This is a genomic window from Proteus genomosp. 6 (assembly GCF_040139785.1).
In the GTDB taxonomy this organism is placed as follows: Bacteria; Pseudomonadota; Gammaproteobacteria; order Enterobacterales; family Enterobacteriaceae; genus Proteus.
Map to the genome: position 1 here is coordinate 1 of NZ_JBEEVJ010000004.1, position 115,343 is coordinate 115,343.

The 115,343-nt window shown below is 38.1% G+C and carries 99 protein-coding genes and 2 pseudogenes; 50 read left to right on the forward strand and 51 right to left on the reverse strand.

Annotation, left to right across the window (positions count from 1 at the left end; genetic code table 11):
- Positions 1-180: 180 nt before the first annotated feature.
- Positions 181-738, forward strand: coding sequence for a recombinase family protein (locus ABN212_RS05985; protein ID WP_001162012.1), 558 nt, complete (start codon positions 181-183; stop codon positions 736-738).
- 2 nt (positions 739-740) lie between these two features.
- Positions 741-3,713, forward strand: a complete 2,973-nt coding sequence (locus ABN212_RS05990; protein ID WP_001138073.1) for a Tn3 family transposase — start codon at positions 741-743, stop codon at positions 3,711-3,713.
- Positions 3,714-3,795: 82 nt separating this feature from the next.
- On the opposite strand, the gene ABN212_RS05995 is transcribed toward ABN212_RS05990, so the two are convergent.
- Positions 3,796-5,298 carry an MFS transporter gene (locus ABN212_RS05995; protein WP_349442994.1) on the reverse strand — a complete coding sequence of 501 codons (1,503 nt, stop codon included), beginning with the start codon at positions 5,296-5,298 and terminating at the stop codon, positions 3,796-3,798.
- Positions 5,299-5,451: 153 nt separating this feature from the next.
- On the opposite strand from ABN212_RS05995, the gene ABN212_RS06000 reads away from it, so the two are divergent.
- Together ABN212_RS06000 and ABN212_RS06005 are read left to right on the forward strand one after the other, a co-directional pair.
- The gene (locus ABN212_RS06000) at positions 5,452-6,048 is read left to right on the forward strand and encodes a TetR/AcrR family transcriptional regulator (protein ID WP_349442995.1); all 597 of its coding nucleotides are present in this window, start codon (positions 5,452-5,454) and stop codon (positions 6,046-6,048) included.
- Positions 6,049-6,070: 22 nt separating this feature from the next.
- Positions 6,071-6,301, forward strand: coding sequence for an MFS transporter (locus tag ABN212_RS06005; RefSeq protein ID WP_349443076.1), 231 nt, complete (start codon positions 6,071-6,073; stop codon positions 6,299-6,301).
- 70 nt (positions 6,302-6,371) lie between these two features.
- On the opposite strand, the gene fhuB is transcribed toward ABN212_RS06005, so the two are convergent.
- The 4 genes from fhuB to ABN212_RS06025 all read right to left on the reverse strand — a co-directional run bounded on the left by fhuB (position 6,372) and on the right by ABN212_RS06025 (position 12,181).
- On the reverse strand, positions 6,372-8,339 hold the full coding sequence (gene fhuB, locus ABN212_RS06010; protein ID WP_349442996.1) for a Fe(3+)-hydroxamate ABC transporter permease FhuB: 1,968 nt from the start codon (positions 8,337-8,339) through the stop codon (positions 6,372-6,374).
- The gene (locus tag ABN212_RS06015) at positions 8,329-9,249 is read right to left on the reverse strand and encodes an iron-siderophore ABC transporter substrate-binding protein (RefSeq protein ID WP_349442997.1); all 921 of its coding nucleotides are present in this window, start codon (positions 9,247-9,249) and stop codon (positions 8,329-8,331) included. Before ABN212_RS06015 ends, fhuB begins: the two co-directional genes overlap by 11 nt.
- Positions 9,240-10,022 carry an ABC transporter ATP-binding protein gene (locus ABN212_RS06020; RefSeq protein ID WP_349442998.1) on the reverse strand — a complete coding sequence of 261 codons (783 nt, stop codon included), beginning with the start codon at positions 10,020-10,022 and terminating at the stop codon, positions 9,240-9,242. The genes ABN212_RS06015 and ABN212_RS06020 overlap by 10 nt, the downstream gene beginning before the upstream one ends.
- A 74-nt stretch (positions 10,023-10,096) precedes the next feature.
- Positions 10,097-12,181, reverse strand: a complete 2,085-nt coding sequence (locus ABN212_RS06025) for a TonB-dependent siderophore receptor (RefSeq protein ID WP_349442999.1) — start codon at positions 12,179-12,181, stop codon at positions 10,097-10,099.
- 339 nt (positions 12,182-12,520) lie between these two features.
- Between ABN212_RS06025 and ABN212_RS06030 the strand changes: the two genes are divergently transcribed.
- Positions 12,521-15,127: a hypothetical protein gene (locus ABN212_RS06030; protein WP_349443000.1), complete on the forward strand. Its 2,607-nt coding sequence runs from the start codon at positions 12,521-12,523 to the stop codon at positions 15,125-15,127.
- Positions 15,128-15,217: 90 nt separating this feature from the next.
- On the opposite strand, the gene ABN212_RS06035 is transcribed toward ABN212_RS06030, so the two are convergent.
- The 6 genes from ABN212_RS06035 to ABN212_RS06060 form a co-directional block, all read right to left on the reverse strand.
- Positions 15,218-16,816 carry an ABC-F family ATPase gene (locus ABN212_RS06035; RefSeq protein ID WP_349443001.1) on the reverse strand — a complete coding sequence of 533 codons (1,599 nt, stop codon included), beginning with the start codon at positions 16,814-16,816 and terminating at the stop codon, positions 15,218-15,220.
- A gap of 227 nt (positions 16,817-17,043) precedes the next feature.
- The gene (locus ABN212_RS06040; RefSeq protein ID WP_198619521.1) at positions 17,044-17,670 is read right to left on the reverse strand and encodes an NAD(P)H-binding protein; all 627 of its coding nucleotides are present in this window, start codon (positions 17,668-17,670) and stop codon (positions 17,044-17,046) included.
- A 6-nt stretch (positions 17,671-17,676) separates the two neighbouring features.
- Positions 17,677-18,165, reverse strand: coding sequence for a heme utilization cystosolic carrier protein HutX (hutX, locus tag ABN212_RS06045; RefSeq protein ID WP_232797447.1), 489 nt, complete (start codon positions 18,163-18,165; stop codon positions 17,677-17,679).
- Positions 18,166-18,207: 42 nt separating this feature from the next.
- Positions 18,208-19,554: a heme anaerobic degradation radical SAM methyltransferase ChuW/HutW gene (hutW, locus tag ABN212_RS06050; RefSeq protein ID WP_052038365.1), complete on the reverse strand. Its 1,347-nt coding sequence runs from the start codon at positions 19,552-19,554 to the stop codon at positions 18,208-18,210.
- Between the two features lie 13 nt (positions 19,555-19,567).
- On the reverse strand, positions 19,568-20,446 hold the full coding sequence (locus ABN212_RS06055) for a heme/hemin ABC transporter substrate-binding protein (RefSeq protein WP_349443002.1): 879 nt from the start codon (positions 20,444-20,446) through the stop codon (positions 19,568-19,570).
- Between the two features lie 2 nt (positions 20,447-20,448).
- Positions 20,449-22,587 carry a TonB-dependent receptor plug domain-containing protein gene (locus ABN212_RS06060; RefSeq protein ID WP_040133159.1) on the reverse strand — a complete coding sequence of 713 codons (2,139 nt, stop codon included), beginning with the start codon at positions 22,585-22,587 and terminating at the stop codon, positions 20,449-20,451.
- 305 nt (positions 22,588-22,892) lie between these two features.
- Here ABN212_RS06060 and ABN212_RS06065 point away from each other — a divergent pair, with 305 nt between their 5' ends.
- The 3 genes from ABN212_RS06065 to ABN212_RS06075 all read left to right on the forward strand — a co-directional run bounded on the left by ABN212_RS06065 (position 22,893) and on the right by ABN212_RS06075 (position 26,887).
- Positions 22,893-23,348, forward strand: coding sequence for a YaiI/YqxD family protein (locus tag ABN212_RS06065; RefSeq protein ID WP_040133470.1), 456 nt, complete (start codon positions 22,893-22,895; stop codon positions 23,346-23,348).
- Positions 23,349-23,487: 139 nt separating this feature from the next.
- Complete coding sequence (locus ABN212_RS06070; protein WP_198625620.1) at positions 23,488-24,888, forward strand: amidohydrolase; 1,401 nt, start codon at positions 23,488-23,490, stop codon at positions 24,886-24,888.
- 352 nt (positions 24,889-25,240) lie between these two features.
- Complete coding sequence (locus tag ABN212_RS06075; protein ID WP_311747396.1) at positions 25,241-26,887, forward strand: DUF4139 domain-containing protein; 1,647 nt, start codon at positions 25,241-25,243, stop codon at positions 26,885-26,887.
- 98 nt (positions 26,888-26,985) lie between these two features.
- Here the strand turns inward: ABN212_RS06075 and yidZ are convergent, their stop codons facing one another.
- From yidZ to mnmH, 3 genes are all read right to left on the reverse strand, one after another.
- Entirely contained in the window at positions 26,986-27,963 is a 978-nt protein-coding gene (gene yidZ / locus ABN212_RS06080; protein ID WP_311747395.1) for an HTH-type transcriptional regulator YidZ, read from the reverse strand.
- A complete protein-coding gene (locus tag ABN212_RS06085) occupies positions 27,953-29,131 on the reverse strand; it encodes an MFS transporter (protein WP_349443003.1) in 1,179 nt (392 codons plus the stop codon). The genes yidZ and ABN212_RS06085 overlap by 11 nt, the downstream gene beginning before the upstream one ends.
- Before the next feature lie 215 nt (positions 29,132-29,346).
- Positions 29,347-30,432 carry a tRNA 2-selenouridine(34) synthase MnmH gene (mnmH, locus tag ABN212_RS06090; protein WP_040133163.1) on the reverse strand — a complete coding sequence of 362 codons (1,086 nt, stop codon included), beginning with the start codon at positions 30,430-30,432 and terminating at the stop codon, positions 29,347-29,349.
- Positions 30,433-30,912: 480 nt separating this feature from the next.
- On the opposite strand from mnmH, the gene ABN212_RS06095 reads away from it, so the two are divergent.
- The 4 genes from ABN212_RS06095 (at position 30,913) to ABN212_RS06110 (ending at position 34,399) form a co-directional block, all read left to right on the forward strand.
- Positions 30,913-31,320 carry a DUF6122 family protein gene (locus tag ABN212_RS06095; protein WP_040133164.1) on the forward strand — a complete coding sequence of 136 codons (408 nt, stop codon included), beginning with the start codon at positions 30,913-30,915 and terminating at the stop codon, positions 31,318-31,320.
- Between the two features lie 126 nt (positions 31,321-31,446).
- Complete coding sequence (gene yegD, locus ABN212_RS06100) at positions 31,447-32,799, forward strand: molecular chaperone (RefSeq protein WP_198619528.1); 1,353 nt, start codon at positions 31,447-31,449, stop codon at positions 32,797-32,799.
- Positions 32,800-32,946: 147 nt separating this feature from the next.
- The gene (locus tag ABN212_RS06105) at positions 32,947-33,972 is read left to right on the forward strand and encodes a threonine aldolase family protein (protein WP_311747393.1); all 1,026 of its coding nucleotides are present in this window, start codon (positions 32,947-32,949) and stop codon (positions 33,970-33,972) included.
- A gap of 163 nt (positions 33,973-34,135) precedes the next feature.
- A complete protein-coding gene (locus ABN212_RS06110) occupies positions 34,136-34,399 on the forward strand; it encodes a DUF3811 domain-containing protein (protein WP_040133167.1) in 264 nt (87 codons plus the stop codon).
- A gap of 101 nt (positions 34,400-34,500) precedes the next feature.
- Here the strand turns inward: ABN212_RS06110 and xylB are convergent, their stop codons facing one another.
- The 4 genes from xylB to ABN212_RS06130 all read right to left on the reverse strand — a co-directional run bounded on the left by xylB (position 34,501) and on the right by ABN212_RS06130 (position 40,006).
- Positions 34,501-35,955: a xylulokinase gene (xylB, locus tag ABN212_RS06115; protein WP_198619530.1), complete on the reverse strand. Its 1,455-nt coding sequence runs from the start codon at positions 35,953-35,955 to the stop codon at positions 34,501-34,503.
- Between the two features lie 72 nt (positions 35,956-36,027).
- Positions 36,028-37,344, reverse strand: coding sequence for a xylose isomerase (xylA, locus tag ABN212_RS06120; RefSeq protein ID WP_349443004.1), 1,317 nt, complete (start codon positions 37,342-37,344; stop codon positions 36,028-36,030).
- 10 nt (positions 37,345-37,354) lie between these two features.
- Positions 37,355-38,830 (reverse strand): Na+/H+ antiporter NhaC, encoded by a 1,476-nt coding sequence (nhaC, locus tag ABN212_RS06125; protein ID WP_098942911.1) that lies wholly within the window; start codon positions 38,828-38,830, stop codon positions 37,355-37,357.
- A gap of 6 nt (positions 38,831-38,836) precedes the next feature.
- On the reverse strand, positions 38,837-40,006 hold the full coding sequence (locus tag ABN212_RS06130; RefSeq protein ID WP_198619532.1) for a MalY/PatB family protein: 1,170 nt from the start codon (positions 40,004-40,006) through the stop codon (positions 38,837-38,839).
- 188 nt (positions 40,007-40,194) lie between these two features.
- Here ABN212_RS06130 and ABN212_RS06135 point away from each other — a divergent pair, with 188 nt between their 5' ends.
- The gene (locus tag ABN212_RS06135; RefSeq protein ID WP_040133172.1) at positions 40,195-41,361 is read left to right on the forward strand and encodes a XylR family transcriptional regulator; all 1,167 of its coding nucleotides are present in this window, start codon (positions 40,195-40,197) and stop codon (positions 41,359-41,361) included.
- Between the two features lie 31 nt (positions 41,362-41,392).
- Here the strand turns inward: ABN212_RS06135 and ABN212_RS06140 are convergent, their stop codons facing one another.
- Positions 41,393-41,683 (reverse strand): VF530 family protein, encoded by a 291-nt coding sequence (locus ABN212_RS06140; protein WP_349443005.1) that lies wholly within the window; start codon positions 41,681-41,683, stop codon positions 41,393-41,395.
- Positions 41,684-41,843: 160 nt separating this feature from the next.
- The gene (locus tag ABN212_RS06145; RefSeq protein ID WP_232806245.1) at positions 41,844-41,999 is read right to left on the reverse strand and encodes a hypothetical protein; all 156 of its coding nucleotides are present in this window, start codon (positions 41,997-41,999) and stop codon (positions 41,844-41,846) included.
- Here ABN212_RS06145 and ABN212_RS06150 point away from each other — a divergent pair.
- Complete coding sequence (locus ABN212_RS06150; protein WP_332872699.1) at positions 41,923-42,204, forward strand: fimbrial protein; 282 nt, start codon at positions 41,923-41,925, stop codon at positions 42,202-42,204. The two genes, ABN212_RS06145 and ABN212_RS06150, sit on opposite strands and share 77 nt — an antisense overlap.
- Before the next feature lie 61 nt (positions 42,205-42,265).
- Here the strand turns inward: ABN212_RS06150 and ABN212_RS06155 are convergent, their stop codons facing one another.
- The 3 genes from ABN212_RS06155 to ABN212_RS06165 form a co-directional block, all read right to left on the reverse strand.
- On the reverse strand, positions 42,266-43,864 hold the full coding sequence (locus ABN212_RS06155; RefSeq protein WP_040133174.1) for an MFS transporter: 1,599 nt from the start codon (positions 43,862-43,864) through the stop codon (positions 42,266-42,268).
- Positions 43,865-43,928: 64 nt separating this feature from the next.
- Positions 43,929-45,797, reverse strand: coding sequence for an amidohydrolase (locus ABN212_RS06160; protein WP_349443006.1), 1,869 nt, complete (start codon positions 45,795-45,797; stop codon positions 43,929-43,931).
- A gap of 278 nt (positions 45,798-46,075) precedes the next feature.
- Positions 46,076-46,711, reverse strand: a complete 636-nt coding sequence (locus ABN212_RS06165; RefSeq protein ID WP_198625609.1) for a Crp/Fnr family transcriptional regulator — start codon at positions 46,709-46,711, stop codon at positions 46,076-46,078.
- A 430-nt stretch (positions 46,712-47,141) separates the two neighbouring features.
- Here ABN212_RS06165 and ABN212_RS06170 point away from each other — a divergent pair, with 430 nt between their 5' ends.
- Entirely contained in the window at positions 47,142-48,263 is a 1,122-nt protein-coding gene (locus ABN212_RS06170; RefSeq protein ID WP_349443007.1) for a cupin domain-containing protein, read from the forward strand.
- 171 nt (positions 48,264-48,434) lie between these two features.
- Here ABN212_RS06170 and arsC read toward each other — a convergent pair whose 3' ends face one another.
- The 3 genes from arsC to ABN212_RS06185 form a co-directional block, all read right to left on the reverse strand.
- Positions 48,435-48,860 carry a glutaredoxin-dependent arsenate reductase gene (arsC, locus tag ABN212_RS06175; protein WP_198619536.1) on the reverse strand — a complete coding sequence of 142 codons (426 nt, stop codon included), beginning with the start codon at positions 48,858-48,860 and terminating at the stop codon, positions 48,435-48,437.
- Between the two features lie 10 nt (positions 48,861-48,870).
- Positions 48,871-50,160 (reverse strand): arsenic transporter, encoded by a 1,290-nt coding sequence (locus tag ABN212_RS06180; protein WP_198619537.1) that lies wholly within the window; start codon positions 50,158-50,160, stop codon positions 48,871-48,873.
- Between the two features lie 73 nt (positions 50,161-50,233).
- Positions 50,234-50,569: a metalloregulator ArsR/SmtB family transcription factor gene (locus tag ABN212_RS06185; RefSeq protein WP_109374015.1), complete on the reverse strand. Its 336-nt coding sequence runs from the start codon at positions 50,567-50,569 to the stop codon at positions 50,234-50,236.
- Positions 50,570-51,399: 830 nt separating this feature from the next.
- On the opposite strand from ABN212_RS06185, the gene ABN212_RS06190 reads away from it, so the two are divergent.
- Positions 51,400-51,693 carry a hypothetical protein gene (locus ABN212_RS06190; RefSeq protein WP_109374013.1) on the forward strand — a complete coding sequence of 98 codons (294 nt, stop codon included), beginning with the start codon at positions 51,400-51,402 and terminating at the stop codon, positions 51,691-51,693.
- A gap of 101 nt (positions 51,694-51,794) precedes the next feature.
- Here ABN212_RS06190 and tehA read toward each other — a convergent pair whose 3' ends face one another.
- The gene (gene tehA, locus ABN212_RS06195; protein ID WP_232797445.1) at positions 51,795-52,772 is read right to left on the reverse strand and encodes a dicarboxylate transporter/tellurite-resistance protein TehA; all 978 of its coding nucleotides are present in this window, start codon (positions 52,770-52,772) and stop codon (positions 51,795-51,797) included.
- 239 nt (positions 52,773-53,011) lie between these two features.
- Between tehA and osmB the strand changes: the two genes are divergently transcribed.
- The 4 genes from osmB (at position 53,012) to ABN212_RS06215 (ending at position 54,985) form a co-directional block, all read left to right on the forward strand.
- Positions 53,012-53,233, forward strand: coding sequence for an osmotically-inducible lipoprotein OsmB (osmB, locus tag ABN212_RS06200; protein ID WP_109374011.1), 222 nt, complete (start codon positions 53,012-53,014; stop codon positions 53,231-53,233).
- Between the two features lie 255 nt (positions 53,234-53,488).
- Positions 53,489-54,238, forward strand: a complete 750-nt coding sequence (ydfG, locus tag ABN212_RS06205) for a bifunctional NADP-dependent 3-hydroxy acid dehydrogenase/3-hydroxypropionate dehydrogenase YdfG (RefSeq protein WP_109374010.1) — start codon at positions 53,489-53,491, stop codon at positions 54,236-54,238.
- 100 nt (positions 54,239-54,338) lie between these two features.
- Entirely contained in the window at positions 54,339-54,695 is a 357-nt protein-coding gene (locus tag ABN212_RS06210; RefSeq protein ID WP_349443008.1) for a DUF1283 family protein, read from the forward strand.
- A 53-nt stretch (positions 54,696-54,748) separates the two neighbouring features.
- The gene (locus ABN212_RS06215) at positions 54,749-54,985 is read left to right on the forward strand and encodes a DUF1161 domain-containing protein (protein WP_099075341.1); all 237 of its coding nucleotides are present in this window, start codon (positions 54,749-54,751) and stop codon (positions 54,983-54,985) included.
- A 273-nt stretch (positions 54,986-55,258) separates the two neighbouring features.
- On the opposite strand, the gene bioD is transcribed toward ABN212_RS06215, so the two are convergent.
- The 3 genes from bioD to ABN212_RS06230 form a co-directional block, all read right to left on the reverse strand.
- Positions 55,259-55,930 (reverse strand): dethiobiotin synthase, encoded by a 672-nt coding sequence (bioD, locus tag ABN212_RS06220; RefSeq protein WP_072068031.1) that lies wholly within the window; start codon positions 55,928-55,930, stop codon positions 55,259-55,261.
- A 196-nt stretch (positions 55,931-56,126) separates the two neighbouring features.
- On the reverse strand, positions 56,127-57,338 hold the full coding sequence (mlc, locus tag ABN212_RS06225) for a sugar metabolism global transcriptional regulator Mlc (RefSeq protein WP_409339348.1): 1,212 nt from the start codon (positions 57,336-57,338) through the stop codon (positions 56,127-56,129).
- Between the two features lie 128 nt (positions 57,339-57,466).
- Positions 57,467-58,381 (reverse strand): LysR family transcriptional regulator, encoded by a 915-nt coding sequence (locus ABN212_RS06230; RefSeq protein WP_198619541.1) that lies wholly within the window; start codon positions 58,379-58,381, stop codon positions 57,467-57,469.
- Positions 58,382-58,506: 125 nt separating this feature from the next.
- On the opposite strand from ABN212_RS06230, the gene ABN212_RS06235 reads away from it, so the two are divergent.
- From ABN212_RS06235 to tus, 3 genes are all read left to right on the forward strand, one after another.
- Positions 58,507-59,790, forward strand: a complete 1,284-nt coding sequence (locus ABN212_RS06235; RefSeq protein ID WP_198619542.1) for an MFS transporter — start codon at positions 58,507-58,509, stop codon at positions 59,788-59,790.
- A 109-nt stretch (positions 59,791-59,899) separates the two neighbouring features.
- Complete coding sequence (locus ABN212_RS06240) at positions 59,900-60,070, forward strand: hypothetical protein (RefSeq protein WP_198619543.1); 171 nt, start codon at positions 59,900-59,902, stop codon at positions 60,068-60,070.
- Between the two features lie 176 nt (positions 60,071-60,246).
- Positions 60,247-61,176, forward strand: a complete 930-nt coding sequence (gene tus / locus ABN212_RS06245) for a DNA replication terminus site-binding protein (protein WP_109374005.1) — start codon at positions 60,247-60,249, stop codon at positions 61,174-61,176.
- Between the two features lie 8 nt (positions 61,177-61,184).
- Here the strand turns inward: tus and ABN212_RS06250 are convergent, their stop codons facing one another.
- Positions 61,185-61,544 (reverse strand): hypothetical protein, encoded by a 360-nt coding sequence (locus ABN212_RS06250; protein WP_109374004.1) that lies wholly within the window; start codon positions 61,542-61,544, stop codon positions 61,185-61,187.
- A gap of 75 nt (positions 61,545-61,619) precedes the next feature.
- Positions 61,620-63,017: a class II fumarate hydratase gene (fumC, locus tag ABN212_RS06255; RefSeq protein ID WP_198619545.1), complete on the reverse strand. Its 1,398-nt coding sequence runs from the start codon at positions 63,015-63,017 to the stop codon at positions 61,620-61,622.
- Positions 63,018-63,597: 580 nt separating this feature from the next.
- Here fumC and ABN212_RS06260 point away from each other — a divergent pair.
- Positions 63,598-65,283, forward strand: a complete 1,686-nt coding sequence (locus tag ABN212_RS06260) for a YdgA family protein (protein ID WP_198619546.1) — start codon at positions 63,598-63,600, stop codon at positions 65,281-65,283.
- 127 nt (positions 65,284-65,410) lie between these two features.
- On the opposite strand, the gene ABN212_RS06265 is transcribed toward ABN212_RS06260, so the two are convergent.
- A complete protein-coding gene (locus ABN212_RS06265) occupies positions 65,411-66,379 on the reverse strand; it encodes a VWA domain-containing protein (RefSeq protein WP_198632705.1) in 969 nt (322 codons plus the stop codon).
- A 668-nt stretch (positions 66,380-67,047) separates the two neighbouring features.
- Here ABN212_RS06265 and add point away from each other — a divergent pair.
- Complete coding sequence (gene add / locus ABN212_RS06270; RefSeq protein WP_198619548.1) at positions 67,048-68,049, forward strand: adenosine deaminase; 1,002 nt, start codon at positions 67,048-67,050, stop codon at positions 68,047-68,049.
- 134 nt (positions 68,050-68,183) lie between these two features.
- Positions 68,184-68,615 (forward strand): hypothetical protein, encoded by a 432-nt coding sequence (locus ABN212_RS06275; RefSeq protein WP_349443009.1) that lies wholly within the window; start codon positions 68,184-68,186, stop codon positions 68,613-68,615.
- Positions 68,616-68,717: 102 nt separating this feature from the next.
- On the opposite strand, the gene ABN212_RS06280 is transcribed toward ABN212_RS06275, so the two are convergent.
- Positions 68,718-69,707: a bile acid:sodium symporter family protein gene (locus tag ABN212_RS06280; RefSeq protein ID WP_198619550.1), complete on the reverse strand. Its 990-nt coding sequence runs from the start codon at positions 69,705-69,707 to the stop codon at positions 68,718-68,720.
- Between the two features lie 22 nt (positions 69,708-69,729).
- Positions 69,730-70,773 carry an oxidoreductase gene (locus ABN212_RS06285; RefSeq protein WP_349443010.1) on the reverse strand — a complete coding sequence of 348 codons (1,044 nt, stop codon included), beginning with the start codon at positions 70,771-70,773 and terminating at the stop codon, positions 69,730-69,732.
- Between the two features lie 131 nt (positions 70,774-70,904).
- Between ABN212_RS06285 and ABN212_RS06290 the strand changes: the two genes are divergently transcribed.
- The 9 genes from ABN212_RS06290 to ABN212_RS06330 all read left to right on the forward strand — a co-directional run bounded on the left by ABN212_RS06290 (position 70,905) and on the right by ABN212_RS06330 (position 79,965).
- Entirely contained in the window at positions 70,905-71,372 is a 468-nt protein-coding gene (locus tag ABN212_RS06290) for a DUF2569 domain-containing protein (protein ID WP_198619552.1), read from the forward strand.
- A 94-nt stretch (positions 71,373-71,466) separates the two neighbouring features.
- Positions 71,467-72,048, forward strand: coding sequence for an electron transport complex subunit RsxA (gene rsxA / locus ABN212_RS06295; protein WP_006536930.1), 582 nt, complete (start codon positions 71,467-71,469; stop codon positions 72,046-72,048).
- Positions 72,048-72,674, forward strand: a complete 627-nt coding sequence (gene rsxB / locus ABN212_RS06300; protein ID WP_198629888.1) for an electron transport complex subunit RsxB — start codon at positions 72,048-72,050, stop codon at positions 72,672-72,674. Before rsxA ends, rsxB begins: the two co-directional genes overlap by 1 nt.
- Positions 72,667-74,823: an electron transport complex subunit RsxC gene (gene rsxC / locus ABN212_RS06305; RefSeq protein ID WP_349443011.1), complete on the forward strand. Its 2,157-nt coding sequence runs from the start codon at positions 72,667-72,669 to the stop codon at positions 74,821-74,823. Before rsxB ends, rsxC begins: the two co-directional genes overlap by 8 nt.
- Positions 74,824-74,829: 6 nt before the next feature.
- Positions 74,830-75,906: an electron transport complex subunit RsxD gene (gene rsxD, locus ABN212_RS06310; protein ID WP_196533221.1), complete on the forward strand. Its 1,077-nt coding sequence runs from the start codon at positions 74,830-74,832 to the stop codon at positions 75,904-75,906.
- A gap of 15 nt (positions 75,907-75,921) precedes the next feature.
- On the forward strand, positions 75,922-76,548 hold the full coding sequence (gene rsxG, locus ABN212_RS06315; RefSeq protein WP_349443012.1) for an electron transport complex subunit RsxG: 627 nt from the start codon (positions 75,922-75,924) through the stop codon (positions 76,546-76,548).
- Position 76,549: 1 nt separating this feature from the next.
- A complete protein-coding gene (locus ABN212_RS06320) occupies positions 76,550-77,254 on the forward strand; it encodes an electron transport complex subunit E (RefSeq protein ID WP_198619555.1) in 705 nt (234 codons plus the stop codon).
- A gap of 12 nt (positions 77,255-77,266) precedes the next feature.
- A complete protein-coding gene (gene nth, locus ABN212_RS06325) occupies positions 77,267-77,905 on the forward strand; it encodes an endonuclease III (protein WP_109372352.1) in 639 nt (212 codons plus the stop codon).
- 113 nt (positions 77,906-78,018) lie between these two features.
- Positions 78,019-79,965, forward strand: coding sequence for an exoribonuclease II (locus tag ABN212_RS06330; protein WP_349443013.1), 1,947 nt, complete (start codon positions 78,019-78,021; stop codon positions 79,963-79,965).
- A 156-nt stretch (positions 79,966-80,121) separates the two neighbouring features.
- Here ABN212_RS06330 and ABN212_RS06335 read toward each other — a convergent pair whose 3' ends face one another.
- The 6 genes from ABN212_RS06335 to pgpB all read right to left on the reverse strand — a co-directional run bounded on the left by ABN212_RS06335 (position 80,122) and on the right by pgpB (position 84,120).
- The gene (locus ABN212_RS06335; RefSeq protein ID WP_198619557.1) at positions 80,122-80,532 is read right to left on the reverse strand and encodes a hypothetical protein; all 411 of its coding nucleotides are present in this window, start codon (positions 80,530-80,532) and stop codon (positions 80,122-80,124) included.
- Between the two features lie 106 nt (positions 80,533-80,638).
- Positions 80,639-80,962, reverse strand: coding sequence for a stress response translation initiation inhibitor YciH (gene yciH / locus ABN212_RS06340; RefSeq protein ID WP_349443014.1), 324 nt, complete (start codon positions 80,960-80,962; stop codon positions 80,639-80,641).
- Positions 80,963-81,697, reverse strand: coding sequence for an orotidine-5'-phosphate decarboxylase (gene pyrF / locus ABN212_RS06345; protein WP_198619558.1), 735 nt, complete (start codon positions 81,695-81,697; stop codon positions 80,963-80,965).
- A gap of 45 nt (positions 81,698-81,742) precedes the next feature.
- Positions 81,743-82,915 carry a lipopolysaccharide assembly protein LapB gene (gene lapB, locus ABN212_RS06350; RefSeq protein ID WP_109372357.1) on the reverse strand — a complete coding sequence of 391 codons (1,173 nt, stop codon included), beginning with the start codon at positions 82,913-82,915 and terminating at the stop codon, positions 81,743-81,745.
- A gap of 12 nt (positions 82,916-82,927) precedes the next feature.
- A complete protein-coding gene (locus ABN212_RS06355) occupies positions 82,928-83,185 on the reverse strand; it encodes a LapA family protein (protein ID WP_232797478.1) in 258 nt (85 codons plus the stop codon).
- Positions 83,186-83,400: 215 nt separating this feature from the next.
- Positions 83,401-84,120 carry a phosphatidylglycerophosphatase B gene (gene pgpB, locus ABN212_RS06360; protein ID WP_198619560.1) on the reverse strand — a complete coding sequence of 240 codons (720 nt, stop codon included), beginning with the start codon at positions 84,118-84,120 and terminating at the stop codon, positions 83,401-83,403.
- Positions 84,121-84,385: 265 nt separating this feature from the next.
- Here pgpB and ribA point away from each other — a divergent pair, with 265 nt between their 5' ends.
- Positions 84,386-84,985 carry a GTP cyclohydrolase II gene (ribA, locus tag ABN212_RS06365; protein WP_109372360.1) on the forward strand — a complete coding sequence of 200 codons (600 nt, stop codon included), beginning with the start codon at positions 84,386-84,388 and terminating at the stop codon, positions 84,983-84,985.
- Between the two features lie 247 nt (positions 84,986-85,232).
- Entirely contained in the window at positions 85,233-86,048 is an 816-nt protein-coding gene (locus ABN212_RS06370; protein ID WP_198619561.1) for a MetQ/NlpA family lipoprotein, read from the forward strand.
- Positions 86,049-86,131: 83 nt separating this feature from the next.
- On the opposite strand, the gene acnA is transcribed toward ABN212_RS06370, so the two are convergent.
- Positions 86,132-88,804, reverse strand: coding sequence for an aconitate hydratase AcnA (acnA, locus tag ABN212_RS06375; RefSeq protein ID WP_198619562.1), 2,673 nt, complete (start codon positions 88,802-88,804; stop codon positions 86,132-86,134).
- 219 nt (positions 88,805-89,023) lie between these two features.
- Between acnA and ABN212_RS06380 the strand changes: the two genes are divergently transcribed.
- Positions 89,024-89,854, forward strand: coding sequence for a hypothetical protein (locus tag ABN212_RS06380; RefSeq protein WP_198619563.1), 831 nt, complete (start codon positions 89,024-89,026; stop codon positions 89,852-89,854).
- Between the two features lie 61 nt (positions 89,855-89,915).
- Here the strand turns inward: ABN212_RS06380 and cysB are convergent, their stop codons facing one another.
- Positions 89,916-90,890, reverse strand: coding sequence for an HTH-type transcriptional regulator CysB (gene cysB / locus ABN212_RS06385; protein WP_109372364.1), 975 nt, complete (start codon positions 90,888-90,890; stop codon positions 89,916-89,918).
- A gap of 364 nt (positions 90,891-91,254) precedes the next feature.
- Positions 91,255-93,852, reverse strand: a complete 2,598-nt coding sequence (gene topA, locus ABN212_RS06390) for a type I DNA topoisomerase (protein ID WP_198619564.1) — start codon at positions 93,850-93,852, stop codon at positions 91,255-91,257.
- A 307-nt stretch (positions 93,853-94,159) separates the two neighbouring features.
- Between topA and ABN212_RS06395 the strand changes: the two genes are divergently transcribed.
- The gene (locus ABN212_RS06395; protein ID WP_069369238.1) at positions 94,160-94,408 is read left to right on the forward strand and encodes a YciN family protein; all 249 of its coding nucleotides are present in this window, start codon (positions 94,160-94,162) and stop codon (positions 94,406-94,408) included.
- Positions 94,409-94,897: 489 nt separating this feature from the next.
- On the opposite strand, the gene sohB is transcribed toward ABN212_RS06395, so the two are convergent.
- Positions 94,898-95,944, reverse strand: coding sequence for a protease SohB (sohB, locus tag ABN212_RS06400; RefSeq protein ID WP_100158176.1), 1,047 nt, complete (start codon positions 95,942-95,944; stop codon positions 94,898-94,900).
- A 213-nt stretch (positions 95,945-96,157) separates the two neighbouring features.
- On the opposite strand from sohB, the gene ABN212_RS06405 reads away from it, so the two are divergent.
- Positions 96,158-96,919 (forward strand): YciK family oxidoreductase, encoded by a 762-nt coding sequence (locus ABN212_RS06405; RefSeq protein WP_196533331.1) that lies wholly within the window; start codon positions 96,158-96,160, stop codon positions 96,917-96,919.
- 19 nt (positions 96,920-96,938) lie between these two features.
- Positions 96,939-97,529, forward strand: a complete 591-nt coding sequence (cobO, locus tag ABN212_RS06410) for a cob(I)yrinic acid a,c-diamide adenosyltransferase (RefSeq protein ID WP_109372368.1) — start codon at positions 96,939-96,941, stop codon at positions 97,527-97,529.
- A gap of 33 nt (positions 97,530-97,562) precedes the next feature.
- Here the strand turns inward: cobO and ABN212_RS06415 are convergent, their stop codons facing one another.
- The 4 genes from ABN212_RS06415 to rnm all read right to left on the reverse strand — a co-directional run bounded on the left by ABN212_RS06415 (position 97,563) and on the right by rnm (position 101,557).
- Positions 97,563-98,474, reverse strand: a complete 912-nt coding sequence (locus ABN212_RS06415) for a hypothetical protein (RefSeq protein WP_232799477.1) — start codon at positions 98,472-98,474, stop codon at positions 97,563-97,565.
- Between the two features lie 219 nt (positions 98,475-98,693).
- The gene (gene rluB, locus ABN212_RS06420; RefSeq protein WP_088495702.1) at positions 98,694-99,617 is read right to left on the reverse strand and encodes a 23S rRNA pseudouridine(2605) synthase RluB; all 924 of its coding nucleotides are present in this window, start codon (positions 99,615-99,617) and stop codon (positions 98,694-98,696) included.
- A gap of 434 nt (positions 99,618-100,051) precedes the next feature.
- Positions 100,052-100,672 carry an L-threonylcarbamoyladenylate synthase gene (locus tag ABN212_RS06425; RefSeq protein WP_023582284.1) on the reverse strand — a complete coding sequence of 207 codons (621 nt, stop codon included), beginning with the start codon at positions 100,670-100,672 and terminating at the stop codon, positions 100,052-100,054.
- A 24-nt stretch (positions 100,673-100,696) separates the two neighbouring features.
- The gene (gene rnm / locus ABN212_RS06430) at positions 100,697-101,557 is read right to left on the reverse strand and encodes an RNase RNM (protein WP_198619566.1); all 861 of its coding nucleotides are present in this window, start codon (positions 101,555-101,557) and stop codon (positions 100,697-100,699) included.
- 306 nt (positions 101,558-101,863) lie between these two features.
- Here rnm and ABN212_RS06435 point away from each other — a divergent pair, with 306 nt between their 5' ends.
- From ABN212_RS06435 to ABN212_RS06460, 6 genes and pseudogenes are all read left to right on the forward strand, one after another.
- Positions 101,864-103,441, forward strand: coding sequence for an anthranilate synthase component 1 (locus tag ABN212_RS06435; RefSeq protein WP_198625589.1), 1,578 nt, complete (start codon positions 101,864-101,866; stop codon positions 103,439-103,441).
- Positions 103,441-105,034: pseudogene (trpD, locus tag ABN212_RS06440) on the forward strand (bifunctional anthranilate synthase glutamate amidotransferase component TrpG/anthranilate phosphoribosyltransferase TrpD). Before ABN212_RS06435 ends, trpD begins: the two are co-directional and overlap by 1 nt.
- A 4-nt stretch (positions 105,035-105,038) precedes the next feature.
- On the forward strand, positions 105,039-106,394 hold the full coding sequence (gene trpCF, locus ABN212_RS06445) for a bifunctional indole-3-glycerol-phosphate synthase TrpC/phosphoribosylanthranilate isomerase TrpF (RefSeq protein ID WP_198632636.1): 1,356 nt from the start codon (positions 105,039-105,041) through the stop codon (positions 106,392-106,394).
- A gap of 39 nt (positions 106,395-106,433) precedes the next feature.
- A complete protein-coding gene (trpB, locus tag ABN212_RS06450) occupies positions 106,434-107,624 on the forward strand; it encodes a tryptophan synthase subunit beta (RefSeq protein WP_036937130.1) in 1,191 nt (396 codons plus the stop codon).
- On the forward strand, positions 107,624-108,430 hold the full coding sequence (trpA, locus tag ABN212_RS06455) for a tryptophan synthase subunit alpha (RefSeq protein ID WP_198619571.1): 807 nt from the start codon (positions 107,624-107,626) through the stop codon (positions 108,428-108,430). Before trpB ends, trpA begins: the two co-directional genes overlap by 1 nt.
- A 274-nt stretch (positions 108,431-108,704) precedes the next feature.
- Complete coding sequence (locus ABN212_RS06460) at positions 108,705-109,019, forward strand: BON domain-containing protein (protein WP_109372376.1); 315 nt, start codon at positions 108,705-108,707, stop codon at positions 109,017-109,019.
- Positions 109,020-109,692: 673 nt separating this feature from the next.
- Here ABN212_RS06460 and ompW read toward each other — a convergent pair.
- Positions 109,693-110,328 carry an outer membrane protein OmpW gene (ompW, locus tag ABN212_RS06465; protein ID WP_349443015.1) on the reverse strand — a complete coding sequence of 212 codons (636 nt, stop codon included), beginning with the start codon at positions 110,326-110,328 and terminating at the stop codon, positions 109,693-109,695.
- Positions 110,329-110,761: 433 nt separating this feature from the next.
- Between ompW and ABN212_RS06470 the strand changes: the two genes are divergently transcribed.
- Positions 110,762-111,532, forward strand: coding sequence for a YciC family protein (locus ABN212_RS06470; protein WP_196533244.1), 771 nt, complete (start codon positions 110,762-110,764; stop codon positions 111,530-111,532).
- A gap of 115 nt (positions 111,533-111,647) precedes the next feature.
- Here the strand turns inward: ABN212_RS06470 and ABN212_RS06475 are convergent, their stop codons facing one another.
- Positions 111,648-113,453, reverse strand: a complete 1,806-nt coding sequence (locus tag ABN212_RS06475) for a SulP family inorganic anion transporter (RefSeq protein ID WP_198619573.1) — start codon at positions 113,451-113,453, stop codon at positions 111,648-111,650.
- 309 nt (positions 113,454-113,762) lie between these two features.
- Between ABN212_RS06475 and ABN212_RS06480 the strand changes: the two are divergent.
- Positions 113,763-114,311: pseudogene (locus ABN212_RS06480) on the forward strand (septation protein A); the annotation flags it as partial.
- A 476-nt stretch (positions 114,312-114,787) separates the two neighbouring features.
- A complete protein-coding gene (yciA, locus tag ABN212_RS06485; RefSeq protein WP_006536988.1) occupies positions 114,788-115,219 on the forward strand; it encodes an acyl-CoA thioester hydrolase YciA in 432 nt (143 codons plus the stop codon).
- The last annotated feature ends 124 nt before the right edge of the window (positions 115,220-115,343 follow it).

Genomic DNA, 115,343 nt, shown 5'->3' on the forward strand with positions numbered 1-115,343 from the left:
CTGATGGATCCAACCCCTCCGCTGCTATAGTGCAGTCGGCTTCTGACGTTCAGTGCAGCCGTCTTCTGAAAACGACACCATGTGCAAACGATGTCAGAATAGAGTTAAATTTCCTATTGATTGACATATTCCGTCAAAGGTAATAGATTTCATCCTGACACTTTTGCCTTTGGAGGCATCTTGCAAGGTCAACGCATCGGCTATGTCCGCGTCAGCAGCTTCGACCAGAACCCGGAACGGCAATTGGAGGGTGTTCAGGTGGCGCGGGTGTTCACCGACAAGGCTTCTGGCAAGGACACCCAGCGTCCCGAGCTGGAAAGGCTGCTGGCCTTCGTCCGCGAGGGCGACACCGTGGTGGTGCATAGCATGGACAGGCTGGCACGCAACCTTGATGACCTGCGCCGCATCGTCCAAGGGCTGACACAACGGGGCGTGCGCATGGAGTTCGTCAAAGAAGGGCTGAAGTTCACCGGCGAGGACTCACCGATGGCCAATCTGATGCTGTCGGTCATGGGAGCCTTCGCTGAGTTCGAGCGCGCCCTGATCCGCGAACGTCAGCGCGAGGGAATCGTGCTGGCCAAGCAGCGCGGTGCCTACCGGGGACGAAAGAAATCGCTGAACAGCGAACAAATTGCCGAGTTGAAACGGCGAGTTGCGGCAGGCGACCAAAAAACCTTGGTGGCCCGTGACTTCGGCATCAGCCGCGAAACCTTGTACCAGTACCTGCGGGAAGACTGACCATGCCACGCCGCTCAATCCTGTCCGCCACCGAGCGCGAAAGCCTGCTGGCACTGCCAGATGCCAAAGACGAACTGATACGGCACTACACGTTCAACGAAACCGACCTGTCGGTGATCCGTCAGCGTCGCGGCGCCGCGAATCGATTGGGCTTCGCTGTGCAGCTTTGCTACTTGCGATTCCCTGGCACCTTTTTGGGCGTCGATGAGCCTCCGTTTCCGCCCCTGTTGCGCATGGTGGCCGCGCAACTCAAGATGCCAGTGGAAAGTTGGAGCGAGTACGGCCAGCGCGAACAGACACGGCGGGAGCACTTGGTCGAGCTGCAAACGGTTTTTGGGTTCAAGCCCTTCACCATGAGCCACTATCGGCAAGCCGTGCATACATTGACCGAGCTGGCCTTGCAGACCGACAAAGGCATCGTGCTGGCGAGCGCACTTGTCGAGAATCTGCGGCGGCAGAGCATTATCCTGCCCGCCATGAATGCCATCGAGCGCGCAAGCGCCGAGGCCATCACCCGTGCCAACCGACGCATTTACGCGGCGCTGACCGATTCTTTGTTATCACCCCACCGTCAGCGCCTGGACGAACTTCTCAAGCGCAAGGACGGCAGTAAAGTGACGTGGCTGGCATGGCTGCGCCAGTCGCCTGCCAAACCGAACTCTCGCCACATGCTCGAACATATTGAGCGCCTGAAATCCTGGCAAGCACTTGATCTGCCCGCAGGCATCGAGCGGCAGGTTCACCAGAACCGCCTGCTCAAAATCGCTCGTGAAGGTGGCCAGATGACGCCTGCTGATCTGGCAAAGTTCGAGGTGCAACGACGCTATGCCACGCTGGTAGCGCTGGCCATCGAAGGCATGGCCACCGTCACCGATGAAATCATCGACCTTCACGATCGCATCATCGGCAAGCTGTTCAACGCGGCCAAGAACAAGCATCAGCAGCAGTTCCAGGCTTCCGGCAAGGCGATCAACGACAAGGTGCGGATGTATGGGCGCATCGGTCAAGCGTTGATTGAGGCCAAGCAAAGCGGCAGCGATCCGTTCGCCGCCATCGAGGCCGTTATGCCCTGGGACACCTTCGCCGCCAGCGTCACCGAAGCGCAAACATTGGCGCGGCCTGCCGACTTTGATTTCCTGCACCACATCGGTGAAAGCTATGCCACGCTACGCCGCTACGCGCCGCAGTTCCTGGGCGTGCTCAAATTGCGGGCTGCGCCCGCCGCCAAGGGTGTGCTCGATGCCATCGACATGCTGCGCGGCATGAACAGCGACAGCGCGCGCAAGGTGCCCGCCGATGCGCCAACCGCATTCATCAAGCCGCGCTGGGCAAAGCTGGTTCTGACCGACGACGGCATCGACCGGCGTTACTACGAGTTATGCGCCCTGTCGGAGCTGAAGAACGCGCTGCGCTCCGGTGATGTCTGGGTGCAGGGTTCTCGCCAGTTCAAGGACTTCGACGAATACCTGGTGCCGGTCGAGAAGTTCGCCACTTTGAAGCTGGCCAGCGAATTGCCGCTGGCAGTGGCCACCGACTGCGACCAATACCTGCATGACCGGTTGGAATTGTTGGAGGCGCAACTCGCCACAGTCAACCGCATGGCTGCGGCCAACGACTTACCGGATGCCATCATCACCACCGCGTCAGGCCTGAAGATCACGCCGCTGGACGCGGCAGTACCAGACGCCGCGCAAGCCATGATCGACCAGACAGCTATGCTGCTGCCGCACCTCAAAATCACCGAGTTGCTGATGGAGGTCGATGAATGGACGGGCTTCACCCGCCACTTCACACACCTGAAGACCAGCGACACGGCCAAGGACAAAACCTTGCTGTTGACGACGATCCTGGCCGACGCGATCAACCTGGGTCTGACCAAAATGGCCGAGTCCTGCCCTGGCACCACCTACGCCAAGCTGTCTTGGCTGCAAGCCTGGCACATCCGCGATGAAACCTATTCGACGGCGCTGGCCGAGCTGGTGAATGCGCAGTTTCGGCAACCCTTCGCCGGCAACTGGGGTGACGGCACCACGTCATCGTCGGACGGCCAGAACTTCAGAACCGGCAGCAAAGCAGAAAGCACTGGTCATATCAACCCGAAGTATGGAAGCAGTCCAGGACGGACTTTCTACACCCATATCTCCGACCAGTACGCGCCCTTCAGTGCCAAGGTGGTCAACGTGGGCATTCGTGATTCAACTTACGTGCTTGATGGCCTGCTGTACCACGAGTCGGACTTGCGCATCGAGGAACACTACACCGACACGGCAGGCTTCACCGATCACGTGTTTGGCTTGATGCATTTGCTGGGATTTCGCTTCGCGCCGCGTATCCGTGACTTGGGCGAAACCAAGCTATTCATCCCCAAGGGCGATGCCGCCTATGACGCGCTCAAGCCGATGATTAGCAGCGACAGGCTGAACATCAAGCAAATACGCGCCCATTGGGATGAAATTCTGCGGCTGGCCACCTCCATCAAGCAAGGCACGGTAACGGCTTCGCTGATGCTGCGCAAACTCGGCAGCTACCCGCGCCAGAACGGCTTGGCCGTGGCGTTGCGCGAGCTGGGGCGCATCGAGCGCACGCTGTTCATTTTGGATTGGCTGCAAAGCGTGGAGCTGCGCCGCCGCGTCCATGCGGGGCTGAATAAGGGCGAGGCGCGCAACGCGCTGGCCAGGGCGGTCTTCTTCTACCGATTGGGTGAAATCCGCGACCGCAGTTTTGAGCAGCAGCGCTACCGGGCCAGCGGCCTCAATCTGGTGACGGCGGCCATCGTGTTGTGGAACACGGTATATCTGGAGCGTGCCACCAGTGCTTTGCGTGGCAACGGCACGGCGCTGGACGACACATTGTTGCAATATCTGTCGCCGCTGGGGTGGGAGCACATCAACCTGACCGGCGATTACCTATGGCGCAGCAGCGCCAAGGTCGGTGCGGGGAAGTTTAGGCCATTGCGACCGCTGCCACCGGCTTAGCGTGCTTTATTTTCCGTTTTCTGAGACGACCCCACGTAATATTGAGTCTTTTCTTGAATTTCTAGCTCAACGTTTATAGATATTAATCTGTGATTTGTTGAGTAAGTGCCTTATGTTTTGCTTTAACAGGAAAGAGCACAATAAATAAAGTCACAAAACATGAGATCCCCGCGATCGCAATTGCATAAGCAAACCCCGAATTAAATGCCTCTGGTAATAGAGTGACAAATCCTTTGTCTAAACTATTTGTCGTATTTTCAGTCACCAAACTAACAATATCGGTATAACTTACAGATATTCCCAATGTCTGACTTTGGAGCACCATATAATGAATTGCTTGCTGCACCATCAAAGTGCCTAATAAAGCAATTCCCATTGTCATACCCGTTTGTCTTAATGCATTCATGGTTGCAGACGCCATACCAGAACGAGATGGTGACACACTTTTCATCACTAAAGCACCTATTGCGGGTGTTGCTAATCCCATTCCAGCACCTAATACAAACAGATAGCTTCCTGTTATTCCATAATGGCTATTTGTTGCTAATGTCGCTAATAAACAAGAAGAAATAGCGATTAATAAGAAACCACAGATCATAAGTTTTCTAACAGAGAAATAAGAAGATAACCGTCCAAAAGACATAGAAAATAGTGCCATTGCAATAAATTCTGGTGCCATTCTCCAACCCGCTTCTAATGCACTCCAACCTTGTGCTTTTTGCAAAAAGAATGCGATAAAAAATACATTACTGTATGTAGCAAAACCCAAGGTAAAAGAAGAAAGGTTATATTGAAAGAACGTGCGATCTTTAAATAAAGCCAGTGGTAATAAAGGACGCTCCACACGTTTTTCTATCATTAAGAAAAGGGCAAGGAATATAATCCCCGCAATCAGTGTTGATACTGTTCTATAATGTGACCAACCCACAGAGCCAGCTTCAATTAAACCATAAGTCAGTAATCCTAATCCCAACATACTGGTTAATTGGCCAAAAGGATCTAAAGCAACATTTTCAGGATCAGCACTCTCACTTAATCCATACCAACCTAATAAGACGGTAATAATGCCAATAGGAATATTAATAAGAAATATACTCGCCCAGCCACTCACATAAACTAAAAAACCGCCTAAAATAGGACCAATAATTAACGATAATGCACTGACTGAAGACCAAATACCGATAATGCGAACCCGTTCAATATCAATAGGAAAAGCATGAGTAATTAAAGACAATGCACCCGGAATAAGTGCAGCCGCGGCAATACCTTGAATAATACGTCCAAGAATTAATATTTCATGTTGCTGTGCAATCGCACAAATTACTGAACCTAACGTGAAAATAATCACGCCCCATAGCCATACCTTCTTTCGCCCAAAGCGATCGCTCAAAGGACCTGATGACAAAATACAGGCTGACAAACAAAGCGCATAAGTATCAACAATCCACTGCAAGGTTGCCATATCAGCATGCATATCATTTTGAATAGTTGGCAGAGCTACATTCACGATACTAATATCGAGAGTTGCCATAAAAGTACCTAAACAAATGGCACAGATAAGTGACAGTCGTTTTAAATAAGTCATAAGCTTTTATTGCCTTAATGATGAATAATAATGGCATAATAATACTCGACCGACCGTCGGTCAATTGATATTGATAATGAGTTTCATTTGTCATCATTGTGACTCGCTTTAATATAGAGTACTCTTTACAAGCGGCTTTGAGGGAGATAAGCAATGTCATTAGAAGAACAAATAACAGATAAACCAAGAACAAAACCCGCAGAGGTTCGTTTAGAAGAGTTAATGAATGCCGCAGAAGCGTTATTTCTTGATAAAGGTTTTGATGCCACAACCGTTAGCGATATTGTAAAAAAAGCAGGGGTAGCAAAAGGAACGTATTATCACTATTTTTCTGCCAAAACAGACATTCTTGATGCGCTCAGAACACGTTATATGGATTGGTATTTAAATAAAATAGATAACGCCATGGATGCCTGCTCACAACAAGATCATCGTGAGAAATTAAAACAGTGGTGTGAAATCAGCGTTATTGCTTATGTTGAGAAACAAGAATTACACGACATGCTTTTTCATCAAGTATTTCATCAAAGCAGCAATATTCATGAAAATAGAGCATTACAGCAAATTCAAACACTGTTAATTTCAGGTACAGAAAATAAAACTTGGCATGTTACACAACCGGAATTAACCAGTACATTGATTTATCATGGTATGCATGCTGCGGTTGATAATTTAGGTCATAGCGAAGAATATACCGCAAAAACATTAGGTAATATGCTATATCAGCAATTTACTCAATTGCTAAAATAAGCGTTAATGATATATCGTGACAATGTCACTTATTGAGAAGATAGTCCCAGAAAATCAGCTTACTGAAGGAATGACATGGTTACTTTCAGGATTAAATGTAGGCACAGCAATTGGTGCAACATTAACAGGGCAACTTATTGATTATTCTGGTGTTCAATCTGGCGTATGGGTTGCCATTGGCGCAAGTACTTTAGTGATGTTAATTGCATTTATTGGCTTTAAATGCATAAATAATCACAACAGTAAGATTTAAGCACAATCAATAATAATTAAAGCCTAAGAATATCAGCAAGATTAATGTTGATATCTTAGGCTTTTTTCGATCAGCGACTACGATTTAACAGCATTAAACAAAGGAAATAGCTACCACCTAAAATCGCTACTAAAGTTCCTGCGGCAATTTGTGCAGGATAAATCAATATTTGCCCAAGCCAATCAGCCCAAACCATTAAAGTCGCACCGATTAATCCCGAAAGAATTAATTGTGATTTTATTTTTTGAGCGCCAATTAATACCGCCATATGAGGAGCGACTAAGCCAATAAAGGCGATAGGGCCAACAGTTGACGTAACTAATGCACATAACAGAGAAACAATAATCAGTAAAATAATACTTGCTCGCGCTGTATGTAATCCTCGCGCTAAAGCAAAGTTTCGACCAATTGATATTAATGCCAACCATCGAGTGAGTAATAAAACAACGCCCACAATAAAGATGATAGCTAATGCAAAATAAATAGCTTGTTGCCCTGTTACACGATAAGTCGAGCCTGATAACCACAATAATATTTTATAGCTACTTAACGAACCTTTCGCTAAGAAAAACTGAATAAAAGCCTCTAAACTCGCGGTTAATGCAATACCCGTTAAGATTAAACTGGCAGGGGCATATTGGTGCCTTTTACCCAACACTAATAAGATAATCATAACAACGCCGCTTCCTAATAACGCAGTTCCCCATTGTGATGTTTGTAAAGTACTTCCCAGAATTAAGCTAGAAAATACCAAAGCGAAGGTTGCACCTGATGAAACACCTAAAATATCTGGGCTGGCTAACGGGTTATAAATTAAACGTTGTAAAATAACGCCAGCAATAGCCAGTGCAACACCAGCAAAGAGTGCTGTTAATAGACGAGGGAAACGCAAAGCCCATTGATAAACGGAAGGTATTTCCCATAACCATTGGCGCTCATTAATATGAATAAACAGGGTAAGCGCTAATCCAAGTATTAATAATGCCGTTATTCCTATGACCGTATAATTCGATATTTTTTTAGTTTGAGAAATAATTGAAATAGAAAGCTGATCTTGAGCTCGCATTTTCTTACGACTAAACCAAATTAATGCTGGCGCCCCAATAGCCGCTGCCGTAACACCACTAGGAATAACTGTATTGAGCCACTGACCAACCCATATCGCAAGACTATCGGTAATTAACAGCAAACATATTCCCATTAATCCACTTGCAATGAGTTCTTGGCTAGACGTTCTAGCTCCTAATGTTCTAACTATATTAGGTGCAAGTAATCCGATAAAACTAATTACACCAACAGCCGTAATAGAAACAGAAACTAACCAAGTACTTAATATAATGAAAAAGGCAAATGCAGGTAAAACAGAAAGCCCACGAGCCGCCGCACCTTCATGCCCTAAACGTAATAAAGTGAGAATACGAGGTGCAAAGATAAAAATAAGTAAAACAGGTGTTATTCGTGGTAATAACCAATAAACTTTATCCCAGCCATCTTGTGCTAAATCACCAGCTCCCCACATGAATATATTTTGAGCAAATTGTGAGTTTAATGTCACTAATGCCGTTGCAATAGCGCCTAATAAAATATTGACCACCATACCTGAAACAACTAAAGGTAAGCCGGTCATATTGCGAATACCTGCAATAATAATCACCAGAGAAAAGGCTAATAAAGCGCCAATTGTTGCAGCTACTGCACTGTAATCTGTAACCCAGCCAGTGAACCAAATATTAACGATCACTAAGGCTAGCCAAGCACCTGATGACGTTCCTAAGGTTAAAGGGGAAGTTAAATTATTTTGCGTTAATTGCTGCATTAAACTGCCAACAACACCAAATAACCCGCCAATAACAACGGTCATAGCTAAACGTGGTAATTGTGCGTGCAAGAAAAAAACATCAGCAAAAGGCATTGTTGTGGCTGAATTAGCCAATAAATACAATTGATGAGATAAAGAAAGAGAATTATCAATTTGTAAGTTGGTAATGCTTAATAAGATAATTACCAAAAAATAGAAAGTAAGTTGCTTAATTTTCATTACTAGGTGCCATATCTAATAAGCTTTCAGTAATGGCTTGCGCCATTAATGTCAATGATGTCATTCCTCCATAATTCCAGACAGGTTTGACTGAATGAAAATGCCCATTTTGTACAAATGGCATGGCTTTCCATAATACTGATTTTTGCAGTTTACTTTCATCAGGAAAAGGCAACATATAAAGGACATAACCATGTTTAATCTGTTGCAATACATTCATTCTTCGTTGATCAATACCCCAAGGTTGTGGCGGTAATGATATTGCCGATTTCAGCCCCAGCTTATTTATCACATATTCGGTTGTTGAATTTTCAGTATATAAAAAGATGGAGGTGAGCGTAGAAAAACGGATCACTTCTACTTCAGGTAATGTGATAAATGCCTGCTGTAACTTTGCTTTAAATTGCGCAAAAGTAGCGTCCATTTCAGCTAACTTTTGTTGTGCGAGAGCTTCTTTTCCCAAAAGCGAAGCAAGGGTATTAAAATGCGCTAGAGCGACTTGTGCCGCATTATCTTGGCGAGAAAAATTAGGTAAATAAACCACAGGAGCAATGGTTTCTAATACAGGTAATAAATCTTGTTGTGAGCTTGATGCTAAAATAAGGTCAGGTTTTAACGTCGCTATTTTTTCTAAATTAGGCTCTGCTCGCATACCAACTTCTTCAATAGAATTCGGTGCAATAGGGCGAGCAACCCATTGGTTATAACCTGCAATTTCAGTTGCCCCTACGGGGATAACTTCAAGTGTTAATATTTGTTCAAGTAAATCCCAGTCTAAAACAATAATACGTTGCGGTGTGTTAGAAGCCTTTTCATTATTATGTTGCGCCGCATTTACTGTGGGGGTAATTAAGAAAATTACTAAACAAAAGGACAGTAAATTAACTATTTTTTGTAATATTACACGCATACCACCGCCACTTTATGTTGTTGTGAGCCTTTATTATCAGGGTGTTCAATCAGCTTAATGGGTGTTTCATAAAGCGAGGAGAGTCGCTCATCATCAAAAAGTAACGAGGCTTCACCTTCAAACGCAATTTTCCCTTTTTTAAGTGCGATGATATGAGTGGCATAACGCAAGGCAAGGTTAAGATCATGCAAAATAACAATAATACCAACGTGCTGAGTTTGATTTAACTCACTCAACAATTCCATTAATTGGTATTGATGATGTATGTCTAATGCCGAGGTTGGTTCATCTAAGATCAAGATCGGTGATTGTTGAGCGAGTAACATTGCAACCCAAGCCCGTTGACGCTCACCACCTGATAAATCATCTGCAAGCGTGTCAGCGAAAGGAAGTACTCCCGCTTTTTCCATCGCCATTGTGATAATTTCATCATCTTTTTTATTCCAACGGCCGAATGTTCCACGCCAAGGAAAGCGTCCTAAACGCACTAATTCTCTGACAGTTAATCCAGCAGAAGCGGGAAGTTTTTGGGGAAGAAACGCGATTTGTTTAGCCAAATCACGAGGCTTATATTGTGAGATATTACGGTTATTTAGTGTGAGACATCCGCTATCAGGAATTTGCTGACCCGATAACAAACTGACGAGTGTCGATTTACCTGAGCCATTATGGCCAAGCACAATGGTTAATCCTGAATCTGAAATACGCAGTGAGGGTATTGATAAAATAGTGCGTCCACCGCGATCCATTTGAATATTTGAGAGTTCAAACATGGTCACTCATTTATAAAATCATATTCCACCTTTTATTGCATGGTTAACAATAAAAAGCGGAATAAAAAAGAAAATTACCAGCGATATTTAGCGTTTAATAAAACAGAACGAGATTGCCCGTAATAGCAGTAATAATCACAGCCAGAGAGATATTCTTTATCAAGAATATTGTTGATATTTAGCTGTAATTGCCACTGTTTATTGAAATTATAGGTTGCTGCCATATCCCATAATGTTGCACTTGGTACTGTTAAATCACTGCTCTTAGGATTATCTTTAGATTTACCTAAATAACGAACACCCGTTCCTAAAGTTAAATCTTGGGTTCCTGTTATTGGAATAGTGTAACTACCCCAAGCAGAAGCAGTATGTTTAGGAATTAAACCTGCTTGTTGTTTACCTCTATTACCCGTGTCATCGGTTTGCATATCGGTATAGGTGTAATTGGCTTTTAACGCTAAACGTTCCGTTAATTGCATTTCACTTGTTACCTCAATACCTTTTGAAGTCACTTTACCTGTTTGTGTTGAAACAAATGTCGTTGGGTTTGCAACAAGCGCATTTTTCTGAGTGATATCAAACCAAGCAATATTAAAGTAGCCATCCATAAAATCAGGTGTATATTTCACACCTGCTTCAATTTGCTCACCTTTTAACGGTTTATACAGATCCTTTGTTGCTGGATCGATAGTGCTCATTACCTCAAAGGACTCGGAATAACTGACATAAGGCGATAATCCATTATCCGCTAAATACATTAATCCTGCATTCAGGCTAAATTCGCTATCAGTACGAGATTTATCCTCATTTTTTACTTTTGCTGTATTCTCTGTTTTTACCCAATCTTGGCGTACACCAGCAACGGCAATCCAGCGACTATCAAATTTGGTTTGATATTGTGAATAAAGGCTATATTGGGTTTTATCAATAGTCCGATTAACGTTATCTACTGGATTGAGTGGGGTATAGTTTCCGTAAATAGGGTTCCAAGGATTAATGGTGCCAAAACTATAATTATCTTGTTCATCACCTTTAGTTTGGTGATATTGCAACTCTGCGCCTGCTAATAATGTGTGCTCAAAGTTATCCGTATCCCATTCACCGACCACATTATTATCAAAGGTAATACTTTGATTTTTACCATCACGGAAAACAACACCGCGATTCAATTCTGTTGCTGTTATATCTGAATTAGGAAATGCATAAACACTACGTAAGAGCAGATCGTTATAACCATAATTTAAACGTTGAGAAAAACGCCAAACATCATTGATGTTACTCTCTAATAAATAACCAGCTGAAATTTGGGTTCGTTTATATTTATCGTATCCTGGTTCACCTAAGTTGGTAGTAGGCTTTATTTTACCAAAAGGAGATGAAATTAATGTACCGGCAGCAGGGAAGAAAGGATTAGTTGGCGTACCATCATCATGCAAATAGGTTGCCATAAAGGTTAATGATGTATCATCAGTCAGGTTGATCGCAACACTTGGCGCAAGATAAATACGCTCATTATCAGTGTGAGATAATTCTCCATCTGACTTTTTCATTAATCCAACAAGACGATAGCGCACACGTTTATCATCGGTAGCACTTGAAACATCAAAACCTAAACCACGTTGGTCATTATTTCCGACCTCAAGAAATACTTCATTTTGAGGCTTAAAGCTGGGTTTCTTTTGTACGACGTTAACCGCACCACCTGGTGTCGATTCACCAAATAATACCGCCGATGCGCCTTTTACCACTTCAATTTGTTCAAAACCATAAGGCTCTAATAACCATGTATAATAACCATCACGGAAAAGACGGCTACCATCTAAATAGGTTGCTGCTTCAAAGCCACGAACACGAAGCCAATCTGTGTCGTTATCCGCACCATAAGGTTGAGAGACAACACCAGATGTATAACGCAATGCTTCATCTAATTTTTGTGGAGCATGTGTTTCTAGATCTTGTTGAGAAATAACAGAAACCGATTTAGGTGTTTCTTGCAAACGTGTATTTACTTTTAGTGCTTGAGCGCTCACAACAAGCTTCTCAACGTGTTCTGTTTTTGCTGTTTCTTCAGCAAAAGCCTGTGTAGTCAAAATAAAAGGAAGGGTGGCAGAACAAAGTAATGCCACAGGTTTCAATTTAAATGCATAAAAATTAATCACAATAAGTCACCGAATAATAATCATTACTATTACCACTATTATTCATGTAATCGATACTAAGGTAAATTAATTTATGCAAAAATGTCTATAAATGATAATTTTTCGGGTTAATTAACTGCTTATGTCAATCCAAGCAAGGCGTCCACCGACAGAAGTGCTGCGATGTTGTGCATGGTGGCTTAAACATAAAAATAGTATTATTGATATATTGGCATATGCTCTACATTATAAAAAATAAAAGTATTTTTTATTAAAATAATCAATATATTTATTTATATTAAGTAATTTTATTATTATTTATTATTATTTTACTTTAAATATTTTCAAACTAAGTGAAATATGAATAGCATAACCATAGGAAATAGTAAACTAACATCAGCTCAAGTTGATAGGGTTTTATCTGGAGAAAAAGTCAATAAAGTCATGACTATCTGGGATAAGATAAAAGATTTTTTCCATATTAGCGATAAAAAGCAAGTCATGACATTGTTTTATGATGTTTATTATAACCCTAAAGTTTCATTTTTAGATAAAATAGATAAGTTTCAAGAACTAAGGAATTTATCACTAAATGATTATAAGGATACATTTAACATTAAAATAGATGATAATGTTTTTTATTTTGAGATAGGGGACATTCAGGATGGTACACATATATCTCAATCATATTTTAAAATTGATTGCACAGAAGAACAAAATGAAAATATCATTAATAATCAAAGTATTAAATCATTGTTTAATCAATCACCCCAAAATGATATTGATAATATAGTATCAATAGTAGTAGATAAAATAGATAGAATAAATAAAATGGAAAATAAAAGCACGGAAGAAAAAATAGAATTAATAAGAAGCACTTTATCATTATTATTGAATGATGATAATTATAGAGATAAAGAACTCGATTCTTTTAAGAAAGGAAAATCAAAACTAAATGAGATTGCATCAAAAAAAAATTGTAGCGGAATGACAGAAAAATATGTCATGGATAAAATATGGATAAAAGAAAATGGTAATGAAAAATATAATGACTATTACACCAGCTTATTAATAGACAATATTTTTAACGATAGGTTTTATTCAACCTATAATATAATATATAGTTATCTGGGACTGAAAGAAATTCTCAATAAAGATAGAAAAATATTAGATATAGAGTTTACACCAGAAAAAGTAACTTTTTTTCTTCTAGATGAAAATAATAATAAAATCATATCCAATGAACATTCAAATATAACACAGAAATTTAATTTAGACTTTGCAGCATTTGAATACATTATAAATAATGAAAACGTATACAATAATGCAACTTTAAAGGAAGATAAAGAAAAATTAACTAATTTTTTATCTACTTACTATATATTAAGTGAAAAATTAAATGAAAAAGAAAAAGGCGACCTGTTTATTAACATATTGAATTTAAAGGAAGAAAAAACCATATTAGGTGATAAATTAGAATTAATTAAATCGATATCTAAACAATATAATAATAGTAATATAGATAAAAAACTGGACATTAAAATAACTCAAGAAAAACAAATAGAATTTAAGCTTAAAACCAGTGAAAAGGGGAATGACAATGTATTAAAATTTACCATTCCTTATGATGATAATAATTTAGGTTTACTTAATATAAATAACTTTAATAATAGCGATTTCTCCATTGAAAACAAAATAAATATATTAGCAAATTTAGATAAGTATAATAAAAACTCAACCATATTAAAGATCTTTCATTATCATAATTTTGAAAAATCTTCAGAGTTAAAGGAAGAATTTAAAAAAGAATTTCGCGGAATAATCGAGCCTTTATTGATGGATAAAGAAAAGACAAATATTTTTGAAATTAGCACCGAAGAAAAAAACATAATAGAAAAATTACCTAAAAACACCGATATTTATAGTGTAAAAGAAATAAATGAAGTATTTAAATATTATAATGACATATTATTTATAAAAAGATTAGACTTACAAGATATTAATAACAAAAATAAATATTTAATAAATTCAAAAATCGACAACTTAATTTTAAATGGCAATAACAAGAAAGAAACTATTAGCGAAGAGTTTTCCGCCGAGCTAAATAAAATAGTTGTAGAAAATATCATCGAAAAATTAAAAAAAATAGAAATAGAGTCTCAAAAAAATAAAATAAACATTTTATCTTCCAATAAATTTGACACAGAAAATCTTAACAAAGAAAAATATCTCGACATCTTATTTTCTGGAAATTTTAATAAAATTATAGAAACAAACCATAAAGATGGAAAGCTTCCAAATATAACTGATTTACTGGAAATAAAAGTAGATAAAAAAAGTGAAAAGGATGAAGATATAATTAAAATTAGAGTATCAGAAAAAAGAACTCAAAGTTATTTAATTAATAAAATTAAAGAATATGTTGAATCCCCTGCAAATTTTCTAGCAAATAAGCTTAGCAATTCAATGAAAAAATTAAATTCAATATTAAATTTAGAAGTTATAGATCACTCTTTATTGATCGAAATTAATGATGAAATAAAATATTTAATGAAAATTATTACAGAAAAACAAAATGAAAATGATTTAAATGATATTAAAAATTCATTGTTGAGGTATGAAAATAACAGTGAAATGATTAGTAAAAACGCAAATATAAATAAATTAGCAAAGAAAGAAAAAGATACTACTGGGTCTATAATCAATGATAGTGCGTTAAATGTAGCATTATTAAACAATATAGATATGTTGGGTATTTTATTATCAGATAAACATATGGATTTAAAATATAAAAAGGATAAAGAAGAGAAATTTAAGCTTATCGAAGAAAAACAAATCAGTGAAGATTTATTATTTGAAACTCCTTTATTATACAGTGGCTTGGAAATAATGATAAAAATAAATAGAAAAATAAAAAATAAGCCTGATGTGGAAATTTCAGGAAACTATAATAAAATAAGAATGTAAAAACCCATTTATCTAAATTTTAAAAGGCTTAGTCAATTCACTAAGCCTTTTTCATTTATCTTATCTACTATTTAATAAATAGGGCGGCGATTAAGCCTCAACACCTTTTTTCGCTAAGAACTCATCATAAGTTCCTTGGAAATTAGTCACTTTTTCAGGTGTAATTTCAATAATACGGTTTGCTAATGAGCTAACGAATTCTCGGTCATGAGAAACGAAAATCAACGTACCTTGATAAAGCTCTAATGCCATATTCAATGATTCGATAGATTCCATATCTAAGTGGTTGGTCGGCTCATCCATAATTAAAATGTTTGGTTTTTGCATCATTAGCTTACCAAATAACATTCTACCTTTTTCACCACCAGATAAAACTTGGACTGATTTCTTCAAATCATCTTGAGAGAACAGTAAACGACCTAATACGCTGCGTACAGATTGCTCATCGTCTTCTGGTTTCATCCATAAGCTCATCCAATCAAATACTGTCATATTGACTTCAAAATCAGTTGCGTGATCTTGTGCATAATAGCCAATGTTTGAGTTTTCAGACCATTTTAAACGACCTGTATCAGGTGTTAATTCACCGACTAATGTTTTGATCATTGTCGATTTCCCCACACCGTTATTACCTAAAATAGCCACTTTTTCGCCCACTTCAAGCATCATATTGACGTTTTTAAACAGCGGGGCATTATCATCATAGCCTTTAGAGATATTTTCCACTTCAAGCGCATTACGGAATAATTTTTTCTCTTGTTCAAAACGAATGAATGGGTTTTGACGGCTAGACGCTTTCACTTCTGCTAATTGAATTTTCTCAATTTGTTTTGCACGAGAGGTTGCTTGGCGTGATTTAGATGCATTAGCACTAAAGCGACTCACGAAAGATTGTAATTCACTAATCTGTGCTTTTTTCTTCGCATTATCCGCTAATAAACGTTCGCGAGCTTGAGTCGCTGCAAACATATATTCATCGTAGTTACCGGGATGAACAGCAAGCGCACCATAGTCTAAGTCTGCCATGTGCGTACAGACCATATTTAGGAAGTGACGGTCATGGGAAATAATGATCATGGTACTGTTACGTTCATTTAGCGTTTGCTCAAGCCAACGAATGGTATCAATATCCAAGTTATTCGTCGGTTCATCCAATAATAGAATATCTGGATCAGCGAACAGGGCTTGCGCAAGTAACACACGTAATTTCCAACCGGGAGCCACTTCACTCATAGGGCCATTATGTTGTTCTAATGGAATACCTACGTTTAGCAATAATTCGCCAGCACGAGATTCAACGGTATAACCGTCCATTTCACCAAATTTCACTTCAAGATCAGCAACACGTAAACCGTCTTCTTCGCTCATTTCAGGTAAGCTATAGATGCGTTCGCGTTCTTGCTTCACTTCCCAAAGTTCTGTGTGACCCATAATTACCGTATCAAGCACAGTAAACTCTTCATAAGCAAACTGGTCTTGTTTTAGTTTACCAAGGCGTTCATTAGGATCGAGAAATACGTTGCCGCTACTTGGCACTAAATCGCCACCTAAAATTTTCATAAAGGTTGATTTACCGCTACCGTTGGCACCGATTAAACCATAGCGATTTCCGCCACCGAATTTGACAGAAATGTTTTCAAACAGAGGCTTTGAGCCAAACTGCATAGTGATATTATTGCTGATTAACAAGACGAATACTCATTATTAGTGAATGACAAAAGGTAATGGGGCGGCATTATGCCACAAGTTACCCCTATTAAGACAGTAAAGTGACGAATGACTATAAAGGAATTTTTGTTGTGAGAGAAAAACACATCGTAATGTGAGTTATTGCCCACGAGAAAAATAAGAAAAAAGAGATAACACAAAAGTGCTATCTCCAAGAATAATAGAGTAGATATTAATACATAACGTGCTTATTTAGAAGGCACTAAACCAGGTTCAACTACGGCATAGACTTGATCGTCTAAAAGGTCAGCGTCTAGAAGTTGTGCCACTAAACGTGCAACATCTCGGCGATTAACTAAACCATGAGTTTCTTCGTATTGATAAAGCTGAGCCTTACCCGTTTCTTCACCATTCAGTAATCCACCGGGTCTGACAATCGCATAATCAAAACGACTGGTTTGCAACCACACTTCAGCCAATGATTTTTCTCTCACAGCTTGACCAAACGCGGCTTTTGCTCTGTCAGATAACGCGACCCAACTATCGCCACACCCTAACGAAGAAACCATTAACATACGCTGAAAACCCATTTTCTCCGCAGTATCAATTACGGTTCGATGAGCTAAATAATCATTTTCACCGCCCATTGTGGAAATGATGTCTGCTTCTTTTCCTGCCAATGTTAAAACAGCTTCAACAGCCTTAGCATCAATCGCATCGCCGATAACTGTTTTGATCCCTTTTTCTTCTAACCGATTAGCTGCCTCTTCGGAACGAACTAAAGCCACAATAGGGCGTCGTTGTGTAACGCCAATATCTGCAATATGTGCGCCAACACCTTTACCGCCAGCGCCAAAAATAACCCATGTTTTCACGCGCAATTATTCCTTATTTAATTGTTGTGCTAATTGACGGAAGGCTGATAATTGCTCTGGTAACAATTGACGATGTTCGTCTCTACCAAGGAAAATCTTAAACATTGCAACGCCTTCATGATTGAAAAATAAGATAGAGGCGGTATCCATACCCATAAATTTACGCTCGATCATCGCAATATATTGGCAATTTTCGGCTTTAATATGGCCTGTCATTCCTTTTTTACCACGTAAGTTAAAATAGCCATGACGATGAAAACCACTTGGTAATTCACCGCTAAACTCTAAAATAACATCTTGAGTATGCACAAGCGTGGTGACATTACCCCATTTCATGACGTTATCCCACACTATATCGAATTGCTCACCACCCATTAATGAACGTGATGGTAAATGTCTTACAACGTCTAATAACGTTGTATTAAATTGCGTCGCAATAGTTTCCAATGTGCCATCAGGCTCTGTCATTAAAAATTGTTGTAACTCTGTATTCATGATGTTGTTTCCATCTTTTCATTAATAGTAAGGGTGATGAGATTAACGAGGAGTATTTAACTGCAAAATTAATTGCTGTAAGGAAGTCAGTAAATTACTTGCCCAAAACCGACCTTCATTGGTCAGTTTCATGCAAAGAAAATCATCTTCAACAAGACCTGCTTGATACCATTGATTTAATAAAGGGGAGAGCTGAGTCGCTTGCGGACTTAATTTGGCTAAATCAACACGACCACATTCAATGCCCGCTTGTAGTTCATGACGCCAACGAAAACCGCTGTCTGTTGTACGGCTCATCATCATCAACGGTTTTTGGTTATCCGTGATTTTTTGATAATAATTATCGAGTGAGCGTTCAATCATCCAAGAATAACCATTAACTGAACCACCAGCACCAGAGCCAAAGGCAAGACAATCCGCGCCTTGTTTAATTAATAAATTATAGAGATTGCGTTCACGAGTTGTTCTAGCCCAATGACTATTACTGATCTGACGCCAACCCACGTTATCCATAAAATCACAACCTTGAAGATAAAGCGCTCGCCTTTCTATCGGTGTTGGTACTGTCACACGTTGATTTTCGACAGCTTTACCTAATGGTGTATTTGGCAATAAATTCAAGGCATATAAATCGACACCATCTAAGCCAATATCATGGGCAATAGTCAGATCCTCTTGCCAATTCAGCGCATTTTGTCCCGGTAATCCAAATAACAGATCACACACCACAGCAGCTCTATCTCGTAAACAGAGTCCTTTCATAAACTTAGCGGCTTCTTCACCGGTTGATGTCCTTGCCATTCGTTTACGTATTTTGCTGTTAAAGGTTTGAATACCAATAGAAAATCGATTTGCACCTGCATCTAAACAAGCATCAATTCGATTATCATCAAAATTTAAAACGCGACCTTCAATCGTGATTTCGCAATCTGGTGCTAAGGGGAGTGATTGGCGTAAATGTGTGATCACACGATAGAGATCTTTTGCTGATAATGCAGAAGGGGTTCCACCGCCAAAGTAAACTGCATGAATTGGTGCTGACTGATAAAGTAAGCTATCTGATTCAGCCGATATCTCACGCAGTAATGCGTCGGTATAACGCTTACAGGCTGCTTCGTGATAGTTATTTTGATAGAAACCACAAAATGTACAATGCGTTGCACAAAAAGGGATATGAATATACAACAAACGTTTACACGCAGGCGTTTTACTGTTTAACAGAGTTTGCCATGTAGATTGTTGATCTCCTTTCGCAATAGGTACAGAGCCTCGCCACGGCATTGTGGCATGTCTATCACGAAAAGGGCTATCACCCTCAAGTGCAAAATGGGGAGTAAGATCGATTTCAGTCGAAAATTGCGTGCTATGTGTTGCGACTAACTCTTTCATTATTAAATCATTCCTACTTATTATCATTAACAGGATCAGCGGGATAAAATTGTTGATGCAATAACTCCACGGCATCCACAATACGAGGTCCCATTCCCAAAATAAGGGATTGATCAATTTCAATAATGCGTTGATTTTTCCATGCTTGTGTCATTGAGACACCGGGAACGGACGCTAATCCTTCAGAGGCTCTTATACCGCCAGTATGGTTTTGTTGGCTTTGTGTGGTTATCACGATAACTTCTGGATCAGCCGCGATAATGGCTTCTGCGCTATAGATACGATAATTTTCGTGAGTGGCGATATTATCTCCACCCGCTAATGCCAAAATGGCATCTGCAACACTGTTTTTTCCTGCAACTTGAGGAATTCCCCCTCCTGGTGAAAGAAAGAACAACACTTTTACTTTACGCTTAATGTGATTATTTTTAGCTGTGATCGTCGCTAAACGAGATTGCAGTGAACTAATCAAAGTTTCTGCTTCTGTCTGTTTATCTAATGAAACCGCTAAGGTACGAATATTTTTAAGCATTAATTCAAACGTAGCGGGTGTTCTTGGTAAAGAAATAACCTTTACATTATGTTGTGCGAGTTGGCGTAATACCATTCTAGGTTCAGCATCATCCCAAGTCACAAAAGTAGAAGGGCGTAATGACAGAATGCCTTCTGTACTTAACTGTTTCCAATATCCGATATGAGGCAATGCTTGTGTTTGTTCAGGATAAGACGTTGTTTCATCAACACCGACAACCTTATTGCCAGCACCTATGGCATAAACCAATTCCGTTATAGAGCCTCCAGCAATAACCCAGCGTTCATTATTTTTGTTTTCTTTTGCCATTAAGTTAAAAGGCAACAATAACAAACTAAGTGCGATTACTATTTTTTTCATAATTAAAATGCCCATGTCAGACCAACTGCTGCATTAATTCCCGCGGCAGGAATAGATTCATGAGCCGTTTGATAACGCTTATTTAAAATATTATTTAAATCGAAGTTAATACGGTATTGATCGTTATGACCAAATTCTGTACTCAATGAAAGATTAATCGTCGTCCAACCTGCATAGTGCTGTTTATTTTCGGGGTTACTATGATCTTTCGCTTTTGTTGCTGCTCTTAAATATAAGTCCGACATTAGATTCATATTATTGAGCAGTAATAAATGCTTAGCACCAATACGAGAAGTTAATGTTGGTTCACCGGTATCCCATGTTTTCAATGTTGAACCAATAAATTGACGACGTATCACATTGGCAGAAACATAAGGAGTAATTGACCAACCTTGGTATTGAGCCATCACTTCCATACCATAAGTTTTCGCGCGATCGATATTGTCGTAATAGAAATAATCTGCTCGGCCAGTTTTACTATTTCCTTCGCAAATACGTTCTCCCGCACAAGCGATAGATGTGATGTAATCTTTAGCTTCAGAATAATAAATCGCGCTATCGATGTACCAATTATTCCCTTTATAACGCGCACCAAATTCCACATTATTAGAATGTTCTGCTTCAAGATCGCGATTACCGTAAGTCACCGCACCGCCAGCAGTTGTGTTCATGAATTGCTGAACAAGTGTCGGGAAAACATAACCTTGTGCAAACGCGAGACGTAATTCTGTATCTTTAAATCCAGAATAACGCAAATGAGATGACACAATAAAAGCGTTATCTTTCACAGAATCGTAAGCTAATGTCTTATAACTTGTTCCTGTTTTATTATGGTGAATAGTTTCATCACCATCTTGTAATTCTGATTCCAACCAATATTGTCTGGCGCCCATAGTCCATGACCAATCATCTGTTATTTTCCAATCATTTTGGGCAAAAACAGAGATATTGGTTTGTTTACTGCGGTTATGCAAAAGAGATTGTTTTTCATAATTAACAGCAGGTGGAAAACCCGTTGTACTATTTGAAGAAGTCTGCCCAGCGGATGTTTGTTTTACTTTATCTTGTTGATATTGAGCGCCTAAAATTAACTCATTATTTGCAGGTAAAGTAAAATTAGCCTGCATAGTCATTCCATAAGTATTTTGAGTGTCTTCAGACTGAGTTCGGTTTTTAACGGTTAAATTACCAATCATTGGGCTACCCGTTGGGGTAACAACACCAACACGGTTTTCAAATTTTCGCTCTATACGTTGTGTATAGGCATCAATATGAAGTTTTTTGAAATAATCTGTATCAGCATCATAGTCATAAAATAAACCGACTTTTTCACGCTCAAGTTTAGGTACTTTAACGCTAAACTCTTGATATTTTCCTTCATCAGCATAATAAGATTGTGTTGATAAATTATAACGATCGAGCGAAAGACCAAACTTATGTTTATCCACTTTATAACCTAACCATGCACCTTGACCGTTATTTCTAAAATGCGTATTAGGTAAACGCCCATCAGGAGTATATCTATCACCATGATCGGCATAACTTCCATTAAGGCGATATTCAAAATCACCGACAGTACCTGAAATTAATGCAGACTCTCGCCATCCCATCGTTGCTGAGTCATAAACGACTTTGACATTTCCCCCAAAAGGCTTATCGCCACCTTTTTGAGTAATTAAATTCACCACACCGCCAATAGCTTGAGAGCCATAAAGCACAGAATAGGGGCCTTTAACCACTTCAATACGCTCTAGTGCAGATTCATCAATTAAAATACCGGCACCATAATTTTGACCGCCTCGTTGATAGGTTACTTCTTGTCCATCAACCAATAAAAGTACACGCGATGATGCTTCTCCACGAATACGGATCTGTTTACGGCCAGCAAGGCTATTGTCTGTAACTTCAACACCAGGAATATCACGTAATTGGTCAGCAATAGAAGATGAATTTGATTGGCTTAATGTTTCTTTATCAATAACTTGGATAGTAGCAGGGCTGTTCCATAAAGAAGTTGCGCTACGTGTTGTTGTCACAACAAGTGTTTCTTCTTTAGGTGGAGCATTATCAGCAATAGCATATTGAGAGAGTGAGAGTGTTAAAGCGGACAACACGAAGCAAGATTTAAATTGAATGCACATAGTCGCAGACCTTAATGAGATCGGTAATTATTATCATTCGCTTTATAATTTAAGTTTTGGTATTCATCAACATAAAAATGGCAAATAGAATACATCTTTGATTTTGATCAAGGTAAAATTGTGATCTCATGCACAATGGATGCTTAAATAAACAAAAAAGGCATAAAAAGAAGGGTTTTTAAGCAAATAAAGAAAAGGAGACGAGAAAGAGTAAAGCTTCAATCACTTAGTTAGTATTAATGTGTTATTTTAAACACCATAAATATAGACCATTTAATACCGAAAATAACAAAGAGAGTGTTGTTATGCCTATATGGGTTGATGCTGATGCATGTCCAAAAGTAATCAAAGAAGTGTTATATCGTGCAGCAGATAGAGAAAAAGTGATTATTACGTTTGTTGCTAATCAACGATTAATTGTACCTGCATCGCCTTTCTTACGTACATTACAAGTTTCGGCTGGGTTTGATGTTGCTGATAACGAAATTGTTCGCCGCACCAATAAAGATGATTTGGTTATTACCGCTGATATTCCATTAGCTGCCGAAGTCATAGAAAAGGGCGCAGTAGCACTGAATCCAAGAGGTGAACGTTATACTGAAGCAACTATTCGTGAACGTTTAAATATACGTGATTTTATGGATACGATGAGAGCAAGCGGTATTCAAACTGGAGGACCCGCAAGTTTAAGTCAGCGTGACCGCCAACTTTTTGCGAATGAATTAGATAAGTGGCTTTTACAACAAAAAAAGCGCGCTTAATTTAAGTCAGTAAACAAATGCGATAATAACTTCAATTAATTATTTATTCGGTGATCTCATTCACTTTCAATTGATATCAAAAACCAATGAATTTATTTATAATCTTAAGGAAATTTTCCCATCAAGACGAGAGGTAATGATGTCATTTTCTAAATCTATGCTTGCTTTAGCTGTAATGGCTGTCTCTTTTTCTAGTTACGCGGCAAAACAGGCTGATTTGATGATAGTTGACGGCACTGTTCTGACTATGGATCAGCAAAATAAAATCATTGAACAGGGTACTGTTGTCGTAAAAGAGAATAAAATTATTGCCGTTGGTGGCCCTGAGCTTTCTAAAGAGTATCAAGCTAATAAAGTATTAGATGTTGATGGTGATATTGTGATGCCGGGTTTAATTAATACCCATACTCATGGTTCGATGACGGTATTTCGTTCATTAGCCGATGATGTGCCAGACAGACTTCACCGTTATATTTTCCCACTTGAAAGCAAAATGGTTTCTCGCGAAATGGTCAGAGTAGGTGCTGATCTTGCAAATATCGAAATGGTAAAAGGTGGCGTAACAACTTACGTTGATATGTATTATTTCGAAGATGAAGTAGCCAAGACTGTTGATAAAATGGGTAATCGTGCAGTATTAGGAGAGTCTGTTATTAATTTCCCTGTTGCCGATGCAAAAACACCAGAAGAGGGTATCCAATACGCAGTAAACTTTATTAAAGAATATAAAGATCACCCTCGTATTATCCCAGCATTTGCACCACATGCTCCTTACACAAATACCACAGAAAACCTTCAGAAAATTGCTAAGTTATCAATAGAACTTGATGTTCCTGTTATGATCCATTTAGCTGAAACTGATCGTGAACAAGAAGAAATCGCTAAACGTACTGGCGGTAAAAGCCCAGTTCAATATATGGCAGATATCGGAGCGTTAAATAATAAAGTTATCGCGGCTCACGCAATTATGGTCGATGATAACGATATTGATTTACTGAAAAAATATGATGTTGGTGTCGCTCATAATATTAGTGCAAATACTAAATCAGCGAAAGGTGTGGCGCCTGTCGTCGCGATGCTAGAAAAAGGTGTTCGTGTAGGTTTAGGGACTGATGGCCCAATGTCAAGTAACACACTAACGACGATGAATGAGCTAAATCTTGTGGGTAAAATCCATAAGTTAGAGAATAAAGATCGTGCTGCTATGCCACCATTAACCGTTGTAGAGCTGGCAACAATGGGGTCGGCGAAAGTATTACATATGGAAGATAAATTGGGATCTTTAGAATCAGGTAAACTTGCTGATATTATCGTTGTTGATACTAAATCACCTAACATGGTGCCAATGTATAGCCCTTATGCAGCATTAGTTTATGGTGCAAATGGAAGTAATGTTCGTCATACCATTGTTGATGGAAAAATCTTAATGGAAGATCGCCAATTATTAACAGTTGATGAAAAAGCCATTATTAAAGAAGCGCAAGATTTCTCTGATAAAGTGCGTAAAACTGTTATCGACAGCGGTGAAGTTGTTAAATAAAAATCGATAGCAATATTTTTATCCTAGGCAGTTTGTTTTTAAACTGCCTTTTTCATTGTTTATTACTGAAATTTTTCTCTTATTCTTATCTAAACAAGACGATATAAAGCTAATAAAAGCTAAATATTTCCCCATCATTAAGATAATCCTTATTATTTAAATATTCATTTAATTAAAAATACTAATATACTGTTTTATCTATTCTTTTCACCTTCACGCTATTAGATCTTTAAGTTTATTCTGTTATCTAATTTATTAGAGATGCAATACTATCTAAATATACTTGTACAACAGTACATCTTTATTTTGCCGTTCTTACTAATACTGCTCATCAACTATGGATAGAATGAAAATGATGATTAAACCCAACAAACTAACACTATCGCTTATTACGTTATCTATTATTAGTTCAACCAGTGCTTTTGCTAATGAAATCAACTCAGTAGATCCCACAAAACCGCTTAATTATGATATAAAACTCAATCAAGCAACTATTTTTCTACGGGGTGCTGAACTCGATAATAACGTAACTCTCAATTTACCCGCTGGGCAGAGTGAAGTTGTTTTATCTAATATTGCAAACAATATTGATCCTAAAAGCTTGTCAATTAGCATTGATAATGACGATGTGATTATTAACACCATTAACGTTAAAAAAATTCCTATTGCACCAATTTATCCTACAGCAATCACTGTATTAATAGATAAACAAAAAGAAATTAATAAACAAATTGAAGTGCTAAACATCAATATTAATGTGGGTGATGAGCAAATTGCATTACTTAAAGATCAATCATTTTTTGGCTATGGCGAAACGCAGTCATTAGAACACTCATCTCAAAAGTTTGATTTTATTAGCCAAAAAATGACATCTATACTTAATCAACAAAAAGCTGCTCGAGAAGAGATAGCTGAACTCACTGAGAAATTAGAAGAATTAAACCGACAATTAGAAATTGATATGCCAATTATTGCAAAAGAGAAAACACAAATTGTTTTATCTTTAGGCACATCAAAAAACCTAACCAGTAAAATGCGTATTTCTTATATAACACCAGATGCGGGATGGTCACCCGCTTATGATATTCGAAGCCAAGGAATGGATAAGCCGATATTACTTACCTACAAGGCGGATGTTATTCAAAATACAGGCCTAAATTGGGATAAAGTCAAACTGGTTTTAACATCAACAAACCCATCACTTAATATTACTGCGCCAACATTATCACCTTGGTATTTATCTCTTTATAATAACACTGCGAAATTCAGAAATTCGAATATGGATATGAAGATGGCAATGCCAGCTCCCGTGTCAGAGGCAATGAATGAAGCACCAAGAGAGCAATTAAGTAAAGGCGTAACTCGTTACGTAACAACCAATAATAATGGTATTAATTTAAGCCATGCTATCGCGTTACCTTACACCTTAAAAAATAGCACAGAGCCTAATACATTAGTGATTAATCAAAAAGAAGTTGTTGCAGATTATCGCTATTTAACAACGCCAAAATTAGTTGAAGAAGTTTATTTACAAGCTGAAGTGAAAGATTGGGAAAATTTAAATCTACTCAATGGTCGTGCGAATATCTATTATATGAATAGCTTTGTTGGCAATAGTTATATTAATACTAACGAATTAACAGAGTTACTTAGCATTCCATTTGGAATAGATAAAAACATTCAAATTAGCCGTATTAACAATGAGAAGATAAGAAAAGAGCCTATCTTTATTGGTACAACGATTGAACAAAAAGAGAGTTATACCATTAAACTAAGAAACACTTACAATTCTCCTGTAAAAGTAACTATTTACGATCAGCTACCACTGAGTCAGGAAAACAATATCAATGTAGCAGATGCGGTTTATAAAGATGGCGTACTTGATAAAGATACTGGCGAAATTAAATGGAATATCACATTAGGTGCAAAAGAGGAAAAATCATTACCACTAAATTACACCCTTTCTTATCCTAAAAATAGACAAATTATGGGATTATGATTTTTCTCATCTAAATTTAAAAAGTAAAATAGAAGAAATAGACGAAATAGAAGAGGGGGCATTTGCACCTTTTTCTATTTTAAATAGCAGTAAAACTTTTAACAAGTATTTTTCTGCATAAACTGATTAACACTATTTTTGATAGTTTCTCTTAACCACAGCACTTTAGAATTATACGCATGGCGTTTATGCCATAGTAAAATAAATGAAATATCAAGTTGTTCAGAAACACTATGTGGTAGAGGGATAGGCAATGTTACTAAATTAGGTAAAACTCGTGAGGTATAATGGACACAATATCCAGGCAAACAAGTAATGAGTTCATGATTAGGTTGAGAAATCGTAAATAAAGTTTGCTCAAATGACGTGTAAGTTATCGCGATATTACGTAAACGCCCATGTTCTGCCAATATATCATCTAATGCCCAATGAGCACGTTTATCATATTCTGTTGAAATGTGAGAATAGTGCAAAAATGTCTCTAAATTCCAAGGTTCCTTTAATAAAGGATGATCTTTTCGAACATAAACCAATGGTGTATCACGAAAAAGCTCTTCACAATCGATGACTTCAGGTAATAAATGTAACGCCTCTTTAGAGCCTGAATAATATTCACGACCTAAAAAAGCAATATCAGCATCACCATCGATAATGCTTGATAACGAGTTATATTCCCAATTTCGTATTTGCACCATTGATTGAGGATAATAATTCAATATTTCCAAAGGAAATTGATTGAGTAGTACCTGATGTAAAGGAGATTCTAATATTAAACTGAAATGAACACCTTTAGGCGTTTCGCTATTTTGCTTGCTCGCGATATGGTTACCAATATTAATAAAATCAGAAAGAGACTCTTCAATACTTAATGTCAAAGGTGTTGGAATTAATCCTTGAGGGCTACGAACGAAAAGGGGATCATCAAACCAAATCCGTAATTTAGCCAATGCTTTACTGACTGCTGAAGGCGAAATAGACAACCATTTTGCAGTTAATGTAACACTGCGCTCTTGTAAAAGAATTTGAAAAATAACTAATAAATTCAAGTCTATTCGATGTAATGGCTTATGCATCACAATTCACCTTTTGTTGTTGTCCAGAAGAACGAAAGAGATGCAAAAAGGTAAAACCAATAAGGCAACTAGCAGACAATATAACTATCAGCATATTAAGTGCAGATATTCCCAACCATCCCATAGTCCAGATATAGAGAGATGCAAAACTCAATTGCGAAATCCCTAAAATCGAACTGGCAAGCCCTGCACGCTGACTAAATGGAGAGAGCGCTTGGCTCATTATAATACCAAATAACAACGCAAACCCCGCACCACATAATGAAAATGAAGCAAAGAACCAACGAGGATCACTGTTTTTTCCAATAAAAAGAAAAATAACTGCACCTAAAAAGCTCGATAAGCCAGTATATAAAATGGTTTCATAACGAAGTTTTGTTAAAATTTTAGGCATCATAAACGACGTTGCCATACTGACCATTGAAAGCAATGTAATTGCTGTTGAATACTGCCCAGTAGTGTAATGCATTTGTTGCATAATCACGATTGGAGAGATATTAACATAAGTCAGGATCACGCTCATTCCCAAGCATGAAATAAGCAAACGACTTAAAAAGAAACTATTTAAGAAAGACTCACCAGTGATTGTGTTATTTTTATTTTTATTTTTAGTCCACTGTTTTGGTTTAGTTTCTTTTATTCCAAAGAAACAATAAATAAAAATTAATAGCGCATAGATTGCCATAGCATAAAACATCACTGGCCATTTAAATTTTAATAAGATCAGAAAACCTAAAACAGGCGCTAATACTGGAATAATACAAGTAATACCATTTATCATAGAAAGGACTTTAGCGCGTTGTTTTTCAGCTAATGTATCTCGTAATATCGCAAAGGTAACAACGTAACAAAACCCAGCTCCAATACCTTGGAAAAAACGTGCAATCAAAAAATTATTTTCCGTTACAGAAATTCCCGCATTAAATGATGCCAATAAGAAAATAGCTGTTCCAAGCAATACAATGGGCTTACGCCCTAAATTATCACTACACCATCCTGCAACTAACATGGATGAAACCATGCCCATTAAATAAATTGAAAAAGCTTGATGTAATGTCGCTTCTGATGCGTCTAAATCATTCGCTATTGCCGTTAAACCTGTTAAATGTAAATCCACACCAAGAGGGTAAATCAGCACTAAACAAAAGCTAAAAAGGATATATTTTGTCATCCAGCCACCTCAATTATTCTGATGAAGAGGCATTCTAGTCGTCAAAGAAACTGAAACCTAATGACAAAAAAGCAATCTCTAATTTCCATTTTGGAAATAATATATTTATCTCATTATCAAAGTTTAGGATCATTACAGCATTAAAGCCCCGTAACATAAATTTACGGGGCTTTTCTTTGGTATACGCATTTAATACAAGAAATCTTAGCTATCTACTAATTTTTAAACCACTGCATGACTTCTTCATAACTTCCTTGGTAAATAATTTTATCTTCCTTTTTACTTAATTGATAACGATACATAGGATCGTAATACTCTTTAAGTAAAGGGGTTAACCAAGAAAAATGCGCTTCTGTATTACCACTCATTTTTTGTGTTTCTAATGCTTTATCAAGTAATTGAGTTAATTCAGAGGCTCTTTGAGAGCCTAATCGACGACGTATTGCAAATAGCCCATGATGTAAATAATCACTATAAGCTTGCCAGCCTTCATTTTCGCCATAAACATCTAAAAAATCGTGTGTCATACGATCAAAATATTCTGCTTTCAAACGTTCTATGCGTCGTTCAAAGGGATCATCAACAACAACTATTGAAGCCTCAACCATTTTTGCTCGTAAACATTCAGGTAATCCATTGGCGCCAATAGCACGACCTTCATCCTCAAGTACCCATCGTGTATATTTCGGTGCTTTCTGCAACATTTCAACACCAAGATGGTTTTCAAATGTGGCTTGAGGAAATTGTTCTTCTACAGTGCGGCCAAAAGATGAACCTCGATGGTGTGCAATACCTTCAAGGTCAATACCCTCAGGTAATGAACGCACTAAAGTCGTTTTTCCATTACCGGTACATCCACCAATTAAGATAATAGGCCGTTGAACCAATTCATTGGTCATTTCAATAACAGTCTGTCTTAACGCCTTATATCCACCTTCAATTAATGGATAATCTATACCTATTTCTTTAAGCCATTGCTGAACTATATGAGAACGCATTCCTCCTCGAGCACAGCAAATATAACCATTGGGAAATTGCTCACAAGCTTCACGCCAAGCTGCAATACGGTTGTCACGAATTTCACCACTCACCAATTGATGCCCTAAATCAACCGCTTTTTGTGAACCTTGCTGTTTATAACAAGTCCCCACAGCAGCGCGTTCCTCATCATTCATTAAAGGCAAATTGATAGCATTAGGGATCGAACCTTGATTAAATTCAATAGGCGCACGCACATCAATAATAGGTGTGTTATTAGCAAGAATATGTCGAATATTTTGAGCAGAAAACGCTGATTCCATAATAAAAATTGTTATATCTAGTCTGGCTGAAAGATTGACTACTATACTCTTAAGAGCATGTGATGACACGCTTTGATCGTATGTTTTTATTAAATTATAAAGTGTTATTTCTGACAGAATAATTTTTTCTAGAAATATGCATGGCGACAATGTATTTTTTACCTCTCTTATTCATCACAAGAAGAGCTTCAACAATTTATCTTATGGGCAGAGAACTATATTGATACCCAATCTCAATATTTTAAAACGTTATTTATACCCATTTGGAATGGGCTAATAACCGTAATAAATACGCCACATGACTATAATTATGATGATAAAGCATCACATCTTATTTTTTATGGTTGGTCTAAAAAACATTGGATGATGAAGGCTATTTTAAAAGCTAATGGTGAAGAAATTCTTGAATAAAACCCAATAAAGCAGGGTGTTATTTATTTAAAATGAACCGTTAAAAGTAGATACTGTTACGAGGTTTATGTGATATTTGAGATTGTTAGAACGCTTTTACATTACAGTTTGCACTTTTTAGCTCCTATTTTATTAGGCTATCTTTTCTGGCGTAAGAATTGGAAGATAGCCTCACTTCTTATGATAGGAACAATGGCTATTGATATTGACCATTTGTTAGCAACACCTATTTTTGATCCCAACCGTTGTAGCGTAGGTTTTCACCCATTACATACCAGTTGGGCTGCTTTAATTTACTTAGGCATATGGTTTTTACCCTCATGGAAATTAAAAGCCATTGCGGTAGGGTGTTTATTTCATTTATTTACCGACTCGGTTGACTGTTATTTAGGTGGATTAAAACCCAATTTAACAATAACGATGAGTTGTGATAAAAATTACTTTATATCTGTTCTAAATAGCAACTCTATTCTCTAAGCCTCTAATATGCTGAATGATTTCACTTATTTTCTCTCTTTCAAGCCACATAATATGATGGCAATTACAAAAAGCTTGATGTAGAGTGCTCAGTCTTTTTTTAATGAAGTCTATTGGGGAGGCTAAATGTTTATTGGCTTTGACTACGGAACATCGAATTGTTCTGTTGCAATGATGAAAGAGGGAAAACCCACTCTTTTGCCTTTAGAAGGTAATGATGTGTATATTCCATCAACCCTTTGTGCGCCAACCCGTGAATCCGTTTCTGAGCACTTATTTCGCCATTTAAATATTAAACCGTCCAGTGAAGTTGGCGAACAATTACTAAGAAAATCGATCGCGTTTAATCGAGAAGAAGATATTGAATTAGTTCCTGAAGATATTCTTTTCGGACAATCTGCATTAAGTTTATACCTACGTGATCCTCGTGATGTCTATTACGTTAAATCACCTAAATCCTTTTTAGGTGCTTCAGGCCTACATGAGATACAAATTAGCTTCTTTGAAGATTTAGTTTGCGCCATGATGGCAAATATTAAGCACCAAGCAGAAAAAAGCACACAAGAAGCGATCACAGATACCGTTATTGGCAAACCTATTAACTTTAATGGGTTAGGTGGCGATGCTTCAAATAGGCAAGCTGAAAGCATTCTTATCCGTGCAGCTAAAAGAGCTGGCTTTAAGAATATTATGTTTGAATTTGAACCTGTTGCTGCCGGACTTGAATATGAGTCGACGTTAACTAAAGACCAAACTGTATTAGTCGTTGATATTGGTGGTGGTACAACTGACTGCTCATTAATTCAAATGGGGCCAAGTTATCAAGGTAAAACCGACCGTTCAAACACATTACTTGCGCATAGTGGACAACGTGTTGGTGGTAATGATCTTGATATTTACCTTGCTTTTAAACAAATTATGCCATTATTTGGTATGACAGGGTTAACGTCTTCAGGTATTAAATTACCTCTGAAACAGTTCTGGGATCCTATTGCGATTAATAATGTAGAAGCTCAAAAAGATTTTTATTCTCGTCAAAACCTTGCTGTATTAAATCAGTTAAGACGGGACGCAAAAGAGCCTGAAAAAATAACACGCCTTATTGAAGTCTATAATGAAACATTGGGTTACAGCATTGTTCGACGTGCTGAAGAAGCCAAAATTGCCTTATCAGATTCTCCTGAATATATTGCTAATATCGCGTTATTAAGTGAAACCTTAGAATTAACGATTGAACGTGATCAAATGGTTGAATCTATTGAATCACCAAAAAGTAAAATGATTGAATTGGTTAATGATGCGGTAAAACAAGGGGGAATAAAACCGGACGCTATCTTTATGACTGGAGGTTCGGCTCGTTCGCCTATTTTATGCCAAGCAATAGAACAACAGTTACCCAATGTTCCTATTGTTAAAGGTAATGATTTTGGCTCTGTCACCGCAGGATTAGCACGTTGGGGCGAGGTTTGCTTTAAATAATTAATATCAAATAATCGGTTTTAAATAACTGACTTTTTCAATATATTAAAGCGCTTTACATTCAATCTTTGTATTGATTAGATGTAAGGCGTTTTTCTTTTTTCTTTATAAAACACGATAAAAACACAACATTCGACAGGAGAACACATGTACCGCTTCCAAAATGATTATAATGAAATTGCACATCCTGCGGTCATGAAAGCAATCACTGATACAATAGGGCAACGCTATGATGGATATGGTATGGATAAGCTTTGTCATCAAGCAGCTCAATCAATAAAACAGCGTATTCAACAACCTGGTGCAGATATTCACTTTTTTAATGGTGGCACCATTACTAATTTAACCGCTATCTCTCATTTTTTACGTCCACACCAAGCTGTTATTTCTGTTAGTACTGGGCATATCGCTACACATGAAACAGGTGCTATTGAAGCAACGGGGCACAAAGTTATCACCACTTTTTCGGCAGATGGTAAATTAACGCCCGCATTGTTAAAACCTATTCTCGCTGAACATAACGATGAACACTGGGTTCAACCTAAGCTTGTTTATATTACGAATGCCACCGAAATTGGTACGGTTTATCGCAAAGCGGAGTTGCAAGCACTGCGTGATTTCTGTAACGAGCATAACTTATGGTTATATCTTGATGGTGCTCGTTTGGCAGCAGGATTAATGTCTGCACAAAGCGATCTGACTATCGAAGATATCGCTAGCTTAACCGATGCTTTTTATATTGGTGGCACTAAAATTGGTGCAATGTCAGCTGAAACGCTAGTGATTTGTCACCCAGCACTAAAATCTGATTTTCGTTTTAGCTTAAAACAAAAGGGTGGATTACAAGCGAAAGGCTGGTTATTAGGCGCGCAATTTGAAGCTTTATTTAAAGAGGATCTCTATTTCAAATTAGGTAAACACCTTAATGAAATGGCATCACAATTAACTGAGTTCTTTACTGCACAAGGTTTTGAATTTTTAGCGCCACCAGAATCCAACCAAATTTTTGTTATTTTGCCAAACACGATTGCAGAAAAATTAACACAGCAGTTTGTTTTTCATCGTGTTTTACTTGAAGACCCTAATTTGAGTTGTTTACGTCTTTGTACTTCTTGGGCAACAACACAACAAGATATTGATGAATTCAAAGTGACCTTTTTGAAATTAATTTAATTATTTAAGTTATTGGTTATTAAACTTCATCCATTACGCGCTTTTTTAAGGCGTAATGGATCTTCAATAAAATAGCGATCTAAATTTAAGAATATAGTGATGATGCAATAACGGGATAATGCTATATTAAAGACTCCTCACTCAACATAAGTAGGGTAATAGAATGAAGAAACTGACACTCCAAGAAATGACAGATGCCCAACAAATGCGAGTAAGAACCCGAATAGGTCAAGAGAGAAAGAAATTAGGGCGTGAATTAACGAATGCTGAAATGAACAAAGTCAAAGACTCCATTATTACCGAAATCTCCCTCGAAGTTGAAAAAGCCACCAAAAAAGCACAAGCCCTCAAGAAAAAACAAAAACTAGCCCCGAGTGATGAAACCTACAGTTGGTCAGCCAAAAACCACAGTCGGGGATATCGTTAATTTTTTGCCTTGCTAGTAAATTCGATTACTAGCAAGGAGTTACCTTAAAGGTTTTACTTTCAATTAATTGCTCTAAATACCCTGATATTGACGCAATATTGTTATATTTCCATCGTCTCTATTAATGAATATAACTTTTTAAATGCATGATATTTTTTATCGTATATTTTATGTTTTTCTAAATTTGGTGTATGACGTTTTTTAAGCTTAGGTTGAGAAAGAATAACTTGTGATGAATGTGCTGGATTTACCGCTAATTGAGCCAATCTTGCTGCACCAAGAGCAGGGCCAACATCACCTCCTTGGCGATAATCAAGTGTTTTTCCTGTAATATCAGCAAGCAGTTGCCGCCAATATCCACTTCTGGCTCCACCACCAATTAATGTAATATTATCAGCTGATTGACCTGCATTTTCAGCAACTTCAATACCTTGCCGTAACGCAAAACTCACTCCTTCTAGAACCGCTTGGCATAAATCAGCTCGTTGATGCTCATGGGTTAATCCCCAAAAGATACCTTTCGCATTAGGGTTGTTATAAGGTGTCCGTTCACCTGAAAGATAAGGTAAAAAAAGTAGAGGGCTATCAGCAAAAGTAGCGTGTTCAATTTCTTCAAACATCGCACTCACACTCTCAATACCTGTTAGTTGACACACCCAATCAAGACATGATGCAGCACTCAGCATCACCGACATTAAATGCCAAGTATTAGGTAATGCATGACAAAAACTGTGTACGGCATTATCACTATTTTGGAGAAACTGTTCACTCACCACAAAATAAACACCCGACGTACCTAAAGAAAGCATTGCCTGACCTGGTTGATAAACACCCACGCCAATTGCACCTGCTGCATTATCGCCGCCACCAGCAATAATAGGTACTTGTTTCATCTGCCATTTTTTAGCGATATCAGCCAATAGATAGCCCGTTATTTGATTACCTTCAAACAACGTGGGCATTTGACGACGCGTTAATCCTGTTGCCTTTAAAAGCTCATCACTCCAATCTCGCTTTTGCATATCTAACCAAAGCGTACCAGCTGAATCTGACATATCACTGGCGAAATTACCGCTCATCTTCCAACGTAAAAAATCTTTAGGTAATAAAACATGTGCAATGCGTTGAAAGATTTCAGGTTCATATTCAGCAACCCATTGTAGTTTTGGCGCAGTAAAGCCGGGCATAACTAAGTTACCCGTAATTTTTTTAAACTGAGGATATTGCGCCTCAAGCATTTGGCACTGTTTAAAACTGCGTCCATCATTCCATAATATTGCAGGACGTAAAACCGCTTGCTGATCATCAAGCAAAACGGCGCCATGCATCTGTCCGCTTAATCCAATCGCCTCAATTTGATCCATTGGAAAATGACATCCAAGCTGAAGAATGGCTTCTTCTGTTGCTTGCCACCATTGTAGTGGATCTTGTTCTGACCATTGAGGGTGAGGGCGTGAAATTGTTAAAGGAACTGAATGGCTAGTGACAACGTCACCTTGTTCATTCATTATAATCGCTTTAACGCTTGATGTGCCTAAATCTAGCCCTAAATACATGAAGTTACCTCATGACCTGTATCTAATTAATAAACACAGCGGAAAACCCGCTGTGTTATTACATTGATGCTATTAACCAAAAATATAGCGATTCACTAAGCTTTCGAGCATTTCTTGGCGTCCACTTTGTAACTGTGGTGCTAAGGTATTGCTTTGTGCATATTTCGCCACATCTTCAAGGCTTAATTGACCTTGTAAGATATTTTGACCAAATTCAGCACTCCAACCTGAATAGCGCTGTGCAGTGAATTTATCAAGTCCACCATCTTGGATCATTCTTGCCGCAATGCGTAACGCCATTGCCATCGTGTCCATTCCTGAAATATGCCCATAGAAAAGGTCATATTTATCATTACTTTGACGACGAACTTTAGCATCAAAGTTTAAACCACCCGTTGTGAAGCCACCTGATTTAAGAATTTCATACATCACGAGTGCATTTTCTTCTACGCTATTTGGGAATTGGTCTGTATCCCAACCTAATTGTGGATCGCCACGGTTAGCATCAACTGAGCCTAAAATCCCTAGCGCAATGGCAGTGGCAATTTCATGGTGGAAGCTATGTCCCGCCAATGTAGCGTGGTTTGCTTCAATGTTTACTTTGACTTCTTTTTCAAGGCCAAACTGTTTTAAGAAACCATAAACAGTCGCAGTATCGTAATCATACTGATGTTTTGTCGGCTCTTGTGGTTTGGGTTCAATCAATAATGTGCCTTGGAAACCAATTTTATGTTTGTGTTCAACGACCATCTGCATAAAACGGCCAATTTGCTCTCTTTCTTGGCGTAAATCCGTGTTTAATAGCGTTTCGTAGCCTTCGCGTCCGCCCCATAATACATAGTTTTCGCCACCCAGTGTTTTTGTCGCTTTCATCGCTTCACAGACTTGTGTCGCTGCCCATGCAAAAACGTCAGGATCTGGGTTAGTTGCCGCACCTGCACCATAACGAGGATTAGTGAAGCAGTTTGCCGTTCCCCATAATAACTTAACGTTGGTTTCTTCTTGTTTTCTCGCTAATACATCGGTGATTGCCGCCATATTAGAGATATATTCATTGATATTATTACCTTCAGAAATAACATCGACGTCATGAAAACAGTAGAAAGGAACATTGAGTTTATGAAAGAATTCAAAGGCAACATCAGCTTTGCGTTTTGCTTGCCCTAAGGCTTCACCCGGTGTTTGCCACGGTCTATCAAAAGTACCGATACCGAACATATCAGAACCATTCCAGCAGAAGTTATGCCAATAACAAGCCGCAAATCTTAGGTGATCTTCCATTCGCTTACCTAAAATAATCTCATCAGGATTATAGTAACGAAACGCTAATGGGTTATCGCTTGTTGTGCCTTCATATTGAATTTGTTCAATTTTATCAAAGTAAGACATGGAACCGTCCTTATTTAGTATCAAGTTGTAATTCTGAATGTGATTCAAGCTCAGCAGTCATTTCTTCCTGCTCTTCTGGTGTTAATTTGGCAATGCCAAAGCCCGTGAAACCCCACAGCATGGCAAAGAAGATGCCACTCCAGCACAATACGGCCCAAGGTAAGTAACTTAAGGTTGCAACACCTAACGTACCTGCCATATAAGCCCCTGCGGCTGTCCACGGTAAAATAGGTTCAAAGATAGTGGCGGAGTCTTCGACAGTACGAGCGAGGTTTTTAGGGTGTAATCCTCGTTCGATATAGGCACCGCGTAACATTTCGATAGGAATAAGGATTGAGATTTGTCCATTACAGGTCACGCCAATCATGGTTAGCCCGCAAGCAATTGTGGCTAAGATCATTGAACCTGTTGAGTGAACCATTTTTAACAATGCATGGACAATCACTTCTAATGCGCCACTTAACGATAAAGTACCGGCAAAAGAGAGGGCGCAGAAACAGATAAGCAAGGTGCTCATCATTGAGTTCATGCCACCACGATTTAATAAATTACCTAATAATTCAGGGACTTCTTTACCTTGGATCATCGAGACATTAAAGCCATCAACGGCACTTTTTACGATGTCATGTAAACCAAAACCTTGAATAAGATAAGCGTTAAACATCGCAATAGCGGCAGAAGCTAACATCACTGGGATAGTCGGTTTTTTCGTTACTGAACCATATAAAATCACTAAGACTGGAATGAGAAGGATTAGATTGAAGTTATAAACATTCTCAAGACCATTTGTAATTAATGTCACTTTTTCTGGCACACCTTGACCAGCTAAATCGCCATTCATGCCATAAACAGTCATCACAATCGCCGTTAAAATCAGAGAAGGCAGTGTGGTGTAAAGTAAGTGCCAGATATGCTGATAAAGGTCGATTCTAGCTGCCATAGCTGCAAGGTTAGTATCACCTGATAATGGTGAAAGTTTGTCACCAAAATAGGCGCCGGCAACTACCGCACCTGCGGTTGCGGCAAGGTTAGCATCCATACCTACAGCTACGCCCATAAAAGCAACGCCGATGGTTCCTGCAGAGCCCCATGAAGTTCCCGTACAGACTGATACTAATGATGTGACCAATAATGCCGTAACGTACAGCATTTCTGGGCTGATCATTTTTAATCCGTAATAGATCATCAGTGGAATGGTGCCACCAATCATCCATGTGCCTATTAATAAGCCCACACTGATTAAAATCAGCAATGCTGGCATGGTTTTAGCAATTTTTTGTGAGATTGCCGTTAAGATCTCGTCATAGCGATATCCTAATCGTTTTACTAATAGCGCAGCTACAACGGTAGATAGCACCATTAAAGGCTCTGGTGGTAAATCAAAAGCGGCGTAGCCTCCGCCTAATAGCACCACCATGGTGAATATAGGAAAGAGTGATTCGAGTAATGTAGGTGTTCTCGGGCTGTTTATCGTTTGCGTTTTCATTGTAATTTATTCCGAACTGGCATGAGGTAAGGTACGAATAAGCCGAGTGAAAACGGTTTCTAATATTGAACGAGGTGTCGCGATATTAATGCGGAAAAAACCATCCCCAACCGCACCAAAACCACGCCCCCAACTCATTTCCACTTCAGCTAATGAAACAAACCAATGTTTTAGTTGTTCTTCAGATAACTGCATCTTTTGGTAGTTGATCCATAGCATGTAGGTGCCATGACTTTGTGTGATAACCCAATTAGGAAAGTAACGTTCACATTGTTCTTTTACCCAACGACGGTTATCAGCAAGGTACATTTTTAATTCACCAACCCACTGTTGGCCTTGTAAGGTATAGGCTTGTAAAAAAGCGGGCACTGAAAAATAGCCAGGATTATGAATACCCGCAGCAATTAAGCATTGCTTGAATTTTTCACGATATTCAGGATTGGCAATAACAATATTGGCAATTTCAAGGCCAGCTAAATTGAATGTTTTAGCGGGAGAAGTACAAATAAAGGAGTGTTGTTCTACATATGTATTTACTGATGAAATAGGGTGATAAGTTGCGTCATCAAAAATAAAATCTGCATGCACATCGTCAGAAATAATAAAAACCTGATATTTTTGCGCAAGTTCCGCTATTTTTAATAAGTCACTTTTTTGCCATACCGTTCCTGTTGGGTTATGTGGCGATAGCAAAATAAAGCAGACAGACTGTTTAAACTTACTTTCCAAGTCATCAAAATCAATTTCATAATAGCCGTCACGATAAATCAACGGACTTTCTAATAGTTCACGTTGATTGACACAAACGGCATTGCTAATAGGATGATAAGCTGGTGACAGCGTTGTGACTTTATCGCCAATTTGTGTGAAGTTTTGAATATAAAGCGAAACCGCTTGAATAATACGAGGACAAAACACAATCGTCTCAGGGGCAACAACCCACTGATATTGCGTTTTAAACCAATTGGCAGCAACATTATTCCAATCATGGCTCAGGTCGGTATAGCCATAAATGCCTTTAAGATTAAATTGAGTGAGTTCATTAATAATAAAATCAGGCGCAGGAATATCCATATCTGCAACAGATAACGGGATAACATTGGCGTTACTATTACACCATTTTGCACTATAGGTATTTTGCCTAGAAATTAATTTATTAAAGTTATTCTGATACATGAGAAATCTCCTCGGCAATCGGGTTTAAAAACAAAATACTCGTTGTTATTAACATTGGTTATTCCTATTTTTTACTTTGCTATTACGAAATTTGGCTTGTGTGATAGTAGTCACATAGCGATGAAAGCAAGTTCTAGCAAAATTAAAGCTGTGGTTTAATGCCTGGCTGGGTAATTAGGTAGAGTAAAATGAAAAAAGATAAATACTTTCGTATTGTGCTGTTATTCAACGCTAATAAAGTGTATGACCGACAAGTGGTTGAGGGTGTTGGAGAATATCTTCAAGCATCACAGTGTCATTGGGATGTATTTATTGAAGAGGATTTTCGTACTCGGCTTGATAATATAAACCGTTGGGTTTGTGATGGTATTATTGCTGATTTTGATGATCCCATTATTACAAAACATTTAAGCCAATTACCATTAGCAGTTATTGGTGTGGGTGGTTCTTATCATCAAGAAGAAAATTATCCATCTGTACCTTATATCGCCACAGATAATTATGAATTAGTCCAGCAAGCCTTTTTACATTTAAAGCAAAAAGGGCTTAAACACTTTGCTTTTTATGGTTTACCAGCCAAAGATCACCCTCATTGGTCTAATGAACGAGAGCATGCATTTCGTCAATTAGTCACCAGTGAAAAATATCCGGGCATTGTTTATAACGGCATGGATATTACCCAAGAAAATTGGCAACATGCGCAAAACCGTTTATCCGATTGGATACAAACATTACCCCCACAAACAGGGATTATTGCAGTCACCGATGCAAGAGCGCGTCATTTACTGCAAGTCTGCGATAATTTAAATATTAATGTGCCTGAAGAAATAAGCATTATCGGTATTGATGACGAAGATATGACTCGTTATTTATCGCGCATTGCACTTTCATCTGTTGTACAAGGCTCACGGCAAATGGGATATTTAGCAGCAAAGCTTTTACATCAAACATTAGAAGGGCACTCAACAGATAAACAGCAAAGAATATTAGTCCCCCCTGTTAAAATTGTTGAGCGTCGTTCAACAGATTTCCATTCATTTAACGATCCTACCGTTGTACAGGCTATGCATTATATTTATTACAATGCTTGCAAGGGGATAAAAACGGAGCAAGTTTTAGATGCGGTTAATATGTCGCGTTCTAATTTAGAACAACGCTTTAAAAAGGAAATTGGCAAGACAATTCACACGGTTATTTATGAAGAAAAGCTCAAACGGGCTCAAAATTTATTAGCCACCACAACACTTGCGATACAAGAAATATCTGTGATGTGTGGCTATCCATCACTGCAATATTTTTACTCTATCTTTAAAAAAGAATTTGGTATGACGCCAAAAGAGTTTAGGGATGAGTGAGATAATCATGGCAAAAGGGAAATAAAAACACCTATCTCTTCCTACTATTCGCCCACGGATCACAGTCTAGGTGATCGATAACTTCAATCACATCATCAATATCTGCTTCAAGAGAATCAAGATATAGCGCTTCCACTTCTGCTCGTGCCCAAGGTGTTCTGCGCAAAAATTTTAAACTCGATTTCACGCTAGGATCACTTCTAAAGCAGTTAATTTTGATGAGTTGCCCTAATTTAGCCCAACCATATTTTGCTACTAGTGCATTTACTTGCATTTCAAGAGTGATGCCATGTAGCGGATCTTTAGAAATATGTCCTGTCATGATTTTCTCAAATACGTTTTAGTTATTTCAAAGGTAAGAAGCGGTGCAGAGTACAAGAAAGCGGAGAGAGTGGCAATAAACTAGGCTGAATAAAATAAAGGTGATGCATTGTTATCCAGATCCAGCATAACGTGTTGATTACAACACACCCATTAAATCCTTAACCATAATGACTAATACCATTTCTATTTATTATTAATTGGAATTTAACCTTAGACTGTCCTGAAGGTTTACCCGTTATTTTAACGCCTAAAGGCACTGCATTTTCAGGAAATAGCACCGTACTTGCATTAAATACATCATCTGATAATGCCAAAGGTGTGGGCGTTGAAACACAGTACAGCGTTAATGGCAGTAATTGGACTACATTAGAATTAAATAAACGTAATACCGTGATTAGTGCTGCAAAAAATGAGGGTGAAGTAACATTGAATTTTAGAGGTTATTACAAACAAATGGAGAAGGACGTTTTTCCTGGAACAGCAAATGCCACGTTAGATCTTGAGATTGTTTATCAATAAAACGTTTATTAAGCCAAGCCATTAAGTTAATTCAGTAAGTTTTAATGGCTTGGCTAATTAATTACTTCTTACGTGAAAAAGCAGAAAAAGAGTGTGTCACTTTTTTAGCGCTAATTATTTTATCTAATTGTTGTTGCAACTGTTTATCATCCATTGTCGCGCGATCATGTTGACGAAGATGCTCAGCCCAAGAAGCCACCATAAAAGTTTCCATATAAGTTTGAGCGTTATTTTCCGTAATCGCATCAGATGAAACAAACAATCCCCATGAATAACCGCCATCTCTTAAACGAACCGTTTTTAGTCGATTCATTAAACTGAGAAATTGCTCACGGTGAATTGCTTCAATTTGATAATTGACGGTAATTAACACAGGGCCTTTATCTGTTGTGATCTCAATAAGTCCATCATCAAGAATAAAGTGTTCTGAATGCTGTAAGTTGATGTTGTCGTGTTCTAATTTGACACGCAAAACACATAACCAAACTAAAATAATCCCAACCATTGCACACAGTAACGCGATCGTCACTGAAGTATGTGAAGCGATTTGTCCCCAAACGAGAGATCCTAACGCCATAGAGCCTGAAAACACAGTTAAATAGAGTGCAAGACCTCTCGCACGAACCCAATTAGGTAATGCTGTTTGTGCGGAGACCATTAATGTGGAAAGGGTGATTATCCAACTAAATCCTGCAAGCATACTGGCGAAAATAGCGAGATATTTTGAAGTTGCACTGGCAAAAATAAATAACACCAAAGCTGTACCTATGGTGCCAAAAGCAATGAGTGTGCTGGTGCTAAATTTTTCACGTAATGTTGATAAGCTAAATGCGCCAACGACAGCACCAATACCAATGCTAGTCGTTAATAAACCGTATAATGTCGCATCACCTTGCAATGAGACACGAGCCACTAGCGGTAACATTGCCCAATAGGCACTTGCAAAAATAAAAAAGCTGGTGGCTCTTATAATCGTTTTTATCAACGCGGGGCTATAACGCGCATAACGTAAACCAGAGATCATTGCTGCCACAACAGATTCAGCAGGGAGTTTCTCTTCTTCTTTTTTCTCACCTTCCCACCACCAGACAGCAAGGATAATGGCGATAAAGCTCAAGGCATTAAGTAAAAATGGAAGATAAAGACCGACTTGAGAAATCAAAATACCTGCAAGTGCGGGGCCTATTGCACGGCTGATATTAATTCCCATACTGTTTAAGGCAATACCTGATTTTAATTCATGAGGCTCAACAATACTTGGCACAATAGCTTGCCATGCAGGACCTAAAAACGCTGCTCCAGAACCCAAAACAAAGGTAATTAATAATAACCAGCCAATACTGATAACATTGAAATAAACCAAAACAGCCAATAGAGTGGCAGCACAGAGCATTAAGATATTAACGAAAATAAGCAGTTTTCGTTTATCGAAAATATCAGCAATGGCTCCAGCTGGAAGTGCTAATAAGAAAACAGGTAATGTCGTCATGGCTTGAATAGCAGCAATCATAACGGGATCAGGGCTTAGGTTTGTCATCAACCAACCAGCACCCACATCATTCATCCAAGTACCAATATTAGAAAATAGCGTTGCCATCCATAATACGAAAAAAATGCGATTACGTAAGGGCGACCATGCAGAGGCGCGTTGCGTTGCCATCGTCTTATCTCTCTTTGTTTGAAATGGCCGGTAAATAAATTACCGACCATCGTTATCATAAAAATTAGAATGCAAAACAAGAACAGCCTAAAGCGCCCCAAAATGCATTATCATCTGAAATAGGAATGGATGATTGGCGAGCGATATCATGTTGATGCCCATGAACATGGCAGGCACCACAGCATTGATGTAACTGATTTAATACCGCTGTTTTTGTCTCTTGTTGTAAATAAGAATAATGACCTGGCACTTTGATCACAGGCGACCAATCTGGTAATACGGGAATAGACGGCGGTGTTAATGATGAAAAATCACCATTTGCATACACAATTTTTCCATCCACTACCGTTAAAAGTGATTCAATTGCTTTGATCTCGTTTTCTGGCACTCGAAAATAATCAGCAGAAAGGGCGATAAAATCGGCAAGTTGACCTGCTTTAATTTGACCTTTTTTACCTTGTTCATTGGAGAACCATGAACTCCCCATCGTCCATAACATAAGCGCTGTATCTCTTTCTAAACGATTATCGCCGTCATACATTTGCAGACCACCCACAGTACGCCCAGAAACTAACCAATAAAGCGCTGTCCACGGATTGTAACTAGCTACACGGGTTGCATCTGTACCTAATCCCACAGGCACTTCTGCATTTAGCATTTTGGCGATAGGCGGTGTTTGTTTCAGTGCTTTTGTGCCATAACGTTGTGCAAAATATTCGCCTTGGAATGCCATACGATGTTGAATTGCTAATCCACCGCCAAGCGCTTTAACGCGTTCAATATTTTTCTCACTGATGGTTTCAGCATGATCGAAAAACCAATGTAATCCATCGAAAGGAATGTCTTTATTTACTTTTTCAAAGACATCTAACATACGACTAATAGATTCGTTATAAGTGGCATGTAAACGAAATGGCCAGCGATGTTCGACTAAATGACGGATCACTTTTTCTAATTCAGCTTCCATATTTTCAGGAAGATCAGGTCTTGGCTGTAAGAAGTCCTCAAAATCAGCCGCAGAAAAAGCTAACATTTCACCCGCACCGTTATGACGATAAAAATCACTGCCATCACCAGGTGATACCATTGATGTCCATTGTTGGAAATCTTCAAATTCTTGTTTTGGTCTTTGGGTAAATAAATTATAAGCAATACGAATAGTTAATTGATTATTCTTGGCAAGCTCATCAACGACTTGATAATCTTCAGGATAATTTTGAAAACCACCACCCGCATCAATAGCGCTAGTTACACCAAGGCGGTTGAGTTCTCTCATAAATTGACGAGTTGAATTCACTTGATATTCAAGGGGTAATTTAGGGCCTTTTGCTAATGCAGAATAGAGCAACATAGCGTTGGGTTTTGCTATCAACAATCCGGTAGGGTTGCCATGTTCATCACGCTGAATTTCGCCTCCCGGTGGATTGGGTGTCTCTTTGGTATAACCAATCGCACGTAAAGCGGCTTTGTTTAGCAATGCACTGTCATAGAGGTGTAATACAAAAACTGGCGTATCAGGAGAAACCGCATTTATTTCATCTAGCGTTGGCATACGGCGCTCTGCAAATTGAAATTCGCTCCAACCACCAACAACACGCACCCATTGCGGTGACGGTGTCACTTGTGCTTGTGCCTTTAACATCTCAAGAGCAATAGAAAGCGAAGGTACGCCTTCCCACCGTAATTCAAGGTTATAATTTAATCCACCGCGAATAAGGTGAAGATGCGAGTCATTAAGCCCAGGAATAATAATGTGTTTTTTTAGATCAATGATTTTTGTTTCTGCATTTTGAAACTGCATCGCTTCATCATTTGAGCCAATAAAAAGAAATTTACCTTGATAGACGGCTATCGCTTGAGCGATAGGATTTTCTCTATCAAGAGTATGGATCTCACCATTGATAAATATTTCAGTCGCGAAAGTTTTATTCATGATTTTTGATTTCCTATTTAAAAGGAATTAACCCTTTATTAAATAAAAGGTGTGAGCGTACCGCGCTTTATTAGCAATACAGATAACTATTTCTTTTTAAAATGAATTAAAGATATAAAAGTAAGTTTTTTTATGTTTATTCCAGCAGGTTTATTAAATTGTAGCTCAAGTTTATTTCATTACCATTTAAAACATTTGCTTTAAGGGATCAAAAAAAATGAACAAGATAGAGATGAGGTAATTAGTTGATATTCAATTGAATATCTATTATTTAAAACCTATTCATTTGAATTATCAATGTAGGATAAGCATTCACAATTTAATACCGTTATCGATTTGTTCTTTAATGTAATCGCTTTAATACTCACTAAATGTGCTAACGCGCGGTTTAATTGTCTGGTAGAGATCCCAAGCATTGCCGCTAATGGATCTCTTTTTTCTAATTGAAAAGAGAGTCCTTCTTGCTGAGTTTTAAAAAATAAATATCGGCGTAATTTAAATTCTGAAGAATAGGGGGATTGAGAGTGTTTTAACGATGATTGATAAAGTTTTTGGCTTAATTGTTGGCAAATAAAGGTCAAAAAATTTGCATCTTGTAATGCTTTTTGTCTGACAATAGAAAGCGGTAACGCTAATAAATAAGAAGGTACTAAGGCTTGTACAGTACTAAACACCATTTCATCTTTGGCTGAGAAAAGCTCTAAATCGCCAATAACACAGAAAGCTTGTTCAAAAGAAAAAACCACATGCTCACCATTTATTTCGTAGCGTTCAATCTGTAATTTTCCTTCCACTAAGCAGTATAAATGTGTTGCTTGGCTATTTTGCGTTATTAAGTATTCTCCTTTTTTCACTTCCATTAATCGCATAGAAGATAACAACGCATTAGATAAATAAGTATCGAGTTGATGCATTAAAATAAAAGCGTTACGTTTTTGTTCATCATTAACTATTAAATATTTGCTCAGTATTTTAATGTAAAAAGGTAAGGAGAAGGTTTGATACGAAATTGGCCATTATGTGGGGGTATTAATAAGGTTCACAAAGTCTGAGTTTATACATTGAATTCAATTTAACATAATATACATTATGCGAATCTTGGTGTCCAAATACGGATAGGCATTGAAATCTCTGTTTTTGGCTGGTTGATGTGATGTTGGTTGATTCTTAACTTAACACTTATTTACCAATGCTTTTTCTAAAGCTTGAATATAGTTTTGTTTTTTCTTCAAAGCTACAAACATTCCCCTGACAGTTATTAACTACCATTTGACGCCAAACAAAAATATCACAATGCATTACTTCTATAATTACCAACTTACTCATTGATACAGATGTGGTCACATGGTTAACAAACTGAATCTTAACTGGCCTGAATTTTTAGAAAAATACTGGCAAAAAAAACCTGTTGTACTGAAAAACGCATTTCCTGATTTTGTTGATCCTATCACACCAGATGAACTGGCTGGTCTTGCAATGGAACCAGAAATCGACAGCCGCCTTGTTAGCCTCACTGGCAACAAATGGGAAGCAAGTCACGGTCCGTTTGAAGACTTCAGCGAATTAGGCGAAGAAGGATGGTCACTGTTAGTTCAAGCTGTCAACCATTGGCATATGCCAGCAGCTGAACTGGTGAAACCATTTCGAGTATTGCCTGAATGGCGTCTTGACGACCTGATGATCTCCTATTCAGTGCCGGGAGGTGGTGTCGGACCACATATTGATAACTATGATGTTTTTATCATTCAAGGAATGGGACGTCGTCGCTGGCGTGTGGGTGATGCCCTGCCAATGCGCCAGTTCTGCCCTCATCCCGCATTACTGCATGTTGATCCGTTTGAGCCAATTATTGATGTGGAAATGGCACCGGGAGATATTTTATATATCCCGCCTGGATTCCCTCACGATGGCTTCACCTTCGAAGATACCATGAATTATTCTGTCGGCTTTCGTGGACCAAATGGCCGTGATTTGCTGAGTAGCTTTGCAGACTATGCACTAGAACAAGATCTGGGTGGGATCAATTATGGCGATCCAAACCTAACAGTACGCGACAATGCAGGAATAATGGAAGCTCATGAAGTTGAACGCCTGCGCGCCATGATGATTGAGATGATCAACAAGCCTGGTGATTTTGAACAGTGGTTAGGCCGTTTTGCAACTACACCGCGTCATGAGCTAGATATTGCACCTTCAGAACCACCTTATCAGCCAGAAGAAGTACTGAATGCGTTGAATGACGGTGAAAAACTGATCCGACTAAGCGGACTGCGCGTCCTACGCATCGAAGAGAGTTTCTTTGTAAATACAGAAGCTTGGGCTACCAAAGAAACGAAGGGAGCAAATGCATTATGCCAATTTACAGAAATTGGAGCAGATCAACTTGGTGAAGCATTGAAGAACCCTGCTTTTGTTGCGGAATTAACCGAATTTATCAATCAAGGATATTGGTACTTCGAAGAATAAGTGATATTTGCTGAATATGATAAAACACCTGCTTGCGGGTGTTTTATTTTGTCGTTTCCGCCCTCCTTCTTTCTCAAGTCAGATGGTGTTGGCTTCTTAACTACAACCTACAACAAAAAAACCTCGTCTTAACGAGGCTTCTATTACTGTAAAAATAGTTAATAGACTCTTTTATATCAGCCTATTCCCTTTTTCATCGACAACATTTTGTCCATCTTCTTTTGAAAAGGCACCTTTCTGTGCTTTTGGAAGAATATCCAAAACGACTTCTGAAGGACGGCATAACCGAGTTCCTAATGGTGTCACAACAATAGGTCTATTGATTAATATTGGATATTGCAGCATATAATCAATAAGTTGCTCATCAGTAGCATCAATATGACCAAGACCTAATTTATCATAAGGTTCAACATTCTTTCGTAATAATGCTCGAACTGAAATATTCATATCAGCAATGATTTTTTCTAAAATCTGTTTAGATGGTGGTGTGTCTAGATAATGGATAATTTCAGGCTCTATTCCACTATTTCGGATCATTTCAAGCGTATTGCGAGAAGTACCACAATTTGGATTATGATAGATTGTAATATTGCTCATAATGTCACCATCAATTTATTAACGTAAGTCTAAGTACTAAAGCAATTAATGTTACTGTCAGCACTGGGATAGTCATAATAATGCCCGTTTTGAAATAATAGCCCCATGTAATGGTCATATTTTTTTGTGATAATACATGTAGCCACAATAAAGTTGCTAAACTTCCTATTGGTGTAATTTTTGGACCGAGATCTGCACCAATGACATTGGCATAAATCATCGCTTCTTTAATTAAACCCGTCGCATTGCTACCTTCAATAGATAAAGCACCTACAAGAACAGTTGGCATATTGTTCATAATTGAAGATAAAAATGCGGTAATAAACCCTGTTCCTAATGTCGCTTCCCATATTCCTTTTTCTGCCAATGTGTTGAGTACTTCTGATAGATAATGAGTCAAACCCTCATTGCGTAATCCATAAACAACAAGGTACATACCAAGGGAGAAAATCACGATTTGCCAAGGTGCTTCTCGTAAAACTTTTCGAGTATTAATCGCCTTTCCTTGTGCCGCGACAAACCACAAAATTACGGCACCAACAGCTGCAATGGCACTAATCGGAATACCCAACGGTTCCAGTATGAAAAAACCAAGCAATAAAAGAAGCAATACCAACCAACCTGCTCTAAATGTTTTCACATCTTTAATCGCTGTCGCAGGCATCGCTAATTTAGAGGTGTCATATTGCTGAGGAATATCTTTGCGGAAAAACCAATGCAACATAATTAATGTCGCGATAATAGCGGCAATATCAACCGGAACCATCACTGAGGCATATTCCGTAAATCCGATATTAAAGAAATCAGCAGAGACGATATTGACTAAATTTGAAACAATTAAAGGCAAACTTGCGGTATCTGCAATAAATCCTGCCGCCATAACAAAAGCCAATGTTGTGCCTTTACTAAATCCAAGAGCGAGCAACATTGCAATCACAATGGGTGTTAAAATAAGTGCAGCGCCATCGTTGGCAAACAGTGCAGCAACGGATGCACCTAGCAGGATAATATAGCTAAATAAAAGACGACCCTTACCACCGCCCCATTTTGCAACATGAAGTGCTGCCCATTCAAAAAAGCCACTTTCATCCAAAATCAGACTGATAATAATAACAGCAACAAATGTGGCAGTTGCATTCCAGACGATATTCCAAACTACAGGAATATCTTGAAGATGAATGACACCTAACAGTAGTGCAACTAGTGCACCCGCGGTTGCACTCCAGCCGATACCTAAACCTTTAGGTTGCCAAATAACAAAAGTGATTGTTAGGACAAATATTAATACTGCAATAAACATAAAAACCTCTTTCAGAAGACTTATCTTCTAGTTTTTCATATCTGTTTTTTCATATATATAAAGTTAAAAAATTTTATTCAGAGCAGCAACTAACCGCTCCTTTCTTTTCAATAGTTCTAAGCAAATCTGCTATTTTATTTTTCTCTGTCGCGTAGGTGATTTCAATAATATTTTTCACCCACGGTAATAATGTGGGAGATAAACGATAATGAACCCATTTTCCATGTTTAGAATCAAGCAATATCCCACTTTCCCGCAACATAGCTAGGTGGCGAGAAGTCTTCGGCTGGGATAAGTTTAGGGCTGTATAGATGTCACAAACACACAACTCGCCAGATGCTTTAAGTAGCAACACAATATCTAGCCTTGTTTGATCACTTAATACCTTAAATAATTGCAATGGTTCCATATTTGCTCCTCTCTTTAGATTAGCTAAATTACACTTGCAACATATATCTGTCAAATCATATGTGTTTTAATGATTACTTTTGCAATCACCTTTCCACACAGGAAGCATACCCTGTTGACTTATATCAAATGAAACAAAGTTAAGCGAATCGATTCACCTTATTGATGAGATACCTCTCTTGACTTAATAACCAATGGGGTGAGAATGCACTAATACTTTAATTTTTCCTTATATGGCTGAAATGGCACTTAAAGACGGCATATAGCTGTATCTGTATCCCCTTACTTCCATTCGCTAAAAAATGCAGCGACGACATATTTCTTCATTATTTTTCAAAGCACATTTTCGATGAGTATATTAATGGCGGAGGAGCCAAAGGCGGCGGTGTATTATATATAATGGTGTTAATTCCATTGGTCATACCGTTAGCAATAGGATATTTTGTCTATCAAATTAAAAAGAATAGAAAACAAAGTTAATGAGTTTTCTTTTCATCGCTGTTAGTGAATAATTGGGAACTTCTTCGCTTTTCAAAACAGGATGATCAACGTTTAGATGCCTTATTTAATAGATGCCTTATTTAATAATCATCTCTAATTATCCTCAAAGGTGATTATTATTCGCGATATTTCTTTATGTGTGGATGTATGTAATAAAAAATCATAAGCAAATAATCAATTAATAACTTTGCACTCTTTATATATTAATTTAGCCATCTTACCTATATATGTATTTATCTATTTTTATTTATCGATATAATCTAAGAGCTTATCTTTATAAAAAATATCATAACTCATTGTGTGCTTTATATTTGACAAGGAAAATAAATCATGAAAAATAATATGATGTCTTTTACTTCGGCATTATGTTGGCTAAGTTTTTGGTTCGGTGCCGTTCTTGTTGGTGCATCATGGTTATATGCAAGGTTACAAGAAAAGGTATTTCTAACTGGATTAGATAAAGGATTTTTAGAGTTAACATCACCAGATAGCACTGTCGCATTAATGTTATCGATTGGTATTATGATGGTTGCTTTAGGTTTGATTTATGTTCCTTTATATTACTCAGCCATGTTTATCGGTAATACCGTGGCTATTTTAAGTAGAAAACCAATTAGAATTTAATTCTACCTATTAAAGTATTTTAATATTTTATTGAATTATCTTTCGACTTAAAATAAAAAGAGCCTAAAGGATCTTGTTTAGGCTCTCTTTTTCTATGGTTATTAAAATACTTTAGATGGACAACATAATTTTTTTAGCCCTCTAAAAACCCATAATAATGAATGCCAAATCAGTAGTAAGATAATTAAATTAGCAAAGATAAATAGTGCCGTTGATAATAACTGCATAAAACGGCTATTAGATGCCATACTCATATTTAATGATGCTTTTGCTAACGCAGAGACACCAAAGGAAAAACTCCAAAATGGTAATGAAAATGACTGTTTAACAAACCAAGGGATTAATCTCACCATAAATAAAAGTTGTAATAGGCCATAGCCTAATAACATTTTAGCGAAGAAGTCGATATGATTATCATTGATAGCCAAATATGCACTACAGGCAACTAAAGCAGGAGCTAATTGAATACCAAATGAGAGCCGTGACTTCTCATCCATTAACCCTTCACTACGTATTCTGTTTAAAATAGCAGGTTCTAAACTTAACCAAGAAAATACGCCAGCGCCAAAAAATAGAATACCCAAATCATTAAATCCAAATGCACCACATGCCATAGCACAGATAAAGTTATTCGCCACTGTCGGTAAATATAATGCAGGTGTGGTTGCCATTTTAGGATATTCACCCTTCCATTGATAACCAATCAGCCAACTGGAATACGCTAACTGAGCAATCGCACCGAGGCTAAATAATACAAGAGAAAATAACGGTGAATAAGGACTTAAACCTATCGATACTAAAACTGTTGTTGCGGGAAATAAACTGGTAAATCCACTGGCAACGGGATGTTTAACTTCATCAAGAATAGCGTGTCGATGAAATAACCATTTGCCCAATAGAAATAACGTCAGTGTTAGCCAAACCAAACAACCCACACTAATAAATATTTCACCAATATAAGCTGGATAGTTATGCTCTTTAGCCGCATAGCGCCATGCCATACCCGTACCTATCATCCCCAGTACTACACCAAAATAGCCCGATGCAAATTGTGAAGAGAGTATCTTAAATTTATTCATTAATATCATGCTGTTATCTTAACTCATATAAATGACATAGTGCATTGATGCTTTTCTTCTGAACATAGAATAATAATATAGATAATAAAAATTATTTTGATAAAGCGCATTTAAAATATAAGTTATGAATTATGACTCACTTTAAGAGTTTTCTCCCCTTATGTTCCCGAATATTCTGATGCTCGTGTAAATACGATAACGATATCTTTATATTGCCCTTTATTTCGGAGTTTATAAAAATGAATATCACGTTAAAAAAGGTTGGAACACTGTGTGTCGCTTCTGTTCTGCTTTTTTCACTTGCGGGTTGTTCTAGCATGACAAAACGCGACCGTAATACAGCAATTGGAGCCGGTGCAGGTGCTATCGGTGGTGCTATTTTAACTGATGGTAGCGCATTGGGTACTATTGGTGGTGGCGTCTTAGGTGGCGTTATTGGTCATCAAGTTGGTAAAAAATAACTGATATTGTCTTATTCAGCTAGGCTGGGTTTGTTGCTCAATAAGCCCAGTCTCAGCATTGTTAATTGCTATATCTAATCCCTCTTATCTTACAGTTGAAAACAAAAATCTTACTTATTATTAAAGATAAAAATCTTTCATATAAGAAAAGGATCTTGTTTTTAGCCTGATTTATCACAAACCCTACTTTTAAACTTGACTCTTTCTAGTGATAGCCTTTTACTTTCAATTATTATAACTATCGAGGGTAATTAAATGATTATTTTTATCACGGGTGCTTCTGCTGGTTTTGGTGAAGCCATTGCTCGTCATTTTATCAGCCACGGACACAAAGTTATTGGTACAGCCCGTCGTTTGGATAAACTGAATAACTTGCATAAAGAGCTAGGTGAACAATTTTATCCATTACAGTTAGATGTGACAGATAAAAAAGCAGTCAGTGAGATTTACACTCAATTACCTGAAAAATGGCGCGAAATTGATGTGTTAGTCAATAATGCAGGATTAGCCCTAGGTTTAAATACCGCCGATAAAGCCAACCTTGATGACTGGGATACGATGATCGAGACAAATAATAAAGGTCTGGTTCATGTCACCCGCGCTATTCTTCCTTTTATGGTAGAACGAAACAAAGGTCATGTTATTAATATCAGCTCAACAGCAGCTTCTTGGCCTTATATGGGCGGTAATGTTTATGGCGCCACTAAAGCATTTGTTAAACAATTTAGTTTAGGATTACGTGCTGATCTCCAAGGTAAAAAAGTCCGTGTGACCGATATTGAACCAGGACTTGTTGGTGGTACAGAGTTCTCATTAGTTCGTTTTAAAGGTGATAGTAATAAAGTTGAGCAAACTTATGCTAATGCAAATGCGTTAACACCTGAAGATGTGGCAGAAGCGGTATATTGGACAGCAACATTACCTGCTCATGTAAATATCAATACCCTAGAAATGATGCCTGTTAGCCAATCATTTGCAGGCTTAAGTGTTCATCGTCAGAGCTAAACGCACTGAAAACTCATATTTTATTAAAGCATCAGCTATAATTATTAAGATATAATAGTCATTGACAGCAATAGCGACATAACTTTAGAGGATAGCAACCATGATCAACACACTCACTAAGAAACAAGTTATCAGAACAATGGTGTTCTCCTTATTTCTTGGTTTATCAGTGTCTTCTTTTTCTTCTGTTACCGCTTCCACTAATGTAACCATTAATGGTGATGGCTATGATAATGTCTTAGATAAAGAACAAGCTCGACAAATGAAAGAGGATTGGGATCAAAAGCGTGAGCTACGTACCCAAGTCAATCAGCGAGAAAAAATTGAATTTAATAAAGTAGATAAAGCCATTGATGAGCGGGATGCTTGTCTGAAAAGTGCAAACGTCTACGCTTATTGGGAGCCTGAAACTCGTCGTTGTTTAGACAGTAATACGGGTCGCCCTGTTAACCCATAAGAAAATCGTGTAAAACAGTGATGTTTTGCTTTGTAAAACAAGGAGTGATTGAAATGAAAAAATATGTATTTGCAGTAATGGCCACACTGGTTGCATTTGCACCTTTAGCCGCAAATGCGGGTTGTGATGAAGTCGTTGAGTCTATTCAACAAAAAATCGTTAATAATGGTGTGCCAGCCGCTAACTTTACTTTAACTGTCGTTGAAAACGACCAAGTTGCACAAACAGAAGGTAAAGTTGTTGGAACTTGCGAAAATGACAGCAAGAAAATCATCTATACTCGTCATTAATCTATAAGTTGATAAAATCTTGTGTTAAAAAAGGGCGCAATGTTAGCGCCCTTTTCCTTTGTTTATCAATGACTACTCTTCTGATTTATCTGATCCGCTCTATCTTATTTAGTCTTAATTTTATGTGCTATTTTTATCATTAGTATGTTTGCGACTAAATCAGAAAAAACAAAAACACCCAATGAATTTACTCATCAGGCATTTAAAAGTAACAAGTTTGGTATCGTTTAAAAACAGATAGTAATCCACTTCGTTACTTATTTATATTCTCTCTTAAGCAGGTACAGCGATTTCCAACTGACTTAAATCGAGGTAACAAGAGAGATCACGTTCTTCAGGACGTAACAAATACGGGATTTCACCAATCAGCGGTGCAGGAATATGCTGAGACAGCCTTTCCACAATTTTCGCGTAATAAGGTAATCCTGGATTTATTCTGTTCGCAACCCAACCTACTAATTTCAAACCATCATTGATAATAGATTGCGCTGTTAATATTGAGTGATTGACACAGCCTGGTTGAATACCAACAACCAAAACAACTGGGATTTGTTCTTTCACCACCCAATCAGAATAAAAAGTATTATCATCAAGCAGATAACGCCAACCACCATTACCTTCGATAACAACACACTCTGCTTTTTTACTTAAATTGTCGAGCTCATTTGAAATTTTATTAAAATCGATTTCATTTTCGCTAACATAACAATTATCAAGCAAAATAGGATTAATTTCGTCGTAGCGAACTTCAACTGGTGATGAATTATGAATAATCATAGCGTCACGATTACGTTCACCATCAGCCGTTTCATGTAATTCTGTTGCAATAGGCTTATAACCTACTGCCGTTGACCCGCCACGATTTAATGACTGAAGAAGTGCTCGGGTTACAACAGTTTTACCCACGTTGGTATCTGTCCCCGTAACAAAAAAGCGTGTTAACATATAATTTACTTCCGTTATGACAGATAAATCAGGTTCATAAAAAATGACAGAGATTAGAGTTTAGGGTAACACTGTTTCTGGTGGCTTGAGGTAGCTCAATTTTTTAGTTAATTGCTCAAAAATAGAGAATTCGTTAATGATCAATTGACGCATTTACGCATACAAAACAGTTTTGTTACGTTTTATTTAGCTTAATTTAGCCTTGCATTAATTCAATTAACAAAGAACCGTTGTACAGCGCTTCTTTCACTAAAGATGCAGCTGGCAATGTACCTTTATTTCTTAACTCTGTTTCTTCAATAATGAGTGACTTTGCATAACGAGGCATGACGTGATCTTGAATATGATTCAGCATCAAAGGAAAGAGCACTGATTTAGCGCGACATAGCGGCGAACCAATTAATATTTTTTGCGGATTAAAGATATTGATCATAACAGCCAAAATAAAACCTAATCGCTGAGCGACTAAATTTACAATTTCAAGCGCGGGTTTATCGCCAACTAATATCGCATCACACAATGTCTCCACAGTTATAGGATATTTGTTTAGCAACGAAGTGGGATCTTCTTGAGCTAATAATTGGGCTTTCTTAATTAATTGAGGAATAGCAATTTCTGTTTCTAAACACCCTTTTGCCCCACAATAACAGCTATTTTGAGAATCGATAACTTTAGTATGTCCAATTTCGACGGCGCTATGGCTGTTAGAATGTAATGTTTTTCCATTGTTTATTACGCCAGCACCAACAATGTCATCGATAACAATTTGCAGAACGTCTGAATTGTTTTTTGCCGCACCATATAAAGATTCGGCCATTGTCCATGCAGTTACGCTATGTTGTAAAAATACAGAAACACCTGTTTTTTCATGGATTTTATCGGCAAGTGGAATGTCTTTAATATCATAATAAGGTGAGCTATAAATAACGCCACTAATAGGATCAACAATGGCATTCATTGTAATGCTAATTGCCGTCAATCTTTCAACATGAGATTGATAACGCTCGAAGAATTTATCAATTGCAACTAAAAAATGATTAAGAAAATCATCGCTGTATTCCTTGGGGAAATCGAATGTATCTTCAGTAACCAGTTTGCTATCTAATTCTCTTAAACTAAAAAGTAAACTGCCTTTATTGACGCGAATACAGAGAAATTGCCAGCCTTGGCTTTCTAATTTTAATCCGACAGCAGGCCTGCCTCGAAATCCCACATCTGGGAATTCCGTTTCATGAATAAGATGCGCTTCAACTAATTCTCGCGTGATCTTAGTAATACTTGCTGGCGCAAGCTCTGCCTTTTTCGACAATGAAATACGAGAAATGGGACCATGTTCATCAATCAAGCGAAAGACTGTGCCAAGATTAAATTGTTTTACGTGATCGATGTGGCTAGGTTGGTTCCCCATTGAATGCATCCTTAATTAAAGAGCCATAATTAATTCGAGGCTCCAAATAATTCATTACCGATTATGTCGTCAATTTGTAATAATTGTACAATACTTACATAAAAAGCGTGATCAAAAACACAGATAAATCAAGATTTTTGGTGATCTAAGATATTTTTTAACAGCAATTGCGTTAATCGATTCGCCGCAGCAGGAATAGTTCGTTTATTATGTGAAACTAACCAAACTTCAGAGAACGCTTGAGAATTTGCAAAGTGTAGATAGTGCACTCCATCAACTTTCATTCGCGTAAATGATTTTGTCACAATAGAAATACCAAGCCCTGCTGCAACTAGCCCTAAAATTGTCATGGCTTCACCCGCTTCTTGTGCAATAGTTGGCGTAATTCCTGACAGACTAAGTAACTGAATAATCTCATCATAAAGTGCCGTACCAACATCTCTCTCAAAGAAAACAAAAGGATATTGCCCAATATCTTGAATATTGACCCCCGTTTCTTTGTAAGCAAGCAGTGGATGCCCTTCATAAACCGCTAATATAAAAGGCTCACGAAACAATAGCTGGTGGTGCAAATTTTCGGGTAATGTTGTGTTTCGCATGATCCCTAGATCAATACGCCCCGTTAGTAACGGCGATATCTGTTGTTTTGTATTCATTTGATGCATATGAATACCGACTTCTGGATAGTTTTCTCTAAACTGTCGCAAACTCAAGGTGACTAAATGCATAAAAGGCGTTGTTGAGGTAAAACCAATTGAAATTTCACCTAATTCACCTTTTTCCATTCTAGCGGCGCGCGTTGCGGCTGCGTTGACCTGCGCCATAATTTGATACGACTCTTTTAAAAACATTTGTCCTGCGGGTGTTAACGAAACAGAACGGTTTGTTCGCTCTAAAAGTCTAGCGCCTATTTCACCTTCAAGTGCTTGTATTTGTTGGCTTAAAGGAGGTTGAGAAATATTCAATCTTTCTGCTGCTTTACCAAAGTGAAGCTCTTCTGCAACAGCAATAAAGTAACGTAAATGTCTAAGTTCAATATTCATATTTCTCTCATGTCGCCATTGATACTTTAAAAGTCTTATTTCTAATGATTAATATATTAGACAAAAAAATCAAATATTTCTAACATTGACATAAATCAAATTTAAGTAATGGAAGTTTAATCAATATGGATACTCACGAAATAGACAGTAAAAGTATGAGCTTAGGCACTGATATTTCAGACAATACACCAAGTATAGAAAAGCCTGCTCAACACCAATCTAACCCTAAACACTATATTCAACGTGATGATGCACTGTATATAAAAGTGACAGTGTCATTTTTTATGGTCGGTTTAGCGACATTCGCCTTACTCTATTTTGTGCAACCCATATTACCGGTGTTATCTAACGAATTTTCCGTCAGCCCAGCAACCAGTAGTTTAGCTCTCTCACTTTCAACCGCTTTAATGGCATGTGGATTATTAATCACTGGCCCACTTTCAGACGCCTTTGGTCGTAAGAATGTCATGGTTATCGCACTGTTTTGCGCCGCATTTTTTACATTATTAAGTGCGACAATGAATAGCTGGACAGGTATTTTAATTACGCGAGCTTTAGTTGGACTTTCATTAAGTGGCGTTGCAGCAGTAGCAATGACGTATTTAAGTGAAGAAATTCACCCTGCTTATCTCGCATTATCAATGGGTTTATATATTAGCGGAAACTCTATTGGAGGAATGAGCGGGCGCGTTATTACAGGGGTACTAAGTGATTATTATTCTTGGCGTTTATCCGTTGTTATTCTCGGTATTTTTGCCCTTTTTGCTGCAATTACTTTCTGGAAGATATTACCAGCTTCACAGCACTTTAGGCCGACAGTATTAAAACCTCGCAATCTTCTTATAACGACTAAATTGCATTTTAGAGATAAAGGGCTGCCTTTGTTATTTATTGAAGGTGGTTTATTAATGGGTGGTTTTGTTACTTTATTTAACTATATCGGCTATCGTTTATTAGACGCACCCTATTCATTAAGTCAAACTACTGTGGGTCTGATTTCTATCGTCTATTTAAGTGGTACTTATAGCGCATCCAAAGCTGGCTTATTAACCACTAAATACGGTTTAGGTAAAGTCTTTATTGCTGGAATTTCAATGATGTTAATTGGCATATTGATTACTTTGATTGAATCACTGCCCGTTATCTTTATTGGGATGCTTATCTTAACGACAGGTTTCTTTGCTGCACATGCAGTCGCAAGTAGTTGGGTTGGTCGTCGCGCTAAACGAGGAAGAGCCCAAGCCTCTTCACTTTATCTTTTTACTTACTATGCGGGATCTAGCCTTGCAGGCACAGTGGGCGGATTATTCTGGGTGAGTTTTGGCTGGCTTGGTGTAGGGTTATTTATTGCCCTTTTAATGTTAACAGCCTTATTAATAGCATTACACTTAAACAAAGTTGCCCAGTAATTTATTGATAATTAACAAAGTGCAAAAGCAGGTTAACGCGGTTTAATGTTGTCGATTTTGCACTCCCTTCTTAAGGTATAAACTTATTCTTTAAGAAGGGATTACGATTATGGCTATTATAAAACTATCTATTACCCTGCTATTTCTCTTTTTTACATCTATTACAAATGCATTTACAGAACGGTGCCCACCAACAAAACCAGATTGCAATGTTATTGATGGAACGTTAATACAGTCGAATGAAAAACAAACTAACTTTGATTTAAAAACCATCAAATAATCCCTTTTTAGGAAAAATATCATCCAAATATGCCCTTTTCACGATATACTGTATAAATAAACAGTGTATCGTGTTTTTGAAATTTATCGCTGTTAGGCGATGTACTTTTCACTGAAGCTAATGTATTGTTTTAAACAAAGGCTAGTTGTATGTTGTAACTAAATAAGGATGTTAAGATGAATCGATATGATTTAATTGAGCAATTCAATCTCTGTTTTCAGCAATTAGAAATTGAAATTAAAAAACTAACTGATGTGTTGAAAAATTTAACTTTATTACCATCAGCAGTATTTGAATTACCTGAAGTGAGTAAAGAAGAGGAACATGATGAGGTTGTTCGCGTTACGGTGTCACCTTGCTATAATGAGGAAGCTAGAGATCTCACTTTAAAGCTAATGGCGAATCTTTTTATTTATGACAATGCACCGCACATTAGTAGTAAGCGCGCTATTCGTTTACCCGGAGTGCTTTGCTTTAGTACAGATAATCAAACATTTAAGTCTGTAAAAAAACAAGTTGAGCAAATTAATTTATTAAAAAAACAGCTTTCCGATATTGTTACTAAAGAGTCTGGTATATCGAAGGAAGAGCGTTTTGATTTCGTCCATAATCAATTAAAAGGCTTAATTACGCTCAATGCTTATCGTACCCTCACCCTATTGTCTGATCCAGATACAGTGCGTTTTGGTTGGGCGAATAAGAATATTATTAAGAATTTAACGCGTAACGATGTTTTGACTCAATTAGAGAAAAGTCGCGAAGCCAATCGTGCAGTCCCCCCTTATACCAGTGAACAATGGGCTGAACGTCTGGATAAAGAGATCATCACTCTTTCTCAATTACCTGAAAATACAAAATTAAAAATAAAGCGTCCTGTCAAAGTGCAACCTATTGCGCGGGTTTGGTATTCAGAACTTCAAAAACAAGTGCAATATGCGTGTCCTTTGCCTTTATTAGCTTTCTATATTGATAAAGAGAGCGACTTTAAACCCGTTATAGGCGAACTTCCTGATTATGATGCCGATAACATTCAAATTCGCCATCGCCCTAAAGCTAAAAAGCTGCAATTAATTATTCCAAGAATGCATTTGTATATTGAAAAATAGAGAATGTCTTATTTTTCAATAAGTTTAATTGAGCTTCCTTGAAGGATTTGCTGAAGATAATCATTAAGCTGAACAAAATGATTGTCTTCAATATCTAAATGGATTGTTATCACCACATTGTTTTTTAATGCAAGGATAATATTTTTTCGATCAAGGGTAATTTTTTCGAGCGTATTAATGGCTTCAATATCAGATAAATGGGTCATTAAACCAATTGAGTTATCTATATCTTCATCTTCTTCATCAAATCTTGAAAGAATAATGAAATGATCAGGAGAAACAGCATCATCCCCTATTCCGATAATGGTGACATCATCTTCGACATAGCAATTAACTTCTGTCGCAGTAAACGTAATTTCTTCAGTCATTACTTTTCCTATAAGATCTAAAAATCCCGCCATTATAGCGGGATTTAATATCGGTTAAATAAGTGTATTTAACACTTATTTTTTCATGCTACCAACCATATCTTCTGGACGTACCCAGCTATCGAATTCTTCCGATGTCAGATAGTTCAGTTTCAATGCAGATTCTTTTAGCGTTAAGCCTTCTTTATGCGCTTTCTTAGCAATTTCAGCGGCTTTATCGTAACCGATATGAGTATTTAACGCAGTAACTAGCATCAATGATTCATGCAGTAGTTTATTAATACGTTCACGGTTTGGCTCAATACCAATTGCACAGTGCTCATTGAAACTACGCATACCATCAGCCAATAAACGGACTGATTGTAAGAAGTTATCAATGATCATTGGGCGATAAACGTTCAGTTCAAAGTTACCTGATGCGCCACCAATATTAATAGCAACGTCATTACCCATAACTTGAGCACATAACATTGTTAATGCTTCACATTGTGTTGGGTTAACTTTACCTGGCATGATTGAACTACCTGGTTCGTTTTCAGGGATAGCGATTTCGCCAATACCACAACGAGGGCCAGAAGCTAACCAACGCACGTCGTTAGCAATCTTCATTAATGATGCAGCTAAACCTTTCAATGCACCGTGTGAATGAACTAATGCATCACAAGTTGCTAATGCTTCAAATTTATTAGGAGCCGTTACAAAAGGCTGGCCAGATAATTCAGCGATACGCTTAGCAACGCGAACAGCATATTCTGGATGGGTATTTAACCCCGTACCCACTGCTGTACCACCGAGCGCTAATTCACAAACATGAGGAACGGAATCATTGATATGTTTGATGCTGTGCTCAAGCATAGCAGCCCAACCAGAGATCTCTTGACCTAATGTCAGTGGTGTCGCATCTTGCAGGTGAGTACGACCAATTTTAACGATATCATGGAAAGCTTCTGCTTTCTCTTTGAATACTTTCAGCAGTGATTTTAATTCTGGCAGTAAATCCTGACGTAATGCAATAACAGCAGCGACATGCATGGCAGTTGGGAACACATCATTTGAACTTTGACTTTTGTTAACATCATCATTCGGATGGATTTTGCGTTCCATGCCACGGATACCACCAAGTATCTCACTACCACGGTTAGCTAACACTTCATTCATATTCATGTTTGATTGAGTGCCAGAACCGGTCTGCCAGATTGCTAATGGGAATTCAGTTGGGTGTTTACCTGCAAGCACTTCATCTGCTGCGGCGATAATTGCATCAGCGCGCTCTTTTGGTAATAAACCTAAATCCATGTTAACACCAGCGGCTGCTTTCTTCGTGATAGCAAGCGCATGGATAAGTGCAACAGGCATTTTTTCAACTGAAATACGGAAGTGTTCAAGAGAACGCTGCGTTTGAGCTCCCCATAACTGGTCAGCAGGTACTTCGATTTGCCCCATTGAGTCTTTTTCAATGCGAGTGGCTGCCATTTCAATCTCCTTAAGTACACAGAATAATTGATTAATTCCGAATCACTTTCTAGTAAATAACTCGGATACCAGTATCATGCCATAAACAGAATAATAAATATGAGAGCTAAAGCGAGCTTATGAAATTTATAACAGAATGAAATCTGTTGATTTTTTTAGAAAAATACGGTTGGCGACCTTATTTCATTGCCAACATTATTATTTAAGCTTTCATATTTATATCCATACTTATTATGAGCCTTTATTATTCATCATAAATAGAATTACATCACAATTAAATATTGTCTAAATTGAAAAAAGAGTAAAAAAAGATGTTTTTAATGCTTATTTTATTTACCTTATAAATCATATTCATTTTGCTTTAAACTCATTATGTTAGCGAGTAACTAAGTAAGTTCTGATTGCGATTTTATTCCACTAAATCTATATTTACGGTTAATATAGATGGCGATGTACATATGTGGATTATCTATATTTAAATTTAGTAAAATTTATCACCAATTTATCGGGTTGTTTAAGGGTTACAAAACAGCCTTTATAACGTACATCGCCGGATGTACACAGAGGATGGACTAGAATTATGAAGAAATCGCTTGTCGCTGTTGGTGTTATCGTCGCACTGGGTGTTGTTTGGACTGGTGCGTCGTGGTACATGGGCAGCAAAATTGAAAGTCGCTTACAGGAAGAAACGAAACTAGCTAATGTCCAATTAGCGCAACTTGCTAAAAATGCACAATTTGGCGCTGATGTTAAACTTGAAATTCGTGACTATAAGAAAGGGGTTTTTACCTCTAATGCAGACTTTGCTGTCGTGATTTCAAAAGATGCTAGTGATGCAGACCAAGAGAAAAAAGTAGAAGAAGTTATCTTCACTACCGATATTGATCATGGTCCATTCCCTCTTTCTGATCTGGCTAAGTTTAATTTAGCACCCAAATTAGCAGCAATGAATAATACGTTAGTCAACAATGATACAACGAAAGAATTATTCAAACTGACTAAAGAGAAATCTATTTTTGATATCCATACTTCTTTAGCATTCGATGGTGGAGTTTCAGGTGAAGCGAAACTAAATCCTATCGATTTTACTGAAAATGGTGACACCGTTAAAACGACGCCTCTAACGGTTGAATTCTCATCAGATAAAGATGCAACAAACTTCACAACCAAAGTTAAAGGTGACCAAGTTGTTGTGACTAAAGAAGGTGAAGAAACTTTCACAATTAAAAATATCGCGGGTTCTGTTGCAGGAACAAAAGTTAATAACGATCAATACTTATTTAATGAGCAGTTATTAAGTTTTGCTGAAATTGCACATACCAGTAAAGACAAAGCGTCTGATTTCTCGCTGAAAGATTTTTCTCTGACAACCAAAAGTGATATCAAAGATAAGCTCTTTAACATCTCTCAAACTTATTACTTTAAGTCACTAAATGTTGCAGGATTCGAATTTGGTGCAGGTAAATTTGGCTATTCAATTGATAAAGCTGATCCAGATGCTATGTTGTTATTAACCAAAGTTTATAACAACTCATTGTTACCGTGGAATAAAAATCATTTCGATAGTTCAGAAATGGTTGAACAAGCCGTTCGTGATGTTCTGGAAAAAGGCTTAGTTTTCCGTATCGATGAAGCCTCTTTAACAAATAAAAGCGGTGCAAGTAAGTTAGCCTTTAACTTAGACTTAAATGCTTTTAACGTTAAAGTATTAGAAAGCCAAGAGAAATCACCAGCAGAGTTATTTAACTATCTGTTTAAAAACATTGATTTCAATGTTGATTTATCTCTTCCAATGTTAGCTGAATTCCGTAACACCACTCAATATCTTGATGCGGCTCGTTACCAAGAAACCGCATTAACAGATGAAGATAAAAAAGAGATCGAAGCAACAACAGCGGCTGATATTGAACAGTTAAAAACTGAGCTACAGCAAAATATCAACCAAATTTCTCAAGACGAGAAAGATGCATTACCACTGATGTTACTGGCTCAAGATGGTAACGCATTAAACATGAAACTGAACTATGCTGCTGATAAATTTACCATGAATGGTAAAACTTATACTTTTGATGAATTTATGGAAGTGACCCAAGCTCCTCAAATGTTAGGTTTAGCAGCAATGTTATTCGGTATGGGTGCATCATCTTATGATTACGATGATTCTGATTATTCAGAAGAAGGTTATCAAGAAGAAATCACTGAAGATCCAGCTATTATCGAAGAACAAGAAATCTTAATTCCTGAGCAACCAGCACAAGCTCAATAATTAACTTTTTGTTAGAACGGTACGTTGTTAAAACAATCATCTGTTAAAACAATAAGCTGGTAAAAAATAAATAAACACCCCATTTGTGAATAACATAATGGGGTGTTTTTTTAGCATCGTATTTTAATTAACAATCGCGATCTTTAACCAGAACATGGTGATTATTCCATTCCTCTTTGCAACAAGAATCAATGGCTTTATTAACTATTCCAGCAAGCGTATTTACTGTTGACATAATAGACGTGAATTGTGCGCAGACCTGACTACAGCTAGATGTTTTTTCATTCGGCTTAGGAATGTTCGGTAGTGTCAAACTATCACAGAGAATTTCTTGTAATACTAAAGAGAAATTCGCAATGCCTGTGGTGTAAATATACGAGCGTCCCCCTGTTTGCTCCGCTAAACGTATATACTCTTTTGTTACGCGATCTCTATCAGCCACACTTGGGAAACGATCGAGGTTCGTTGCACTATCGTCTGGCGTTCCTTGGTAGGTATATACTTTGACTTTTTCTTGTTGGGCAACAGCAATCGCTTCGTCATTTTTTATCTTTGCCGCGTTGGTCAATATACCTCCGCCACCTTCCATACCTTCATCACCCAAAACAAAAACAGCACGACGAGCACCATCACGCCAATCAAAATGCTTACTTAAATCAATCACTGCACGACATAAATCTTCTTTATTACCCGCATGATCACGCCCATCAGCCTCTTTAAAAGGCTTTCTTGCCTGTAAGCGACTTTCAGGTACGCCTAGCGCTTTTAAATAGTCACTAGCTGATTGATCAAATTTAGTATCATCCCATGTACCTTCAATACCTAAAAAAGTCACCCGAAGTTTTGATGGGCAATTTTCCAGTGCTTTTTGTATTGCAATATCAATATCTTTACTTAAATCTGACGACTCATCAGACATAGAACCACTGGTATCAATCACGACAACTAAATCTAACGCAATCGTGCCATCACCCGTAACGACTTGTGAGCCATAACTAAGATTATTTGCGGATGAAGGCGGAAGTATTTTGGACATTAATTGGTGTTGTATATTATCATTTTTCTTTTCAAAACTGAAATCAGAATTCTCATTCATATTTATATGCCTTAATTTAAAATAATTAGGTTTCTATTAAAAAATCATTGTGGAAATAATTACATTCAGTTGAATATATTTATTTAACAGCAATCTATTATGGCGTTAATTCCCTATTCTTTATCCCTTATTTAATAAAAGAGATATTTTATTTTTTAGTTCTATTTTATGTATATAAATAAATTCAAGAAAAAACAAACTTTGTTATTTTTATAAAAATAATCTTTTCATTCTTTATTCAATTGCTTTAACCCGTGACAAACAAGCCACCTATTAAAGCAAACCATAACAAAATGATATTTCAGTTATTTTTTACTCACTTCCCCCTTTCAAACCTATCAAAATAACTGATAAGACATTTCAATTATAATGATAAATATTTTTAAACTTAATTTTTAATGTATCAATTAACCTGATAATACACGTCAATTACATTGAATATTGTAGCTAATAAATAAACACGTCTTTTTCCCATTTTTTATTTTTTAACTTAAAATTGAGAAAAAACTGCATTTTCAGTTTTAAAAATAGCCAATTTAAGTTTATTTATTAGTGAATAAAACAAAAATCAGTCATAATTATCTACAACTCATTTATATTTACCCGATTATAAGAAAATCACTATAAACGATAGATTTTCATTATTTCTATTAAAAGGAAAATAACGCGTGATTGACACACAGTTGCCTTTAACCGATTTACATCGCCATTTAGATGGTAATATCCGCCCTCAAACTATTTTAGAGTTAGCAAAACAACATAATATTGCGCTACCAGCTTATGAATTAGAAGCATTGCGCCCTCATGTACAAATTACAAAAAATGAGCCAAGCCTTGTTAGCTTTTTACAAAAATTAGATTGGGGTGTGGCGGTTTTAGCTGATTTAGACGCATGTCATCGTGTTGCTTATGAAAACGTAGTAGATGTGGTTAATGCTGGTATCGATTACGCTGAGCTGCGATTCTCACCTTATTATATGGCAATGAAACATCAATTACCGGTTGAAGGTGTCGTGGAAGCCATTGTTGATGGTGTACAAAGCGCACGACAATCACACGATGTAGATATTCGTTTAATCGGTATTTTAAGCCGTACCTTTGGTGAAAACGCCTGCCAACAAGAATTAAATGGCTTACTAAAACATCAAGATAAAATTACAGCGCTTGATTTAGCCGGTGATGAATTAGGTTTTCCTGGTCATTTATTCCAACCTCATTTTAATCGTGCTCGTGATACTGGCTGGAATATTACGGTTCATGCTGGTGAAGCGGCGGGTGCAGAAAGTATCTGGCATGCCATTAAAGAATTGGGTGCAAGTCGTATTGGTCATGGTGTTAAAGCGATTGAAGATCCACGCTTAATGGATTACCTTGCCGAGCATCAAATTGGTATTGAGTCTTGCTTAACGTCAAATATTCAAACTAGTACTATCAATTCGTTAGCAGAGCATCCTTTAAAAACATTTTTAGAGCATGGCATTATTGCCTCTCTTAATACCGATGATCCTGCGGTTGAGGGTATTGAGCTAAAACACGAATATACCGTTGCGGCGCCTGCTGCTGGATTAACGCCAGAGCAAATCCGCCAAACACAGATTAATGGCTTAAGAATGGCATTTATTAGCCAAGCAGAACGTGACGCATTAATTAAGAAAGTAAGCTCACGTTAAGATTTGATCGCTTTTTGATTAAAACCACCTGTTTATCAGGTGGTTTTTTATATTTATTGAAAATGGATGGAATGATTAATGGCTCTTAGGCTAGAATTAATTTTCAAGGGGCTATTAATCATTAAGGAAAAGCTATGTGGAATATTCATCCGACAAGAGGTCAATATAAATTATTAGCACAATATCTATCACCAATTGATGCTTCTATTGAAGCAGGTTTTCTTCAATCAGAAGGCATTGATGCGATCCTTTTAGATGAAAATATTGTTTGGAATAACCAAGTGTATGCTCAAGCGACTGGGGGGGTAAAATTACTCGTCAACTATAAAGAATTTGAGCAAGCACAGACAATGCTTAATGAACTTTACCAAGGCAAATATAATATCAACGATCAGTTAGAACCCATCGATTGTGAATTAAAGGTTGATGTGAAAAATAATAAATCTGACTATTTAAATATGGGGCTTGTATTTTTAGTCTTTTTTACACTGGGTTTAGCCCTTCCGTTTAAATCAAAATATCAATCGCTATCAGACGAAAAAGAGAATAAAGAAAAAGCTCAATAAATAAAAAAAGCACCGATTAATTGTTAAATCGATGCCGTTTTTCCTAATGAACCCAATAATCAATATTCACTTAACGTTATTGTATCCACCAGCTTAAATTCATTATTTTTTCTCTGCTCTTTTACCTTGATTGGCATAGCGCTGCGCTAACACAGCACAAACCATTAATTGGATCTGATGGAAGATCATTAATGGCAATAACATTACCCCAACAGTTGCTGCTGGAAATAACACATTCGCCATAGGCACACCATTTGCTAAGCTCTTTTTAGATCCACAAAAAACAATAGTGATTTCATCTTCTTTATTAAAACCAAGCAATCTTGCACTGTACACGTTCACAAAAATAACAATCGCTAACAGAATACAACTCACTCCTGCAATCGTTAATAGTGACCAACCGTCAATTTTATGCCAGATCCCTTCAACAACCGCCTCACTAAACGCCACATAAACCACCAGCAAAATAGAAGAACGATCCGTTCTATTAACTAATTTCTTATGCTTATCAACCCAACGACCAATTAAAGGGCGTGATAAGTGACCAATAATAAAAGGCACCATCAATTGCAGTAAGATCGATTGAATCGCCCCAGCAGTATCAAAATCATTCGCAGAGCCTTGCGTTTGCATTAAAAAACCGACTAATACGGGTGAAAGAAAAACACCCAGAATACTAGATGCAGATGCACTACAAATAGCAGCTGCGACATTTCCCCCTGCCACAGAAGTAAAGGCAATGGCAGATTGAACCGTCGCTGGTAACGCACAAAGATATAAAAAACCCATATAGACAGTGGGTGACATCCATTCGGGCACAATAACTTGTAATCCGAGCCCCAAAATAGGGAAAAGAATAAAGGTACTGGTAAATACAGTAAGATGTAAACGCCAATGTCCAAGTCCTGCTAATATCGCCTCTCTAGAAAGCTTCGCACCATGCAAGAAGAACAGCAATGCTATCGCACCGGTCGTAAGATATTGGAACAAGACTTTAATATCACCTTGTGCGGGTAGTAGCGTTGCTAGCGTCACCACACAAATCATTATCATGAGAAAAGGATCGAGTTTTAATTTTTGCCACCAAGACATTAGATTTAGCGCTCCCTTTGGCTTACAGCGTAATAGTTTGTTTTAAACGATTAGAAATTTCGCCAGCTTCAATCAAACGCATAATGGCTGTTGCTTGTATTGGCGTAACAGGGTTTTCTTCACCCAATGTAATTGCACGATAAATTTGTTGGTAATAAGCGGGGTAATCACCAGAGAGTGTTGCCAGTGTTGTTGTCTCTAACTCTCCAGAATCTGACAATGTTGTTAATTCACCATCACTATTATCCATTCCCCAATTATATGTTTGGTTAGGAAGATAACCTGCTTTTAAGGCATCTTCTTGGGTATCTAAACCATACTTAACATAACTTCCTTTTGTCCCATGAATAGCAAAAATAGGTGTTGGAGACGCAACTAACATAGAAGCATGAAGAACAACTCTAAGATTTTCATATTCTAGTAATGCATGAAAGTAATCGGCATTTTTTGCATTAGGGCGTAACTGAGCAATATCAGCAGTAATCGCTTTAGGTTCACCAAATAAACAAATCGCTTGGTCAAGAACATGAGGAGCGAGATCGTACCAAAGCCCGCCTCCAATTCCGGCATCTTCTCGCCAACGTTGACGTACAGTTGGGCGAAAACGATCAAAATGGGCTTCGTATGCACTAACTTCACCGAGTGTTTTATCAGCTAAAAGCTTTTTAACGGTTAAAAAGCCTGAATCCCAACGACGATTATGAAAGACGGAAAGAAGTTTACCAGCATCTGTTGCTTGCTGAGTTAATTTTTCAGCTTCTTCCAGTGTCAGTGTAAACGGTTTATCAACAATAACATGTTTACCTTTTGCCAGAGCCTGTGAAGCCAGTGAATAGTGAGTATTATTTGGCGTTGGAATAATGATTAAGTCTATTGAGGGATCATTAATAAGTGTTTGAGGATCTGCATAAACCGTAATGTGAGGAAAATCTTGTTTAACTTTATTTTCATCAGAGCTTGAAATTGCACTAAGATTTAAGCCATCGGTTGTTGTTATTAGCGGAGCATGAAAGGTTTTACTTGCATAGCCATATCCGATAATTCCAACATTGAGTTTAATTGTCATCACCCTATCCTATTTTTATATGTTTTTTTATTAACAAAAATCACTTTCACTTTTGTAGCTAAATAAATAATAACAAAGTTTGTGATAATATCTCGTTTAGTTCTGTACACACAGGTAGGAATAATTAATTAATGAAATTTGATCTCAAAGCAAACACGTCGAATAACCATTCAGGCAAAGCGCCGATTACAGGATGGTTGCTTGCGCCATTGGCGTATATGATTTTGTCGATTATTGGCTCTGGATTGATGTCAGTTCTCTATGTTATTAAATATTTTTCAGATTTTTCGATCCTCCACCAGCTTCCTTTTCATTTGCTCTCTAGTTGGTATCTTTCTGCATTAACAACATGGGTGATGTTTGCCTTTACGTTATATCTGTTAAGACAATTTTTTTATCGCGCTCAAAATTTTCCACGACTATTTATTTTGTGGTTATTGATTAACTTACTCTTAGCCATTAAAAGCTTTGGTTTTGCTCCTGTTGACGATCAAACAGCGTTAAAATCCCTTCTATGGTCGGTCTTCTCGACAGTCTGTTTTGTGCCTTATATCAAGTATGCTAAGCGTGTTCGTGAAACTTTCACACAACTTCGATAACTTCACACCTTTACCCTTGATATTATATACGCTTGTTTAGCCTCTTTATTTCTGGAGGCTTTTTGTTTCTCTGTTTAACAATTTTGGCATAACAATGACTGATTACTTGCTTCTATTCGTCGGCACCGTATTGGTGAATAACTTTGTACTCGTCAAATTCCTAGGTTTATGCCCATTTATGGGTGTATCAAAAAAATTAGAAACCGCGATTGGTATGGGATTTGCGACGACCTTTGTTATGACGCTCGCCTCGATTAGTTCTTGGCTGATGGATAATTTTATTTTAGTCCCTTTGGACTTACTTTATTTACGCACACTGAGCTTTATCTTAGTTATTGCAGTAGTTGTACAATTCACTGAAATGGTCGTAAGAAAAACAAGCCCGACACTCTATCGTTTGTTAGGGATCTTCTTACCTTTAATTACCACAAACTGTGCCGTCTTAGGTGTTGCGTTATTAAATATCAATCAAGCCCACACCTTTATGCAATCTGCCGTTTATGGTTTTGGTGCAGCCGTCGGTTTCTCTCTTGTAATGGTATTATTTGCCGCCATTAGAGAACGATTAGCGGTCGCCAATGTACCCGCGCCATTTAAAGGTGCTTCAATCGGTTTAATTACCGCAGGTTTAATGTCTCTTGCCTTTATGGGTTTTAGTGGTTTGGTGAAACTGTAATGAATTCTTTATGGATAGCAATTGGCGTACTGGGTGCGCTAGGTCTTATCTTTGGGCTAATTTTGGGCTATTCCGCACGTCGTTTTAAAGTGGAAGAAGATCCTATTGTCGAAAAAATTGACGCGATATTACCACAAAGCCAATGCGGACAATGTGGTCATCCTGGTTGTCGTCCTTATGCCGATGCAGTCGCAAACAATGGTGAAATGATTAACCGTTGTGCGCCGGGTGGCGAACAAGTGATGTTAAAAATCGCTGAGTTGATGGGTGTTGATCCTCAACCGCTTGATGGTGACGAAGAAGCATTAAATCCAATTAGAAAAGTCGCCTTAATCGATGAAGATAACTGCATAGGATGTACTAAGTGTATTCAAGCATGCCCTGTTGATGCCATTGTGGGCGCAACACGAGCTATGCACACCGTTATTGAAGACTTATGTACGGGCTGTGACTTATGTGTTCCTCCTTGCCCTACTGATTGTATAACCTTGATTCCTGTCAAAGTCACAACCTCGAACTGGAAATGGGATTTAAACACAATCCCTGTTAAAAACATTCCAGCAGAGCCTGAAGAAACACCTGAAGATGAACCGTCATTAAAGACGGAGGATAGCGCTCATGTTTAATCTCTTTTCGTTATTTAAAAAAGATAAAATCTGGGATTTTAAAGGCGGTATTCATCCTCCTGAAATGAAATTACAGTCAAGTCGTACACCCATGCGTATAGCGCAATTACCTGATGAAGTCATTATTCCTATTCATCAGCACTTAGGTGTACCGGGTCAACTTTGTGTCAGCGTAGGTGAGCATGTATTAAAAGGCCAACCCTTAACAAAAGGAGTTGGCAGAACATTACCTGTACATGCATCTATCTCTGGTACCGTTACGGCAATAGAACCTTTTCCAAGTGCTCACCCTTCTGGCTTACCTGAAATTGCAGTAAGGATCCAATCTGATGGTAAAGATGAATGGAGAGAGAAATCACCTATCATTAATTACCAGTTAGAAAGCAGAGAAACATTACTTAGCCGTATTCATGAAGCTGGTATTGCAGGATTAGGCGGTGCAGGATTCCCAACGGCATCAAAATTAAAAGGTGGTGGCGATCTCGTTAAAACACTGATCATCAATGCAGCAGAATGTGAACCTTATATCACCGCTGACGATCGCTTAATGCAAGAACACGCTGATGAAGTAATTGCCGGATGTCAGGTATTAATTCACCTTCTCTCCCCTGATGAAGTATTAATTGGTATTGAAGATAACAAGCCTGAAGCCATTGAGGCATTAAAACAGGCATTAAACGCGATGCCCGATGAAAAACGTATTTTCATTCGTGTTATCCCAACAAAATACCCATCAGGTGGCGCTAAACAACTTACCAAGATCTTAACGGGTAAAGAAGTTCCATCGGGAGGTCGTTCATCTGACATTGGCGTTTTGATGCAAAACGTAGGTACTGTTGTCGCGATCAAACGCGCAATTATCGATGATGAACCTTTAATTGAGCGTGTCGTCACCGTTACAGGTAATGGCGCCAAAACACCGGGTAACTTCTGGGCACGTTTAGGTACACCGATTTACTCGTTATTAAAACAAGCGGGCTTTGTAGCAGGCTCTGAACAAATGGTGATTATGGGTGGGCCATTAATGGGCTTTACCTTACCAGACTTAAATGCCCCTGTTGTTAAGATAACGAACTGCCTACTTATCCCTTCAGCTGAAGAGATGGATACAGATAACCTTGAAGAAGCCTGTATCCGTTGTGGCCATTGTGTTGATGCTTGCCCTAGTGGTTTATTACCTCAACAACTTTACTGGTTTAGTAAAGGTAAAGAGCATGAGAAAGCGCAACAACATAATTTATTTGATTGTATTGAGTGTGGTGCATGTGCGTTTGTTTGCCCAAGTAATATTCCACTAGTTCAATACTACCGCCAAGAAAAAGCAGAAATACGTGAAATTGATGCGGAAGCAAAACGCGCGACTGAAGCCAAAGCACGTTTTGAAGCGAAAAAAATACGTATGGAGCGAGAAAAACTTGAACGTGAAGCAAGACATCAACGTGCCGCAGTTAAACTTGACGATGAAGAGCACAGTGAAGTTCAATCCGCACTTTCTCGCGTAAAAGCGAAACAAAGTATCGGCAAAATTATTTCTGTTAAAGCAGGTGAAGAGCCAGATAATGCAGCCGCTATTGCCGCACGTAAAAAACGTAAAGAAGAAGTCAGAGCAAAACAGGCTGCTAAATTAGCACAGCAAAAAGCACTAGAAGCGTCAAGTGAGAATACAGCGAGTGAGAGCGAAGATGCTGACCCACGCAAAGCCGCTGTCGCTGCCGCATTGGCTCGTGTTAAAGCTAAGAAAGCTCAACAAGCTTCTCAATCATCAACCGTAGAAGCACCTGTTCAAAGTGCTGAAGCGGAAGATGTCGATCCGCGCAAAGCCGCTGTCGCTGCCGCATTGGCTCGTGTTAAAGCTAAGAAAGCTCAACAAGCTTCTCAATCATCAACCGTAGAAGCACCTGTTCAAAGTGCTGAAGCGGAAGATGTCGATCCGCGCAAAGCCGCTGTCGCTGCCGCATTGGCTCGTGTTAAAGCTAAGAAAGCTCAACAAGCTTCTCAATCATCAAGCGTAGAAGCGCCTGTTCAAAGTGCTGAAGCGGAAGATGTCGATCCGCGTAAAGCCGCTGTCGCTGCCGCAATTGCCAGAGTAAAAGCCAAAAAAGAAGCCGAACAACGTCGAGCTAATAAAGAAGAAGTTACCTTGGATTAATCACAGATGAAATTCAGACCAATACAAAATAACAATAGTAAATTAAAAATTGCGAGTTCACCTTTTACGCATAATCAACAGTCCACCAGCCAAGTTATGCTATGGGTAACATTAGCAGCACTTCCGGGGATCTTAAGCCAGATCTATTTCTTTGGCTTAGGAACCATTTACCAAATTGTGCTAGCTATTATCGTGGCGCTTGTTACTGAAACACTTTGCGTAAAGCTCAAAAAAGAAGATCCCTTACTTTATCTGAAAGACAATTCAGCGCTGTTGACTGGTGTATTGCTCGCCATTAGTATTCCGCCTTTAGCGCCATGGTGGATCATTGTTTTAGGTACTTTTGTTGCTATTGTTATCGCAAAACATATTTATGGCGGCTTAGGACAAAATCCATTTAATCCCGCAATGGTGGGTTATGTAGTTTTGCTGATCTCATTCCCAGTACAAATGACATCTTGGATGCCTCCCGTTGAATTACAGGCTGTCTCTTACAATGTCATGGATAGTTTAAGCATCTTCTTTACAGGGCATACCTCTTCTGGCTTAACGCTTGAAGATTTAAGACGTTCTGTCGATGGCATTACACAAGCAACACCTCTTGATAGCTTTAAAACGGGTTTATTAACTCACCCTATTAATGAAGTCTTAGCGACACCTATTTTACAAGGTGAATTTGCAGGCATTGGCTGGCAATGGGTGAATGTCGCTTATTTAGTTGGCGGATTAATCCTGCTTTATAAACGCATTATTAGCTGGCATATCCCTGTTGCGATGATTTCTGTATTAGCACTATGTTCGGTTATTAGCTGGGGTATTGATCCTACGCGTTATTCACAACCGCTATTACAGCTCTTCTCTGGTGCAACAATGTTAGGAGCCTTCTTTATTGCGACTGATCCAGTTAGCGCCTCAACAACCCCTAAGGGGCGTTTAATTTATGCGGGCATGATTGGTTTATTAGTTTGGATTATCCGTGTCTATGGCGGATATCCAGATGCAGTCGCCTTCTCTGTATTGCTTGCCAATATTGCCGTACCGCTCATTGATAGCTATACACGCCCTCGTGTTTACGGACATTAATCCAAGGAGAAAATGATGATCGAAATCTTAAAACGTCATGGGTTAACATTAGCTATCTTTGCTGCCTGTACGACAGGCTTAACTGCGGTGGTTTATCACTTAACCGCAGACACCATTGCAGAACAAGTCGCTTTAGAGAAACAAAAATTATTAGATCAGGTGATCCCACAATCAATGTATAACAACGATCTCTCTAAAGATTGTTATCTACTCACGGCACCTGAATTAGGGAATACAAAACCACATAAGCTTTATGTTGCTCGTTTAGACGGTAAACCTGTTGCAGCCGCATTAGAATCTACCGCTCCTGATGGATATTCAGGCGCAATTGAGCTTCTTGTGGGCGCCGACTTTAAAGCAAATGTCCTTGGTGTACGTGTTACTGCTCATAATGAAACACCAGGGTTAGGGGATAAAATTGAAACACGTATTTCTGATTGGATCACGACATTGAGCAATAGATTCATTTCCAGTGAAAACGATCCGCACTGGGCAGTAAAAAAAGATGGTGGCGATTTTGATCAATTCACGGGCGCGACGATCACCCCTCGCGCTGTTGTTAACTCATCAAAGCGCACTGCTTGGCTAATACAATCTTTACCAGAGAAGTTGGATACACTTCCTATCTGTGAGGCGAATTAAGATGAACTCTATCAAAACGCTATTTTCACAAGGGTTATGGACCAATAACTCAGCTTTAGTTCAACTACTGGGTTTATGTCCTTTACTTGCTGTTTCTTCTACTGCCACTAACGCATTAGGCTTAGGGCTTGCAACAACATTAGTGCTCTTTTGTACTAATGTGGCGGTTTCAAGTTTACGTCGTTGGGTTCCTTCTGAAATTCGAATCCCAATTTATGTTATGATAATTGCGTCTGTCGTCAGTGCTGTGCAATTACTAATCAATGCGTATGCTTACGGCTTATATCAATCTTTAGGGATCTTTATTCCATTGATCGTCACTAACTGTATTGTTATTGGTCGTGCTGAAGCGTTTGCCGCTAAAAATGAAGTCTTTCCTTCCGCTATTGATGGTTTAGCAATGGGATTAGGCGCAACCGCGGCACTCTTTGTTTTAGGTGCAATACGTGAAATTTTAGGTAACGGTACATTATTTGATGGTGCAGATTTACTATTAGGCGAATGGGCGCAAGTATTAAGAATTGAGATAGTACATTTAGACTCACCCTTCTTACTTGCCATTTTGCCACCGGGTGCTTTTATCGGCTTAGGCTTTATGTTGGCAGCAAAATACCTGATCGATGAAAGACAGAAAAAGCGCAGCACTTTGACAACGAAAACTTACGAAAAAGAACAAGGCTGTGGTAGTCATATCGTCAAAAATTAATTTGTGAGCATAATGAATCAAGCAAAACGTATTGAAATTCTAACTCGGTTGCGTGATGACAATCCGCAACCTACGACAGAGCTAAAATTTGACTCTCCGTTTGAACTATTGATCTCCGTGTTACTCTCTGCACAAGCAACCGATGTGAGTGTAAATAAAGCAACAGCCAAGCTTTACCCCGTTGCCAATACACCACAGGCAATACTGAATTTAGGCGTTGATGGTCTTAAGAAATACATTAAAACCATCGGCCTCTATAATACTAAAGCTGAAAATGTGATTAAGACGTGTCAAATCTTAGTTGATAAACATAACAGTGAAGTACCTGAAAACAGAGAAGCCCTAGAAGCCTTACCCGGTGTCGGTCGTAAAACTGCCAATGTCGTTTTAAACACGGCATTTGGCTGGCCAACAATCGCTGTCGATACACATATCTTTAGAGTGAGTAATCGGACAGGTTTTGCCCCAGGTAAAAATGTCAATGAAGTCGAACAAAAACTGTTAAAGGTTGTTCCGGCAGAATTTAAGGTTGATTGTCACCATTGGCTTATTCTTCATGGTCGTTATACCTGCATTGCACGAAAACCACGGTGTGGCTCTTGTATTATCGAAGATCTTTGTGAATTTAAAGAAAAAACAGATCCCGAGTGAAAATTTGTCGATTTGTCTGTTTTTATGATGCGATATTACTTGCGTCACTACACACAATCGAATAAAACTATTGCCCACTTTTATTATTAAAACTGCCGACTTTCCGGAAAAATATGTTTCAAGACAATCCGCTGCTTGCACAGCTAAAACAGCAACTCCATGCCCAAACACCGCGCGTGGAAGGCCTTGTAAAGGGAACAGATAAAGGCTTTGGCTTCCTTGAAGTTGATGGTCAGAAAAGCTATTTTATTCCCCCTCCGCAAATGAAAAAAGTGATGCACGGCGACAGAGTTATTGCTGCCGTTCATACAAACGGCGATAAAGAGTCGGTTGAGCCCGAAGAATTGGTCGAACCTTTCTTAACGCGTTTTGTTGGTCGTATTCAGAAAAAAGAAGGTGATAACCGTCTGTGGATAGTACCTGATCACCCTCTCTTAAAAGATGCTATTCCTTGCCGTCCTGCTCAAGGCTTAACACATAGCTTTGTTGATCAAGATTGGGCTGTTGCCGTAATGCGTCGTCACCCACTTAATAAAGGTGATAAAGGTTTTCAGGCTGAAATTACAGACTATATTACCGATAAAGACGATCACTTTGCGCCTTGGTGGGTAACCTTAATGCGTCATCAGCTTGAACGTGATGCGCCTGAAATGGGTGACGAAGCGCTCACATTACATGACACTTTACCTCGTGAAGATCTGACTTCTCTCTCCTTTGTCACTATTGATAGTGCATCAACAGAAGATATGGATGACGCCCTCTTTATTCGTAAAGAAGATAACGGTCAACTCACACTCTTTATCGCTATTGCAGATCCAACCGCTTATATTCTGCCTAATAGTGAATTAGATAAAATTGCCGCACAACGTGCGCTAACTAACTATCTGCCAGGCTTTAATATCCCAATGTTGCCTCGCGAACTGTCAGACAATATTTGCTCATTACGTCCTAATGAGAAACGTCCTGCATTAGTTTGCCAAGTGAGTATTACCGAAGATGGCTCATTGCTTGAAGATATTCACTTCTATTCTGCGTGGGTAGAATCAAAAGCCAAGCTAGTTTATGACCATATTTCAGATTGGTTAGAAGGTGAAAATACCCAATGGCAACCTGAAAATGAGATTGTTCATGAGCAAGTGATGTTATTAAAAGAGATGTGTGAAAAACGTCATGAATGGCGTGAAAAACATGCTCTGGTCTTTAAAGAACGCCCTGATTACCGTTTTATTCTTGATGAAGGTGGCAATGTTTTAGATATCGTTGCAGAAAAACGCCGTATCGCAAACCGTATTGTTGAAGAAGCGATGATCACCGCCAATATCTGTGCGGCAAAAGTACTGGCGAAAAACTTAGGTTTTGGCGTTTACAACGTTCATACAGGCTTTGATCCACTTTATATCGATCAAGTTGTGCAGACATTAAAAGATAACGGTATTGAAACTACATCTGAAAGTTTATTAACGCTTGAAGGTTTCTGCCAATTGCGTCGTGAGCTTGATAATCAGCCAAATCAATTCCTTGATAGCCGTATTCGCCGCTTCCAAAACTTTGCTGAAATCAAAGCTGAGCCAGGTCCTCACTTTGGTTTAGGATTAGAAGCTTACGCAACATGGACTTCACCAATTCGTAAGTACAGTGATATTTTAAATCACCGTTTGCTTAAAGCGATTATCAGCAAAGAAAGTGCTGAAAAACCACAAGAAGAAGATGGTATTCGTATTGCAGAGCGTCGCCGCGCTAATCGTATGGCCGAACGCGATGTGGGTGATTGGTTATATGCGCGTTTCTTAAAACCTTTTGCTGGCACTGAAACACCATTTAATGCAGAAATTATCGATATTACTCGTGGTGGTGTTCGTGTTCGTCTAGTTGAAAATGGTGCTGTTGCCTTTATTCCTGCGCCATTCTTACATGCTGTACGTGATGAAATTCAATGTAGCCAAGAAACAGGCACCGTCATTGTGAAAGGTGAAACTGCTTATAAACTCAATGATATCATTCCTGTACGCATTGAAGATGTGAAGCTGGAAACACGCAATATCGTTGCTCGCCCTATCTAATAGGACTTAAATCGGTATACAATGAGGCTGATAGTTCACTTAGAGCTATCGGCTTTTTTTATATCTCTTATTTTTGTTAGTGATAATGAAATGCAAAAAAATAGGTGACATTGTCACCTATAATCGTATTTATGGATTTCGCTGTTTTCTTAATAATTAATCAGGGTGACCAGTGATCGTGATTTTAGTGCCTTTCTTATCTTCTTCTAACACAAACTCCGTAAAACCACCTGAAAACTGTTGCTCTATCATTAATTTCTTCGGATTTTCCCATTTATAATCAACAGAAACACCGTCTTTTGTATATTCTTTTTGGATGTTATTGTTCACTTTAATGGTTTTTACAAGATAATCTTCATCGTGTTCATTGACATATTTTTTATATGCATCTGCAATTGAAAGCCCAGCATAAACACAATGTGTTATTGCGCCATTCTCATAAACTTCATCCATGGTCTGTTCTGGTGAAGAACAATATTTGTTATGAACAATTATTTTATCCGCAGTCGTTTCTGCAAAAAGCGCAGAAGAATATAATAGTGCAACAATCATCAAGTACGCTTTCATAAAATACCTTTTAAAAGACATCTATTAGTGACAATAAAAAAATGCGCTAATCTCAATAGAAAATCAGCGCATTATCATTCATTTCATTGCTATCTAGCTAGTTAAATCAGCCACCAGCAAGTTTAACCTTCATTCCTTTAGCTTCTAATAGCGATTTAATTAAATCACGTTTATCACCTTGGATCTCAATTAAACCGTCTTTGACACTCCCACCACAGCCACATTTTTTCTTCAGTTCAGCCGCAAGTTTAGCTAACTCTGCATCATCCAGATCAATACCTGAAACAACGCATACACCTTTGCCTTTACGTCCACTAGTTTGGCGCTGAATACGCACAATACCATCACCAGCAGGACGTACTGGCTTTTGTTCTTCTTCTTTTATGTGACCCGTATCTGTGGAATAAACCAAACGAGAGTTATTATCCATTTACATACCTTGTATAGAACGATTAATTTGTTGCAATGTTTCATGAGGGTTATCGCTACGAGTAATAGGACGACCAATCACCATATAATCAACGCCTGCCGCAATGGCTTGCTCTGGTGTCATTACACGACGCTGATCGCCAACATCACTTCCTGCTGGACGAATACCCGGAGTGACTAATAAGAAATCATCACCACAAACTTGTTTAAAACGTGTTGCTTCATGTGCAGAGCAGACGACACCATCAAGACCACAAGATTTTGTCAGTAACGCTAAACGTTCTGCTTGTTCTGCGGGCGTCAATGTTATTCCCAATTCAATTAAATCAGATTGATCCATACTGGTAAGTACAGTCACTGCCGTTAAAAGTGGCGCGTCTTTACCAAAAGCAGCAAGACTCTCTTTAGCCGCACGCATCATACGACCGCCGCCACTCGCGTGTACATTAACCATCCATACACCTAAATCAGCAGCGGCTGCAACGGCTCTTGCAACAGTATTGGGAATATCATGGAATTTTAAATCGAGGAAAATATCAAACCCTTCTTTTTGTAATTGAGTCACAAACTGAGGTCCAAAACGGGTAAACATCTCCTTACCAATTTTTAAACGACAAGATAAGGGATCGATACGCTGTGCAAAGTCTAATGCACTTTTTTGGTCTTCATAGTCTAGTGCCACAATAACGGGCGCGCAGGTAAGCTCGGGCGATTTTTTATCACAATGAAATGACATTTTAGGGCCTTTATTTATAGAGAGACTATTAAAAAAGTGACATCGTCACTGACCATCTAAACCGCGAATAGGCTTAACGGTATCCCATGAACGACAGGATGGACAATGCCAATATAATGCATGAGAGGTAAAACCACATTTATGGCAACGATAATCTGGTTTCGTGCGAATTTGTTCACCAACCATATAGCGCAATAAGATAAGGCTCTCTTTAGCGCGTCCTTCTTCTGCTTCTGCTAAATGGTAACGCATTAAACGATAGAACAAGCGCATGGTTGGATGACGCTCTAATTGACGATTAATGTATAACTGAGCCGCTTCAATACCTTCTTTAGCTTCAATAATGTCAGCAAGGTAAAGCTCCGCAATCGCACCACAATTACTATCCACACATTGACGTAAATAAGTTTCCCAACGAGCATTATCGTCGCCTTGAGCTTGGAAACATTCAAAAAGCATAGGTAAGGTTTCACTGACCATCTCTTTATCTTGCTCAATAACTTTCATTAAAACATCGATAGCTTTTTGTTTATCATCACGAGCAATATAGATACGACCATACATAATTGAAACACGAGCGCAAAGCGGGTCTGTTTGCCCTGCTTTTTGTAAGAAATTGAGCGCGCTCTCAAGATTATCGCTACTCATTTCTTGTAACGCCAATTCACAATAGAAATGGGCGATTTGCTCTTTAAGCTCGCGTTGTCCCAATTTTACTAATTTTTCAGCCGTTTCTATGGCTTTTCCCCAATCACTGGTTAATTGGTAAATAGCTAACAGCGATTGCAACGCACTTTGGCGAAATTCATGCTCATCAATAAGTTGCTGAAACATATTTTCAGCGCGATCGTAAACACCCGCCGCCACATAGTCACGACCTAACTGTTGAACAGCAAGTAGGCGTTGCTCAAAGGAAAGCGCAGCACTTTCCATTAGCGATTGGTGGATACGAATAGCGCGTTCGACTTCGCCACGAGAGCGGAAAAGATTACCTAAAGTAAGATGAGCTTCAAAAGCAGAGCTATCTTCTTTAAGCATTTCGAGGAAAAGATCAACTGCTTTATCTTGTTGATCAGAAAGTAAAAAGTTAACACCCGCCACATACTCACGTGACAGGCGATCGGCGTTCTGCTGTTTGTCCTGTTGGGCGCCACGACGCCCCATATACCAGCCGTAAGCCGCAGCGACAGGTAATAACAGAAACAGCAATTCTAGCATCAGCTATCGTCCTTATTTCGTAGCAGAAGCAACCGTTGGGCGACTTTCTTGGTTTTCTTGTTTTGTTTGGGCGCTTTCAAGACGTTTAATTTTACGTTTTGCTCGACCTAGTGATAAGCGTACACGTAGATAAAAAACACCACTTACAATCCAGCCAAGTACAAAACCCATACCAAACAGGGTAGCTAACAAGGTAGAAATACGATATTCACCTTGAGCGATAAGATAATTGAATGTGACTACCTGATCGTTATTTGTGCCTAAAGTCATGGCAATCACCACGATGGCAAGAACAAGAATAACCAAAATAAAAAGTAGGACTTTTTTCACATTATTTCCTTTTTTATTCTCTTTTCTTTAGTAGACAGATAAAGGTAGCATTTTCACTGCGCACAAAGAAAGTCATTTCTTAGAATCATCTGATTTTCGTATATTTTTTCATATAAATACTGAAAAAGACATTCTCTCAAAAATAAGGGCTATTGTCAGGGTTTGAGTAATAAACGCCGCTCAATCACCTTAAATGCACACCAAACCAGCACGGTGCTGATAAGAATACCGACAATCACATCAGATGCCCAGTGCATTCCTAATACAATACGCCCTACCGTGACATCAATTCCCCATAATAACCCGAGTGACGCTAAAAAATAATGACGGCGCAACATAAAAAGGACAAAAACAAATAATGCGAGTGTCGCTGAAAATAAACTATGACCAGACGGAAAAGCATAACCTGTTTCAGTTTTCCAATATTTAAGTTGCCATTCAGGGACCACAGGTGAGTTGGCTAATCCATTTTGAAGTAATTGTTCTCGCTCAGGTCTTGATACTTGATAAAAAGCTTCAGAGCTAATGTGCAAATTTTCACTAACCCAAACAACATAAGGGCGAGGCTCTTTTACTGTATTTTTAACCGCAACCTTAATTAATTGCCCAATAAATAATGTTGCAATAATTATCACGGCTAATTGAATAAAATGATTACGTTTTAATTTCAACACCATAAAAAGCAATGCTAACAAAACAATAATAGTCACAGCGCCCCAAGGTTTTGCTGCACTATCAGCTATCCATAATGTGCTTATCCCGCCTAAAGGGTGATCAGTAGGTTGCCACTTCCAACCCAATATCAACACAGCACTTGGTATGATTAAGAGCAACATACTACCTAACAGAATCAACTTTGTTACTTGCTTATTCAATATATTGCCTCTTCTTAAATACAAATGTTCTCATCCATTTACAGCTAAAGATTATCAGTATAAACGATGCAAGTTTAGCAATAAATCATTATGCACTCGGCATCAAAATCTGATAATTTGTTGAAGTGTGATTTAATAAGTGTGTGTTATTCATTTCCTTACCTATGAGGCCTGGAAATATTTCAGTGTATTATTTCTCTTTGTTCTCGTTATAAAGTGTATAATCTTGGACGAGAGTATCACCTGAAATTATGAGTCAAAAATAATGAAATTAAGACGTATCGCAGAAGCAAAACTACCGACTCCTTTTGGCGAGTTTTTAATGGTCGGTTTTGAAGAAATCGCAACAGGAAAAGATCATGTCGCTCTAGTTTATGGCGATATTTCAGGCTCAGAGCCCGTATTATCTCGTATTCATTCAGAGTGCCTAACGGGCGATGCCCTATTTAGTTTACGTTGTGATTGTGGTTTCCAACTTGAAGCAGCACTTTCACAAATAAGTAAAGTAGGTCGTGGCGTATTACTTTATCATCGCCAAGAAGGCAGAAATATCGGATTGCTAAATAAAATACGAGCCTATGCGTTACAAGATAAAGGTTTAGATACCGTTGAAGCGAACCTTGAGTTAGGTTTTAAAGCTGACGAACGCGATTTTACCCTTTGTGCTGACATGTATAACCTCTTAGGTGTTCATGAAGTTCGGTTATTAACCAATAATCCGAAGAAAATTGAAATCATGAAAGCCGCAGGAATTAATGTTATCGAGCGAGTTCCTTTGATTGTCGGGCGTAATCCAAGTAATGCACATTATCTTGATACTAAAGCCGATAAAATGGGACATCTTTTATTTAAGAAAGCGCAATAATAAAGTAACAACACAACATTAATTATTTTCAAATCCGAGCCTGAGTTGCTCGGATTTTTTATTTATTCCTTTTATTTTATTACCTTGTAAATTTATTCTTTATCTATTTTTCTTCTCTTACATCTTATTTTTATGTCTTTTTTATCATTAAATTATATCATGTGAAAATTTGTCATATGCGATTTCATTGACTATCTATCTGATTCTAAGTTATTTATTAATAAATAAATTTTGATAGGAATGCATTATGCCATTACATTTTTCTGGTAGGGTTTTCGGCGCGCTTTTATTAGCAGGAGCATTATTGACTGGTTGTGATAATAGCGATAAAAACAGCTATTCAATCAAGGTTGGTGTGATTAATGGTGCTGAACAAGATGTGGCTGAAATTGCCAAAAAAGTCGCAAAAGAAAAATATGGCTTAGAGGTTGAATTGGTAAGTTTCAGCGGTTCTTTATTGCCTAATGATCCCACTGCAAATAAAGAACTTGATGCCAATGTTTTTCAACATCGCCCTTTTCTTGCCCAAGATAATCAATCTCGTGGTTACAATTTAGTGGCTGTCGGTAATACCTTTGTTTTTCCTATGGCGGGCTATTCAACTAAAATCAAACACCCTTCTGAGTTAAAATCAGGCGATACCATTGCTGTTCCTAACGATCCCACCAATTTAGGTCGAGCATTACTGTTACTAGATAAAGAAAAGCTTATTACGCTAAAACCAAACAGTGGTTTATTGCCTACGGCTATCGACATTATTGATAATCCACTTAGGCTTAAAATTATGGAGCTAGAAGGTGCGCAATTACCACGGGTTTTAAACGATCCCAAAGTAACTGTCGCTATTATCAGTACAACTTATATCCAGCAAATTAATTTATCACCGACCAAAGACAGTATTTTTATTGAAGATAAAAACTCTCCTTACACCAATATTATTGTGACAAGAGAAGAGAACAAAGACGCTGATAATGTACGTGATTTTATCAAAGCATATCAATCTCCCGAAGTTGCCACCGCTGCCGAAACCATTTTTAACGGTGGTGCAATTCAAGGTTGGTGATTGTTATTACAAAAAGAAAAGATAAAAAAATGCCCCATTATTTTTATAATGGGGCATTGTTATTAACTACGTTACAAAACTAATTAAAGCATATTACGAATAACATAATGCAATATACCACCATGTTGGAAATAGGCTAATTCAGTTTGAGTATCAATACGGCAACGCGCCATAATAGTTTCAGTACGATTATCTGCAAAAGTAATATTAACCGCGACATCTTGGCTCGGTATTAATGCATTAAGCCCTGTGATCTCAATTTTCTCATCACCTTTTAAGCCCAATGTTTGACGAGATACCCCTTTAGGAAACTCTAAAGGTAAAACTCCCATACCGATTAAGTTAGAACGGTGAATACGCTCAAAAGAGCCTGCAATCACCACACGTACACCTAATAGACGTGTTCCTTTTGCCGCCCAGTCACGGCTAGAGCCTGAACCATATTCACTACCAGCAATAATTGCCAACGGCGTATTTTCTTGCTGATAACGCATTGAAGCATCATAAATAGCCAATATTTCACCAGTTGGAATATGCTTGGTAAAACCACCTTCGATTCCCGACACCATTTCGTTACGAATACGAATATTGGCAAATGTACCTCGCATCATGACTTCATGATTGCCACGTCTTGAACCATAAGAGTTAAAATCTTTCGGCTCGACACCATGTTCACGCAAATAACGCCCTGCGGGACTATCCGCCTTAATATTACCTGCGGGTGAAATATGATCCGTTGTCACCGAATCACCTAAAATAGCCAAAATACTGGCTTGATGAATATCTTTAATCGGAGCCGGCGTTTTTGACATACCTTCAAAGAAAGGAGGATGTCGAATATAAGTAGAGTCTGGTTGCCAATCATAGACGGGTGTATCTTGTGTTTGCAGTGATTTCCATGTTTCATCGCCTTCAAACACGGCAGAGTACTCTTTATGGAACATCTCTGTTTTAACTTTCTCAACAGCATCTGCAATAGCTTTACTGTCAGGCCAAATATCTTTTAAATAAACGGGAGCACCCTGTTTATCTTTACCTAATGGCTCTTTAGTAAGATCGATATTCATATTTCCTGATAAAGCATAAGCAACCACTAAAGGCGGCGATGCTAACCAGTTGGTTTTCACTAAGGGATGAATTCGACCTTCAAAGTTACGGTTACCAGATAATACAGCCGCAATAGTTAAGTCATTATCTTTAATCGCACTTTCAATCGGTGCTAATAAAGGCCCAGAGTTGCCAATACATGTTGTGCAACCATATCCCACAAGATTAAACCCTAACTTATCCAGATAAGGCGTTAATCCTGCTAGATTAAGATAATCCGTGACGACTTTAGAGCCAGGAGCCAAAGAAGACTTAACCCAAGGTTTACGCTGCAATCCTTTTTCTACCGCATTTTTAGCGAGTAATCCTGCTGCCATTAAGACATTAGGGTTTGATGTGTTGGTACATGATGTGATCGCCGCAATAACGACGGCACCATCGGTTAACTCAAATGCAGGATAATCATCAATTTTTACTTGAGGAAACTGCGCCAGTGGTTTCTTATTGGTTTCAAGATCTACAGCTGCTTTAAATGCCTTAGGTACACTCGGCAGATTAACTCTATCTTGAGGGCGTTTAGGCCCTGCAAGACTCGCTTCAACGGTTCCCATATCTAACGATAATGTTGACGTAAAGATAGGTTCATCACCTGTATGTCGCCATAGACCTTGCTCTTTGCTATAAGCTTCAACAAGTGCAATTTCTTGTTCTTCACGCCCTGTTAAACGCAAATAATCAAGGGTGATCTCATCTATTGGGAAGAATCCACAGGTCGCGCCATACTCTGGCGACATATTCGCTATTGTTGCACGATCAGCTAAAGGTAATGACGCTAAACCATCACCATAGAACTCCACAAATTTACCCACAACACCATGAGCACGTAACATCTGTGTGACGGTTAATACCAGATCAGTTGCCGTGATCCCTTCACGTAATTTTCCTGTCAATTTAAAGCCAACAACATCTGGAATTAGCATGGAGATAGGTTGTCCTAACATTGCAGCTTCTGCTTCAATGCCTCCTACACCCCAACCTAAAACACCAAGACCATTTATCATTGTGGTGTGAGAATCTGTGCCGACTAAGGTATCAGGATAAGCCACATGACGCCCATTTTGCACCTCAGACCAAATAGCTTTACCTAAGTACTCCAAGTTTACCTGATGGCAAATTCCTGTCCCTGGCGGCACGACACGAAAGCGTTCAAAGGATTGCTGCCCCCAACGTAAAAAAAGGTAGCGTTCATAGTTACGCTCCATTTCAATTTCCACGTTTTCAGCAAACGCATTTTTACTGGCATATTCATCAACCATAACAGAGTGGTCAATAACCAAATCTACGGGTGATAATGGATTAACTTTATCCACTTGCCCGCCCAAAGATTTCACAGCTTCACGCATAGCCGCTAAATCAACAACCGCAGGCACACCTGTAAAATCTTGCATAAGTACCCTTGTAGGTCGATATGCAATTTCTCGTGATGCATGTGCTGTTTTTTGCCACTCAACGAGTGCCTTAATATCCTCGTCAACAACAGTATCATTGTCGAGATAACGCACTAAGTTTTCTAGTAACACCTTCAGAGACTTAGGAAGACGGGTAATATCGCCTAATTGGCGGGCAACTTCTGAAAGACGGTAGTACTCATATTCTTGAGATCCGACTAAGAGCGTGGAATGGCTCTCTTTTTTCAAACGTAACGACATAGCTCCTCCTTCTTATTTTTATACTGACAGCATGTTTAAACCATCAAAATAGGTAAGGTTATTTATTAAACATATCATATAACGCCGAATTTCGCTTAAAGACCACACAATTTGTTAACGTAATGTTATGGGTGTCATAGTGTTAATAAATTTTAATCTCAGGATTTTCGCTTAATTAGGATTTAATGGTGGAGGTATGACTACGTAAGGATAACTTTTATGAGTAATAAACAATCTGATTTACTTAAAAATATTATGAATGCGGATCGCTATTTTGCAGAACCTATTACACCTCCTTTTCCGCAAACCTTATCGATGAATGCATTACATTCTCAAAATATAAAAGATACCGAAGGCTTAGTGCAATTTATCATCGCGTCACCAAAACCTTTTGAGCCTTCCGAAATAGAAAAAATGTCACAACTTAAAAATATCCAAATTGGACTCATTTCTATTATGGCAAACCATCTTGCCGCATTAAAAAAAGAGGATAATGAAGCCTATTATCGCCCCGAACATTGGTTAGATACGCTCAACCATTTACCCCTTCTAGGACACAATAAAATAGAAACAAAAAAACTTCATAAGCAAACCTTTGATTTTTCTGTTGCTCAAGCGTTTATTCAATTATTACTAGGAGCTGCAATCAATGCCACCTCTCCTGCACTTGGAGAATTTATTGATTTTTTACGTACCCAAGGACAAAAAATAGAAATCGGCTTACGAAACTCATTAGACAGCTATCAAACGATAACTATTGCGGGGATCACGGAGATACTCAATCATAATAATCATCTTATTTTTGTTCCAAAGCTGAAAATTTTGAGCCTACGTTTTTCTTATCAATCAGCAAAAATGCTACTCGCCAGTTGTATCGGTCGTAAATTTACCCTCTCTTTAGAGTACACCACCATTACCTCTGTATTTGATGCTAGTGCACTTGATGATCCACTGATTAATCAGCAGTTTTATGATTTTTTAAACAAGTATCGTCAGCTAAGCATTGCAAAATCAGATGCTTTTTTTAGTGGGGATTTTTATTTGAAATGAGTAATAACAGAAATTAGATTTATGAACACGCTTGAAGGCGGGAATGACCCGCCTTTCAGTATTACACTAATGGTAATTCGATATCTTTAAATAACTCTTCAATCTCTTCGTTAGTTCGCAACGCAACAGCTTGCTCAATCAAATTACGCGTAAGATGGGGAGCAAAACGCCACATAAAATCATACATATAGCCACGTAAGAAACCACTACGGCGAAATGCAATTTTAGTGGTGCTATAACTAAACTTATCACGCATATCAATGGCAACTAAATCGCTATCGAGTACAGGATCAAATGCCATGCTGGCAATCACACCAATGCCTAAATGCAGTCTCACATAAGTTTTAATAACATCCGCATCGGTTGCAGTGAAAACAATTTTAGGTTTCAACCCTACTTTACCGAAGGCATCATCAAGATCTGAACGCCCAGTGAACCCCTGGGTATAAGTGACAATATCGTAGTTTGCGAGCTCTTTAAGCGTCACTTCTCGTTTTTGTGCCAGTGGATGATCTTTAGAAACCACCACAATGCGGTTCCAACGATAACAAGGTAGCATCACTAAATCGTTATAAAGATGCAGTGATTCTGTCGCTATTGCAAAATCACTTTTACCTCTGCATACATCTTCAGCAATTTGCGTTGGTGAACCTTGGTTCATATGTAATGAAACATCTGGATAACGCTCAATAAAACCTTTTATTACTGGAGGTAATACATAACGAGCTTGCGTATGCGTTGTTGCAATCGATAGTGAGCCTCTATCTGGATAAGTGTGTTCACCCGCAGCTGATCGAATAGCTTCTGTTTTTGACAAAATCTCTCTAGACAGCCTTACAATTTCTTCACCTGCTGGTGTCACATGCGTTAGATGCTTGCCACTGCGAGAAAATATTTGTATACCTAGCTCATCTTCTAACATGCGAATTTGTTTACTTATTCCCGGTTGAGATGTATACAAACGCTCTGCTGTGGTCGAAACATTTAAATCGTTATTCACCACTTCAACGATATAACGCAACTGTTGTAATTTCATGGAGAGGCTATCCCTTCAACAAAAGACTTATTATTCCGTTATTCTATTTATATTCATATAACTAAAAAGAATAATAAAGATGTAATATATAACCACTATATCACTTATTTCATTTCGGTCTAACGTAATTAATAGTGTTATTTAGGTTTTGTTATATCGAATAGTTATAAGCTATAAATAAGCATAAAAAAAGCCAACCTTATCTGTCAGCTTCTATTTCATAATATTAGTGCCACTAAATTATTTAATCACACTACATACCATTCTTGCACCGTCGTCACTAAGAGCTTGGATCATCAGTCTTAATACAAAAAAGCGACTAACTCTCATTAGTCGCTTTTTTATTTATCACGTAATGCCAATGTTATTTGGTTTTTTCAACCCATTTGCCATCGACATAAAACGCAGACCAACCTGTTGCTTTGCCATCTTTCTCTGAAGAAACATATTGCTGTTTTGTTTTACGACTAAAACGCACAATAGTTGGATTTCCTTCAGGATCAGCTACTGGAGCTTCTGCTAAATAGCGCATTTTCTCTGCTAAACGGTCTTTAAAGCGAACCAATTCTTCTACTTTTGGTGCACGTGTTTCTCTTGATTTAGGGAACGTGTTTGCGGCCAAGAAGACACCAGCAGCACCGTCTCGTAAGACAAAGTAAGCATCTGATTTTTCGCATAGCAATTCAGGAAGTGGAACAGGATCTTCCTTCGGTGGTGCAATTTCACCGCTTTTTAAGATTTTACGGGTATTTTTACAATCATCATTAGTACAACCCATGTATTTACCAAAACGCCCCATTTTTAGGTGCATTTCAGAACCACATTTATCGCACTCAATAACTGGGCCTTCATAACCTTTTAAGCGGAATTCACCTTCTTCAACTTCATAACCATCACATGCAGGGTTATTACCACAAACATGTAATTTACGATGAGTATCAATCAAGTAACTGTCCATTGCAGTACCACATTTCGGGCAACGGCGACGTGCACGTAATGCGTTAGTTTCTGCATCTTCCCCTTCAAGAATATTTAATAATTCATCTTCAGGGATAAGGTTGATGGTTTGCTTACAACGCTCTTTAGGCGGTAAAGCATAGCCCGAACATCCTAAAAATACGCCTGTTGTCGCCGTTCTAATTCCCATATGACGAGAACAAGTTGGACATTCAATCGACGTGATCACCATTGGATTTGGTCGCATTCCACCTTCTTCAGGATCTTTTTCAGCAACTTCTAATTGCTGACTAAAATCGGTGAAGAATGCATCTAATACCGCTTTCCAGTTTTCTTCATTATTAGCAACATGGTCAAGGTGATCTTCCATTTGCGCAGTAAAATCGTAATTCATTAAATCGCTAAAATTCTCTTCTAAACGATCCGTTACAATCTCACCCATTTTTTCTGCATAAAAACGACGGTTTTCAACTTTCACATAACCACGATCTTGAATAGTGGAAATGATAGAAGCATACGTTGAAGGGCGACCAATACCGCGCTTTTCTAACTCTTTAACTAAAGTCGCTTCGCTAAAACGTGCTGGTGGCTTAGTAAAGTGCTGAGTAGGTTCTAATTCAGCTAAAGCCAGTTTAGCCCCTACATCAACTGCAGGTAAGGTTTTGTCTTCATCTTTGTTACGCATCGCTGGCATGACTTTCGTCCAACCGGCAAAACGTAAAGTACGGCCTTTAGCTCGTAGTTTATAATCACCTGATTCAACTGTTAATGTGGTTGAATCGTATTTTGCTGGTGTCATTTGACAAGCAACAAATTGATTCCAAATCAGTTGATATAAACGTTTGGCATCGTTATCCATATCTTTTAAAGATTCTGCGATAACGTTGATATCTGAAGGACGAATAGCTTCGTGCGCTTCTTGAGAATTTTCTTTGCTCGAATAAACATTTGGCTCTTTCGGCAAATATTTAGCACCAAAATTCTCATTGATATAATCACGCGCCATTTGAATTGCATCCTGACTTAAGTTAGTTGAGTCAGTACGCATATAGGTTATATAACCAGCTTCATAAAGGCGCTGAGCTAGCATCATCGTCTTTTTCACACCAAAGCTTAAACGCGTACTTGCCGCTTGCTGTAAGGTTGATGTGATAAGTGGTGCACTTGGTTTGCTTGATGTTGGTCTATCTTCACGATCTTTTACCGTGAAGGTTGCATTTTGTAATGCTTTAACCGCCACCTGTGTTTCATCGGATGAAACAGGGTTGAAGGCTTTATCATTATAATGCGTGACTTCCATACGCAACGGTTGCTCGTCAGGCGTTAATAATGACGCGTGCAATTGCCAATATTCTTCAGGAACAAAGGCTTTAATTTCACGCTCACGTTCAACTAAAAGACGCACAGCAACAGATTGCACTCGACCCGCAGATAATCCACGAGCAACTTTTTTCCAAAGTAAAGGTGAAACCATATAACCCACAACACGATCCATAAAGCGACGAGCTTGTTGTGCGTTAACGCGATCTATATTTAACTCACCCGGAGTTTGGAAAGCTTGTGTAATGGCATTTTTAGTGATTTCGTTAAAAACCACTCGACTAAATCGTTCATCATCACCGCCGATAACTTCGCGTAAATGCCACGCGATAGCTTCTCCTTCGCGGTCAAGGTCCGTTGCGAGATAGACATGATCAGCTTTCTCAGCCAATGCTTTTAGTTCAGCCACGACTTTCTCTTTGCCGGGTAGAATTTGATAGTTCGCATTCCATCCATTATAGGGATCAATTCCCATACGGCTGACTAAGGCTGATTTCTCATCCTTTTTAACTTTTTTCACGCCTTTCGTGGCGGATGAGTTTTCGCTCTTCTGGCTGCCAGAACCACTCTTTGGCAAATCACGAATGTGACCCACGCTAGATTTAACTACGTAGTCATTGCCAAGATATTTATTGATCGTTTTGGCTTTAGCCGGGGACTCCACGATAACAAGAGCTTTACCCATAATTACCTTTACCTAATTAAACTTTGTTATGACGGTATCGTTTAATACCCTCAACTAAAAAAATGTTTAAAATCTCTTTTTTATATTGCGTTAGTTTTGCAATATATCAACCTGTTTTTATTCAAAGCTTTTGTTTAAGCTCAAAACTCATCACTTTTTTTGAGGTATTTTAATCACCTCACTACTTTGACCGAGTACAGGCAAATCATTGTTTGCTACATATAGAGTAGCTAAGCTTTTAAAAATGCCACACTCTACCTGATAAAAAGTGAGGCGCAACAAATTATTTTTCTAAGGAGCACATATTATGTCAACACAAACTACACCGATTACAACAGAGATGCTACTTGAAAAAGCGAATAAAATCATATGTGAACATGAAGATTATTTACAAGGTATGCGTGCAGATTCGGTTGAACAGAAAGGTAATGTCCTCGTATTTAAAGGCGAATTTTTTTTAGATGAACAAGGTTTACCTACTGCAAAAAGCACAGCAGCATTCAATATGTTTAAGCATTTAGCTCATGTGTTATCTGATAAATACCATTTAGAATAAGTCATCTTCGTGATTATTTTTATTTAATCACTGAAGTAAATTAATTTACTCTTTCTCGATAACAAAAAAGAGACTTTGCTTGCCAGTTATTGCATTCATTCAGATGCCAATAACTGGCATAATCAAACAAAAATAAAGAATAATAATTCAGTTTGATTATAATGCAGATTTTCTGTCACATCTCAACTCAAGATTACACTTACCTATCAATACAATCAGTAATATCAATTATTTTTATTTTCTATTTACAGCTATATTGAAACCTCCTAGAAAGAGGAAATATTTACCCTGTTGTTATAAGCAATATCAATTATTTCTTTGATTGCCAGTGAAATTTTCACTGGCTTTTTTTATTTTATGGAAATAAAAGCTTTTAAAATAGAGAGTTAGAATATTTTTTGAGAAGATTTAGGAAAAGTGGCTGAGTAAGGAAGGATGATATCAGCGATAATCCATATCACTGATATCATTTATTGCGTACTTATTGGCTTATAGCAGCGGTTTTTTACTTCTTTGTACCCAACGCATCATCAGTTTATCAATACTTTCCATTGCGCCACCTGTAACTCGCTCAACCATTTTCTTTTTGGTAACATATTGGACAGAAAGAACTTCAAAGTCATTAATATGATTGATTAGCCAATCATCACTGACACCAACTTCATCAATTAAGCCTCTGTTTAGTGCTTCTGAACCGTACCAATACTCACCCGTTGCAACGCTATCGATATCAAGTTGAGGGCGATATTTATGCACAAATGATTTAAACAATAGATGCGTTTCATTTAAATCTTGTTTAAATTTCTCACGACCTTCTTCAGTATTTTCTCCTAACAAGGTCAATGTACGTTTATATTCGCCAGCAGTATGCAACTCAACATCAATATCGTTTTTCTTGAGCAAACGGTGAATGTTAGGGATCTGAGCCACAACACCAATCGAGCCAATAATCGCAAATGGTGCAGCAACAATTTTATCTGCCACACATGCCATCATATATCCCCCGCTAGCAGCCACTTTATCGACAACCGCCGTCAGTTTAATACCCTTTTCTTTTAAGCGTGTTAATTGAGCTGCGGCTAATCCATATCCGTGAACCATACCGCCTGGGCTTTCTAAGCGCAGTAATACTTCATCACCTGCTTGTGCAACAGAAAGAATGGCGCTGATTTCTTCACGTAATGCACCCACTTCATGTGCATCCATACTACCGTTAAAATCAAGCACATATAAACAAGGTTTTACAACGCCTTTTTTACCTTCTTTTGCATTGTTTTTACTCTGTTTATTCTCTTTTTTTTGCTGCTTTTTAAACGCTTTATACCAGACTTTTAATTCAGCATCGTCCATTTTTGCTTGTTGCATAACGCGCTGTTTTTCTTCGTAAGCTTCAGCAAGATCTGTAACTCTTAACGTCCCTTTACGATTTTGCTTTTTATTTCCAATTACAACGAAAAACAACACGATAGCGATAATCGCCACAACAACAGTGACAATTTCTGCTAAAAACAGCCCATATTGCAAAATATACTCCACAAAGACCTCTTTTTAAGGTTAATAACACTGACTAAAACCAATATGCCTAGTTTAACGAAATTCTGCTTTAGCGCCAGCAACAAAGGCATGATTATGTTTAATACCATAAAGAAAATAGCCATAAATTGTAAACAAAAAGTCAGACTAAACTGGTCGCTAGACAAATAAGACGTTACACTTTATTTACTTTTTACTAGACAGGATATCAATATGTTGCAATATCAACCCGATCATAGCGTGCTAAAAGATAAAATTATTCTAGTAACGGGTGCTGGTGATGGCATAGGAAAAGAAGCCGCACTAACTTATGCGCAATATGGCGCAACACTTATCTTATTAGGCCGTACTTTATCAAAACTTGAAGATGTTCAAGAAAAAATAATCACATCAGGTGGCCAACAGCCCATGTTATATCCACTTGATCTACTTACAGCGACAGAGAACGATTTTCAGCAATTTGCTGATACTCTCGTTAAACGCTTCCCTCATCTTGATGGTGTATTACAAAATGCTGGTTTATTAGGTGTTGTTGAACCTATCATTAATCAACCGAGTAATCTTTGGCATGACGTTATGCAAGTCAACGTTAATGCGACATTTATGCTCACAAAAGCACTACTACCATTGATGCTCAAAGCGCCTCATGCAAGCCTTATCCTCACCACATCTAGTGTAGGTCGCCAAGGTCGTTATGGTTGGGGAGCTTATTCTGTCTCTAAATTCGCAACAGAAGGCTTTATGCAAGTACTTAATGAAGAATATAACGAAAGTACTTTGCGTATTAACTGCATTAATCCTGGTGGCACTCGTACCGCAATGCGAGCAAGTGCATTTCCAGATGAAGATGCACAGAAATTAAAAACACCTAAAGATTTGATGCCGTTATATCTCTACCTTATGAGTGATGACAGTATTGATGTGAAAGGACAATCTTTAGATGCACAACCTGGCCGTAAAGCAGGTCCCGCTGAATAACATAATTTAAGGTAACAAAATGAATGATGCACAACACCAAAAACGCCAACAACGTTTAAAAGAGAAAGTAGATACTCGAATTGAGCAAGCTCAACACGAGCAAGGTATTTTGATAATTTTTACTGGCAATGGTAAAGGCAAAACAACAGCGGCGATGGGAACCGCAACGCGTGCTGTTGGTCATCAAAAAAAAGTCGGTGTTGTGCAGTTTATAAAAGGTACATGGGAAAACGGTGAACGAAACCTATTAGAACAATTCGGTGTACCATTTTATGTAATGGAAACGGGCTTTACTTGGGAAACACAAGATAAAACGGCAGATACCGCTGCCTGTTTGAATACTTGGCAATATGCACTGAAACTACTTAACGATCCAGAGTACGATCTGGTCATTCTTGATGAAATTACCTATATGATTAGCTTTAACTATTTACCATTAGATGAAGTTATTTCAGCTATTAGCTCTCGCCCACCTCACCAAAATGTCATTATTACAGGAAGAGGCTGCCATCGAAAATTAATTGAGTTAGCCGATACGGTGACAGAAATGCGTCCTATAAAACATGCTTTTGACAGCGGAATAAAAGCGCAAAAAGGTATAGATTGGTGACCTATAATGATTATCATAAAATGAATATTTTTCTTAAATAAGAATTGGCTCGCCTAAAATGCCAGCACCAAATATTCTCCCATTTTTTTTCATAAATTCAAAATAGGCATCTCTATCTACAAAAATATTATTTTGTATTTGTTGATTGTAAATCATTGCCATTCTTACTAAATATTTATGATATTCATCATAAAATATTTGTTTTTCTTTAGGATCTCTTGACGCTAAATATTTCTTCATTATTTCATAAATACTATTTGCTTCTTTGGTTAATTTTTCATTACTAAATTTAACATTATATTCTAGTGGAGTTAAATTATCTGTTCGTGTGTTTCCTCCATCTATCCAATTAAACTTATCTGTTGCTAAATATTCAGTTAACAAATCACGTTCAGAATAAAAGTGAATACCATAAGGATATTTAGCGATATATTGATAAAAATCCTCTCTTGAAAAACATTTTGTCAATACATTCACTTTTTCATTATCGTCCCAATCAGATAAGTAAGTAGGTAATGATTCATCTAATGGAATATCGCAATTAAAAATATTATTATCAATAAAAAGAGAGTCAGAGCTATTAATGGCGCCGCGTACAAGTATGCCGTTAATCCATACAGTGCGCTCATCTATATGAAGATCATCAAGTGTATCATCTGGTTTAAATACCGAAGTGAAACTATAATATATTTCTCTATTTGGATTAATTATCCCGCCTCGATTGCCTGGATAAATCATAAATTCACTCTGTTCACCATGACTATCAACTAACAGATGTTTTCCGTTATTAAGTTTTATTTTTTTAACTTCACCTTTACCCATTACGAAATAAGAATTATCAACTTTAAACTCTAAAGGTTCTAATCGGTTATTGCTGATATAAAAAATACCGTTCTGCTTTTCTCGTTTTGCGGGGTTGTCGCACCCTACTATCAGAAAAGTCATATATAACACTGTTGTTAAATAAAAATAACGATACATATTATTTTGAATACCTTATCGTTAAATAAAAAATTATTAATATTTCTACCGTAATAATGTAATTATCATAGATATATTTATTATAAAAATAAAGCCATCAAAAAAAGAAGCACTCATAAAAACATGAGTGCTTCTTTTTAAAAATGAAAATTTAATTTGAAATAATAAATAATTATTCGCTAATTACTTTTTATTTCCTGCTGATTGGCGACGACTTGACGCTCTTTTAGCTGGTGATGTTGAAGTGCGAGCAGATACTTTCGTATGACGCTTAACTGCACGACGGATCTGATTCGCTTTGATACGACGTTGATCTTTTTCTACTGCAACTTTTGTTACTGTTTCGTCGTTTAATTCAACTAATTGACGTAAATAGTTGATTTGATCTAATCCAAGTTCAACCCAACCACCACGCGGTAAACCTTTTGGTAAATCGATGTCACCGTAACGAACACGAATAAGACGGCTGACTTGGACACCAACAGCTTCCCACATACGGCGAACTTCACGATTACGCCCTTCAGTAAGTGAAACGTTGTACCATTGGTTAATCCCTTCACCACCACGATAAGAAACAGAGCGGAATGAAGCAGGACCATCTTCTAATTGTACACCACGCGTTAATTGACGAATTTTCGCATCATCAATTTCACCAAAAACACGGACAGCGTATTCACGCTCAACTTCACGGCTAGGATGCATTAAACGGTTGGCTAATTCACCATCAGTTGTAAATAACAGTAATCCACTGGTATTCACATCAAGACGACCTACGGCAATCCAGCGAGCACTGTTAAGGCGAGGAAGACGTTGGAAAACGGTTGGACGACCTTGCGGATCACTGCGAGTACACAGTTCACCTTCAGGTTTGTAATAAGCAAGCACACGGCAAACATCTTTTTGTGCTTCACGAATATTTAGAATACGGCCATCTAAGCGGATTTTTGCTGTAGTGGTGACATCAATACGATCACCTAATTTCGCTTTTGTACCATCAATGCTGATACGCCCTTCTTGAAGATAGCCTTCAATTTCACGGCGAGAACCGTGACCAGAACGAGCAAGGATTTTTTGTAATTTTTCAGTGCGTTGCGATTTATCGCTCATGAAACAACCTCATGTGTCGCCTTCACAGGCGTCATAAAAATAGAATTAATTTTTAAAAATCAATTAAATAAAAATAACCCATGTTTATTAAAATAAGAAATAAACACAGGTTTATTGATTCAATAGTGAACAATGTTGATGATTTTTCACATCAACATTGTGATAAATAGTGGCGATAAAATGACGTTGGCAAAACCTTAACGATAGCTTAGCCGTTTGTTCGCAGATCAAGTTATTGTGTTTAACGTTTAAAATACGCGTTGATATAACCGATTTCAAAAACAGACACCGTGATTTTTATCGCAATGTATAAATTTAACACAAGCGATAAAACCCTTCACCTTTTATCTCTTTATCTCGTGATAAATTTCTTCACTATCGAGTCATTACTATCGAGTCATTGACTCCCAATTCAGTTTAATCAGCTAAATGACTTACTGAAATGGCGTAATATCACCCGTACCTTCACGCACGATAACTGGGGTATCTTCTGTTAAATCAATTACCGTTGTCGGTTTTTGTCCTAAATAACCACCGTGGATCACCAAATCAACTTGTTTGCTTAATAAATCTTCGATTTCTTCCGGATCAGATTCAGCAAAATCGTTGCCTGGTAAAATCAGGCTTGTTGACATTAATGGCTCACCAATATTTTCTAACAATGCCAATGCAATAGGGTTAGAAGGAACACGCAAACCTATGGTTTTACGTTTATCATTCATCAAACGTTTTGGTACATCTTTAGTTGCTTTTAAGATAAAGGTGTAATTACCTGGAGTGTTATTTTTTATTAAACGAAACACCACATTATCAACATAAGCGTAATTGGCGATTTCTGATAAATCACGGCACATCAGTGTGAAATTGTGGTTTTTATCTAATTGGCGAATACGACAAATTCGCGTCATTGCATCTTTGTTTTCTAAACAACAGCCAATAGCATAGCCAGAGTCTGTTGGATAAATCACCACACCGCCTTTGCGTAAAATATCAGCACTTTGTTCAATTAAACGAGCCTGCGGATTATCAGGGTGAATATAAAAAAGTTGGCTCATACATCCCTCAATGAATTTCTAATGTTACTCTTGCCATAGCGACCAAACTGGTTCTACACCACTGGGTAACCATAAATTACGCCCCAATTCTATCCACGAGCAAGGGCGATGAAAATCAGAACCTAACGAAGCTTTTAGCCCATAAAGTTGCGCTAATGCTGCGTGCTGTTCTCGTTCTTGTGGTGGTTGTTGGCATTGTGCCACTTCGATTGCATCACCACCAAGTTGTTTAAAATAAAGCGTTAAGCGTTTTAACCACTTAGAGGATAGACCATATCGTCCCGGATGCGCTAATACTGCAACGCCACCAGCCTCATGAATCGCTGTGACAGCGTCACCTATTGAGCACCACTGTGGGGGGACATAACCCGTTTTACCTTTCGCTAAATAACGCTTAAACACTTTATTAACCGAGGCAACATGCCCTTCATTCACGAGAAAACGGGCAAAGTGTCCTCTTGTAACTTGTCCACCATGTGCTAAGGCTTTTGCTCCTTCAAATGCATTTGCAATACCCGCTTTTTCTAATCGCTCACCTATCATTATCGCGCGTGTTTCACGACATTGGCTTTGTGACGAAAGGAGTGCTTTCATTGCATTATGGTTGATATCAATATTCAATCCAACAATATGGATTTCTATATTCTCCCATAAAGTCGATATTTCGACACCTGATATCAGGGTAAGAGGCAGATTTTTTTCTGCAATATAATCATTAGCAGGAGTAATCGCCGCTGTTGTATCGTGATCTGTAATCGCTAAGACATTAATTTGACGCTCTATCGCTCTCTCAACCAATTCTTTTGGTGAAAGCTCGCCATCTGACGCGGTAGTGTGGCTGTGCAAATCATAAATCACTCTTAAATCAGATAGCACTTCTGTCATCGCTTCTCCCTTTTCATCTTAGCAAGGTAATAATTTTTAAAGAGTATGCCATAAAGTACTTGACGAACCCAACGCAATCCAGTTTACTAGTACACAACACGAGCTAGTCTATTAACTTATTGTCTGTCGTTAGCTGTAAGGAGATCTTATGAATATTAATCAACGTCTTATCGCTCTTTGGTGGCGCAATACTCTTTTATGGGCGGTTTGATCTCCTGCTTCACGTCAGTGATATCTAAAACCCGCCTACGCGGGTTTTTTTATGCATTAAAAACAGTTAGTAAAAAATAATATAGAGCGATAATAATGAATACATCACTTGCATTCTCATTTAATACCAAGGCAACGCCACTGCCTTACCACAGCGAACCTGCTTTACTTTTCAATACATTATGTGAAAACAAACATCACACATTATTATTAGAATCTGCACAAGTTGACACTAAAGCAAACTTAAAAAGTTTGTTAATTGTTGATAGCGCATTACGTATCAGCGCAGTAAAAAATCAAGTCACTATTGATGCATTAAGCGTTAATGGACAAGGTTTATTACCTGCATTAAAAATCGCACTAAAAGAAAAAGCGGTCTTAATGCAAGAGAGCGATAAACAGTGTGTTTTTACTTTTTCTTCACCTGCACAAGATATTGATGAAGAGAGCAAATTAAAATCAGCCAGCGTATTTGATGCTTTACGTTTCTTTCTTGCTAATAAAGACACTAAAGATGCTAATGCTATTTTTGTCGGCGGTTTATTTGCTTATGATTTAGTCAGTGGATTTGAACCCATTCCTGAATTAGACACCGTTTTTTCATGCCCTGACTACTGCTTTTATTTAGCAGAACAGTTAATTGTGATCGACCATCAGAATAAAGATAGTCAGTTAATTTCCATTGCTTTTACTGATGATAAAACAGAGTGTCAGCGCCTCACTTTACGCCAATCTGAGTTAATTTCACTGGCTAAACAACCTTTAAAACATCCTATCCGCCGCGCTTTAACAGCAGCAGAATCAACAATACAAGGCAATATGGATGATAAAGGTTATGGCGATATTGTTGAGGCAATGAAAACCTATATTCGTCGAGGTGACATTTTCCAAGTTGTTCCATCACGTCGCTTTCAAGTTGCTTGCCCTTCACCACTTGCCGCTTATCAAGTGTTGAAAGAGAAAAATCCAAGCCCTTATTTATTCTATATGCAAGATGCTTTGTTCACGGTATTTGGAGCATCACCAGAAAGTGCATTGAAATATCAAACAAGTGATCGCCAAATTGAAATCTATCCAATTGCAGGAACTCGCCCAAGAGGACGCAACACAGATGGTTCAATCAATGCAGATTTAGACAGTCGAATTGAACTTGAAATGCGCACTGATACGAAAGAGCTTTCTGAACATTTAATGTTAGTTGATTTGGCACGTAATGATTTAGCGCGTATTTGCCAAGCAGGTAGCCGTTATGTCGCTGAATTAACAAAAGTTGATCGTTATGCTTTTGTCATGCACTTAGTCTCAAGAGTAGTCGGTAAATTGCGTGATGATTTAGATATTTTCCATGCGTATCAAGCTTGTATGAATATGGGAACACTATCTGGAGCGCCGAAAGTCAGTGCAATGCAATTGATTGCTCGTTATGAAAAAACGAAACGTGGCAGTTATGGTGGTGCTATCGGCTATTTTACTGGCGCAGGAGATTTTGATACTTGCATAGTTATTCGTTCCGCTTATGTTGAAAATAATATTGCAACTATTCAAGTTGGTGCTGGAATTGTGCTCGACTCAGATCCAAAAATGGAAGCAGAAGAGACACGCAATAAATCACAAGCTGTTATCAATGCCATTTTACAAGCTCACACCAATACTCAAATGCAGGAGGCTTGCTAATGGCGACTATCTTACTGCTCGATAATATCGACTCATTTACTTATAACCTTGTCGATCAATTACGTAGCCTTGGCAATAATGTTGTGATTTATCGCAATAGCGTCGCTGCCGATGTTATTGAACAAAAATTACATGAGCTCGATAACCCGATTTTACTGTTATCGCCGGGGCCAGGAGCACCTTCACAAGCTGGTTGCATGCCTGAACTGTTAAAACGTGTATTAGGCACATTGCCTGTAATTGGTATTTGCTTAGGTCATCAAGCCATTATTGAGGCTTACGGTGGCAAAGTTTCTTCATGTGGAGAGATCTTACATGGTAAAGCGACATTAGCTGAACACGATAACAGCGAAATGTTTGTGAATTTACCTAACCCTTTACCCGTAGCTCGTTATCATTCGCTTTCAGGAGAACAAGTTCCAGAACAACTCATTATTAATGCTTGGTGCGATAACACTGTTATGGCGGTGCGTCACCGTCAACATAAAACCTGTGGTTTTCAGTTTCACCCAGAATCAATTTTAACCACAAAAGGCGCACAACTTTTAGAGCAAACAATCGCATGGGCATTAACTCCTAAAGGAGACGCATAAAATGGAAACTATCTTCAACAAATTATTTAGCGCACAACAATTGACGTTAGAAGAAAGCCAAACACTGTTTAGCGCCATTATTCGCGGTGAGTTAACAGAATCACAATTAGCGGCAGTATTAATCAGCATGAAAATGCGCGGTGAACATCCTCAAGAAATCGCAGGAGCAGCACGCGCATTACTCGAAAATGCACTGCCATTTCCTCGTCCTGATTATACCTTTTGCGATATCGTAGGCACTGGCGGTGATGGTGCAAATAGTATCAATATTTCAACAGCAAGCGCCTTTGTTGCAGCTGAAGTAGGTATCAAAGTTGCGAAACACGGTAATCGTAGCGTATCCAGCCGCTCTGGATCTTCCGACTTATTAGCAGCATTTGGTATCCCTTTAGACAGAAGTGCTGATGATGCGCGCCAATTACTGGATGAAGTGGGTTTATGCTTTTTATTTGCACCTCAATATCACAGTGGTTTTCGTTTTGCAGCACCCGTTCGCCAACAATTGAAAACACGCACGTTATTTAATGTATTAGGTCCATTGATCAACCCAGCGCGTCCGCCATTAGCATTAATTGGAGTGTATAGCCCAGAGTTATTGATGCCTATCGCAGATACATTAAAAGTTTTAGGTTATGAGCGTGCTGCCGTTGTTCATAGTGGTGGAATGGATGAAGTTTCACTACATGCACCTACTCAAGTCGCTGAATTACGCAATGGTGAAATTACACGTTATCAACTGACACCTAGTGATTTTGGTCTTCGCCCTTGTGCCATTACTGATTTAGAAGGTGGTACACCTGAAATAAACCGTCAATTATTAGCAGATTTATTACAAGGAGAAGGAAAAAGAGCACATACCGAATCTGTTGCAGCTAATGTCGCTTTATTAATGCGTTTACATGGGCAAGAAGATTTAAAAATGAATACTGAAGTTGCTATGCACGCCATTTATAGCGGTAAAGCAATAAATCGTGTAACTGCGTTAGCAGCGAGAGGATAAGAGCATGACTGTATTAAACGCCATTGTAAAAGATAAAGCTGAATATCTAATTGCACGTAAAGCAAGCCAACCATTATCAGAATTTGTGCACCAAATAGAGCCATCAACACGCTCGTTTTATCAGGCATTAACTCAGCCCAATACTGTTTTTATTTTAGAGTGTAAAAAAGCATCACCCTCAAAAGGTCTAATTCGTGCTGATTTTGATCCCGCTACGATTGCAAAAATTTATCAGCCTTATGCTGCTGCAATTTCGGTATTAACGGATGAGAAATATTTTCAAGGGAGCTTTGATTATTTACGTCAAGTTAGCCAAGTCGTGCATCAACCTGTTTTGTGCAAAGATTTTATTATTGATGAATACCAAATCTATTTAGCTCGTTTTTATCAAGCAGATGCCATTTTATTAATGCTCTCTGTCTTAGATGATGAGCAATATCGTGCACTATCAGCCGTTGCTCATCAATTAAACATGGGTGTATTAACGGAAGTAAGCACTGAAGAAGAACGTCAACGTGCCATTAATCTCAATGCCAAAGTTATCGGTATTAACAATCGTGATTTGCGTGATCTCTCTATCGATTTAGCGCGTACCCAGCAGTTAAGCCAAGGATTGCCTAAAGATGCAATCGTGATCAGTGAGTCAGGTATTCACACCCACCAGCAAGTTCAAGCGTTAAGCCAATATGCTAATGGGTTTCTAGTTGGTAGCGCCTTAATGTCACAAGAAAATATTGACCAAGCAGTGAGAGCGCTCGTTTTGGGAAAGCATAAAGTGTGCGGGTTAACTCGCACACAAGATGTAAAAGCGGTTTATCAAGCTGGTGCTTATTATGCAGGGTTGATTTTCGCAGAAAAATCCCCTCGAAAAGTGACATTGTCACAAGCACAAGAGTTGATAGCGCAAGCTCCCTTAGCCTTTGTGGGAGTTTTTCAAAACCAACCCATTACGCTTATTTGTGACTATGCTGAAAAACTTAATTTATCTGCCATTCAATTACACGGACAAGAAGATGCTCAGTTTATTGAGCAACTTAGACAAAGAATTCAACCTAGCTGTGAGATTTGGCAAGCAATAAATATGGCAATTCACGCAGATATTTCTCCGGTTTCACACGTTAATAAATATGTACTTGATAACGGCACTGGTGGCACAGGAACAACGTTTAATTGGCAAAAAATTCCTAATACATTACGTGAAAAAGCGTTACTTGCAGGTGGTCTTAACAGTGAAAACTGTTTGGATGCAGTTAAAACAGGCTGTATCGGGCTTGATTTTAACTCTGGAGTAGAGTCGGCTCCCGGCATAAAAGATGCGCAACGTCTGAACCAAGTATTTGCACAATTACAGCTAAACTAAATTTCACAAAAATAAAATTTCAAACAGGATGACATCACAATGAGAAAACTTAACCCCTACTTTGGCGAATTTGGTGGCCAATATGTACCTGAAATCTTAATTCCTGCATTGGATCAACTCGAACAAGCTTTTATTGATGCGCAAAACGATCCCTCTTTTCAGCAAGAATTCCAAGATTTATTAAAAAATTATGCAGGCAGACCAACGGCACTAACCCTTTGTCGTAATTTAACAGAAGGCACGCGAACTCGTTTATATCTAAAACGTGAAGATTTACTGCATGGTGGCGCCCATAAAACTAACCAAGTATTGGGTCAAGCCTTGTTAGCAAAACGTATGGGTAAAACCGAAATTATTGCAGAAACAGGTGCGGGTCAACATGGTGTTGCAACTGCTTTAGCCTGCGCACTGCTTAATATGAAATGTCGTATCTATATGGGTGCTAAAGACGTCGAACGCCAATCGCCTAACGTATTTCGTATGCGCTTAATGGGTGCCGAAGTGATCCCCGTTCACAGTGGTTCATCTACCTTAAAAGATGCGTGTAATGAGGCATTACGTGACTGGTCTGGTTGTTACGACCGCGCACATTACTTATTAGGAACGGCGGCAGGCCCTCATCCTTATCCAACCATTGTCCGTGAATTTCAACGTATGATTGGTGATGAAGCCAAAGCACAAATTCTAGAGCGTGAAGGTCGTCTACCTGATGCTGCTATCGCTTGTATTGGCGGTGGTTCTAATGCTATCGGTTTATTTGCATCCTTTATCCCAGAAACTTCGGTGCAACTAATTGGTGTTGAACCTGCGGGTAAAGGTATTGAAACGGGTGAACACGGCGCACCACTGAAGCATGGAAAATTAGGGATCTATTTTGGTATGAAGTCCCCAATTATGCAGACTGATGAAGGACAAATTGAAGAGTCATATTCAATTTCAGCAGGTCTTGATTTCCCATCTGTCGGGCCTCAACACGCACACTTAAATAGCATTGGTCGTGCTGATTATGTTTCTGTTACCGATGATGAAGCCATAGAAGCATTTAAAGCACTTTCTCGCCGTGAAGGGATTATTCCAGCCTTAGAATCTTCTCATGCATTGGCTTATGCATTGAAATTAATTGCACAAAATCCTGACAAAGAGCAGCTATTAATTGTGAACTTATCAGGCCGTGGTGATAAAGATATTTTTACTGTAAACGATATTTTAGCAGCAAGAGGAGAAATCTAATGAGCCGTTATCAAGTATGCTTTGAAGCATTGGCACAAAAACAGCAAGGCGCATTCGTTCCTTTTGTCACATTGGGTGATCCTTCTCCTGAGCTGTCATTACAAATTATTGATGCGTTAATTGAAGGTGGCGCAGATGCATTAGAGATTGGTATTCCCTTCTCCGATCCTCTTGCAGATGGTCCTACAATCCAAGGGGCTAATTTACGTGCGCTTAATGTCGGTGTAACACCAACAGATTGCTTTGCGCTCTTAACTAAAATTCGTGCAAAACATCCTAATATTCCTATTGGCCTATTAGTTTATGCCAACCTTGTTTTTAGTAATGGCATTGATAATTTTTATAGTAAATGTGAGCAAGCAGGCGTGGATTCTGTCTTGATTGGTGATGTACCTTTACGTGAATCAAAAGAGTTCCGTGAAGCAGCACAACGCGCAAATATCAGTCCTATTTTTATTTGTCCACCTAATGCTGATGATGAACTTTTACAAGAGTTGGCAGCATCAGGTAAAGGCTATACCTATTTATTATCAAGAGCAGGTGTAACGGGTACAGATAAACGTGCAGAACAATCACTAACACATCTTACTGACAAACTAAAAACCTATAATGCCCCTCCCGCATTGCAAGGTTTTGGCATTTCTGAGCCTAAGCAAGTTAAAGAAGCGATTGCCAATGGTGCCACAGGCGCAATTTCAGGCTCGGCAGTGGTTCAAATTATTGAGAAAAATCTTCATCAACCCGATGTGATGTTAAAAGCACTGACGACATTTGTGAAAGAGATGAAGGCAGCTACCCTCGCCTAATTGCTTTAAATACGCTTAGTGAGATCCGCTTTAGAGAAATAATTTGCTATTTTTCTAAGCGGATTACTCTTAATTTATTGTCTATTCAATCCCACTCATTGACTGCTGAAACCGCGATAAACCGCGTTCTCATTCCCTCGTTCATATTCTTAATCAAATAATCTTTTTATCTAAAGTTGGGCGAAATTTTATTTTTTGGTCATACTTTATAAGGTACTTTATATTTTCTTTTCGGAAATACTCAACCAATAATGTAATTACAAGGAGTTTGATGATGAAACTATGGGCAAAAATCTCCGCTGTTATGGCAGCATTACTGATGGCATTAACTTTATCTGCATGTTCTCCAACTGCAACATCAGAGGGTACTGGGGGATATTTTGATGACTCCGTGATCACCACTAAAGTGAAAACAGCGCTAATTGGTGAAAAAAATCTTAATTCAACACAAATCAGCGTTGAAACATTTAAAGGTAAAGTTCAACTAAGTGGTTTCGTCTCTTCTCAAGCAGATGCCAATCGTGCCATTGAAACAACACGTAAAGTAACAGGTGTAAAAGGGGTTATAAACTCAATGGTTATTCGCTGATCCGCTTTTATTCTCGTCTTCCTTTAGTCCTAATTTTCTAGACCACTTCGGTGGTCTTTTTTTGTCCAAGACTTTTGTCTTAATCATTTAATCTTTCATAAAGTGGATCAATTTTTGCAAAAAAAACAAATAAGCTAAAAAGTGTCTATTTTTATTCCACGCCAGAATTAGCTCACAAAAAGAACAAATCAGAAATATTACTAATCATTTTGAGATTATAAATTACCCACCTTATTACTCTGAATATCTCCTATGTTGATATCATTTTATTCTTTTTCTATTTTCTTCTATCTATTGATAGATAAAGCCGTTTTACTCAATTTAAATATAAAGATGCATTTTAAATGCACCTATAGAATACACCCTTTTACTTATTAAAATGCCAGCAATTTTTAATAAATAAAATCACACTTTTTTTATTTTGATAATATCAATAAACAAAAGATGCATATTGAATACATTTTAGTGGATATCAAAATGCTAAATGTCTTATTTCAGATGTCTATTTACCTATTTAACTCTGCTTTTAATAACTCATAATTTAGGTATTAAGAATAAAAAAGAAGCTGTATATAATCTAGAAATGAAAGATTTTTAGCAAATTAAAAAGATAAAAAAAGCGAAGAGAAACTTCGCTTTTTCATTATGAGATATTCTTTTAAAGAAAGAATAATTAGAAACGGTAACCCACACCAAACATAAATACGAATGGGTCTAAACGTGTGCTAATTAATTGTCTATCTTCACCCGCTTTAAATTTAACATCCGTTTCGATGTTCATCCACCAAACAGACGCATTCAGCATCCAGTTTTTATCGAGGTTATAATCTAAACCTGCTTGTGCTGCAAAGCCCCATGAATCCTTGAGATCTAAGTCAGATAAGCCAGCATTTTTACCCGCTGAATTGAATTTCTCATCAAAGAAAGTGGTAAAATTAAGACCTGCACCTAAATAAGGGCGTAGTTTATCTTCGCCATTACCGAAGTAATATTGTGCCATTAATGTTGGTGGTAAATGTTTAACAGTCGCAATTTCACCAAAGTTTGTTAATGATACTTTGTGCTCAAAAGGAGTAGCTGCTAATAACTCAACACCGATATTATCAGTGATCATATACCCGAAAGTTAAACCTAATTGGGTATTATTATTAGCTTCAAAATGCCCAATACCTAATACATCATCAGAACCCGCATTAGGACGAACTGTTGCAGTACCTGCACGGAATAAAAAATCACCTGCTTGGTGAGCAAAAGAAATAGAAGGCGCAAGAGTTGCAGCCGCTAAAATAAGCGCAGAAAGTTTTTTCATTATTTAACCCATTCCTGTAATAAGTAAAATCTCCGCTAAAAATATAACCATTTATTGATAATTATGATCTAATGCCGATCACAACTTTGGAATTATTTTTGCAGAAAGTGTTATTTCTCTTTTTATTATTTATCAATACTATTATTTATAATTGATCCACATCAAATTTCCCATTAATACCATTTTTTCTTATAATTAAATTTATTATTACTATTATTTTTTGAATAAAAAATACCCTAATAAGCCTTATTTGAAAATAAAGTTATCTTTGTGTTAAAAATATGTTTTATTTAATTTAAATGATAAGTGTAATTCGATTATTCGCATCTAGAAAAACGTGAAATAAGAGGATCGAGATAAAATATCCCTTTTTGCTGTTGTAAAAGGTACAATAGCGCGCATTGACACAGTCTATTTTTATAGGAGCAGTTTCATGCCTACCACGGCACGCACAATCTACCGAGACAGTCTTAATTTTTATAAGAATGAACGACGTAGCATTGTTACTCTTTCCGCTATTCTTGCCATTATTTTAGCGATCATTCATGTCTTCATTGGCCCTAATCCTCAAGAGTACCAATTGATGATTGAATTTGTGGCTAATTTTAAAAATACACAGCTTTCTTCTGCCTCTCCTGCTGAGTTAGAAGCAATGTCAAACAGTGTCGTGGGTATTGCCAAAAAAGTGTTATCACTGTATGCATTTGAAACATTACAGCAAAGCATCTTGGTTCTAACCTTATTGATGTTCGCTACGGCGATTTCCACAGGTCATAACGTCACCTTAGGTCAAACATTTAATGCGGCTCTACCTCGCTTACCTAAAATGTTCCTATTGATTGTGCTGTGCTCTATTTTGATTAGCGCTGGTTTTATGGTGATGATTATTCCTGGCATCATTTTATTAATTGGTTTTGCATTAGCGCCTGTTGTTTTAGTACGTCAACAAAATATGGGAAGTGCAATACGTTTGGGTTGGAAAGTTGGATTTAGTGAATCGGCTGCACTTATTCCTGCTTTAGGTATTTGGATCTTATTGCAGTTCGGCATTGGTTTTGTGAGTAATCTTACAATTCAACTACCTGATGTTATCCATAACTTCTTATTCTACTTCCTAAAAAATATGGCTTCGGCTTGGATGATTATTTATCTGTTCCGTTTGTTTATGTTGGTTGAAAACAAATACACAACGCAACAGCGTTAATCTATTCAAAGATTCAAAGCATTATCATTACCTATAAAAAATCCCGTGTATAAGCTAATCACTTATCACGGGATTTTGTTATTTATTATGCACCAATGAAGTTTAGCCAATACACTTAGAGAGTAGATGTATGACTCGTTGTTGGCGCATCTACTGTATTCTCATCATTATTTTCAGAGTCTTGTTTTAGCGCCTCTTTTCTTGCTTCTTTCTGTTTTTCTTTGATCTGCTGTCGGCTTTGATACAGGCGGATCACAAAATAGAGATCTGGGGCAATAATCAAATCATCTTCATTGAGCGAAATTTTATTCCGTTCTATCCAACGATTTAATTCCGTTCTGCGCCCCGCTAGAACCAATTTAACGCCTTTTATTCGTAATTCTCTTATTAACTCATCAATGGCAGCAAATACGCTAACATCGTCATAAGTAAAGCTTACAGCAGCATCTACCGCTAACCATGCTGGTCTTTGAGGTGCGTTATCAACCAGTTGTAGTACTCGTTTTTTAAAATAACCCACATTAAAATAAGTCAGGGGTGAATTAAAACGGTACATCATTAAACCATCAATAGGCTCAATGCCATTATCCTTATTCATTGAATGAACCATTCCTTGTTCATCAACACCCAATAACTGATCGCTAGGTCTAAAAACAATACGTAAGAATTGTAATAGGCCTAATAAAACCGCAAAACCAATACCATTAATAAGACCTGCCAATAACACAGCTAATAATGTAAATGATGCCAATGTAAATGCTTGTTTATTACGCTTACGATAAGACCAAATATGACGAATACTAAGCAGTGACCAAGAAGAAACTATCAACACTATCCCTAACGAAGACAGTGGAATATAAGCAAGAAAATCGGTCATAAATAGCAACACGAGCAAAATCATCAATGCGGCAATAATAGAAACTAACTGCGTTTTCCCCCCAACGGAGTCATTGACCGCTGTACGACTACTTGCCGCACTTACAGCGAACCCTTGAGACAATGCGGCGGCAATATTGGCAATACCTAATGCTTTTAATTCTTGGTCTGCATCGACATCATAACCATTTTTGCTGGCAAAACTGCGGGCTGTCATCATAAAACTCACAAAGCTAATGACAGCCAAGTTTATGGATGGAACTAATAATTCTCGTAATACACCAGGATGAAATCCACTCATCGAGACTACTGGCAGAAATAGATCAGCATTCCCAGCCTCTTTATTCACGATAGCAATACCAAAGCTTGCCAAATCAAATTGCCAACTCAAATATGTCATCATAACCATGGCAATTAACGGTGCAGGCCATCGGCTACGAAAATAACGAATCCCTAATAATAAGGCTAATGTTACAGCTGACATTAATACTGTGGGCAAATGAGCATCCATTAATCGAAAAGGAACTTCAATGAGTTTTTCGATTAAGTGATCTGGGGAAGTATCAAAGCCAAAGACTTTGCTAATTTGCCCGACCATAATGGTGATCGCAACACCATTTAAAAGCCCTTGAAGAATGGGACGAGAAAGAAAATCAGTAAAAGCCCCTAATCTAAAATGGCTGGCTAAAATACACCAAAACCCCGTCATCGCTGTCATGATAATCGCAAGTTGCCATCGAGTATTTTCATCACCAGCAGATAGTGGAATGACGACCGCAGCAATAACGGCACAAGTTGCAGCATCTGGCCCCGTAATTAACTGGCGGGAAGTACCAAATAACGCATAAATAATCATGGGGAAAATACAGGCATATAACCCAACAATAGCGTTAATACCCAATAATTCGGTATAAGCAATGGCGACAGGTAATGCCACGGCAGCAACAGAAAGGCCCGCTTTTAAATCATAGCCAAAATATTCACGCTTATAGTTAAACAATAAGCCTAATCCTGGCATCCATTTTATTAGTCTTTTTCCGATCATTGATTTCCTCTTATCAGAAATACTTTTTTATTTATGCATTCATCAAAAAGTAGCGGATGAAAATGATGAGTATATGAATCATATACTAGTGTAATATTTAAATCCTCCTTCATAATTCAAGCTTAAGTTTTAATTTTACATAAATGCAATTGCGTTGATTTTTCATTGAGTTATTTCAGATAAAACTAGGTTTTTTTGTACAAATTAACACTCTGTCGTTAAAGATGTGCAATTGTTTACCCATTTTCTGTCGCTTTGCATTAGAATAGCCAAGTTTATGAATTTAATTACCATAGGTTCCTATCTGTTATGAAAAATGGCTGGCTTAAGCAATTACTTGATTTTGCTCCACTATTAGTTTTTTTTATCTTCTATAAATGGCAAGATATTTTCTATGCTTCAGGTGCATTAATTATCGCGACGTGGATCTCAGTCGGTTTAACATGGCTTATTTTCCATAAAGTAGAGAAAGCGCCGCTCATTACCGCTGTGGTTGTCACTATTTTTGGTTCATTAACCCTATTTTTCCATTCTGCTGATTTTATTAAATGGAAAGTGACGGCTATTTATGCCATTTTTGCTATCGTTTTAATTGGTATGCAGTTATTTACGCCAAAAACGTTAATGGAAAGAATGTTAGGCAAAGAGCTTGCTATGCCGCCTGCAAATTGGAAGAAACTCAATATTGCATGGGTGATTTTCTTTTTTGCTTGTGCTCTTGGTAATATTTATGTGGCATTTTCTTTGGCGGAAGAGACTTGGGTTAATTTTAAAGTCTTTGGCTTAACTATTTTAACCTTTATCTTTACTATCGCCAGTGTGGTTTATATCTGGAATAACCGTTTACCAGAAGAACAAACTGAAAATGAAGCTACAGAAAATAGTGAACACAAATTATCAGATAATATGACAAAGCAAGCATCTAAACCGACATCACACGATGCCCATTCAAAATCTGAATAATTATTTTTATTTTATTGGGAGATATGTGCTCTAAATAATTTAAGTTGTAGCTATTAGAGTATAGCCTGCTGATACTCTAAATAATTTAAGTTGTAGCTATTAGAGTATAGCCTGTAGATACTCTAAATAATTTAAGTTGTAGCTATTAGAGTATAGCCTGTAGATACTCTAAATAATTTAAGTTGTAGCTAGGCGACAAGTGAATGAGACGCTAGGAGCATACATTAGTATGTGACTAGTGCGAATGAACGAAGTCAACAACGCTACAACTTGAAGTATGACGAGTAAACTTGAAGTATGACGAGTAAACTTGATGTATACGAGTAAATATCTCCTTGGTTTAAACATTATTTTACAGATACTTTATTTCCATGACTGAACAACAATCTTTGCCTAATGGTGAGCTCGTTTTACGCACCCTTGCCATGCCTGCTGATACTAACGCTAATGGTGATATTTTCGGTGGCTGGTTAATGTCTCAAATGGACATCGGTGGTGCAATTTTAGCAAAAGAAATTGCGTTAGGTCGTGTCGTTACTGTGAGTGTAACAGGCATTACCTTTCTTAAACCTGTTGCTGTTGGTGATGTCGTTTGTTGCTATGCGCGTTGCTTAAAAACGGGTAACTCTTCAATTACTGTTAATATTGAAGTATGGGTTAAAAAAGTCGCCACAGAACCTGTCGGCCAACGCTATCGTGCAACAGAGGCTGTGTTTACCTACGTTGCCGTTGACGAGAACAATTCTGCTCGTCGCTTACCTGAGGGTAAAGCTCACTTCACGCTAACAAGTACTATGGAATAAAACGCCATTACGACAATTCGATTACGACGCTAATAGCGTGAAAGCATTAAAAATTGAATACTAAAAAAGGCACTTATTAAAGTGCCTTTTATTTATCTGGTATCAAATAGGGATATCGCTTTGT

What these genes read in the sequence shown, in the direction of transcription:
- ABN212_RS05990 (WP_001138073.1), top strand. Translation starts at nt 741, where the DNA reads ATGCCACGCCGCTCAATCCTGTCCGCCACCGAGCGCGAAAGCCTGCTG.
- ABN212_RS05995 (WP_349442994.1), bottom strand. Translation starts at nt 5,298, where the DNA reads ATGACTTATTTAAAACGACTGTCACTTATCTGTGCCATTTGTTTAGGT.
- ABN212_RS06000 (WP_349442995.1), top strand. Translation starts at nt 5,452, where the DNA reads ATGTCATTAGAAGAACAAATAACAGATAAACCAAGAACAAAACCCGCA.
- ABN212_RS06005 (WP_349443076.1), top strand. Translation starts at nt 6,071, where the DNA reads ATGTCACTTATTGAGAAGATAGTCCCAGAAAATCAGCTTACTGAAGGA.
- fhuB (WP_349442996.1), bottom strand. Translation starts at nt 8,339, where the DNA reads ATGAAAATTAAGCAACTTACTTTCTATTTTTTGGTAATTATCTTATTA.
- ABN212_RS06015 (WP_349442997.1), bottom strand. Translation starts at nt 9,249, where the DNA reads ATGCGTGTAATATTACAAAAAATAGTTAATTTACTGTCCTTTTGTTTA.
- ABN212_RS06020 (WP_349442998.1), bottom strand. Translation starts at nt 10,022, where the DNA reads ATGTTTGAACTCTCAAATATTCAAATGGATCGCGGTGGACGCACTATT.
- ABN212_RS06030 (WP_349443000.1), top strand. Translation starts at nt 12,521, where the DNA reads ATGAATAGCATAACCATAGGAAATAGTAAACTAACATCAGCTCAAGTT.
- hutX (WP_232797447.1), bottom strand. Translation starts at nt 18,165, where the DNA reads ATGAATACAGAGTTACAACAATTTTTAATGACAGAGCCTGATGGCACA.
- hutW (WP_052038365.1), bottom strand. Translation starts at nt 19,554, where the DNA reads ATGAAAGAGTTAGTCGCAACACATAGCACGCAATTTTCGACTGAAATC.
- ABN212_RS06055 (WP_349443002.1), bottom strand. Translation starts at nt 20,446, where the DNA reads ATGAAAAAAATAGTAATCGCACTTAGTTTGTTATTGTTGCCTTTTAAC.
- ABN212_RS06060 (WP_040133159.1), bottom strand. Translation starts at nt 22,587, where the DNA reads ATGTGCATTCAATTTAAATCTTGCTTCGTGTTGTCCGCTTTAACACTC.
- ABN212_RS06065 (WP_040133470.1), top strand. Translation starts at nt 22,893, where the DNA reads ATGCCTATATGGGTTGATGCTGATGCATGTCCAAAAGTAATCAAAGAA.
- ABN212_RS06070 (WP_198625620.1), top strand. Translation starts at nt 23,488, where the DNA reads ATGTCATTTTCTAAATCTATGCTTGCTTTAGCTGTAATGGCTGTCTCT.
- ABN212_RS06075 (WP_311747396.1), top strand. Translation starts at nt 25,241, where the DNA reads ATGATGATTAAACCCAACAAACTAACACTATCGCTTATTACGTTATCT.
- ABN212_RS06085 (WP_349443003.1), bottom strand. Translation starts at nt 29,131, where the DNA reads ATGACAAAATATATCCTTTTTAGCTTTTGTTTAGTGCTGATTTACCCT.
- mnmH (WP_040133163.1), bottom strand. Translation starts at nt 30,432, where the DNA reads ATGGAATCAGCGTTTTCTGCTCAAAATATTCGACATATTCTTGCTAAT.
- yegD (WP_198619528.1), top strand. Translation starts at nt 31,447, where the DNA reads ATGTTTATTGGCTTTGACTACGGAACATCGAATTGTTCTGTTGCAATG.
- ABN212_RS06105 (WP_311747393.1), top strand. Translation starts at nt 32,947, where the DNA reads ATGTACCGCTTCCAAAATGATTATAATGAAATTGCACATCCTGCGGTC.
- ABN212_RS06110 (WP_040133167.1), top strand. Translation starts at nt 34,136, where the DNA reads ATGAAGAAACTGACACTCCAAGAAATGACAGATGCCCAACAAATGCGA.
- xylB (WP_198619530.1), bottom strand. Translation starts at nt 35,955, where the DNA reads ATGTATTTAGGGCTAGATTTAGGCACATCAAGCGTTAAAGCGATTATA.
- xylA (WP_349443004.1), bottom strand. Translation starts at nt 37,344, where the DNA reads ATGTCTTACTTTGATAAAATTGAACAAATTCAATATGAAGGCACAACA.
- nhaC (WP_098942911.1), bottom strand. Translation starts at nt 38,830, where the DNA reads ATGAAAACGCAAACGATAAACAGCCCGAGAACACCTACATTACTCGAA.
- ABN212_RS06130 (WP_198619532.1), bottom strand. Translation starts at nt 40,006, where the DNA reads ATGTATCAGAATAACTTTAATAAATTAATTTCTAGGCAAAATACCTAT.
- ABN212_RS06135 (WP_040133172.1), top strand. Translation starts at nt 40,195, where the DNA reads ATGAAAAAAGATAAATACTTTCGTATTGTGCTGTTATTCAACGCTAAT.
- ABN212_RS06140 (WP_349443005.1), bottom strand. Translation starts at nt 41,683, where the DNA reads ATGACAGGACATATTTCTAAAGATCCGCTACATGGCATCACTCTTGAA.
- ABN212_RS06155 (WP_040133174.1), bottom strand. Translation starts at nt 43,864, where the DNA reads ATGGCAACGCAACGCGCCTCTGCATGGTCGCCCTTACGTAATCGCATT.
- ABN212_RS06160 (WP_349443006.1), bottom strand. Translation starts at nt 45,797, where the DNA reads ATGAATAAAACTTTCGCGACTGAAATATTTATCAATGGTGAGATCCAT.
- ABN212_RS06165 (WP_198625609.1), bottom strand. Translation starts at nt 46,711, where the DNA reads ATGCATCAACTCGATACTTATTTATCTAATGCGTTGTTATCTTCTATG.
- ABN212_RS06170 (WP_349443007.1), top strand. Translation starts at nt 47,142, where the DNA reads ATGGTTAACAAACTGAATCTTAACTGGCCTGAATTTTTAGAAAAATAC.
- arsC (WP_198619536.1), bottom strand. Translation starts at nt 48,860, where the DNA reads ATGAGCAATATTACAATCTATCATAATCCAAATTGTGGTACTTCTCGC.
- ABN212_RS06180 (WP_198619537.1), bottom strand. Translation starts at nt 50,160, where the DNA reads ATGTTTATTGCAGTATTAATATTTGTCCTAACAATCACTTTTGTTATT.
- ABN212_RS06185 (WP_109374015.1), bottom strand. Translation starts at nt 50,569, where the DNA reads ATGGAACCATTGCAATTATTTAAGGTATTAAGTGATCAAACAAGGCTA.
- ABN212_RS06190 (WP_109374013.1), top strand. Translation starts at nt 51,400, where the DNA reads ATGAAAAATAATATGATGTCTTTTACTTCGGCATTATGTTGGCTAAGT.
- tehA (WP_232797445.1), bottom strand. Translation starts at nt 52,772, where the DNA reads ATGAATAAATTTAAGATACTCTCTTCACAATTTGCATCGGGCTATTTT.
- osmB (WP_109374011.1), top strand. Translation starts at nt 53,012, where the DNA reads ATGAATATCACGTTAAAAAAGGTTGGAACACTGTGTGTCGCTTCTGTT.
- ydfG (WP_109374010.1), top strand. Translation starts at nt 53,489, where the DNA reads ATGATTATTTTTATCACGGGTGCTTCTGCTGGTTTTGGTGAAGCCATT.
- ABN212_RS06210 (WP_349443008.1), top strand. Translation starts at nt 54,339, where the DNA reads ATGATCAACACACTCACTAAGAAACAAGTTATCAGAACAATGGTGTTC.
- ABN212_RS06215 (WP_099075341.1), top strand. Translation starts at nt 54,749, where the DNA reads ATGAAAAAATATGTATTTGCAGTAATGGCCACACTGGTTGCATTTGCA.
- bioD (WP_072068031.1), bottom strand. Translation starts at nt 55,930, where the DNA reads ATGTTAACACGCTTTTTTGTTACGGGGACAGATACCAACGTGGGTAAA.
- mlc (WP_409339348.1), bottom strand. Translation starts at nt 57,338, where the DNA reads ATGGGGAACCAACCTAGCCACATCGATCACGTAAAACAATTTAATCTT.
- ABN212_RS06230 (WP_198619541.1), bottom strand. Translation starts at nt 58,381, where the DNA reads ATGAATATTGAACTTAGACATTTACGTTACTTTATTGCTGTTGCAGAA.
- ABN212_RS06235 (WP_198619542.1), top strand. Translation starts at nt 58,507, where the DNA reads ATGGATACTCACGAAATAGACAGTAAAAGTATGAGCTTAGGCACTGAT.
- ABN212_RS06240 (WP_198619543.1), top strand. Translation starts at nt 59,900, where the DNA reads ATGGCTATTATAAAACTATCTATTACCCTGCTATTTCTCTTTTTTACA.
- tus (WP_109374005.1), top strand. Translation starts at nt 60,247, where the DNA reads ATGAATCGATATGATTTAATTGAGCAATTCAATCTCTGTTTTCAGCAA.
- ABN212_RS06250 (WP_109374004.1), bottom strand. Translation starts at nt 61,544, where the DNA reads ATGACTGAAGAAATTACGTTTACTGCGACAGAAGTTAATTGCTATGTC.
- fumC (WP_198619545.1), bottom strand. Translation starts at nt 63,017, where the DNA reads ATGGCAGCCACTCGCATTGAAAAAGACTCAATGGGGCAAATCGAAGTA.
- ABN212_RS06260 (WP_198619546.1), top strand. Translation starts at nt 63,598, where the DNA reads ATGAAGAAATCGCTTGTCGCTGTTGGTGTTATCGTCGCACTGGGTGTT.
- ABN212_RS06265 (WP_198632705.1), bottom strand. Translation starts at nt 66,379, where the DNA reads ATGAATGAGAATTCTGATTTCAGTTTTGAAAAGAAAAATGATAATATA.
- ABN212_RS06275 (WP_349443009.1), top strand. Translation starts at nt 68,184, where the DNA reads ATGTGGAATATTCATCCGACAAGAGGTCAATATAAATTATTAGCACAA.
- ABN212_RS06280 (WP_198619550.1), bottom strand. Translation starts at nt 69,707, where the DNA reads ATGTCTTGGTGGCAAAAATTAAAACTCGATCCTTTTCTCATGATAATG.
- ABN212_RS06285 (WP_349443010.1), bottom strand. Translation starts at nt 70,773, where the DNA reads ATGACAATTAAACTCAATGTTGGAATTATCGGATATGGCTATGCAAGT.
- ABN212_RS06290 (WP_198619552.1), top strand. Translation starts at nt 70,905, where the DNA reads ATGAAATTTGATCTCAAAGCAAACACGTCGAATAACCATTCAGGCAAA.
- rsxA (WP_006536930.1), top strand. Translation starts at nt 71,467, where the DNA reads ATGACTGATTACTTGCTTCTATTCGTCGGCACCGTATTGGTGAATAAC.
- rsxB (WP_198629888.1), top strand. Translation starts at nt 72,048, where the DNA reads ATGAATTCTTTATGGATAGCAATTGGCGTACTGGGTGCGCTAGGTCTT.
- rsxC (WP_349443011.1), top strand. Translation starts at nt 72,667, where the DNA reads ATGTTTAATCTCTTTTCGTTATTTAAAAAAGATAAAATCTGGGATTTT.
- rsxD (WP_196533221.1), top strand. Translation starts at nt 74,830, where the DNA reads ATGAAATTCAGACCAATACAAAATAACAATAGTAAATTAAAAATTGCG.
- rsxG (WP_349443012.1), top strand. Translation starts at nt 75,922, where the DNA reads ATGATCGAAATCTTAAAACGTCATGGGTTAACATTAGCTATCTTTGCT.
- ABN212_RS06320 (WP_198619555.1), top strand. Translation starts at nt 76,550, where the DNA reads ATGAACTCTATCAAAACGCTATTTTCACAAGGGTTATGGACCAATAAC.
- nth (WP_109372352.1), top strand. Translation starts at nt 77,267, where the DNA reads ATGAATCAAGCAAAACGTATTGAAATTCTAACTCGGTTGCGTGATGAC.
- ABN212_RS06330 (WP_349443013.1), top strand. Translation starts at nt 78,019, where the DNA reads ATGTTTCAAGACAATCCGCTGCTTGCACAGCTAAAACAGCAACTCCAT.
- ABN212_RS06335 (WP_198619557.1), bottom strand. Translation starts at nt 80,532, where the DNA reads ATGAAAGCGTACTTGATGATTGTTGCACTATTATATTCTTCTGCGCTT.
- yciH (WP_349443014.1), bottom strand. Translation starts at nt 80,962, where the DNA reads ATGGATAATAACTCTCGTTTGGTTTATTCCACAGATACGGGTCACATA.
- pyrF (WP_198619558.1), bottom strand. Translation starts at nt 81,697, where the DNA reads ATGTCATTTCATTGTGATAAAAAATCGCCCGAGCTTACCTGCGCGCCC.
- lapB (WP_109372357.1), bottom strand. Translation starts at nt 82,915, where the DNA reads ATGCTAGAATTGCTGTTTCTGTTATTACCTGTCGCTGCGGCTTACGGC.
- ABN212_RS06355 (WP_232797478.1), bottom strand. Translation starts at nt 83,185, where the DNA reads ATGACTTTAGGCACAAATAACGATCAGGTAGTCACATTCAATTATCTT.
- ribA (WP_109372360.1), top strand. Translation starts at nt 84,386, where the DNA reads ATGAAATTAAGACGTATCGCAGAAGCAAAACTACCGACTCCTTTTGGC.
- ABN212_RS06370 (WP_198619561.1), top strand. Translation starts at nt 85,233, where the DNA reads ATGCCATTACATTTTTCTGGTAGGGTTTTCGGCGCGCTTTTATTAGCA.
- acnA (WP_198619562.1), bottom strand. Translation starts at nt 88,804, where the DNA reads ATGTCGTTACGTTTGAAAAAAGAGAGCCATTCCACGCTCTTAGTCGGA.
- ABN212_RS06380 (WP_198619563.1), top strand. Translation starts at nt 89,024, where the DNA reads ATGAGTAATAAACAATCTGATTTACTTAAAAATATTATGAATGCGGAT.
- cysB (WP_109372364.1), bottom strand. Translation starts at nt 90,890, where the DNA reads ATGAAATTACAACAGTTGCGTTATATCGTTGAAGTGGTGAATAACGAT.
- topA (WP_198619564.1), bottom strand. Translation starts at nt 93,852, where the DNA reads ATGGGTAAAGCTCTTGTTATCGTGGAGTCCCCGGCTAAAGCCAAAACG.
- ABN212_RS06395 (WP_069369238.1), top strand. Translation starts at nt 94,160, where the DNA reads ATGTCAACACAAACTACACCGATTACAACAGAGATGCTACTTGAAAAA.
- cobO (WP_109372368.1), top strand. Translation starts at nt 96,939, where the DNA reads ATGAATGATGCACAACACCAAAAACGCCAACAACGTTTAAAAGAGAAA.
- ABN212_RS06415 (WP_232799477.1), bottom strand. Translation starts at nt 98,474, where the DNA reads ATGACTTTTCTGATAGTAGGGTGCGACAACCCCGCAAAACGAGAAAAG.
- rluB (WP_088495702.1), bottom strand. Translation starts at nt 99,617, where the DNA reads ATGAGCGATAAATCGCAACGCACTGAAAAATTACAAAAAATCCTTGCT.
- ABN212_RS06425 (WP_023582284.1), bottom strand. Translation starts at nt 100,672, where the DNA reads ATGAGCCAACTTTTTTATATTCACCCTGATAATCCGCAGGCTCGTTTA.
- rnm (WP_198619566.1), bottom strand. Translation starts at nt 101,557, where the DNA reads ATGACAGAAGTGCTATCTGATTTAAGAGTGATTTATGATTTGCACAGC.
- ABN212_RS06435 (WP_198625589.1), top strand. Translation starts at nt 101,864, where the DNA reads ATGAATACATCACTTGCATTCTCATTTAATACCAAGGCAACGCCACTG.
- trpCF (WP_198632636.1), top strand. Translation starts at nt 105,039, where the DNA reads ATGACTGTATTAAACGCCATTGTAAAAGATAAAGCTGAATATCTAATT.
- trpB (WP_036937130.1), top strand. Translation starts at nt 106,434, where the DNA reads ATGAGAAAACTTAACCCCTACTTTGGCGAATTTGGTGGCCAATATGTA.
- trpA (WP_198619571.1), top strand. Translation starts at nt 107,624, where the DNA reads ATGAGCCGTTATCAAGTATGCTTTGAAGCATTGGCACAAAAACAGCAA.
- ABN212_RS06460 (WP_109372376.1), top strand. Translation starts at nt 108,705, where the DNA reads ATGAAACTATGGGCAAAAATCTCCGCTGTTATGGCAGCATTACTGATG.
- ompW (WP_349443015.1), bottom strand. Translation starts at nt 110,328, where the DNA reads ATGAAAAAACTTTCTGCGCTTATTTTAGCGGCTGCAACTCTTGCGCCT.
- ABN212_RS06470 (WP_196533244.1), top strand. Translation starts at nt 110,762, where the DNA reads ATGCCTACCACGGCACGCACAATCTACCGAGACAGTCTTAATTTTTAT.
- ABN212_RS06475 (WP_198619573.1), bottom strand. Translation starts at nt 113,453, where the DNA reads ATGATCGGAAAAAGACTAATAAAATGGATGCCAGGATTAGGCTTATTG.
- yciA (WP_006536988.1), top strand. Translation starts at nt 114,788, where the DNA reads ATGACTGAACAACAATCTTTGCCTAATGGTGAGCTCGTTTTACGCACC.